Raw genomic sequence first — 115,343 nt, forward strand, 5'->3', positions numbered from 1 at the left:
AGCGGTTCAGACAGTATTCGTGCAGCCACTTGTAATCGCGCATGCCCTCTCCTAATGACGATAAAGAAACGGCGCTCGAAGGAGCGCCGTGATTCCACGATACAGAGCCGCGAGACGACTCAGAGGTTCACCACATTGACGAAACGCGAAGCCGCGGTTTCATCGATCTTCAGGCTGGTGAAGTCGAACAGGTTGCGGTCCGCCAACTGCGATGGCACCACGTTCTGCAGGCCGCGGAAAATGCTTTCGGTACGGCCCGGGGTCTTGCGTTCCCATTCCTGGAGCATTTCCTTGACCACCTGGCGCTGCAGGTTTTCCTGGGAGCCGCAGAGGTTGCACGGGATGATCGGGAACTGCTTGAGGTCGGAATAGGCCTGGATGTCCTTCTCGCTGCAATAGGCCAGGGGGCGAATTACCACATTACGCCCATCGTCGGCCCGCAGCTTGGGCGGCATGGCCTTGAGCGAGCCGTTGTAGAACATATTGAGAAAGAAGGTCTCGACGATGTCGTCCCGGTGGTGACCCAGGGCCATCTTGGTCGCGCCGATCTCGTCGGCGAAGGTGTACAGGGTGCCGCGACGCAGGCGCGAGCACAGCGAACAGGTGGTCTTGCCTTCCGGTATCAGTTCCTTGACCACCGAATAGGTGTCCTTCTCGACGATGTGGTATTCCACGCCCAACGTCTCGAGGTAGGCCGGCAATACGTGCTCGGGGAACCCGGGCTGCTTCTGGTCCATGTTCACGGCGACGATGTCGAACTTGATCGGTGCAACCTTCTGCAGGTGCATCAGCACATCGAGCATGGTGTAGCTGTCCTTGCCGCCGGACAGGCAGACCATGACCTTGTCGCCGTCTTCGATCATGTTGAAGTCGGCGACCGCTTCCCCGGCCTGGCGGCGCAAGCGTTTCTGCAGTTTGTTCTGGTTGACCGTAAGAGTGCCCATGGCGCTTGAAATCCGCGGTGTGTGACGAAAAGCCGGTCATTTTACGCAAAAACCGCGCACGGGCGAAGCGCCGGGCGCCAGTCGACCGATCAAATCGCCGAATGCGATTACCAGCCGCGCCGACAGCGCGATTTGCTCTAACACCCATGACCTTTGCAGGTCAGTCCTTTCTATACTGCGACATAAGGTCGCACACATATTCAGACCTTTACTTACTTGGCCGCTGGCCCGTAGGCGCTCCGTTGGGGGGCGATGGCAATAACAAAGGAGTGACTGACTATGATTCATCATGTCGTGGGACTCTTCACCCACCCCGATCAGGAATGGCGAGAAATACGTGGCGACGAAGAGGAAAGCATCAGCCACATGTACCTCACCCACACGCTGATTCTCGCGGCGATTCCGGCGATTTCGGCGTTTATCGGCACCACCCAGGTCGGTTGGGTCATCGGCAATCGAGCACCGGTCATGCTGACCATGGAAAGCGCACTGTGGATGACCATCATGTCGTACCTGGCAATGCTGGGCGGGGTCGCGGTCATGGGCGCCTTCGTCCACTGGATGGCCCGCACCTACGACGCCAGTCCGAGCCTGGCGCGCTGCATCGCGTTCGCCACCTATACCGCGACGCCCCTGTTCATCGGTGGCCTGGCGGCGCTGTATCCGCACATGTGGCTCGGCATGATCGTCGGCACAGCCGCCATCTGCTACACCGTCTACCTGTTGTATGTCGGGTTGCCGACCTTCATGAACATTCCCTCGGACGAAGGTTTCCTGTTCTCAAGCTCCGTACTGGCCGTTGGGCTGGTGGTGCTGGTCGCGATCATGGCGTTCACCGTGATCGTCTGGGGTCTTGGCGTCGGCCCCGTTTACACCAACTGACGTCGCTCAAAAAACCAACACAATCTGCCAACACAGGCCGCCGCAAGGCGGCCTTCTAATCTGCGCAACGACCATTCGGCGCCTGGACGATTCGGAATGCATCGGCTTTGCGGCATACTCACCCGCTCTGGAGAGCCGTTAAGCATGCCCGAGCAACTCAATACCCGCGTCGAAGACTGTTTCCAACTCGCTGAATCCTTTTTCAAACGACCTTTCAAACGCCCGGTGGTCAGCCTCAAGTTGCGCGGTCAGAAAGCCGGTGTCGCCCACCTGCACGAGAACCTGCTGCGCTTCAACCCGCAGCTGTACCGGGAAAACACCGAAGACTTCCTCAAACAGACCGTGGCCCATGAAGTCGCGCACCTGATCGCCCACCAACTGTTCGGCGAGCGCATTCAGCCCCACGGCGAAGAATGGCAACTGATCATGCGCGGCGTGTACGAACTGCCGCCCAATCGCTGCCACACCTACGAGATCCAGCGCCGCAGCGTGACCCGCTACATCTACCGCTGCCCCTGCGACAACGATTTCCCGTTTTCCGCCCAGCGCCACCGCCTAGTCGCCCAGGGCCGGCGTTATCTGTGCCGGCGCTGCCGGCACACCCTGGTGTTCAGTGGCGAGATGCGGGTGGAGTGAACCCGGCCCTGGCGCCCTACAGGATGACCCGGCCCTGGCGTAGCTCAGCGATGCGCTGCGCGCTGTAACCCAGCTCGACAAGCACCTGGTCGCTATGGGCGCCCAGTTCCGCCCCGATATGCCGAGGCTCCGGCAGCCCCTGGGAAAACTTCAACGGACAGGCCATCTGCGCCTGGTAGCTGCCATCGCCACGCGGCACCTGGCTGACCAGTTGCCGTGCCTGCAGCTGCGGATGCGCCACCGCCTCCGCCAGGCCCAGCACCGGTTCGACGCAGGCGTCGACCCCAGCAAACAACTCGCAGAGCTCGGCAAAATCGTGCTTCTCGAACTCGACCTGCAAGGCCTGCTTGAGCGCCTGCTGTTGTTCCGGCTGCGGTGACAGCCCCTGGGCTGCCAGTTCCGGACGCCCCAGGGCCTTGCACAGCGCCTGCATGAACGGCGGCTCCAGGCTGCCCACCGACAGCCAGCGACCATCCCGACTGCGGTAATAGTCATAGAAGCTGCCGCCATTGAGCACCTGCTGCTCCGCCGCGGGTTCGATCCCGCACGCCAGGTAGCCGGCTCCGGCCATGGCGTTCAGGCTGAACACGCAATCGGTCATGCTCACGTCCAGGTACTGCCCCAGGCCGCTGTGCTGGCGGGCAATCACCGCCGCCAGCAGGCCGATGACCCCATGCAGCGAACCGCCGGCGATATCCGCCGCCTGGATGCCCAGGGGCAACGGCCCACTGTCCTTGCGCCCGGTGTAGCTGGCCAGGCCCGCCAGGGCCAGGTAATTGATGTCGTGGCCGGCGCGGTCCCGGTACGGGCCGGTCTGGCCGTAACCGGTGATCGAGACATAGATCAGCTTCGGGTTGAGCGCCTTCAGCGCCTCGTAGCCCAGCCCCAGGCGCTCCATCACCCCGGGGCGGAACTGCTCCAGGACGATGTCGTATTCCAGCACCAGTTGGCGGATCACCTCCAGCGCCTCGGGCTGCTTGAGGTCCAGCGCCAGGCTGCGCTTATTGCGATTGAGGTAGGCATGGCTGGCGGAGACGCCCTGATCGTGGGGAGGCAGCACGCGCAGCAGGTCCATGCGGGTCGGCGATTCGATGCGCAGCACCTCGGCGCCCATGTCCGCCAGCAGCAAGGAGGCGAACGGCCCCGGCAGCAGCGTGGAGAAATCCAGTACCTTGAGTGACGCCAGTGGCCCTTGCATGAGCACCCTCCCTTGCCGATTGACTGCCCACAGAGTAGGCAGCGTCTCGAGGTCCGGCAATCACCGCAAGCGCCACCCGGGCTGACCGTTGCGCTCAAACCCCGGGCATGAAAAAACCCGCCGCAGCGGGTTTTTCATCGACGCGGTGAAGTTACTTCACGGACGTCGGGGTTGGGCCTTCGGCAACGCCCAGGTCATCTTCTTCGCGAGTGTCGCTGATAGCACGACCACCGGAAGCCAGCTCGGCCTGCAACTGGTCTTCGTCCAGCTCCTTGACCCACTTGGCGACCACTACGGTGGCTACTGCGTTACCCACCAGGTTGGTCAGCGCGCGGGCTTCGGACATGAAGCGGTCGATACCCAGGATCAGCGCCAGGCCGGCCACCGGCAGATGCCCCACGGCCGACAGGGTCGCCGCCAGCACGATGAAGCCGCTACCGGTCACGCCCGCGGCGCCTTTGGAGGACAGCAGCAGCACCAGCAGCAAGGTGATCTGGTGAGTGATGTCCATGTGGGTGTCGGTCGCCTGGGCGATGAACACGGCCGCCATGGTCAGGTAGATCGAAGTACCGTCGAGGTTGAAGGAATAACCGGTGGGGATCACCAGGCCCACTACCGACTTCTTCGCGCCCAGGCGTTCCATCTTGATCAGCATGCGTGGCAGGGCCGATTCCGAGGAGGAAGTACCCAGTACGATCAGCAGCTCTTCACGGATGTAGCGGATCAGCTTCAACACACTGAAACCGTGGGCGCGGCAGATGGCGCCCAGCACCACCAGCACGAACAGCACGCAGGTGATGTAGAAGCAGATCATCAGCTGGCCCAGCTGCACCAGCGAACCCACGCCGTAGGCGCCGATGGTGAAGGCCATGGCACCCAGCGCACCGATCGGCGCGAGCTTCATGATCATGTTGATGATATTGAACATCACATGGGCGAAACGGTCGATGAAGTCCAGCACCGGCTTGCCGTAGGCACCCAGGCGGTGCAGGGCGAAACCGAAGATCACCGAGAACATCAGCACTTGCAGGATGTCGCCGTTGGCGAAGGCGCCGACGATGGTGTTCGGAATGACGTTGAGGATGAAGCCGACGATGCTCTGGTCCTTGCCAGCGGTGACGTAGGCCGCCACTTTCGAGGCATCCAGGGTGGACACGTCGATGTGCATGCCGTTGCCCGGCTGCACCACGTTGACCACGACCAGGCCGATCAGCAGGGCGATGGTCGAAACGATTTCGAAGTACAGCAGCGCGTAGCCACCGGTCTTGCCCACCGATTTCATGTTCTGCATGCCCGCGATACCGCTGACGACCGTACAGAAGATGATGGGCGCGATGACCATCTTGATCAGTTTGATGAACCCGTCACCCAGGGGCTTGAGGGCCACACCGGTCTGCGGGTAGAAGTGACCGAGCAGGATGCCGATGGCGATGGCAACGATCACCTGGAAATACAGGGATTTGTACAGTGGCTGACGAGTCGTCATTGCAAAGTTCCTCAAGAGCACCGTTGCACACCATCCATCGATGCACACGACGCCTAAAGTGCGAACCCTCCTGCACTGGAGGGATTTGTTGTGTAGAGCTGCGGGGAACACCTTTCGCTGCTCCCTTCTCCTTGCTCGCTATCGCAAAGCCCGTGCCAGCTTGCCAAAAAAACCTGAAGGCCTTTGGACATCAGGGTTTGCGCTCGCCCTCGCTCTCCCTGCCCCTACATGAAGTGGCGGATTTCCGCCCATCGCCCGACGCTCGTCCTACAATTTGGCGGATATCCGCCTTGCCCAGTCGTTGGCGGCTGTTAACATCCGCCACTTAATGGACGGATCAACCTTCATGCGCGAACGCACCATCGCCAGTCATTTCGCCCGCGCCGCCCTGGGCGGGGCGCGCCGGCGGGGCTACGACTATTCGGAGTTGCTGCAGACCCTGGGCATCAGCCTCGAACTGCTCAACGAACCCAAGGCCCGTATCGCCCCCGAGCAGTTCGCCAGCCTGCTGCAACAGCTCTGGCAAGTTCTGGACGACGAGTACCTGGGGTTTGGCGACGGCCCGAGCAAGCGCGGCACCTTCGCCATGATGTGCCACGCCCTGATCCACTGCAGCAACCTGGAGAAGGCCCTGCAGCGCGGCCTGCTGTTCTATAGCCTGTTCCCCCAGGCACCGCGGCTGAGCCTGACGCGCGAAGGGGACATGACCCGCCTGAGCCTGGACGACGCCGCGCTGTGGGACCCGGACCACTTCCTCAGCGAGAGCCTGCTGGTGATCTGGCATCGCCTCGGCAGTTGGTTGATCGGCCAGCGCATCCGCCTCGAGCAGGCCTGTTTCAGCTACCCGAAACCCGAGCACGGCAACGAATACGACCTGCTGTTCCCCTGCCCCCTGGTGTTTTCCCGCGACTGCAGCAGCCTGCTGTTCCACAGCCGCTACCTGAGCATGCCGCTGCTGCAGGACGAACGAACCCTCAAGCACTTCCTTGAACGCTCCCCTGCCGACCTGCTGGCCCGCCCGGACGACGGCGATAGCCTGAGCAGCCAGCTGCGCCGCCTGCTCAGCCGCGACAGCAACCATTGGCCGGACCTGGAAAGCATCGCCCAGCACCTGCACATCAGCCCGCAGACCCTGCGCCGGCACTTGCGCGAAGAAGGCACGAGCTTTCAGGAGTTGAAGGATCAGTTGCGGCGCGATATCGCCATCTACCACCTGCGTCGGGCCGACCTGTCGTTGCAACAGATCGCCGAGCAGACCGGCTTTTCCGAGCCATCGGCCTTTCACCGCGCGTTCAAGAAGTGGACCGGGCTGACCCCGGGCGCCTACCGCGCCCAGGAAACCTGAGCGCGCCGATCAAATCGCCGGGAAGTGAATACGGAACGCCGCCCCGCCCAGGGTGGAATCGCCAAGGGTCAGTTGCGCGCCGTAGCTGTCGATGATGTCCTTGACCACCGCCAGGCCGATCCCCTGCCCCGGATGCTGGCGATCCAGCCGTTCGCCGCGCTGGAGAATCCGCGCCCGCTGGTCCGGCGGCACGCCCGGCCCATCGTCCTCGACACACAACTGCGCGCCGTGGAGGTCTTGGCGGACACTGATGCGCACCTCGCTCAGACACAGGCGGTAGGCGTTCTCCAGCAGGTTGCCCAGCAATTCGAGCAAGGCTCCATGCTCGATCGGCACATAGCAGCGCTCCGGCAGATCGAACGAGACCCGCACCTGTTTGTCGCGATAGACCTTGTCGAGGGTGTCGCACAGGCTTTTCAGTACCGGACGCAAACGCACCTGGTGGCGCACCAGGCCGCTCTTGCGCAGGCTGGCGCGCTGCAGCTGGTAGCTGATCTGCTGGCTCATGCGTTCGATCTGGGTCTGCAGCACCCAGGCCTGTTCGCGATCTTGAGGACGCAGGGCCATGTCCTCGCTGACCCCTTGCAACACCGTCAGCGGGGTCTTCAGGCTGTGGGCTAGGTCATCCAGGGAATCGCGATAACGGCTGCGTTGCTCGCGCTCGCTGTGCAGCAGGCGGTTCAACGAGCCGGTCAGGCGCAGCAGTTCGCGTGGATGTTCTTCGCTGAGGCTTTGCCGGGTGCCGCTCTCGATTTCGTCCAGCTCCTGGCTCAGCCGGCGCAATGCCTGCAGGCCCCAGGTCAGGCCGAGCCAGAGCAACGCCAGGAGCACCAGCAACGCGGCACCGAACCCGAGGTAGAGGTTTTCCCGCACCCCTTCCAGGGTCAGCTGGTACTCACGCACCGGCTGCAAGGCGACGATGCTGAACGCCGCGCTTTTACCGCCCAGCAGCTTGACCTCGACGTCGTAGACGAAAAACTCCTGGCCGTTGACCTCGCGGATACGCGCGAACTCGTTGCCGCGCCCGTCATACCGCGGCTTGTAGTTGATGTTCTCTTCCTGGGTCGCCTTGGAGCGCCAGACCAGCCGCCCCTCCCGGTCGTAGATGTAGCCCAGGAGACGGCTGTCGGTCAGGTTGAAGCGCTCGTCCGGCAGTTGCGCCGGCATTTGCAGGTGATTGTTCTCGACCCGGGCCGCCGAGATCAGCGTGGTCACGTCGGAGGCCAGGCGCTGCTCGATGGAATCCTGCAGCGCCAGGCTGAACGCGCCTTGCATGGCCGGCAACAACGCCAGCATGAACAGCACCGCCAGCGTCGTGGCCGCCAGCATCAGGCGCAGGCGTAACGATCGAATCATCGGCAGCGCTCGTTGAACAGATAACCCAGGCCACGCACGGTATCGATGGGCTTGAAGCCCGACGGCCCCTCCAGCTTGCGCCGCAGGCGGCCGACCAGCACCTCGATCACGTTCGGATCGCGCTCGTCATCGTCCGGGTACAGCTGCTCCATCAGCCGGTCCTTGGCCACCACCTGCTGATGGTGGCGCATGAGGTACTCGAGAATCCGGTACTCGTAGGCGGTCAGCGCCAGCGGCTGTTCGTCGAGCGAGGCCTGCTTGCGATTGAGGTCGAGCAGCAGCGGGCCGGCGATGATGGTCGACTGGGTGAACCCGCTGGAGCGACGCAGCAGCGCATTCAGGCGTGCGTCCAGCTCCTCGAACTGGAAGGGCTTGACCACATAGTCGTCAGCGCCGGCGGCCAGCCCTTCGACCTTGTCCTGCCAGTTGCCGCGTGCCGTCAGGATCAGGATCGGAAACGCCTTGCCCCGCGAGCGCAGCTGGCGGATCAGGTCCAGCCCACCCATGCCCGGCAAGCCCAGGTCGATCACCGCCAGATCATGGTTGAACTGCTCGGTCTGATACAGCGCCTCCTCGGCATTGGCCACGGACTCGACCACATGGCCGCTGTCCGTGAGGCGGGTTTGCAAGTGATGGCGCAGCAGCGCCTCATCTTCAACGACGAGCAGTTTCATGCAGCTCTCCCAGGCAAAATTCGACATCTCCAAGGGCGCTCAGGCGCCCTGATCGTATATATGGCAACGCCGGATCTTGCCTTGGCAGATCCGGCGCGCTCAGAACCAGGACAATATTTTAGAAAGCGTAGTTGGCCGACAGGTACGTCTGGGCACTGCTGGTCAGGCTCAGCGAACCCTGCTTGCTGCCACTGCGCTCGCTCATCTCGGTGCTGGCATTGCTGCGCAGGTAACGGTAACCCAGTTCGACCGAGGTGTTCTGTGAAACCTGCTGCAGGACACCGGCCTGCACGCCGACGGCATAACCGATGTCGCTGTCGCGGCTGAAGCCTGGGGAATCCTGGGTCAGCTTGGTCAGGCCCGCAGTACCGCCGCCGAACAGTTTGGTGCTGCTGGTCACCGGCAGGAACACATCGTAGCTGCCGAGCAGGTTTTCCTGGCGCAGTTTAATGCCATTGTGCGAGCCGGAGACATTGTCGTAGGTGGCGTAGTAGCGGTGCTGGTCATTCTGCTGACCCAGGCGCACGCCCCAGGTGTTGTCCTTGCCGATCACACCGTCGGCGTTCGGGTTGTTCAGGTTGCTGTTGAGCAGGCTGGACTTCTTGACCTTGTCGCTGGTCTGGCCATAGGTAAGGCTGGCGAAGTTGCTGTCGGCGGCCTGGACGACAGCGCTGGCGCCGAGAACAGTGAAGGCCAGGATCATCTTCTTGAAAGTAGTCATGGGTATTTCCTCATTCGCTATGTGTTTTTGGGTACGGAGCCAGACTACCGACCCCGCCCTGAACTCCCCCTGAACACACTCTGAACCTCGGCTGAATCAAATCGACTAGGCTGTCTGGCAGTCTTTTAAAAGGAGAACGGACCATGCGCGCGCTTTTCGCTTGCTTGTTGTTGGCTTTCTGCGGCTTGAGCCAGGCAGCCATCAAGACCCAGGAAATCCCCTACCAGAGCCCCGACGGTACCCGGCTCATCGGCTACTACGCCTATGACGACGTGTTGAAAGGGCCACGCCCAGGAGTCGTGGTGGTGCATGAATGGTGGGGCCTGAACGACTACGCCAAACGCCGGGCCCGGGATCTTGCGGCCCTGGGCTACAGCGCCCTGGCCATCGATATGTACGGCGACGGCAAGAACACCGAACACCCGAAAGACGCCATGGCCTTCATGCAGGCCGCCTCGAAAGACAGTGCCGCCGCCAGCGCGCGCTTCAAGGCCGGGCTCGACCTGCTGAAGAAACAACCACAGACCGACCCGGCCAAGCTGGCCGCGATCGGCTACTGCTTCGGCGGCAAGGTGGTGCTGGACGCGGCGCGCCAGGGCCTGCCCCTGCTCGGCGTGGTGAGTTTCCATGGCGCCCTGGTCACCAGCACCCCGGCCACTCCTGGCAGCGTCAAGGCGAAAATCCTGGTGGAGCACGGCGCCCTCGACAGCATGGTCACCGCCGATAACGTCAGCGCCTTCAAGGCAGAAATGGACAAGGCCGGCGCCGACTACCAGTTTGTCAACCTCGAAGGCGCCAAGCACAGCTTCAGCAATCCGGATGCCGACGGCATGAGCCATGGCGAACATGGCGGGCTGGACATCGGCTACAGCAAGGCCGCCGATGAACGCTCATGGGCGGATATGCAGGCATTCTTCAAGAAGCTGTTCGGCTGACCCCGCGTCGACCGCCCCGAGGTCTCAACTCCCGGGGCGGCGGCATCGAGGCCGGTGCCTGCCAGGCTACCCTCCAGCCTTACAACCCGGCAAAATGCCTGGCATGAATCTCATCCCCACCCTCCCCGCCTGCTGCACCCCACTCGACGACCAGTGGCCGCTGCCCGACGCCCTGCCGGACGTCGTCCTGCTCGGCACTCATTTCGATGCCTCGCGCCTGGCCAGCAACGACTTCCAGCTCAGCGCCATCGAGCCGCCCGCGAGCATTCAACGTTCGGTGGCGAAACGGCAGGCCGAGTTTCTCGCCGGGCGTTTCTGCGCCCGCGCCGCCCTGCAACGCCTGGACGGCCTGGACTGCATTCCGCCGATCGGCGAGGACCGGGCGCCGATCTGGCCGACGCACATCAGCGGCTCGATTACCCACAGCACCGGGCGTGCCGCGGCGATTGTCGCGCGCAAGGAGCATTGGCGCGGGCTGGGCATGGACCTGGAGAACCTGCTCAACAGCGAACGGGCGGCACGCCTGGCGGGGGAAATCCTCATCCCGGCCGAAATGCAGCGCATGGCCGCCGCCCCGCGGGAACAATTGGCGCTCTGGGTCACCCTGACCTTTTCGGTGAAGGAAAGCCTGTTCAAGGCGCTGTACCCGATCGTCCGGCAACGCTTCTATTTCGAACACGCCGAAGTGCTGGAGTGGACGGCCAGCGGCCAGGTCCGCCTGCGCCTGCTGACGGACCTGTCCAGCGAATGGCGCAATGGCAGTGAACTGGACGCGCAATTCGCCCTGCAGGACGGGCAACTGCTGAGCCTGGTCAGCATCCGGGCTTGATTCCCGGACGAACCTGAGCGCAAGCCCTCAACCTTTATCCTGATGCCGTGGCCAGCTCAGGCTGAAGCAGGCGCCGCCGAGGGTCTTGCTCCTGCTGATCAATGCCCGGCCGTCGTGCCAGTGAATGATCCGCCGCACGATCGACAACCCCAGGCCGTGCCCACCCGAAGCGCGGGTACGGCTGTCATCCAGGCGCAGGAACGGGGTGAAGATCCGCTCCCAGGCGCTTTCCGGAACCCCCGGACCATCGTCCTCGACATCGACCCGGCAACGCATCTGCCCCACCTGGTAACTGACCAGCACCTGCGACTCGGCGTGGCGCATGGCGTTGCTCACCAGGTTCTGCAACGCCCGATGCAGGTAGCGCGGCTCAGCCTCGACCCAGGCGCCATCGCAATCCGCCGCGGACAGGCACGAACCACGCTGCACCTTGACCTGCGCCCGCAACGGCGCCAGCTCGCTGATCACCTGATTGATCAAGGCATCCAGGTCGATGCGCTGGAAGTTCAGCGCTGGCGAACCCTGCTCCAGCCGCGCATAGGTGAGCATTTCGTCCACCAGCCGGTCGAGGTCCTGGATATCGTTGTCCATGCCCTCCATATATTTGTCCCGGGCCTGTGCGGTGGTCGCCGAGCCGATCATCTCCAGGCCAAAGCGCAGGCGCGCCACTGGCGTGCGCAACTCGTGGGACACCGCGCGCACCAGCTCGCGCTGGATCGCCAGCAAGCGCTGCAAATGCTCGGCCATGCCGTTGAAGGCCGCCGCCAACCGTCCCACCGAGTCGGCGCCACCGGCCGGCACCCGGGCTTCCAGGCTGCCCTTGGCAATGCGCGTGGCCGCCGACTCAAGGCCACGCAAGCGCCGCTCCAGCTGGCGTACCAATAAATAGACGATCAGGCCGATCAGGCTCAGGCCCAGCACCGCAATCAACACCAGCCATTGCGGCGGGTAGGGATTCATCTGGTACAGCGGGCCGATTTCCAGCACCCAGGGCGTGCCCACCATCCCTGCGAACACGCGGATCGAATCGCCGCCCTTGCCCAGCGCCATCACCGTATCGCCCTCGGCAACCCGACGACGCTGGTCCTCGTCCATGTCCGCGTCGTCCTGGGTGACCAAGTGCATGTCGAAGCCAAAGCCTTTGTTCTTTTTCAGTGCCGCCAGGCGTTCCGGCTGCTCGGCCACCGGAAAGCGCACCAGCTCGTCGGCTAGCAGATAGATAGTCGCCCGCGCCAGTTGTTCGCTGATCTGCTGCACTTCACCGGTCAGCAACAATTGCTCAGGTTCGCTGACCAGACGGTAGACCCGTGCCGCGTAAGGCCCGGTCTGCTCCACCAAGGCCTGGCCGCGCAAAACGCGGTTGCGCTGCCCGAGGTCGAGGCCGGTCTGGGTGAAGGTCTGCAGGGTCAGCGGGATGCCCAACAGGCGCTCCCACACCGCCAGGGCGCGGCGGCGCTCGATCTCGCTCATGGGTTGCAGGTTGTCGGCCATCAGCGAGAACGTGCCGTGGGCCAGGCGCTCGCGGTATTGCTCGCTGCGCACCTGGTTGAGCAGGTGCAGCGCCAGTACGCCCAACAGCGCCACCAGAATCAGGGCGGCGCACATGCCGCCGTAGATGCGCAGGAATATGGAGTTCACGGCGACAGGTCGACAGCGGCTTCGGGGACGAACAGATAACCCTTGCTGCGGATGGTCTTGATCAGCCGCGGGTGTTCCGGGTCGTCGCCGATTTTCGGACGGATCCGCGAAATGCGCACATCGATGGAGCGGTCCTGGCCGTCATAGCCGATGCCGCGCAGGGCGGTGAAGATTTCCTCGCGGGACAGAATGCGCCCGGCGTTGGCTACCAGCAGCCAGAGCAGGTCGAACTCGGCGCTGGTCAACTCGATCCCGGCGTCGTGCAGCCAGGCCTCGCGCAAGGCGCTGTCCACCACCAGCGGGCCGAATTGCAGGCGCCGGGATTTCTCCGGCGCGCTGCTTTCCACAGGTTCGCTGCGCCGCAGCAGGGCCTGGATCCTGGCCAGCAACAGGCGCGGACGGACCGGCTTGCACACGTAATCGTCGGCACCGGTGTCCAGCCCCAGTATCTGGTCCATGTCGTCGGTGCGCGCGGTCAGCATCAGGATCGGCCCGTCGTAGCGATCGCGGACCTTGCGGCAAATGCTCAGGCCATCCTCGCCGGGCAGCATCAGGTCGAGGATCACCAGATCAGGTTGTTCGGCAATGATCCGCGCCGCGGCCAGGGCGCCATTGCCTTCGATGGCGACACGCAATCCATTGCTCTGCAGATATTCACAGGTCAACTCGGCCAGTCGCTGATCGTCCTCGACGATCAATATCTGCCACGCTTCTTGCTCCACGGTGACCTCTGCTTGCCAGATACGGGCTCAGGAAGAATCCGCCCGTCTTTTTGTAATGTGAGATGGATAAAACAATGTCTGGAAGGCCCGATTGTAGCAACGGCAAAGGCCGTAAACACAAGGTGCTGAATGCGCTCGGTAAAGGCGTTTTTTTGTGATAGGGTTCGCGCCCGCAAAAATCCGCCCTGGGCAGTTTTTCAGGGTAAAAAACAGTGACAAACGGTAGGATCCAGCCCTGCTGCGGCCTGCGTGAGGTTTACCTGCTTCATACACAATTTACGCACAACCTTATCCACAGGCTGTACGTTGCAATCACCCCCAAAAACGCATTATCTTGTAGCTCGGCCGTAAAAAAACCCTACATCTAGGGTTTCAGGCCAAAAACCAAACACAAATCAGACAAGAAACTCAAGCGCTTTTCTTGCACTCGTTTGGTGGAACCAATCGGATTTTCAGAAGCCAAACCGCGCGTGCGGATGGCTGCGGTTTTCCAGCCCACGGCGAGGAAAACGGTACGGGTGTTGCAGTACATGACTGTCACCCACCAGGAATACGGTCACGAGCCACTGGCTCGCGACCTATGACTTCGGCATGGAAGCGGCGCCAACAGCCCCCCTTCCTGAACTGTCCCGAAGTCGTTATGCCCGGCGTGCGCCGGTTGTAGTGCTTCAGGACGGAACGGTGGGCACCCAAAGGGTGCCCAAACAAACATAGAGAACGTGGAGACACCCATGCAAACCGACACAACTCGCGAGAACCCGCAGGCCAAAGCGCCGCAGGCTGCCGATTCCAACCTGGATCTGTCTGCCACCGCGCCTGGCCAACTGCGAGTGATCAAGCGTAACGGCACTGTCGTTCCTTACACCGATGACAAAATCACCGTCGCCATCACCAAAGCGTTTCTCGCAGTTGAAGGCGGCACCGCTGCCGCTTCGTCGCGAATCCACGACACCGTCGCTCGCCTGACCGAGCAGGTCACCGCCACCTTCAAGCGTCGCATGCCTTCGGGCGGCACCATCCATATCGAAGAGATCCAGGACCAGGTCGAACTGGCCCTGATGCGTGCCGGCGAACAGAAAGTTGCCCGCGACTACGTGATCTACCGTGACTCGCGCGCCAAAGAGCGCGCCACCCGCACCCCAGGCGAAGAGCCGGTGCAGGCTCACCCATCGATCCGCATCACCCGCGCCGACGGCAGCTTCGCGCCTCTGGACATGGGCCGCCTGAACACCATCGTCACCGAGGCCTGCGAAGGCCTGGAAGAAGTCGACGGCGACCTGATCCAGCGCGAAACCCTGAAGAACCTCTACGACGGCGTAGCGCTCAAAGACGTCAACACCGCCCTGGTGATGACCGCGCGCACCCTGGTTGAGCGCGAGCCGAACTACTCGTTCGTGACCGCCCGCCTGCTGATGGACACCCTGCGCGCCGAAGGCCTGAGCTTCCTGGAAGTGGCCGAGAGCGCCACTCACCACGAGATGGCCGACCTGTACGCCAAGGCACTGCCGGCCTATGTCGCCAAAGGTATCGAGTTCGAACTGCTGAACCCTGTGCTGGCCGAATTCGACCTGGAGAAACTCGGCAAGGCGATCAACCACGAGCGCGACCAGCAGTTCACCTACCTGGGCCTGCAGACCCTGTACGACCGTTACTTTATCCACAAGGATGGCGTGCGCTTCGAACTGCCACAGGTCTTCTTCATGCGCGTGGCCATGGGCCTGGCGATCGAAGAAAAACAACGCGAAGACCGTGCCATCGAGTTCTACAACCTGTTGTCGTCCTTCGACTACATGGCTTCGACTCCAACCCTGTTCAACGCCGGCACCCTGCGTCCACAGCTGTCGAGCTGCTACCTGACCACCGTGCCGGACGACCTGTCGGGCATCTACGGCGCCATCCACGACAACGCCATGCTGTCGAAATTCGCCGGTGGCCTGGGCAACGACTGGACTCCGGTGCGTGCGCTGGGCTCCTACATCAAGGGCACCAACGGCAAGTCCCAGGGCGTCGTGCCGTTCCTGAAAGTGGTGAACGACACCGCGGTAGCCGTGAACCAGGGTGGCAAGCGCAAAGGCGCTGTGTGTGCCTACCTGGAAACCTGGCACATGGACATCGAAGAATTCATCGAGCTGCGCAAGAACACCGGTGACGATCGTCGTCGCACCCACGACATGAACACCGCCAACTGGATCCCTGACCTGTTCATGAAGCGCGTCTTCGACGACGGCAAGTGGACCCTGTTCTCGCCATCGGAAGTGCCGGACCTGCACGACCTGACCGGCAAGGCCTTCGAAGAGCGCTACGAGTACTACGAAGCCCTGTGCGAGTACGGCAAGATCAAGCTGTTCAAGACCATCCAGGCCAAAGACCTGTGGCGCAAGATGCTGTCCATGCTGTTCGAAACCGGCCACCCTTGGCTGACCTTCAAGGACCCGTGCAACCTGCGCAGCCCGCAGCAGCACGTGGGCGTGGTCCACAGCTCGAACCTGTGCACCGAGATCACCTTGAACACCAACAAGGACGAGATCGCCGTTTGCAACCTGGGCTCGATCAACCTGCCGAACCACATCGTCGACGGCAAGCTGGACACCACCAAGCTGCAACGCACTGTGAACACCGCGGTGCGCATGCTCGATAACGTGATCGACATCAACTACTACTCGGTACCGCAGGCGAAGAACTCCAACTTCAAGCACCGTCCGGTCGGCCTGGGGATCATGGGCTTCCAGGACGCGCTGTACCTGCAGCACATCCCTTACGGTTCCGATGCCGCTGTCGACTTCGCCGACAAGTCCATGGAAGCGGTGAGCTTCTACGCGATCCAGGCTTCCTGCGACCTGGCAGACGAGCGTGGCGCCTACGAGACATTCCAGGGTTCGCTGTGGTCCAAAGGCATCCTGCCGCTGGATTCGCAACAGATCCTGATCGAGTCCCGTGGCCAGAAGTACATCGATGTCGACCTGAACGAAACCCTGGACTGGGCACCGGTGCGCGCCCGTGTACAGAAAGGTATTCGCAACTCCAACATCATGGCCATCGCGCCGACCGCAACCATCGCCAACATCACCGGCGTGTCGCAGTCGATCGAACCGACCTACCAGAACCTGTATGTGAAATCGAACCTGTCGGGCGAATTCACCGTGATCAACCCGTACCTGGTTCGCGACCTCAAGGCTCGCGGTCTGTGGGACTCGGTCATGATCAACGACCTGAAGTACTACGACGGTTCCGTGCAGCAGATCGAGCGTATCCCGCAAGAACTCAAGGAGCTCTATGCGACTGCCTTCGAAGTGGAAACCAAGTGGATCGTCGACGCCGCCAGCCGTCGCCAGAAGTGGATCGACCAGGCTCAGTCGCTGAACCTCTACATCGCCGGCGCTTCGGGCAAGAAGCTCGACGTGACCTACCGCATGGCCTGGTACCGTGGCCTGAAAACCACTTACTACCTCCGTGCCCTGGCCGCGACCAGCACCGAGAAGTCGACCATCAACACCGGCAAGCTGAACGCTGTTTCCAGCGGCGGCAACCACGGTGACGACTCGGTCCTGGCGGCTCCAGCCGGTCCAGCTCCAGTGCCGAAGGCTTGCGCCATCGACGAGCCGGATTGCGAAGCTTGCCAATAAGCTGAACCGATAGGCGCCTCCCGGTGCTTATCCGAACCCCCGACAGGCCCTGCCTGCCGGGGGTTTTCTTTGGCCTGGGGAAAAGCCGCCCTCTCCATCCTCCGCAGCCGCTACCGGCTGCCCCCACCTGAGTGTCATGACTCATCGCGAGCAAACTTCGCCCCTACAGAAGCAGGCCACGGCCGATGAATCTTGCGGGCACAAAAAAGCCCCTGCAGTGAGGGGCTTTTTTTGAGCGCTGTCAGCCAGCCATGATCAGGTCATCTGAATAATGGTTTGCATGATGGTGCTCTGGGTGGAGATGGTCTTGGCGTTCGCCTGGTAGTTGCTCTGGGCCTTGATCAGGTCCACCAGCTCGTTGGTCAGGTTGACGTTCGACTCTTCCAGGGAGTTGGACACGATCGAACCCAGGGTGCCGGTTTGTGGAGCATCGTAGCCCGGTACGCCCGAGGCGTAGGTTTCTCTCCAACTGGTGCCGCCGACCGGCTGCAAACCTTGTTCGTTGGTGAAGCTGGCCAGGGAGATCTGCCCAATGGCCTTGTTCTGGCTGTTGCTGAAGTTGGCGAACAGGGTACCGGTGCCGTCGATGGTCAGGTTGGTGATCTGGCCAGTGGCGTAGCCGTCCTGCACCGGCAGCGAACGCGCGGTATCGGCGTTGAACTGAGTGGTGCTGGTCATGGAGATGGTCACGCCGCCGGCATTGGCGCTGGCACCGTTGGCCGCCCACACACCATTGGTCACGGTACCTGGCACCCAGCCCGCCAGGGTCAGGTTGTTACCCGGATTAGGCGTGGTGGCAGGCGGCGTGATGACCGAAACCAGTTTGCCGGCGGAGTCGAAATTCATGGTCGATGCGACTGGAGCCGTAGCGCCGGTGGTGGTCGGAGCGGAACCATCGAGGTTACGACCATCGACCAGGGTGTAGGTCTTCCAGGTGTTGGCACCGGTTTTCACCATGTACTGGTCCAGCTTGTGCTCGTTGCCCTGGCTGTCATAGATCGGTGTGCTGAACTGCTTGGTGTAGGTTTCCACCTTGGTCGGATCGAAGGCAAAACCTGTCACGCTCTGGTCGATGACCGGCGCGGTGGAGTTCAGGTTGATGGTCGAGGACACCGAGCTGGTGGCCTTCGGCGACAGGTTCGAGGTGTCGATGCGCAGGTCGGTCAGCACGCCGTTGACGATCTTGCCATTGGCATCGACCGCATAACCTTGCAGGCGGGCAGTGCCATCGGTGTTGGTGATGTAGCCGTCCTTGTCGGTCTTGAAGGTACCGGCGCGGGTGTAGGTCAGCGAGCCGTTGTCGCTCAGCACGAAGAACCCCGAACCCTGGATCCCCATGTCCAGTACGTTGCCGGTGTTGTTCACGTCGCCCTGGCCAAACTGCTGGGAAACGTTGGCCAGACGCACACCGTTGCCCACGGTCTTGCTGCCGGTGCCCAGCTTGGTGGCCGAGTAGACGTCGGCGAACTCGGCACGGGACGATTTGAAGCCGGTGGTTGCCACGTTGGCGATGTTGTTGCCGGTCACGTCCAGTTGCTTGTTGGCAGCATAGAGACCGCTAAGGCCGATATTAAAAGACATATTCCACTCCTTGTGCCGCGTTAGTCGGCTCTAGATACCAATGGTTTGAACTTTGGAGAGCGCCACGGGGCTGCTCAGTCCCGCGAGGTTCAACATCAGCTCACCGCCGGTCTGGCTGATGGTGACGCTGTTGACCGTCGCCGGCAGGTAGGTGACCAGATCGGTCGCCTTGCCATCGATCTTTGTGCTGGCCTTGAAGGTGTAATTGCCCGGATCGGCCTTGGTGCCGTCGGTATTGGTGCCGTCCCAGACAAAGCTGGTACTGCCGGCCTTCTGGCTTCCCAGGTCGAGGGTCTTGACCGTCTTGCCATCCTTGTCGGTGATGGTCACGGTGACGCCGCTGACGCCGGTAGGCACTGTCACCGAACCGGTCATGCTCTTGGTGGTGTCGACCTGGGTGGTACCGGTCTGGACGATCACCGAACGCCCCACCAGGGACGAAGCCTGCAGGGCCTGGGACGACTTGTAGTTGCCAGTAATGGAGTTCACCGAGGTATTGAGGGTGGTGATCCCTTCCAGGGTGGAGAACTGCGCCAACTGAGCAACGAACGCGCTGTTGTCCTGAGGGTCCAGCGGGTTCTGGTTTTTCAGCTGGGTCACCAGCAGCTTCAGGAACGCGTCCTTGCCCAGCTCATTTTTGCCCTTGACGCTATTGGTGGCCGCGGCCAGGCCGTCATTGCTGGTGGTCGGGGTTTTCTTCGAGGAGTTCGCAAGGATCTCCTTGAGCGTCAGGCCACTGGTGGTATCGGTAACACTCATCTGAGTCGCCCCTTATCACTGACCGAGGGTCAGGACCTTCTGCATCATGGTTTTGGCGGTGTTCATCATTTCCGCGTTGGTCTGGAACGAGCGGCTGGCGGAAATCATGTCGGCCATTTCTTCCACCACGTTGACGTTGGGGTAGTAGACATACCCCTTGGCGTCGGCGGCCGGATGGTTAGGCTCGTAACGCGCCTCGAGGTTGCTCTGGTCCTCGACCACACCCAGCACCTGAACGCCCTGACCGGCCGCGTCCTGGTTCTGGAACAGCGACTCGCTGCCACCGCTTTGCGCGCCCTGGAACATAGTGGCGAACACCGGGTGGCGCGCACGGTAGGTCTGGTCGATGCTCGAGGAGACTGTCTCGGCGTTAGCGATGTTACTGGCGACGGTGTTCAAGCGAGTGGTCTGGGCACTCATGCCACTACCGGCAATATTGAAAACACTGGCGAGGGACATGGATTACTCTCCGCGCAGGGCTGACACCAGCCCTTTGAATTTGCTGTTGAGCAGCGTGAAGCTGGCCTGGAAGTTCACCGAGTTCTCGGCGTAGTTCGACTGTTCCAGTTGGGCATCCACGGTGTTCTGGTCGATCGACGGCTGCATCGGTGTGCGGTACAGCAGCGACTCGTCACCGCTGCCCAGGCCTTCAGCTTCGATGTGCCGGCTGTTGGTCATGTTCAGGGCAAAGGTGCCGTTCTTGGCTTTCTCGTTCTGCTCGGCGAGTACGGCAGAGAAGTCCAGATCCCGAGCCTTGTAGTTCGGGGTGTCGGCGTTGGCGATGTTGTTGGCCAGCACCTCGGCACGCTTGGCGCGAAAGCCAAGAGCCTGCTCATGAATGCCGAGCGCTTTATCGAAGCTGATGCTCATGTCGGGAAACCTTCGACCAGATTTTTCGTAAACGGGATATAGCAAGCCGCGTGCCAAGTGCTAAAAGCCCGTAAATCAAGGCTTTGCCGGCAGCGGCAAAGCGGCAATGCCAGAAAAGCGGCAAGGCATTTCCGCGAAACGTCAGCAAAGCGGCAATGCGGCGGTTGCCGCCTCTTCTGCGCTGGCAAAATCGCAGGCACAAAAAAAGAGGCCCGAAGGCCTCTTTTTTCAACAACGACAATCTTACTTCGCCTGGTAAATGATCCCAGGGCTGCACTGGACCATCTGGTAGTGGTCGGGCAATCCATTGAGCGCCTCGGAAGCCCCGAGAAACAGGTAACCACCCGGCTTCAGGGTGCTGTGAATGCGCATCAGGATGTCCTTCTTCACCTCGGCGGAGAAGTAGATCAGCACATTGCGGCAGAACACGACATCGAATTTGCCCAGGCTGGCATAACTGTCCAGCAGGTTGAACGAGCGGAACTCGACCCGGCTCTTGATCGGCGCCTTGACCACCCAGCGCCCCGGCCCCTTGGGATCGAAATAGCGCTGCAGGCGATCGGCCGACAAACCGCGACCGATCGCCAGGCTGTCGTACTCGCCGGTCTTGCAGTTGTTCAGCATGGTCCCGGACAGGTCGGTGGCAACGATCTGCACCCCCATCTTCAGTTGCCCCATGTTGGTCTTCTCGAACTCGTCGATCGACATGGACAACGAATAGGGTTCCTGCCCCGAGGAACAGGCCGCCGACCAGATGCGCAAGCGCTGGTTGGGGCTGGCCTTGATCGCCTCCGGCAAGACCTTGTTCTTCAACACCTCGAATGGATAGGTATCGCGAAACCACAGGGTTTCGTTGGTGGTCATGGCGTCGACCACCATCTCTCGCAAACCGCTGCGCGGCTGGGACTGAATGCGCTGAACCAGCTCCCCGAGGGACTTGATGCCTTGCTGTTCCATCAGTTTGTTGAGACGGCTCGACACCAGATATTGCTTGTTCTCACCCAGCAAGATCCCACAGGCTTTTTCCAGGAACACCCGGAACTGTTCGAAATCCAAATTACCCGTAGACAATGATGCCGCCTCTTAAATCGTGTGACCGCCAGGGATGGATATCCCTAGCTGTTATCTGCTGCTTTGATCCGGTCGACAACCCGGGATGCCAGGTCATCAGGACGAAACTTGGCAAGGAAGTCATCGGCACCGACCTTCTTCACCATCGCCTGATTGAATACACCTGACAACGAAGTATGCAGGATGATGTGCAGCTTTTGCATGCGTGGATCGTTGCGTATTTCGGCCGTGAGGGTGTAGCCGTCCATCTCCGGCATCTCGATGTCGGAGATCATCATCAGAAACTCTTCTTCAGGTTTCTTGCCCTCGTCGACCAGCTTGCGCAGGTAATCCAGCGCCTGTCGGCCGTCGTTCAAGGCCACCACCTCGACCCCCACGGTCTGCAGGCAACGCGTGACCTGCTTGCGCGCCACCGACGAGTCATCGACCGTCAGTACCCGCAGTGAAACAGCCTTGTGCTGAGTCTCGACATCCACCACACCGACCGAAATGGTCTCGGGCGTCGGCGCGACCTCGGCCAGCACCTTCTCGACGTCGATGATTTCCACCAACTGATTGTCGACCCGCGTCACTGCCGTCAGGTAGTGATCGCGCCCCGTCCCCTTGGGTGGCGGATGGATCTCCTCCCAGTTCATGTTGACGATGCGCTCGACCGACCGCACCAGAAACCCCTGGGTCTTGGTGTTGTACTCAGTGATGATGACAAAGGGGTTGCTCAGATCCTGCAACCCGCCTGAACCGGTGGCCATCGCCAGGTCCAGGATCGGAATGGTCGCCCCTCGAATATTCGCGACACCGCACACCACAGGACTGGACTTGGGCATCAACGTCAGTTTGGGGCATTGCAGCACCTCCCGAACCTTGAACACGTTGATCCCATAGAGCTGCTGCCCGTCGAGACGGAACAGCAACAGCTCAAGGCGATTCTGCCCTACCAGTTGCGTGCGCTGGTTCACCGAATCCATTACACCAGCCATGCCCAGACTCCCCAAAGCTTAAGTTCCGACGCGCGCTCATCGCTAAACGGCACGGCGCTTGCTTTTTAACTGTTATGAACGCCAAAACGACATTTTCCCGACGCCTGACATCAAACTACCGCAGATTGCTGTACGGACTGTCGGCTTTGTTTTTTTTTAACCCTGGCCATCCTGCCGTTGCTGACTCGGTAACCCTGCCTGATCTACTTATCGGCGTCACTCAGGGGTTTCTTGAATTCACCGTAGAAGACTATTTAGCCACCAGTCAAACGCCTGGGCGCTACGAGATCCAGGTCAATCAACTCGACCCGCGGCTGCGCATGCCGCACTGCGACAAGGAATTGACAGCGACCCTGGAAAGCCCGGCGCAACCGCTGGGACGCGTGACCGTTCGCGTCCGTTGCGACGGCGCCTCGCCCTGGACCGTATTCGTGCCCGCCCAGGTCAAGCTGTTCCGCGAGGTGGTGACCACCACCCGGCCACTCAAGCGCGCCGGCATCATCAGCCCCGAAGACGTGATGCTGCGCGAGCGCGATATCGGCCAGATCAACCAGGGCTATCTGACTTCAGTGGACCAGGCCATTGGGCAGAAGCTTGTCCGACCAATGGTCGCCGACCAGCTCGTCACCCTGGTTCACCTGGAACAGGCGGAAGTGGTACGCAAGGGCGATCAGGTGGTGATCTCTGCCCGTAGCGGCACGCTGAACGTGAAAATGCCCGGCGAAGCCTTGTCCAATGGCGGCATGAGCGAGCAGATACGGGTCAAGAACCTCAATTCACAACGGGTCATCAAAGCGCGGATCACCGCGCCGGGACAGGTGGAAGTCGCCATGTAGACGACTGGCGCTGTGCACTGTTGCCCCCTAAACTGTGGCCCATGCAGGGCAACAGCGGCGCGTGCGGGCTTATCGATATTTGAGCCTAAAGTTTTCCGGCGTATTGCCGAAAACAAGTCAAGCGTCCAAATACCCAGAGGTTTTTTTACCATGGTCATCGATTTCAGCCGTTTAAACAGCTCTCCCTCACTCACCGGCAGCACGCGCACCAGCGCCAGCAAGGAAACCGGCGACGCCGACAAATCCGCGCCGCTGAACACTCCGGCCGAACAGGCCAGCACCAGCGGGGAGTCGGTACACCTCAGTAATGAGGCTCAACAGTTGCAGAAGATCACTGACAAGCTGCGCGACCAGCCTGCCGTCGACAACGCCCGCGTGGCCGAGCTGAAGCAAGCGATTGCCGATGGCAGCTATAAAGTCGACAGCAACCGTGTAGCCAGCAAACTGCTTAATTTCGAAGCCCAGCGCTAGCCAATAAGGCCTGCGCCAGTTTTTTGGACGCTTAAAACCCAAGGCCATACATGCACGACACTAATTTGCTGCAACTGATCACCGACGACTTTGCTCCAGCTCAACAATTGCTGGAATTGCTGCGCACCGAATCCCTAGCCCTGCACGGTCGCGACATGCCGCTGCTGGAAGAGATTCTCGCGCAGAAGCAAGCCCTGATCATTTTGCTCGAGCAGCATGGCCGCAAACGCAGCGAACTCCTCGCCAGCCTGAACCTTCCTGCCAGCCGCGCCGGCCTGGAACAGTTGGCCAGCCACTCCTCGATCGGCGACCAGTTACTGGCCCAGAGTGACGTGCTGACCCAAATGCTTGCCGATTGCCAGGCGGCGAACGAACTCAATGGTCGCTCGATCCAGGTTCAACAGGCCACCACCGCCAATCAATTGAAAATCCTCACCGGTGGCGAGCCTCCAGCCCTCTATGATGCCCGTGGCTCAACCGCCAAGCTTGCCAAGCCTCGCCCGCTTAGCCAGGCTTGACCCCAGAGATGAGCGCGCCCTATCAAGTCGCGGAACATGCTGGCAAAATGCTGGCTCTTGCGTGTAGTCGTATTTTGTCTGGAGATTGATGAACCGTGTTCAATGCCGTAAACGCAGAAGATGCGCCGCAGCCACCCAAGGTGCTGACCACCCCCTTGGAAATCAACTCCACGCTGCGCTTGCTGCAAGACAGCCATGACCCGCTGATCATCACTTTCCATGAACGCAGCCAGCGCTTTCAAAGCTATCTGGTCGAGATCGATCGTGACAGCAACATGATTGCCCTGGACGAAATGATCCCCCGCGATGGCGAACGCTTCATGCTCGCCGGCGAACCGTTTCGCGTCGAAGGCTTTCACGAAGGCGTGCGCATCGCCTGGGAAAGCAATGGCATCCCGACTATCGACGAATCCAATGGTGGGCGATGCTACCGCGGCACCCTGCCAGACGAAGTGGTCTATCACCAGCGCCGCAATGCCTTTCGCGCAGCCCTGAAGCTGGCCCAGCTGGTCAACATCGAACTGGGCGGCGAAAAACTCAAGGCGCCGATCGCCGGCAAGCTGCTGGATATCTCCGCCACCGGCTGCAAGCTGCGCTTCGAGGGCGACATCTCCAGCCGCCTGCAACTGGGCCAGGTCTACGAGCGTTTTATCGCCGCCCTGCCCTTCGGCAGCATGACTGCGCCAGTGGAACTGCGTTACCTGCACCACGAAGAGAAGATCGACACGACTTTCGCCGGTGTGCGCTTTCATAACATGAGCGGCCTGGTTCAACGCCAGGTCGAGCGCTTTGTCTATCAGCTGCAACGCGAAGCCCGGCGCTTCGACAAAGACGACCTCTGAGATTCGAGCGTCGATAAAAAACGGGCAGTCCCTTGCGGGGCTGCCCGTTTTGCGTTTCTAGGGCCTGGCCCCACTGAACTGGTCCGGCCCTGGTTCATCCGGCTTCACTACCGGCTCCTCAGCCTCAACCTCATCCGTGGCCGGCGTCTCGACCGGAGGCTCGGCTTCCGGTGCGCTGGTCTGTTGCATCTGATCTTGCACCACTTGCTCATCGACCCGCGGATCGAGCGCGGCCACCAATGGCGAACTGGACATGCTGTCCGGCATCGCCACGTGATGCAGCGGCGCATCATCGACCTGATGCAGGTTGGTCACGGCTTTCGGCCGGATGCGCCAGACCAGTACCAGGGCAAAGAAACTGAAGAACGCATAGAGCATCTGGCTGCCGAACAACTTCATCAGCACCCCCGCCACCAAAGGCCCCACACTGGCCCCGACGCCATAGGTCACCAGCAGCATCGCGGTCAGCGAGACCCGCCGATCGCCTTCGACATGGTCGTTGGAGAACGCCACCGCCAGCGGGTACAGGCAGAACTGCACCAGCGAACAAAGGAACCCCAGGGCGAACAGCACCTCCAGTGGTACCTGGGGCAGAATCGCCAACGGCAAGGCCACGACTGCCAGGAAGCAGGCAAAGCAGCGAATCAGCAGGGCCCGGTCATAACGGTCGGACAGCCATCCCAATGGCCACTGCACCACCAGCCCGGCAAAAATGCAGCTCCCCATGAACAGGCCGACCTGCTCGGTACTCAAGCCCTGCTGGGAGGCATACAGCGGTGCCAGGCCATAGAACGAACCGACAATCAGCCCCGACCCGAGCACCGTGCTCAGCGACTGCGGAACGCGCTTGATAAAGAAGCGCGGTTCCATGGGCGCCGGATGCAAAGGCGCCGGGTGAATACGCCGGGTCATGGCCACCGGTACCAGGCACAGGGCAAAACACAGGGCCACCAGCATCAGCAACTCAAGCCCGAGGGCCGGATGCATGACCAGAATCAACTGCCCCAGGACCAGCCCCAGATACGAGGCGATCATGTAGCCGCTGAACACCAGCCCGCGCTGCTTGGCATCAGCCTGCTCGTTGAGCCAGCTTTCGATGACCATGTACTGGCACATCATGCCCAGGCCGACGATCATCCGCAGCACCAGCCAGGCCGGCAACCAGTCCACCAGGCCATGCCCCAGCACCGCCGCACCGACGATCCCGGCACAGGTGGCGTAGGCACGGATATGGCCGACCCGGGCAATCAGGCGGTGGCCGATTTTCCCGCCCAGCACCAGGCCGAAATAGTTGGCCGCCATCAAGGCCCCCACCCATAACCCGTCGACATGATCGGCGGCCAGGCGCAACGCCAGGTAGGTACTGAGTAAGCCCGAGCCGATCAACATCATCAGCGAGGCGAAATAAAGCGCTCGAAAGGATTTCCAGATTTGGCGCATCGGCGTTCCGAGCGGCTCCTTGAATTGAGTGTCGGGCCATCTGGACGATAGCCCGACTGCGACGGTTCGGTTAAGCCTGGGCCGCTAAGACGCGCCGCTCCCAGGGAGTTATTTCATCAAAGAAACTGGTCAACTCCATGGTCTTCGAAGCGACATAACCTTCGACGAACTCATTGCCGAACAATTCCTTGGCCAACTGGCTACGTTTCAGACGCTCAAGAGCGGCATGCAAGGTACAAGGCAGAGATAAACTGTCCGGCACGGCAAACTCACCCTGAATCGCCGGCGTCGGTTCCAGCTCGTTTTCGATACCGTGCAAACCTGCCGCCAGGCTCGCGGCGATCGCCAGATACGGGTTGGCATCGGCGCCCGGCAAGCGATTCTCGACCCGCCGCGCCACCGGCGAACTGGCCGGAATGCGCAGGCCTGCCGCCCGATTGTCATGGGACCAGCAGGCGTTGTTCGGTGAGGCGTAAGGATGACACAGGCGCTGGTAGGAATTGACGTTCGGAGCGAACAGCGCAGTGAAATCCGCCATCCCCGCCTGCAGCCCGCCAATGAAGTGGCGGAACATCGCGGTCGGCTCTCCGGCCTCATCACTGAACACGTTACGGCCGCTGGCCGACTCCACCAGGCTCTGGTGAATATGCATCGAACTGCCCGGCGTGTGCGCCAGCGGCTTGGCCATGCACACCACGGTCAGGCCATGCTTGAGCGCCACTTCCTTGAGCAGGTGCTTGAACAGGAATGTCTGATCGGCCAGCAACAGCGGATCACCGTGCAGCAGATTGATCTCGAACTGACTGACGCCCATTTCATGCATGAAGGTATCGCGCGGCAAGCCCAATGCCGCCATGCAGGCATAGACCTCACTGAAAAACGGCCGCAACCCGTTGTTGGAACTGACGCTGAACGCCGAATGCCCATCTTCGCGACGACCGTCCAGGCCAAGGGGCGGCTGGAAGGGTTGGGTCGGATCGGTATTGGGAGCAAACACGAAGAATTCCAGCTCGGTCGCCACCACTGGCGCCAGGCCGCGAGCGGCGTACCGCGCGATGACCTCTTTGAGCTGGCCCCGGGTGGAAAGACGCGAGCTTTCACCGCTCAACTCGTCCGCATCGCAAATCGCCAGCGCACGTGGCTGCGAACTCCAGGGCAGGCGATGAATCTGTTGCGGATCGGCAGTGAGCGCCAGGTCGCCGTCGTCACTGCCGTAAAAACGCGCGGGTGGATAGCCACCCATGATGCATTGCAACAGCACCCCACGGGCCATCTGCAGACGCCGCCCTTCGAGGAAACCCTCGGCGGTCATCACCTTGCCCCGTGGCACGCCGTTCAGATCCGGAGTGACACATTCAATCTCGTCAATGCCCGTCAATCGCTGAGCGAGTGAACTGCGGCCATCGGTTGTCATGACTCAATCCTTGTTGTTGTACGAGCCGAGAACGGCGACCCGTACAAAATAGGCTCCGGCTGTTCGGAATATCAAGCAGGGACACTCGAAATACCCGGATAGACAACCATCATCCGGCATGCCTTCGCAAGGAGCGCTCTCAAGGAACTTGTCACAAAACACAAGCCAGCTTGCCGAGCTGATGATTTATCGACCTGCCACGCCCGCCCTATGATTTTTTCGCCCCGCCAACTCGCTTGGCCGGGCTCGGCTGGTGAGGCATGCGTAAGGCCCCTGCTGACCAACCCGGTCGCCGCGCCGTCCATCGAACCCCATTGACAACGCTTACCCAGGGAGCAGCCACATGCCGCTCCCATTCGCCACAGGAGCTCCACCATGCCCAATGATTTTCCCCAACCCGTGGACGCAGCGCTGGTGCCACGCTTCGCCGGGATTCCGAGCTTCATGCGCCTGCCGGTCTTTGATGACCCGGCCCAGGTGCAGATCGCCCTGGTCGGAGTGCCCTGGGACGGCGGCACCACCAACCGCGCCGGCGCCAGGCATGGCCCGCGAGAAGTGCGCAACCTCTCCAGCCTGATGCGCAAGGTGCACCATGTCAGCCGTATCGCCCCCTATGACCTGGTGCGTATCGGCGATCTCGGCGACGCTCCCGTCAACCCCATCGACCTGCTGGACTCGCTGTCGCGCATAGAAGCCTTTTTCCGCGACTTGCACGAAGCCGGTGCCGTGCCGCTGGCCGTTGGCGGCGACCATCTGGTGACCTTGCCGATCTTTCGCGCCCTGGCCCGCCAGCGCCCAATCGGCATGGTGCATTTCGACGCTCACTCCGATACCAACGACCGCTATTTCGGCAACAATCCCTACACCCACGGCACACCGTTCCGTCGTGCCGTGGAGGAAGGCCTGCTGGACCCGCGACGCACCGTGCAGATCGGTATCCGTGGCTCGGTCTATTCGGCCGATGACGAGGCCTTCGCTGCCGAGGCCGGTATCCGCGTGATCCATATGGAAGAGTTTGCCGAGATCGGCGTCGCCGCCACCCTGGCCGAGGTCCGACGCGTGGTCGGTGATGGCCCGACCTATGTCAGCTTCGATGTCGACGTGCTGGATCCGGCCTTCGCCCCCGGCACCGGTACCCCGGAAATAGGCGGTATGACCACCCTGGAGGCCCAGCAGTTGATCCGTGGCCTGCGCGGCCTGAACCTGATCGGAGCCGATGTGGTGGAAGTGTCGCCGCCCTTCGACGTCGGCGGCGCCACGGCGCTGGTAGGGGCGACCATGATGTTCGAGCTGATGTGCCTGCTGGCCGAATCCATCGCCTCTCGCCGCTGACTCGCAGATCCGCACCGGTGTAGGCTTTGTCCATCCCCTTGCCGCGCCTGATGGAGGCCAATGTGCTGGGCAGCCTATCCGATATCGACCTGCGCATGCTGCGGGTCTTTTGCACCATAGTCGACGCCGGCGGCTTCACCGCGGCCCAGGCCAGGCTCAATACCAGCCTGTCGCGCCTGAGCGTGGTGGTACGCGATCTCGAGGAGCGCCTGGGCTGCTCGCTGTGCCGACGTGGTAGCAGTGGCTTCCAATTGACCGAGGAAGGCCTGGAACTGTTCGATGCTGCGCAGTTGCTGTTTCGCGACATCGAGCGCTTTCGGCAGCAGGCCAACCAACTCGGCGGGCCGGCACGCGACCATCTGCAGATCGGCAATGTCGACAGCATGCTCAGCCTGTCCTATGCGCCATTGCCCCTGGCCATCAACCTGTTCCGCCAGCGCCTGCCGGAAGTCCGCCTGGGCCTGCACATACTGCGTCCCGACGAGCTTGAACAGGCCGTGCTCGACGAGCGCCTGCACCTGGCCATCGGAGCCTTCCACCACCAGCTCTCCGGGCTGCGCTACCAGCCGCTGTTCGAGGAGGAACAAAACCTCTATTGCGCTGCTGGGCACCCGCTGTTTCAACGCAGCGACACTGACCTGACCCTGGAAGAAATATGCAACACACCCTATGTCGGCCGTGGCTACATGGCTGAAAACCAACGCCCCCATGGCCTGTATTTTTTGCAGAGCGCCACCGTCTACACCATGGAAGCGATTGCCACCCTGGTGTTTTCCGACAGCTATCTGGGTTACCTGCCCAGCCACTATGCCGCCAACTGGGTGGCCAGGGGCCAAATGCGCGCCCTGTTACCGCAGCGCCTGGCCTATCGTTCGACCTTTCACTGCATCACCCGTCAGGGCCAGGAGCCGAAAGCCGCCCTGACCTGCTTTCTACAGGCCCTGGAGCAAGCGCAACAGCAGCTGGCTCAGGGCAGGTAGAGACTGAACACACCGCCGCCCAAAGGCCCGCCGTTGCGAATCTCGGTACGTCCGCAGACACCGTTGCGCTGATGCAGCGCGGCAATGCGCCCGGCGAAGTACAACCCCAGGCCGGTGCTGCCGCTGCTGTGATTGATGCCTTGCACGTAATCGGCCTGGTTATCGATCATCGGCTGCGGATAACCCTCGCCATCGTCATTGATGGTCAGCACCGTCTGCCCGCCTTCATCGTGCACGCTGACCAACAACGCATGGCGCGCATAACGAATGGCGTTGTTGATGCAGTTGTCCAGCACCGAGGCGATCAATTCCCGATCGAAGAACCCCAGGGGGGTCAAGGGATCGACTTCATAGGTCGCGGCAATGCCACGACTGGCGAACACATCCTGATGGCTGACCAGTTGCGCCTCGATGAAGTCATCCAGTTCGTGGTAACCCGGCTGCACCGGCAACTGGTTGACCCCCAGTTTGTAGAGCCCCAGCAGTTGCACCAGCATGCCGTTGAGATGGGCAAACTCGAACTCCATCACGCCCTGCTCCGGCGTGCCCTGGTGCGCCTGCGGCAGTGCCGCCAGCCACTGGGCATGGGCCTGCATGAGCAGGGTCAGGGAGTTCTTCATGTCGTGCACGGTAGAGGCGATCACCGTGGAAAAGTCGAGAGCCTGTTCGTGGGTATTCATTCGCCAAACGCCTTGCTTCGCAGCTTCTGATAACGCGGATAACGTGCGTCGGTATCGGGCATCAGGCCGACCATTTTCAGGCAGGTCCGGCACTCATCCAGCAGTGCCGTGTCCTGGGTGATGTCGGTGCCGTGCAATAGCGACTGCGCCATGTTCAGGGCAATACTGATGTTCTTCGGTTGCATGGCCAGGGCCCGACGGAACAGATCCCGGGCTTCGCCCAGCGCGCCGGCCTTGTAGCTGCGTACGCCTTGACGGTTCATGTCCGCCGCGGCGTTGGCGGAGTTGAGGATCGCCGGGTCATCGGTGAGCTTGGCGATGCCTTCCATCACCTTCGGGTCGTCACCGTAGATTTCCGCGCAGTTTTTCAGCATCGACGCACCGGCACCGGCCTGTCCCAGCATCTGCAGTTGCTTGGCTACCAGCAACGCCGCTTCCGGGCTCATGAACTGCTCCATCCCGTCCAGACGCAGCATCGCCTGCTCGGTGAGTTTTTCCGCCGTCTCAGCATCGTTGAGCAACAGGCTGGTGGCCTTCATCAGGCGCGCGCGAATCTGCAGCCCCGGATCGCTGGGGTTTTCCTTGGCCACCGCACTCAGGGTGCTGTTGATTTCCAGGCGTGTGCGGGTATCCAGGCCCCTCTCGCTGCCCTTGCTGATCAACGCATGGGCCAGGCCAAGGTTGCTTTCCGGATCCTTGAAACGCGATTGCGCGCCTTGCGACACCGCCTGGCGATACGCCTTGGATGCGGTCTCGAAGTCTTCGTTGGTCATCGCCAGCTTGCCCAGCAGCGCTTGCCGGCGCACGGCCAGCGGCGACAGGCGCACCGCCTCCTCCAATACACTCTGGGCGCGCCTGGAATCACCCTCGGCGAGCAGCACATCGGCCATGCCATCGTAGAGCGCCGGCATCATCGGGAAGGCCTTCAAGGCCTTTTCATAGACGGCCTTGGCCTGGGTCACCTGGCCACGCTTGAACAGCAGACGCCCCAGGCCGACATAGGCCCACGGCAACGGGCGATCCGCCAGAATGCTCTCGTACAAACGCTCCAGCGCCTCGTTCTGATTCATGTCACGCAAGGCATCGGCCCGGTAGCGCAGGCACAACGGCGCATAACGCGGATCCTGCTTGCACAGGGCGATGCAGGCATTGAGCACCTCAAGCGGCTTGCCGCGATCGAGCGCCTGCAGGATCGGCTTGAGCAACGACTTGCGCTGCTGCAGCCGCTCCAGCCGCTGAGCCAGGCTGGAGCGATTGAAAGGCTTGGTCAGATAGGCGTCCGGCTCGTGCTCGAGGGCGCTGAGCACCATCGACTGGCTGGTCTCGGCGGTGACCATGAGAAACACGCTTTCATGGCTGATCAGCTTGTCGGTCATCAGGTCTTCGAGCACCTGCTGACCATTCTTCTTGCCGTCGCCCAGGTGGTAATCCTGCAGGATGAAGTCATAACGCTTTTGCGCGCACATGCGCAGCGCCTGCTCGCCTGTATCGGCAGTGTCTACGTCCTTGACGCCCAGCTCACGCAGCATGGACCGGACAGAACTGCGGAAATCCGAGAAATCATCGACGATCAAAAAGCTTTTTTGGTGGTACGCCAGCATCGAAGATTCCAGACCCGTAAAAAAGATGAAGCCCGAGGCAACAGCAGGACACGCTCAAGGTCGTCACCCTTGTTGCCCCCGGACAACGATAATGGCCACAGGCCATCAATGCATTCTACATCAACCCACAATGGCGCCCGCCCGCTCTCGCCGGACACTCGGTCCATGGCCCCGCCATTTGACCTGCAACAACATCCATGGGGTTATCGGCCGATTCTGGCGTTCCCTTATAGATAGTTGCCAAAAGCATTCGATATCCTTGCTCGCGCCGCCCGCCAGCTCCGGTTGCGGCAAACTCCATCGGGAATATCAGCCGCGCGGCATCAACTTTAAGCCAGCCACGCCGATACCTTGCAGACAGACAGCAACAGTCAAAACGAGCGCAACATGCAAACCTGTATCCAAAACCTCATCGACCAGGGCGCCCATATCTTCGGCGAGATCCTGGACGCTGACCGCACGCAGGCGCTGTACCGCGAAATGATCGCCGCACGGGCCTTCGGGGCCGGGCTGTTCATGGACGAGGCTGAATACCTGGCCCAGGAAAACCACCTCAACGCCAACCCGAACAAGACCTTCAACTTCCTCAATGGCTTCGAGTCGCAATTGCAGTTCATCGAGCAGGATCCGCGCCTCACTGCGGTCCTCGATGAAGTGCTCGGCGCCGACTATGAGGTAGTGATCAAGAAAGCGGTGTGCGGCGTACCGGATTCGTGGCTGCCGGACTGGGTGCGGGAAAAGATCCGCGATGTGAATGTGGCGAACCTGGGGCCCTATATCAAAAAGCCCTTTCGCGACATCACCTACTTTCGCGGGATCGACTTCCACCAGGACATCATCGACTGGCCCCAGGGCCGGGTGGAACTCGACCCTTCGACCTTCCTGACCCTCTATGTGTACCTGCACGAGGTCACCGAAAACGACTCACCGCTGCACCTGATGCCCGGTACTCACCGTTTTGGCGCCACGTTGTTCCCTCATCAGTTGGAACATCAGGAACACGACCAATGGATCTACGCCGACGATCAGGGGCAGCAGATGACTTGCCAGGATTACCGGCTGACGGGCGGGCCGGGTTACGTCGGACTCTGGCACAACTGCACCTTGCACGGTACGCGGCCGGTGGCCAACGAGTCGGAGCAGTTCCGCCTGTCGCTGCGCTACCTGCTGGGCAAGTCCCGGAGTAACACCGGCAAGACCGCGATTGATACCATCAACGCCGCAATCCAGGGCGAGCTGCAACCGATAAGGACCCGACGCGACCTGAACGCCAAGGGTATCGCCCAGATCAAGGGCAACATCATCAATAACAATGGCTAGCGTCACCGCCTTTACCGGGCGGGCGAACCGCTCGGGTGACGATCTACCACCGGCAGCACCAGCAAGACGAGGTCAATGTGTCGACAGGGTTTGGACAAAAAGCGCGGGTGCTGATATTCGGCACCGGCGCCGGCGGGGTCAACTTCTACAAGTACAACCGCCGCCGCTACCGGGTGATCGGCTTCGTCGATAACAACCAGCAGAAGCAGGGCCAGCGCCTGTTCGGCAAGTTGATCCACGCGCCTCAACAATTGAGTTCGCTGGCTTTCGACAAGATCATCATCGCCAGTGATTACTACCGCGAGATCCATCCGCAGCTCACTGAGAAGCTGGCCATCAACGAGCAAAAAGTCGAAGTGTTCCATGGCGCGCAGATCAGCTCGCAGCTCCCATGGTTCCAGCGTATTGGCAAACGCCTCGAGCAACTGGGCTATGAACGACTGTGCAGAAAGCCGGGACTGATCAGCGACCTGCTGTATCGACTGTTTTTTCGACGCCAGGATACCCGGCGCCTGGCCTTGCGCTGGCTGGATGAAAGCGACGAGCACAAGGTCCATGTGTTTCGCCCGAGCCAACCGGGCACCAGCCAGCCCCCACGGTTCCTCCATCAATCGACACCAGCGATCACCCTGGCGTTACCCGAGATCGCCCTGTATCACTTCCGGCAGGGACAAGTCTGCTCGGTGTCCCGTTCGGTGATACTGCCCGGCGGGCAATTGGTGCTGGAGCGAGTGCCCACGGCAAAATCCTCGCAGGCCGACTATAGTGCCGCGCACCTGCTCTACCACGGCCAGCGCCTGGCCCTGGTCAGGACCGGCAAACCCATCGAGCTGGAAAAAGGCCTGCTGATCAGCGGCTGTAACGAGCAGAACTATTACCACTGGACGGTAGAAGTCTTGTCGCAACTGCAATTCGTGGCCGAACTGCCGCCGCAATATGCGGACTATCCTCTGCTGATCTCCAAGAGCAGCCAGAACATTCCTTCGATCAAGGCCCTGATCGAGGCGATCGGCGTTGGCCGCCCGCTGGTGCTCCTGGACAACATCACCAGCTATCAGGTGGCCGACCTGCTGCTGATCAGTGCTCCGAACAATATGATCCCGAACTTCAAAGGCGCGGCACAGAACAGTGCCAGCAGCGGCTTCGTCCGCCCGGAGTCGATCCATTTCCTGCGGGAAAAGGCGCTGCATCTGGCCCATGACATTCCCATCGGCGAACTCCCAAAACGAGTATTCCTGGCCCGCAAAGGCTTTCTCCGGCACTACAACCAGGCCGAGATCCTCAAGCTGCTGGAACCCTATGGGTTTACCTGCGTGTACATGGAAGAACAGGACATCAACCATCAGGTGGCGATCATGGCCAATGCCGAAGTCATAGTCGGCCCCACCGGCGCAGCCTGGACCAATCTGATTTTCGCCTCGAAAAACGCCCGCGCACTGTGCTGGATGGCCGAGGAGTATGGGCAACTGTCGTGTTTTTCCAACCTGGCGGCGATCGTTGGCGTGGAAATGGACTACATCGCTTACCGGGTGGGCTCGACCGACTCCCGAGAACTGTATTACCGAAATTATCGGGTCGACGCCAAGAGCGTTGAAAACTGGCTGCAACAGCATTTGTCGAAACGGCTCGAAGGGGAGACGCGATGAAGATTCACATTCTGCCGCTGCAGACCCACGGCGATGACCGTGGTTCGCTAATCGCCCTGGAAGAAGGGAAAAACATCCCCTTCCCGGTGAAGCGGGTGTACTACATGTTCAATACCGGTGAAGGGGTTCGCCGCGGCTACCACGCCCATAAGACCCTCAAGCAGGTGGCCATAGCCGTACGCGGCTCGTGCCGCTTCCTGCTGGACGACGGTCGGGAAAAAATCGACATCACCCTGGACAATCCTTGCCAGGGCCTGCTGATCGAATCCTTTATCTGGCGAGAGATGTATGACTTCTCTCCAGACTGTGTGCTGATGGTCCTGGCCGATCAACTCTACGAAGAAGGCGACTATGTTCGAGACTATGCCCAGTTCATGGACATGCTCGGACAATGACTCAAATGATGAATATTCCGTTTCTGGACTTGAAAGGCATCAATCACGAATATGCCGATCAGCTCAAAGCCGCTTGCAGCCGTGTGATCGACTCCGGCTGGTACCTGATGGGGCGTGAGCTTGAGCAATTCGAGGCCGCGTTCGCCGATTACTGCGGCAGCCGGCATGCCATCGGCGTCGCTAACGGCCTGGATGCCCTGACCCTGATCCTGCGCGCCTGGAAAGAGCAAGGCCGGCTGCAGGCCGGTGATGAAGTGATAGTGCAGAGCAACACCTTTATCGCCACCATCTCGGCCATTCTGGAAAACGATCTGGCGCCGATCCTGGTAGATGTCGACCCTGCCACCCACAATCTGGAGATCGAAGCCGTCGAACGGGCCATCTCGGAAAAAACCCGGGTGATCCTGCCGGTGCATCTTTATGGGCAGCTGTCGCCGATGCCGCAGATCATGGCGCTGGCCCACAAGCATGGCCTGCTGGTGCTCGAAGATGCCGCCCAGGCCCATGGCGCCGAGCTGGCCGGACGCAAGGCCGGCAACTGGGGCGATGCCGCGGCGTTCAGCTTCTACCCCGGCAAGAACCTCGGAGCCCTGGGCGACGGCGGAGCCATCACTACCAACGATGCCGAGCTGGCAACCCTGGTCCGGGCGCTGGGCAACTACGGTTCGCGCGTCAAATACCAGCACGATCATCAGGGGGTGAACAGCCGCCTCGATGAAATCCAGGCCGCGATGCTGGGAGTGAAGCTGGCGCATCTGGACAGCGATACCGCCCGTCGACGCAGCATCGCCCGCTACTACGGCGAACACATCCGGCACCCGGGAATCACCCTGCCCTCGGTGACGACTGCGAGCGCCCATGTCTGGCACCTGTATGTCATTACCTGCCCATGGCGCGATCAATTGAAAGCGCATCTAGCCGAGCGTGGCATCCAATGCCTGGTTCACTACCCACTGGCGATCACCGAGCAGCGGGCCTACCGCGATCTGGCCAGGACCTCCCAGGCATCCCGGGCGCCGCTGCATGACTCGATCCTGTCATTGCCGATCTATCCGACATTGGGCCAGGAACAGCAGCAACGCATTGTCACCGCCATCAACCAGTTCACCGCCCACTGATGCGCCTGTTGCGAGGTGCCTAGAAAGCACCTCGCAACTGAGCGAATTGCTCATCAGTCACATAGTCGGCGAGTGCCCGACCGCAATGGTCGGCAGCCTCCAGCCTCGCCCCCTTGCGCAGCAACAACTGAAAGGTTTTACGACAACGCCCGGCGAGGTAGGCATCCTTGGCATACATCAAGGGCGTCGTGCCTTTGTTGTTGGGCCGCTCCGGGTCGGCACCTTGCTGCAACAGCCAGTCAACCACCTCATAGGCACCCGCATAACTGGCGACGATCAGCGGCGTCCAGCCTTGCGGGTTGGCATCGTTGTAACCGGCAATATTGGCCTGCAGTGCCACCACCGCCTCCAGATCGCCTCGTTCACAAGCCTTGAGCATCTCCGGCAACCGATCAAAATTCAGCCGGACGTCATAATCGATGGTGCAGAGCTCGACATAATCGTCAGTTGTGCTGATCAGGGTCCCGGCCTTGAATTGCGAACGCCCAGGCAGAATCGTCGCCGAGACCACCGGTTTCCCATCCCAGCACAAGAATTGATATTCACGAAAGGCGAACGCCCTGATCTGGTTGCGTAGCGCCCAGGCCGTCGACAGCGGATCGATCTTCAACGCCCCATAGTCAATGGCGTCCTTTGAAAAGTAGCTGGATCCCACCGCACTCTGTGGCTGCGCTCTGACGCCATCATCGACCAACCTGGCAAACCACTGCTCCAGCAACTGGCCGGCATGCTGGTTAAAGGCGAAATAGAGATCGCGGCAGGTCCACCAGGACGGGATCGGGAATACCTGTTGCGCGACGATGTCCCCGGTATCGATACCCCGGTCAATGAAATGCAGGGTCACGCCCGCCTCGGCCCTAGACTCCAGCAACGGCCAGACCGAGGTAAACATACCCTTGTATTCAGGCAGCCTTGAGAAGTGAATGTTGAACACACGACTGATGGAGAAGCGCCCAGGCACGACGATCCGGTCGAACTCCAGGGAAATGAACGCGATGGACGCTACTTCATAAGCCGCCTCCAGGCTGATCTCACGCACACCATACTTTTGCGCGGCCGCCCGCAACGAACGTTGCCAACCATCGACGCCCGTATCGTTACGGTTGCAGACCACGGCAATTTCGTCGGACGAAAATTGTCGCAGAGCCCGTTCCAGGCCAAATACCGAAATATTGTTTTTTCCAGCAATGACAATCATGGGTGACTCCACAGCATCGAGAACTGCGTGTACCAAACGTAGCCGTTACCAGGAAATAAAGACGAAAACCACGTTTGGCCTGAAAGCCCGGAAATAGATGGTGTCCCAGGGCAGGTTCGAACTGCCAACCTTCCCCTTAGGAGGGGGATGCTCTATCCAATTGAGCTACTGGGACAAATTGACCACCGCGTGTACTGCCGCGGCGCAAAGGACGGCGTGCATGTTAACGGCCAGCCCTGCTTTTGTCATGTTGTGAGTAGGGCTTTTTAACCGGTGGCGGCCTCTGATCATCAGGCAACTTGCCAGAGCCGCCGTGCAAATTGCATCACTGCAAAAAGCCATCATTGCAGAATGCAATCCACCATCGTCTAAAAATCCTATTAAATCATTGTTTTTAAAGGTTTTATTAGAGGTTAGACTCTTGGCATGAGCGCTGCTTCCTCTCTATGAAAGAACAGTGGAAATCAAGCCCATGAACAGCGCCCTTCTTCTATCGAATGCCATTGCCATCGCCGTACTGGTGGTCTTCCACTTTCAGCCTGATGGCAGCGCGGATCAGAGCCCCCAGTACAGGGCCCACTACGCGCAACACCAGGCCCCGCAATTGGCTGTGATGAGCAGCGCATCGGAGAATCCTGGCATGGCACAGGTCGCCGATGCCCCAGAAGCCGTTGTTCTACCTGCCAATCCAAGACCCGAAAGCTGGGTATTTTGAATATCACCCCATCAGGAGCCTGTTAATGTCCCGACTTGCCAAAGGCCTTCTCATCCTGGCAATACTCAGTGCCACACTGGGTTGCTTCACCACTGAAAATACTCTGGGTGATGCGCCCCTGGTTGCCTGTGGTGTTTTTTCCGGCCTGTTCCTGCTGGCGCTAGTGTTGGGACGTAAAATCAAGTTCGACCCTGTATTGCGCTGATCCCCTGCGACCTCAATAGCTTCAGAAAACGCTCAAGCGTCACGGACAGCTCGCTCGAGTTATCCAGAAAAAACACGGACTCTCCCAGCACAGGCTCGCCCTCAGCGGAAAAAAGAGCGCTTCTCTTGAGTCTCGCCTCGATCTGCGCCGCACTTTCGCGACCGCGGTTCATCAGCCTTTGCCGCAGCACGTCGATGTCCACCGTTAACAGAATCGCCAAAAGATCCGGATAACGCTGGCGAGCCTGATCCAGGTGAGCCCTGGAGCCATTGATCAGGACATGACGCCCACTGGCCAGCCATTCGTCGATCTGCACGGGAATTCCGTAGGCCAGTCCATTGGCCCGCCAGCACAAGGCAAAGGCGCCCTGCCGCTCAAGACGCTCGAACTCGTCAGCACTTACCCCATGGGCCGCCTCCCCCACGGATTCCGCAGAACGGGTGATCACCCGCCGCACCACATCACAGCAGAGTTGCGCCAGAGGACGGCGCGCAGCCTCGATCAGGCTGTCCTTTCCCGATCCGGAAGGCCCCATCAAATAAATTAATCTGCCTGGCATTCGAAGACTCCATGGCACTCGCAGCCTAGTAAATCGGCAATTTGCCACTATCCTGTAGAAGGTAGGAAACAATGATCGGATCCGCATGCATGCCCGTCTGGCGACGCACAAGCGCACCACCATCGGACATCAGGACGCGGGCAGATAGGCGGACCAGGCAATCTTTTCAAACCAGTCCGCATTTCTGATAATTGGTGCTGGCATAACGCCTTTACCCAGTTCAATATTTGTCACAGAATTGACGCCAAGGATCTGGCTATTTTGAGGCATGATGCGGGCCTCTTAACAATTCAGGTTGAACATTTGGCAGCAACGCTTGTCCTAACTGACATCCCGCGGCCAATTCCGAGAACCGCTCCCCTGAACTAACCGGTTAAATATATGCGCCCATTGAAACAGGCAATTTATTCCAGCCGTACGGCTGACAAGTTCGTCGTACGTCTACCCGACGGGATGCGTGAACGCATTGCCGAGGTGGCTCGCAATCATCACCGCAGCATGAACTCCGAAATCATCGCGCGCCTGGAACAGAGTCTTATTCAGGAAGGCGCCTTGGGTGAAGAGTTGAGCATGCGCCTGGACAGCCCAGAACTCTCCTTGCATGAACGCGAACTGCTTCAACGTTTCCGTCAACTTTCCCACCGCCAGCAGAACGCTCTTGTTTCGCTGATCGCCCATGACGCCGAAATGGCCGCAGACGCTTCCTGATTCGACCTCGAAAGCTAGAGCCAGCCTTGTGCTGGCTTTTTTTTGCGCGAAATTTGCTGCTCGAACGCTACAAAAACAGAAGCCTGGATGGCAAGGGGCTGGAGAAAACGATACAGCCCCATTAGAGGGGCCGTATGCGGGATCAAAGCAGGAAGATGGTGGCCAGCCCAAGGAAGATAAAGAAGCCGCCACTGTCGGTCATGGCCGTGATCATGACGCTGGCCCCCATGGCCGGGTCGCGCCCCAGGCGCGCCAGCGTCATCGGAATCAGAACCCCCATCAGCGCCGCCAGCAACAGGTTGAGCGTCATGGCCGCCGTCATCACCACACCCAACGACCAGCTGCCGTAGAGCAGGTAAGCCACCACGCCAATGACTCCGCCCCAGACCAGACCATTGATCAAGGCCACCGCCAGCTCCTTGCGCATCAGACGCGAGGTATTGCCGGTGCTGACCTGGTCCAGCGCCATGGCGCGAACGATCATGGTGATGGTCTGGTTACCCGAGTTGCCGCCAATACCCGCCACGATAGGCATCAGGGCCGCCAGGGCCACCAGCTTTTCGATGGAGCCTTCAAACAGACCGATCACTCGCGAAGCGACAAATGCGGTGATCAGGTTGATTGCCAGCCAGGCCCAGCGGTTGCGCAGGGAACGCCAGACCGAGGCAAAAATATCTTCTTCTTCACGCAGGCCGGCCATGTTGAGGACTTCGGTCTCGCTCTCCTCACGAATCAGGTCGACCATTTCGTCGATGGTCAGACGGCCAATCAATTTGCCGTTCTTGTCGACCACCGGCGCCGAAATCAAGTCGTAGCGCTCGAATGCCTGCGCAGCGTCGTAGGCATCTTCGTCCGGATGGAAACTTACCGGGTCGCTGGCCATGACTTCCGAAACCTGTTTCTCCGGATCATTCACCAGCAACCGCTTGATGGGCAGCACACCTTTGAGCACGCCGTCATAGTCGACGACGAACAGCTTGTCAGTATGGCCTGGCAACTCTTTGAGGCGACGCAGATAACGCAGAACCACTTCAAGGCTGACATCCTCACGGATGGTCACCATCTCGAAGTCCATCAACGCACCGACCTGCTCCTCGTCATACGACAATGCGGAGCGAACGCGCTCGCGCTGCTGGCCGTCCAACGCCTCCATCAGCTCATGGACAACGTCTCGCGGCAGCTCGGGGGCCAGGTCAGCAAGTTCGTCGGCGTCCATCTCCTTGGCAGCAGCCAGGAGCTCATGATCGTCCATGTCGGCGATCAGGGTTTCACGCACGGAATCGGATACTTCGAGCAGGATGTCGCCGTCACGCTCGGCCTTGACCAACTGCCAGACAGTCAGACGCTCGTCGAGCGGCAAGGCTTCAAGGATGTAGGCAACGTCGGCAGAGTGCAGATCGTCGAGCTTGCGTTGGAGCTCGACAAGGTTTTGCCGGTGGACCAGGTTCTCGACCCGATCCTGATGATGACCTTCCTGACGATGAGTCAGGTCTTCGACCACCCGTTGGCGCTGCAGCAGCTCAACGACTTGAGCGAGGCGATCCTGCAGGCTGTCTTGTGTTTTCTTTACTTCTACTTCGGTCATAGGCGAACTCCACTCCCAGCAGAGGAGCACGCCGGAAGGATCAATCAGTCAATTCATGATTGTAAAAACGGGATACTGAGTAACTACTGGGTAAGTCCATGGAGGTATTCCACAAGCCCCGGCGGGGCTGACGGGCGCAATCATACACCGCTTGACGGCTTTAAACGTTAAAAAATCATGGCAAGAACAAGCGCTTGCGGCGCAAAGCTGAAGAAGCGCTGAATCTATAAAGCTGCGACGCACCATCCGAAAAAGAAAACACACCCCAGACGAAAAAACTGCGCCCGGAACTCGCTCCCGTTATCGATTCACAATTGCCGGGAGCCTTCGGAAGGCCACATCAAAAGGACAGGCACACGCTGAATACGACGCCAGAATGGTCGCGACGTTCAAACAGAGGAACCAATAAAGAAGGGAGAAAACCCAAACGGCAGAAAGCAAAAAGCCCGCAATAAATGCGGGCTTTTTGGTATATGTGGTGCACTCGACAGGATTCGAACCTGTGACCGCTCGGTTCGTAGCCGAGTACTCTATCCAGCTGAGCTACGAGTGCAATTTGTGTTTTTAGACCAGACCACAACTGGCTGAAGCCAAGTTATTCACATTACTGCAAACAACTCTTAAATGGTGCACTCGACAGGATTCGAACCTGTGACCGCTCGGTTCGTAGCCGAGTACTCTATCCAGCTGAGCTACGAGTGCATTTGTTGCCGCGCATTATAGGCCGTTAAATCTTTTTGTAAAGCACTTTTTCTAGTAATTTCAACAACTTACAGAAGAAGCCAGATTAAAACGAACTAAGCAAATAATGGCGGAGAACGGGGGATTCGAACCCCCGACACCCTTTTGAGGTGTACTCCCTTAGCAGGGGAGCGCCTTCGGCCACTCGGCCAGCTCTCCGCAACACGGGGCGTATATTAACCAGCTTTCTCCCCGTTTGCAAACAAAAAAAACGATAAAAATTAATGGCTTGGTTCTTCGTCCTTCTCTTTCTTTATCCGCAGGTAAATTTCTTCCCGGTGCACCGCTACCTCTTTAGGGGCGTTGACACCGATACGCACTTGATTTCCTTTGACGCCAAGCACGGTCACGGTGATTTCGCCATCACCAATAATCAGGCTTTCTGCGCACCGACGAGTCAGAATCAGCATACCTTTCTCCTCACGCATTTCATTTCAGGGACAACAGTCTGCAAAAAAAAGGGTATCGACCTACAACCAGGACGGCCGTAGCCCTACACGCCTAAGTATTGACTAGCGCGAGCAAAAGAACAGTTTTCTGTCACGCCGATCAAAAAAACAAAGGGCGCGGTAAACCGCGCCCTTCGGGCAACGCATCACTCGCCCTGTCGGGCCGGAGCGTCCAGTTCGAAAGCCGTGTGCAGAGCGCGCACGGCCAGTTCCAGGTACTTCTCTTCGATCACCACGGAAACCTTGATTTCCGAGGTCGAGATCATCTGGATGTTGATGCTTTCCTTGGCCAGTGCTTCGAACATGCGGCTGGCAACACCCGCGTGGGAACGCATGCCGACGCCAACGATCGAGACCTTGGCGATCTTGGTATCGCCTACCACTTCCCGGGCGCCGATTTCACGGGCAGTGTTTTCCAGCACTTGCTGGGCTGCCAGGTAATCGTTGCGATGCACAGTGAAGGTGAAGTCGGTGGTGTTATCGTGCGAAACGTTCTGCACGATCATGTCGACTTCAATATTCGCGGCACTGATCGGACCGAGAATCTTGAAGGCCACGCCGGGAGTGTCTGGCACGCCACGGATGGTCAGCTTGGCTTCATCGCGGTTAAAAGCGATGCCGGAAATGATCGGCTGTTCCATGGATTCCTCTTCATCAATAGTAATGAGGGTACCCGGACCCTCCTTGAAGCTGTGCAGTACGCGCAGCGGAACGTTGTACTTGCCGGCGAACTCGACCGCACGGATCTGCAGCACCTTGGAACCCAGGCTGGCCATTTCCAGCATTTCTTCGAAGGTGATCTTGTCCAGGCGCTGGGCCACGGATACCACGCGCGGATCGGTGGTGTAGACGCCGTCGACATCGGTGTAGATCTGGCATTCGTCAGCCTTCAGGGCTGCCGCCAGTGCCACGCCGGTGGTGTCCGAACCGCCACGACCGAGGGTAGTGATGTTGCCGTGCTCGTCGACGCCCTGGAAACCTGCGACCACAACCACGCGACCAGCCTTCAGGTCACCGCGAATTTTCTGATCGTCGATCTGCAAAATGCGCGCTTTATTGTGCGCGCTATCGGTCAGAATCCGCACCTGGTTGCCGGTATAGGAGACTGCCGGCACGCCGCGCTTGATCAGCGCCATGGCCAGCAGTGCGATCGTCACCTGCTCACCGGTGGAAACGATCACGTCCAGCTCGCGAGGAACCGGCTGACCGTCGCCGCTGATTTGCTTGGCAAGGTCGATCAGACGGTTGGTTTCGCCGCTCATGGCCGACAGCACAACCACCAGGTCGTCACCGGCTTCGCGGAATTTTTTCACCTTGTCGGCGACCTGCTCGATTCTTTCGACGGAACCGACCGAGGTACCTCCAAATTTCTGTACGATCAAAGCCATTTCTAAGCCGCCTCAGCCCGTAAAGGGGCGCCCATTAATCAATCAAACTGCGCAGCTCCAAAGCCCGCCACTAGACGACGGGCTCGGCTTGGAACCTTAAATCCCCTGCTCGACAAACGGAACGGTCAGGGCCAGCGCGGCATCCAGCGCAGCGGCATCGACACCGCCGCCCTGCGCCATGTCCGGACGACCACCGCCCTTCCCGCCCACTGCCGCAGCGGCTTGCTTCATCAAATCACCGGCTTTGAGTTGGCCAGTCAGGTCCTTGGTTACGCCCGCAACCAGTACGACCTTTTCCTCATGGACACTGCCGAGCAGGATCACCGCGCGACCGAGTTTGTTTTTCAACTGATCGACCAGCGCCAACAGCGCCTTGCCGTCCTGACCGTCCAGGCGCGCCGCCAGCACTTTCGCGCCTTTGACATCCAGCGCCTGCGCCGACAGGTCGTCGCCAGCGGCACTGGCGGCCTTGGCCTGCAGCTGCTCGAGCTGTTTTTCCAGCAGACGGTTGCGCTCCAGCACGGCCGACAGCTTGTCGATCAGGTTGTCACGGCTGCCCTTGACCAGGGTCGCCGCTTCCTTGAGTTGCTCTTCCGCAGCGTTCAGGTACGCCAGTGCCGCGGCACCGGTGACGGCTTCAATACGGCGTACACCCGAAGCGACGCCACCTTCGCTGATGATTTTCAAAAGGCCGATATCACCGGTACGGTTGGCGTGGATACCGCCACACAGTTCAACGGAGAAATCGCCGCCCATGCTCAGGACACGCACGCTGTCGCCATACTTCTCGCCGAACAGCGCCATGGCGCCCTTCTGCTTGGCGGTGTCGATATCGGTTTCTTCGGTTTCCACCGCGGTATTCTTGCGAATCTCGGCGTTGACCATGTCTTCCAGGGCCTTGATCTGCTCTGGCTTGATCGCTTCGAAGTGGCTGAAGTCGAAACGCAGGCGCTGACTGTCGACCAGCGAACCCTTCTGCTGCACATGCTCGCCCAGCACCTGGCGCAGAGCGGCGTGCAGCAAGTGGGTGGCCGAGTGGTTCAACGAAGTGGCGTGACGCACTTCGGCATCCACCTGGGTTTGCACCGGAGCGCCAACGGTCAGGCTGCCGCTGGCCAAGACGCCGTGGTGCAGGAAAGCACCGCCGGTCTTGGTGGTATCGCGCACGTCGAAACGCGCGTTACCCGCTTGCAGGTAACCGCAGTCGCCGATCTGGCCGCCCGACTCGGCGTAGAAAGGCGTCTGGTCGAGAACGACCACGCCCTCTTCGCCTTCACTCAGCACGTCGACCGATTGCCCTTCCTTATAAAGAGCAACCACCTTGGCCGAACCACTGGTGGCGTGATAACCGGTGAATTCGGTGGCCACATCGACCTTGACCAGGCTGTTGTAGTCCATGCCGAAGGAGCTGGCGGAACGGGCACGTACGCGCTGGGCTTCCATCTCGCGCTCGAAACCTTCCTCGTCGAGGGTCAGTTCGCGCTCACGGGCGATGTCGCCAGTCAGGTCCATCGGGAAACCGTAGGTGTCATACAGCTTGAACACCACGTCGCCCGGTACCACCGTGCCTTTGAGTTCGGCCAGGTCCTGCTCGAGAATCTTCAGGCCCTGCTCCAGGGTCTTGGCGAACTGCTCTTCTTCGGCTTTCAGCACGCGCTCGATGTGCGCCTGCTGGGATTTCAGTTCCGGGAAGGCTTCGCCCATTTCGGCGACCAGCGCGGCCACGATCTGATAGAAGAAGCTGCCCTTGGCGCCCAGCTTGTTGCCGTGACGGCAAGCGCGGCGAATGATGCGACGCAGGACATAACCGCGGCCTTCGTTGGAAGGCAGCACGCCGTCGGCGATCAGGAAGCCGCAGGAACGGATGTGGTCGGCCACGACTTTCAAAGACGCCTGGGCATCGTTGGTGCAACCGATGGCCTTGGCCGCCGCGTTCAGCAGGCTCTGGAACAGATCGATTTCATAGTTCGAGTGAACGTGCTGCAGGACCGCACTGATCCGCTCCAGGCCCATGCCGGTGTCCACCGACGGCGCTGGCAACGGATGCAACACGCCATCGGCGGTGCGGTTGAACTGCATGAATACGTTGTTCCAGATCTCGATGTAACGGTCGCCGTCCTCTTCCGGCGAGCCCGGTGGGCCACCCCAGATGTCGGCGCCGTGATCGTAGAAAATCTCGGTGCAAGGACCGCACGGGCCGGTATCGCCCATGGTCCAGAAGTTGTCGGAGGCGTATGGCGCGCCCTTGTTGTCGCCGATACGGACCATGCGCTCGGCCGGAACCCCGACTTCCTTGGTCCAGATGTCATAGGCCTCGTCATCGCTGGCGTAGACGGTGACCCAGAGCTTTTCTTTCGGCAGGTTCAGCCACTTGTCGGAGGTCAGGAACGTCCAGGCGAAAGTGATGGCGTCACGCTTGAAGTAATCGCCGAAACTGAAGTTGCCCAGCATTTCGAAGAACGTGTGGTGACGGGCGGTGTAACCAACGTTTTCCAGGTCGTTGTGCTTGCCGCCGGCGCGTACGCATTTCTGGCTGCTTACGGCGCGGGTATAGGCGCGCTTTTCCTGGCCCAGGAAGCAGTCCTTGAACTGGTTCATCCCCGCGTTGGTGAACAGCAGGGTTGGGTCGTTGCCCGGAATCAAAGAGCTGGAGGCTACACGGGTGTGGCCTTGCTCTTCGAAGAAGCGAAGGAAGGCTTCACGGATTTCTGCGCTTTTCATTAGGTTCTTCCACGGAGACTGCGGCCAAAGGCCTGTGCGAAACGTCATCAGACGAAACGACGGCAAAGGGCCGCATTATATCGGCCCTGAGCTTGGGGTACAGCGTGTTTATACGATAGAGACGGTCAATTGGACGGCTAACACTGTCAGTTGCGGGAAAAATCGATAAAAGTCCCGACGACCTGCTCGATTTGTGCACGACTGACGTCCATATGGGTGACCATCCGCAGCCGCGACGCGGCGCTCAGCCTGATCCCGCGTTCGCCGGCGAAGGCCTTGAGCGCTTCTGCCCTGTCCCCCATCGCGACATAGACCATGTTGGTCTGCACCGGCTCGACGTCATAGCCCGCCTCACGCAGCCCCTCCGCCAGCAACTGGGCATTGGCGTGGTCATCGGCCAGGCGCGCTACGTGATGATCGAGCGCATACAGGCCCGCCGCAGCCAGGATTCCGGCCTGGCGCATGCCACCGCCGACCATCTTGCGCAGGCGCCTGGCCTTGCCGATCAGCTGCGCCGAACCGCACAGCACCGAGCCCACCGGCGCACCCAGGCCCTTGGACAGGCACACCGAAACCGAATCGAAGTGCTGGGTGATCTGCCGCGCATCGACACCCAGCTTGACCGCCGCGTTGTACAGCCGCGCGCCGTCCAGGTGCAGGGCCAGGCCATGCTCACGGGTGAAGGCCCGGGCCTGCGCCAGATAGCTCAATGGCAGCACCTTGCCCTGCATGGTGTTTTCCAGCGCCAGCAGGCGGGTACGAGCAAAGTGGAAATCATCCGGCTTGATCGCCGCGGCCACCTGGGCCAGATCCAGCGAGCCGTCGGCCTGGACTTCCAGTGGCTGTGGCTGGATCGAACCCAGCACCGCCGCGCCGCCACCCTCGTACTTATAGGTATGCGCCTGCTGGCCGACGATGTATTCGTCGCCACGCCCACAATGGGCCATCAAGCCCAGCAGGTTGCTCATGGTGCCGGTCGGCACGAACAGCGCTTCGGCGAACCCCAGGCGCTGCGCCAGTTCAGCTTCCAGGCGGTTGACCGTTGGATCTTCGCCGTAGACATCATCGCCCGTGGCCGCCGTGGCCATAGCTTCCAGCATGCCTGCCGTGGGTTGGGTAACGGTGTCACTACGAAGATCGATAACGCTCATGAATCAGGCCTCGGCAAGGGGACGCGAACGTCGCTGCGGATAGGGAAATTCTTTCGAACTGAATTACTACGGGCACAACCGCGATTTATCAAGGCCCGCCCGGGAAAAGCCCAGCGATGGACATGAAAAACCGATGTTTATCATCCAAACGCCGCAATGCACCGCCGAAAAATATGTGTTACAAACTCACCGCCGCCGCAAAGCCCGGTGGCAACGTTCTCAGGGCGGGGTGCAATTCCCCACCGGCGGTAATTGCGCGCAATGCGCATAGCCCGCGAGCGCTTGGCGACAGGCACCGCTTCGGCGGCGAATGACGGCAAGGTCAGCAGACCCGGTGTGATCCCGGGGCCGACGGTCATAGTCCGGATGAAGAGAGAACGGGATTGGTGCCAAAGGGCCGTCCACAGACCTGCGCATGGCTGCTTGTGCGCCAGGCCTGTACGTACCCTTAAATCCCTTTCGATTCATAACGCCCTGTTTTTCACACAAACAGGAGTCAGAACAGATGCAACCCACCGCAATCGATAGCAAAAGCAAACAGCATCACGGCGAACGCGTGGCGTTTATCCAGGCCTGCTGGCACAAGGAAATCGTCGACCAGAGCCGCAAAGGGTTCGTCAGCGAAATGCTCGCCCAGGGTTATCAGGAAAGTGATATCGACTTCTTCGAAGTCGGCGGCGCCTTTGAAATTCCACTGCACGCCAAGCTGCTGGCCAAGTCCGGTCGTTATGCCGGCATCGTCGCCGCGGGCCTGGTGGTGGACGGCGGTATCTACCGCCACGAATTCGTCGCCCAGTCAGTGATCAGTGGCCTGATGCAGGTCCAGCTGGAAACCGAAGTGCCGGTGTTCTCGGTGGTCTTGACCCCGCACCACTTCCACGCTGGTGAAGAACATCAGAAGTTCTTCTTCGAGCATTTCGTGCACAAGGGCCAGGAAGCCGCGAAGACCTGCGCCGACACCCTGTACAAGACTCGCGCCCTGCGTCGTCACGAGCAGCGGGTAGCGGTGTAAGCGCCAGACGCTGAAAGCAAAATCGCGAGCCAGCTCGCTCCTACAGGGATCGAGCTGGCTCGCGATGTTTTTTGTGGCCGCTACTGCAGGCTGCGATAAGGCCCGCAGGGCCTTCTAATCAACCTCAAAAGCGGCGCCCGCTACGCGGTCGATCGCAGCCTTCGGCAGCGGCTACAGATTGCCGTATCAGGCCAGGCCGTCAGCCGTGGTCGGCACGATCAGGATCCCGGCACGCAGGCCGTTCTTCACCTTGGGGTTGGGGAAAATGATCCGCGCCCCCTCCTCCTCGACTATCCAGCGGGTCTGGGCGATGTCGTCGGCCAGCAAGTAACCCACTTCCAGTTCAGAGAAGTTTTCGATATCCGCCGGCAGATGCAGGTGAAAGGTATCGCTGTGCTTGATGATTTCCCGAGCGACGCTGAACAACTGCAAGCCATCCAGCTTCTCCTCCGCCATGGGCGGTTCGCGGCCTTCGATGATCTGCTTGAGGCGGGTTTCCAGACGCTCGACATTCACCCCCTGGTTCTGCCCGAACGGCCGGGCCTTGCCCAGCTCCAGGGTGAAAGATTCGGCGTCCAGCTTGTCGTAGGTATAGGAGCTGAACACGATGGACGGTTTGTTCTGCAGCAGCACCGCCTGCATGCCCGCGGCCCGCAGGCGCGCAAGTTCCCGGCGCGAGTGCTGGCGACCTTCCTTCCACGGATACAGGGCGAACTGTTCGATCTTCGAACCGCGGATCGCCGTGTGCAGGTCGTAGTGCAGGCGGGTACGCTCCGGCAGGCTGAAGAAACTCGCCGCCAGGCGCTCCAGCTCGCAGGCGCGTAAAGCCTCGTTGCCGCTGCTTTGTTCGTGACGGCCATTGAACAGCCGGTTGATGTCCTGCTCGATGAAACGCTCGCCGCGGCGCATGGCCTCGGGGTTGCCGAACAGGAACAGAATGCGTGCGCACGGCTTGAGGTCGCCGCGGGCGATGTCATGCAACAGACGGTCGAGCAACTCGATCGGTGCCGTCTCGTTGCCGTGGATGCCGGCCGACAACAGCACATCCATGCCATTGTCCCGCGCCTGGGGTGGTCGGACTTCCAGCGCACCTTCGCTCAGCCAGCGCATCCGCACGCCGTCGACAGTCAGTTGAGTCTTCTCCGCCGGTTCACGACCGGCGAGGGTCAGTTCAAGCAGTTTGCCGAGGGCGAGCATAGAACGTTATTCCTTAATGGTCGTGCTGGCAGTCAGGGCCGTGCACGTGATCGTCGTCACCCGCATCGGCCGGTTCCATTTCCAGTTGCAGACTTACCAGATTAGTCGCCAATGGGCGCAGCAGCAGGTTGGCGTATTCTTCGTCGCCTTCCTCGACGTCCACGCCGATCAGCAGCTGGCCGCGGCCGTCCTGCTGGATCCACAGTTCCTTGCCTTGCCACATCACGGCAACGCGGGTGCAGGAAGTTTCCAGTTGAGTGCCGTCGGTGTCTTCAAGGATCAGCTGCAGGGTATCGCTCATTTATTACGCTCTCATCTGGAGGTAAAGCGGCGCGCCTGGATCAGCAGAAGCAGGCGCGGGCTTTTAATTGATCTGGAATGGATAAACCGCGCCCAGTTTAAGGATTTGCGTCAGTTCATCCAGTGCCGTCCGGCACTCAAGCAGCAATTGCGGGTCCGCCAGATCGTTTTCGCTCAGGCGGTCGCGGTAGTGCCTGTCGACCCATTGGGTCAGCGTGCCGTACAACGGCGCAGTCATGATAACCCCTGGGTTGACCGCCGCCAGCTCGGTTTGATTGAGCGCGACCCGTAGCCGCAGGCACGCCGGGCCACCGCCGTTCTGCATGCTCTGCTTGAGGTCGAAGACTTTCACTTCGCGGATCAGGCCGCCGGAGCTGGTCAGGCTTTGCAGGTACTGCCAGACACGCTCGTTGCCGCGGCACTCTTCCGGCACGATCAGCAGCATCGAGCCATCGGCGCGGGACAGCAGCTGGCTGTTGAACAGGTAGGAACGCACCGCGTCTTCCACCGAGACCTGCGAGCGCGGCACACAGATCGACTGGAAGTTGCCGCCACACTTGCCCAGCTTGGCCTGCAGCTCGGCGAGCATCTTGTCGGTCTCAAGGAACGCGTCCTCGTGATAGAACAGCACTTCGCCGTTACCCACCGCGATCACATCGTTGTGGAACACACCCTGGTCGATCACCGACGGGTTCTGCTGGGCATACACCACACCGTCGTCGCTCAGGCCGTGCAGGCGGGCGACGGCCTGCGAGGCTTCCAGGGTCTGGCGCGCCGGGTACTTCTGCGGTGCCGGGTAGCGGGTATCGAAGGCGCTGCGACCGAAGACGAAGAACTCGACACCGGCCTGGCCATAGTCGCGGCAGAAACGGGTGTGGTTGGCCGCGCCCTCATCGCCGAACTGCGCCACCGCCGGCAACGCCGCGTGATGGGCGAAGTGCTTCTGGTCGGCGAACATCGCCCCCAGCACGCGACTGGTGGTCGGGTGCTCGATGCTGCGGTGATATTTGCAGTTCAGGTTGGCGGCGGTGAAATGCACGCGACCGTCAGCGGTGTCGGCGCTCGGGCTGACCGTGGCGGCGTTGGCCACCCACATGCTCGACGCCGAGCAGCTGGCGACCAGCAGCGGCATCGCATCCTTGGCGGCACGCTCGATGACCTGCGCATCGCTGCCGGCAAAACCCAGCCGACGCAGGGCGGCCACGTCCGGGCGTTCCTGGGGTGCCAGCACGCCTTGCTGGAAACCCATTTCCATCAGCGCTTTCATTTTCGCCAGGCCCTGCAGCGCGGCCTCCCTGGGGTTGGAAGACTGCTGGCTGTTGCTCTGGGAGGCGACGTTGCCGTAGGACAGGCCGCCGTAGTTATGGGTAGGCCCCACTAGACCGTCGAAATTGACTTCATAGGATTTCATCAGCGAGGCTCCACGAGAATCTGTTGTTATAGGCATCGGTATCAGTACATGTCTTGAGGCCGTCGGCGCCCGCTTCGCGGGACGATCGCAGCCTGCGGCAGCGGCTACAGGGTGACCACAACCACCGACGCCCCGCCGCTCTCTGTAGCCGCTTCGCAGGCTGCGATAAGGTCCGCAGGACCTTCCGGCAATCTGCGGTGCAACCCATCACCCCAGGCGTACACCCGGCGTCAGCGCGCTCGGCAAGGTCAGGCTCGCGGTTTCCAGCGACGCCACCGGGTACGCGCAGTAATCCGCCGCGTAATAGGCACTGGCGCGGTGGTTGCCGGAGGCACCCACACCGCCGAACGGCGCGCTGCTCGCGGCACCGGTCAGTTGCTTGTTCCAGTTGACAATACCGGCCCGGCTTTCCAGCCAGAACTGCTGGTAACGCGCCTCGGAATCCGACAGCAGACCCGCTGCCAGGCCGTATTGGGTGTCGTTGGCCTCGGCGATCGCGGCTGCGAAATCGGCGTAGCGAATCACTTGCAGCAAGGGGCCGAACAGTTCTTCGTCCGGGCGCTCGGCCACCGCGGTCACGTCGAGAATGCCCGGGGTCAACAGCGCGGCCTGGGCCTGCGGCTGGGTCATTTCCAGCAGCGCCACGGCGCCATTGGCCAACAGTTTTTCCTGGGCCTGCATCAGCGCGCGGGCCGCGCCAAGGGAAATCACCGAGCCCATGAACGGTGCCGGCTGCTGGTCGAACGCACCGACCTCGATGGTCGAGCTGACCGCCACCAGGCGCTCCAGCAACTGATCGCCCCAGGCGCCTTGCGGCACCAGCAGGCGGCGCGCGCAGGTGCAACGCTGGCCGGCGGAAATGAAGGCCGACTGGATAATGGTGTAGACCGCCGCGTCCAGGTCCGCGACCTGGTCCACCACCAGCGGATTGTTACCGCCCATCTCCAGCGCGAGGATCTTGTCCGGGCGGCCGGCGAACTGCTGGTGCAGGTGATTGCCGGTACGACTGGAACCGGTGAAGAACAGACCGTCGATCCCCGGGTTGGCAGCCAGGGCGATGCCGGTTTCCCGCGCACCTTGCAGCAGGTTCAGAACGCCCGCCGGCAGGCCGGCTTCGATCCAGCACTTGACGGTCAGCTCGGCGACTTTCGGGGTCAGCTCGCTGGGCTTGAACAGCACGCTGTTACCCGCCAGCAGCGCAGGAACGATATGCCCGTTAGGCAGATGGCCTGGGAAGTTGTAAGGGCCGAACACCGCCACCACGCCATGGGGCTTGTGGCGCAATACTGCAGTGGCGTCGCCCAGCGGGCCGCTCTTCTCACCGGTGCGTTCACGGTAGCTCTGCACCGAAATCGCGATCTTGTTGACCATGCTGGTCACTTCGGTGGCGGCTTCCCACAGCGGCTTGCCGGTTTCCTCGCCGATGCAGTGGGCCAGTTCGTCGGCATGGCTTTTCAGGCTGGCGGCAAAGGCTTCCAGCACGGCGATCCGCTCGTCCAACGACCGCTTGGCCCAGGCCGGGAATGCCTGGCGCGCGGCCTGCACCGCACTTTCAACCTGGGCGACGGTGGCGCCGTTGCCCGACCACAGCACCTGCTGGGTCACCGGATTCAAGGATTCAAAGGCTTCGCCCTGGCCTGGCAGCCATTGGCCTGCGATGTACAGCGTGTTCATTATTTCGACTCCCGGGAAGCAGACAGCGCAACGGCACGGACCTGATCGCCCGCATTGAGTTGCAGGCGTTTGGCGGTCAGTGCATCAACCACCAGGGTGCCCGACGCGAAGCGCGCGGGTGCGGCGGTGATCCGGCAGTCCTCGCGCTTGCGGTTATGAATCAGGAAAGGCGTGGCGTCGTCGCCCGGCGTGCCGATGGCCAACACCAGCGCCTGGCTATCGCGCACCGCGCGGATCTTGGCGGTTTCGCACTCCACCGCCGGGCCGGCGTCGAAGATGTCGACGTAACCCTGGTAGCTGAAGCCTTCGCTCTTGAGCATGGCCAGCGCCGGCTCGGTATCGGTGTGCACCTTGCCGATCACGTTGCGCGCGCCCTCGGAGAGGAAGCAGGTGTACAGCGGGAACTTCGGCATCAGTTCGGCGATGAACGCCTTGTTGCCCACGCCGGTCAGGTAGTCGGCCTGGCTGAACTCCATCTTGAAGAAGTGCCGGCCCAGGCTTTCCCAGAATGGCGAGCGCCCGGCTTCATCGGACATGCCGCGCATCTCGGCGATGATCTTGTTGCCGAACAGCTGCGGGAATTCGGCGATGAACAGCATGCGTGCCTTGGCCAGCATGCGGCCGTTGAGGCCGGTGCGGTAATCGGCGTGCAGGAACAGCGAGCACAGCTCGGAATTGCCGGTCAGGTCGTTGGCCAGGAACAGCGTTGGAATCTCGCGGTAGATGTTCAGCTCCTGGGAGGCGCTGACGGTCAGGCCGACCCGGAAGTTGTACCAAGGCTCGCGCAAGCCAACGGCGCCGGCGATCGCGGAAATCCCCACCACGCGGCCGTTGTCGTCCTCGAGCACGAACAGGTAATCCGCATCGCCCCGCTCGGCTTCGCCACGGAAGGTCTTTTCCGCCCAGCCCACGCGGTGTTTCAGGCGTTCTTCGTTGGCCGGCAAGGTGGTAAGGCCAGTGCCGGTGCTGCGGGCCAGGTCGATCAGAGCGGGTAAGTCGCTGCTGCGTACGGGACGAACGATCATGCTATCTCCTCAGACGGGCGCCGCTGACGGCCCCCGCGAAACTCGCTGCTTTCCAGGATTCTTCCGGCATTTGCCGCAGCCGTTAAACCGCCACCAGGCGCACGCTGGCACCTTCGCCGACGCCCAGGGCTTCGGCCGCTTGCAGATCCAGGGTCACCGGTTTGCCCGGCGCGTAATCCAGCTCCAGCATCACCGCGCGGTAATCCTGCAACTGCGCATTGGCGACCAGGTACTGGCGTCCGCCGCCCTTGGCGACCTCGCCGATCTTCACCGGCACCACGCGGCTCTGGGCGATCGAGCGGATCCCCGAGACCCGGGCGTGCAGGGTCGGGCCACCGTCGAAGATGTCAATGTAATGGTCGGTCTCGAAGCCTTCGCGCATCAGGATGTCGAAGGTGATCTGCGCCCGCGGATGCACCTGGCCCATGGCTTCCTGCGCGGCATCCGGCAGCAGCGGCACATAGATCGGGTAATGCGGCATCAGCTCGGCGAGGAAGGTGCGGCTTTTCAGCCCGCACAGACGCTCGGCGGCGGCGTAGTTGAGGTCGAAGAAGTTGCGACCGATGGCATCCCAGAACGGCGAGTCGCCATTCTCATCGCTGTAGCCAACGATCTCGGTCACCACCGAATCGGCGAAACGCTCCGGGTGGCTGGCGACGAACAGCAGGCGGCCGCGGGAGTTGAGTTCCGACCACGGCGACCCCACCAGTTCCGGGACCACATAGAAGCTGGTCAGCAGGCTGTTCCCGGTCAGGTCGTGGCACTGGGAAAGCACGTGGATCTTGTTGTGGATCTTCAGCTCGCGGGAGGCGTGCACGAAGGTCTCGTTACGGAAGCTGTAGAACGGCTCGGAATAACCGGCCGAGGCGACGATGGCCGAGCAACCGACCAGCTTGCCGGTTTCGGTGTCTTCGAGGACGAAGAAGTAGCTCTCCTCGCCATTGAAGCTCACCTCGGCGGCGAACGAAGCCTCGCTTGCGGCGATCTTGTCGCTCAGGCGTTCCACGTCATCCGGCAAGGAAGTGACACCAATCGGGCTGTCCGCAGCCAGACGCTGTACCTCGCCCAGATCAGCCATTTGCGCGGGGCGCATCACCAGCATGGTGTCACTCCTTACTCGAAACAGGCCGGCCAGGAGGCCGACTCAGGGAGAAAAATGCCGGGACAGCCCGGCACCGAAAATGAGGCTCGACGCTTGCCCTGCAGACAAGCGCCGAGAAGTACCGCGGCCCGAATCAGGCCTGGGTCAGCTTGGCGACCGCGCGCTCGAAGCGCTGCAGGCCTTCTTCGATGTCCGCTTCCTCGACCACCAGGCTCGGGGCGAAACGCACCACGTCCGGGCCGGCCTGGAGGATCATCAGGTTTTCTTTTTCAGCGGCGTTGAACACGTCCTTGGCCTTGCCTTTCCAGGCATCGCTGAGCACGCAACCGAGCAGCAGGCCCAGGCCACGCACTTCGGTGAACAGGCCGTACTTCTCGCCGATCTGCAGCAGGCGGGTCTTGAAGCGATCGTGCTTGGCCTTCACGCCGTTCAGCACTTCGGGCGTGTTGATCACGTCGATCACCGCGCCGGCCACCGCGCATGCCAGCGGGTTGCCGCCGTAGGTGGTGCCGTGGGTACCGACCACCAGGTGCTTGGCCAGCGCCTCGGTGGTCAGCATCGCAGCAATCGGGAAACCGCCGCCCAGGCTCTTGGCGCTGGTCAGGATGTCCGGGGTCACGCCGTAGTGCATATAGGCGAACAGCTCGCCGCTGCGGCCCATGCCGGTCTGCACTTCGTCGAACACCAGCAGCGCGTTGTGCGCGTCGCACAGCTCGCGGGCGCCTTGCAGGTAAGCCTGCTCGGCCGGCAACACACCGCCTTCGCCCTGGATCGGCTCCAGTACCACCCCGCAGGTCTTGTCCGAAATCGCCGCTTTCAATGCCGCCAGATCGTTGTAAGGAACGTGGGTGATACCGGTGATTTTAGGACCGAAGCCATCGGAGTATTTCGACTGGCCGCCGACGTTCACGGTGAACAGGGTGCGACCGTGGAAGCTATTGAGGGCCGCGATGATTTCGTATTTTTCCGCGCCGAAACGGTCGAAAGCGACACGACGGGCCAGCTTGAAGGCGGCCTCGTTGGCCTCGGCCCCGGAGTTGCAGAAGAACGCGCGCTCGGCAAAGGTGGCATCGACCAGCTTGTGGGCCAGGCGCAGGGCCGGCTCGTTGGTGAAGACGTTGGATACATGCCACAGCTTGTTGGCCTGCTCGGTCAGCGCTGCGACCAGCGCCGGATGGGCGTGGCCCAGTACGTTGACCGCGATCCCGCCGGCAAAGTCGATCAGCTCTCGGCCCGACTGATCCCAGACTCGGGAGCCCGCGCCACGCACAGGAATGAAAGCCGCAGGTGCATAGTTGGGAACCATGACCTGATCGAAATCGGCGCGTTGCACCGGAGCTTGCTCAACGGACATCGGAGTCTCCTGAAGAGGAACGCCTGCCTGAAACTGGCGAGCGATGGGGGGATTGTAAGGACAGTTTTCTGCCCGGCCTTGTCGCCAAGCGACAACTTCTTATAGCGCCAACCCCGGTTTTACGCGGGTTTACGGCAATGCGACAAATAGCGTCGCAAAGGCGCAGTTTAAACTGCTGGAGGCTTTAACGGCAGGATTGTCCAACGATTTGCGCCACACATTAAGGCGCCATCGCGAGCAAGCTTCGCTCCTGCAGAAGAATGCATTCCGTGTAGGAGCGAAGCTTGCTCGCGATAGCAATTTGACAGGTAAAACGAAGAGATGGATCAACCGCGCTCGGAAGGCACCGAAGACAGTTCGAACGGGCTGCTGCTGCGCCGCTGGTTGCGGTCCTCCCGCGGCGTGGCGCCGAAGAAGTTGCGGTAGGCGCTGGAGAAATGCGGCCCCGAGGAGAAACCGCAAGACAGGCCGATCTGGATGATCGATTTGCTGGTCTGCATCAGCATCTGCCGCGCCTTGTTCAGGCGCAATTCCAGGTAGTACTGGCTCGGCACGCGATTGAGGTATTGCTTGAAGATCCGCTCCAGCTGCCGACGCGAGACGCACACATGCTGGGCGATTTCGTCGGTGGTCAGCGGCTCCTCGATATTGGCCTCCATCAGCAGCACCGCCTGGGTCAGCTTCGGGTGACTGGAGCCCAGGCGGTTCTGCAACGGAATACGTTGGCGCTCGCCGCCTTCGCGGATCCGCTCGACCACCAGTTCTTCCGAGACCGCGCCGGCCAGTTCCGCGCCGTGGTCACGGGCCAGCACCGCCAGCAACAGATCCAGCACCGACATCCCACCGCAGGCCGTCAAGCGATCGCGATCCCAATCGAACAGATGGCTGGTGGCGATGACCTTAGGGAAGCGCTCGGCGAAATCATCCTGCCAGCGCCAATGCACCGCCGCCCGATAACCGTCGAGGAGCCCCAGTTGCGCCAGGGGATACACACCGGCGGACAAGCCGCCGATCACACACCCGGCACGCACCAGTTGCTTGAGCGCGCTGCTCAGGGCGGGCGCCAGGGTGGCAGGCGGCTCATCGGCCAGCAGGAACAGTTTCTGACAGCCTTCGAGCTTGCCCGACCAGGGTTCACCGGGCAGTTGCCAGGCGCCATCGGCCGGCGCTTCGGCCTGCAGGAAGGCCAGTTCGTAGACCACTTCCGGATGCACGCGCTGAGCAACACGCAAGGCCTCCTCGGCCAGCGCCAGCGTCAAGGCTTTAGTGCTGGGCCAAATCAGGAAACCAATTCGATGGGCAGTCATGGCGGGCAATCCGAAACGAAAACAGTGTTAGAGGCCAAAGGCGGCTGCAACCAAATTAGACCATCTGGCGCGCGGTGCGCAGCATGACCTAATTTGGTGCATTACGGGAGCGATTTACTTCAGGCTGCCCGAGAGGAATTGTTGCAAACGTTCCGATTGCGGATTGACCAGCACTTCGCGCGGGTTGCCGCTCTCTTCCACCAGGCCCTTGTGCAGGAATATCAGCTGGTTCGAGACTTCACGGGCAAAGCCCATTTCGTGGGTCACCACCACCATGGTCCGGCCTTCCTGGGCCAGGGCCTGCATCACTTTCAGCACATCGCCCACCAGCTCGGGGTCGAGCGCCGAAGTCGGCTCGTCGAACAGCATGACCTCAGGCTCCATCGCCAGCGCCCGGGCGATCGCCACGCGCTGCTGCTCACCGCCGGACATGTGGCCCGGGTAGGCATCCTTGCGATGCGCCACACCGACCTTGGCCAGGTAGTGCTCGGCCTTTTCACGGGCTTCGGCCTTGGGTACGCCGAGCACATGCACCGGCGCTTCCATGATGTTTTCGATAGCGGTCATGTGCGACCACAGGTTGAAATGCTGGAACACCATCGACAGGCGCGAACGCATGCGCTGCAACTGTTTTGGATCGGCCGCCTTCAGGGCGCCGTCCTTGTTCGCCACCAGCTTCAACTCTTCGTTGTTCAGCAGGATCTTGCCAGCGTGCGGCTGCTCCAGCAGGTTGATGCAACGCAGGAAGGTGGATTTGCCGGAGCCACTGGAGCCGATGATGCTGATCACATCGCCAGCCGCCGCTTTCAGGGACACGCCCTTGAGCACTTCGTGACTGCCATAGCGTTTATGCAGGTCTTGGACTTCAAGTTTGTACATGCTGTCGGTTCTCACAAAAGCAGTCAGTCGTTGAGCAAGCGCCCGTGCCGCAGCGCTTCGCGCCCCGCCACCTTGGCCAGCCAGAAACCGGGTTGGGCGTAACGCAGCCGCTCAACGGCGAACAACACGCCGCTGGTGCCAGCACACAGGGTGCTGACCCGATCGGATAAGGGATCAATCACTTCAAAAATCGGCTCGCCCTTCTCCACCCAGCTACCGGCCGGACGCAGAAAACTCACCACGCCGGGATGCGGCGCAAACAACAATTCGGTGCCTTCGAAAGGCATGGCCTCACACGCTTCATGCTGCGGCGCCGGCCATTCGCCCGCGATCAGCCCCTGCTCGGCGAGAAACGCCAGGATGCCCTCGGCGTGCGCCTCGGCTTGCGGGCGACCGGTGTCGGCCTGACCGCCCAGCTCGAGGGTGGTCGCCAGGCAGGCCAGCGGAATCTGCGCCTGCGGGAACTGGCGCGACAGGCGCAGCCAGGGCAGCGAACAGGCCTCGTCAAACGAACTGCCGCCAGAGTCTTCCGCCAGCAAGCCGACACGCACGTTCAGATGGGCCGCCAGCGAACGCCACTGCGGCCAATGCTGCGGCAAGGCGTACATATGCAGCGCCGCTTCCGCATCACAGTGCAGGTCCAGCACCACATCCGCGGTGCAGGCATGACTCAGGAGAATACGCTGCATGCCTTGCAGCTGGCTCGATGGCGCCGGCAGTTCAGCCAGCACATCACTCATGGCCTGGCGAATCATCTGGATATTGGCGTGCGGGTCATCCCCCAGGCACCCTTCCAGGCGGGCCGCGACCGGCACACTCAGCTCGACGAAATCGCGATTGAAGTTCTTGCCGCTGCCAGCCTCGAACCGCCCCTGGTGATTGCCCTGCAACAGCTGCCCCAGGCCCATCGGGTTGGCCACCGGCACCAGTTCGATCACGCCGTTCAGCGCGCCCTGGGCTTCCAGTTCGGCCAGGCACTTTTTCAGCTCCCAGGCGGTGCGCATCCCGGGCAGTTCGTCCGCATGCAGGCTGGCCTGGATATAGGCCTTGCGCTCGCCGCGGCCGAAACGAAACACCGAGATCTGCCGCTCGCTGCCCAGGTGGTTCCATGGCAATGCGTGGTCAATGCGTTCCATATCAGTGCTTCCGCGGCGCCAGGTAGCGCAGCCAGCGGCCTTCGGCCAGCTTGAACAGGCGCACCAGGATAAAGGTCAGGCACAGGTAGAACACGCCGGCGGTGATGTAGGCCTCGAACGGCAGGTAGTACTGCGCGTTGACCGTACGGGCCGCACCGGTGATGTCGATCAGGGTCACGATGGAGGCCAGGCTGGTGGTCTGCAGCATCATGATCACTTCATTGCTGTACTGCGGCAGTGCCCGGCGCAAGGCCGACGGCAGCAGGATGCGGGCATACATTTTGTAGCGCGACATGCCCATGGCCTTGGCCGCTTCAATCTCGCCGTTCGGCGTGGCCTTGAGGCTGCCGGCGATGATTTCGGCGGTGTAGGCGCTGGTGTTGATGGCAAATGCCAGGCACGCACAGAAGGTCGCACTGGACAGCCAAGGCCAGAGAAAGCTCTGACGCACCACGTCGAACTGCGCCAGGCCGTAGTAGATCAGGAACAGTTGAACCAGCATCGGCGTGCCGCGGATCACATAGGTGTAGAGCCAGGCGCTGAGGTTGACGATCGGCTGCTTGGACACCCGCATCAACCCCAGGGGCAGCGCCGCCAGCAGGCCGAAGAACAGCGACAGGGCCAAGAGTTTCAGGGTGGTCAGCAGGCCGCTGAAATACAGCGGCAAGGCCTCATAGATGACGTTGTAGTCGAAGATCATAGATCAGCCGCCCTTACGCCTACCGAGTAGCGCTTCTCAAGGTGACGCAATGCCAGCAACGAGACACTGGTGATCACCAGGTACATCGCCGCCACCGCGAGGAAGAAGGTGAAAGGCTCGCGGGTGGCGTCAGCCGCCTGCTTGGCCTTGAACATCATGTCTTGCAGGCCCACCACCGAAATCAGCGCGGTGGCCTTGGTCAGTACCAGCCAGTTGTTGGTAAAGCCCGGAATCGCCAGACGGATCATCTGCGGCACCAGCACCCGGAAGAACACCTGGAAGCTGTTCATGCCATAGGCCATGCCCGCTTCCGCCTGCCCCTTGGGGATCGCCATGAAGGCGCCGCGGAAGGTCTCCGACAGGTAGGCACCGAAGATGAAGCCCAGGGTGCCGATACCGGCAGCCAGCGGGTTCAGGTCGATGTAGTCGTCGTAACCCAGCATTGGCGCGACACGGTTGAGCAGGTCCTGGCCGCCGTAGAAGATCAGCAGGATCAGCACCAGGTCGGGAATCCCGCGGATCACCGTGGAATACAGGTCGCCCAGCCACGCCAGCCAGCGCACCGGCGAGAGACGCAGTGCGACCCCGATCAGACCCAGAACGATGGCCAGGGCCATGGACGACAAGGCAAGCTGAAGCGTCAGCCAAGCGCCATCGAGGATGACAGCCCCGTAGCCTTTCAACATGATTCAGGTCCTCGAAAATTGGGATGAAAAAATGGCGCAAACTTCAGAGATTCTGCTGCTTGCGCCATCTCGGACTTGCTGATTCGACGATTTACTGGCCGTAAATGTCGAAGTCGAAGTACTTGTCCTGGATTTGCTTGTACTTGCCGTTCTCGCGAATGGCGGCGATCGCACCGGTGATCTTGTCTTTCAGCGCATCGCCTTTGCGTACGGCGATACCCACGCCGTCGCCGAAGTATTTGCTGTCGGTGAACGCCGGGCCGACGAACGCGAAGCCTTTGCCGGCGTCGGTTTTCAGGAAGCCGTCATTCAGCAGGGTAGCGTCTGCCACGGTGCCGTCGAGGCGACCGGCCGCCACGTCCAGGTAGATCTCGTTCTGCGAGCCATATGGCTTGATCTCGGCACCCAGCGGAGCCAGCACTTCACGGGCGAAACGCTCGTGGATCGAACCGCGCTGCACGCCGATGTTCTTGCCCTTGAGCTCGGTCAGGCCATCGCTGACCTGGGTACCGGCCTTCATAACCAGGCGCGCAGGGGTGTTGTAGTACTTGCCGGTGAAGTCCACGGACTTCTTGCGGTCGTCGGTGATCGACATGGACGACAGGATCGCATCGATCTTGCGTACCTTGAGCGCAGGGATCAGGCCGTCGAACTCCTGCTCGACCCACACGCACTTGACCTTCATTTCTTCGCACAGGGCGTTGCCGATGTCGTAGTCGAAACCGACGATGCTGCCGTCCGGAGCCTTGGAGGCGAATGGAGGGTAAGCCGCTTCGATACCAATTTTCAGAGGCTTTTCATCGGCGAACGTCGGCAGGGAAAGTACGGAGGACAGTGCCAGGGCGCCAAGAAGCACGAGTTTCTTCATCTTAGGACTCCATCGGTAAAGGGCGAAAACGGCAGAGTGAGCGACAGCCCAATATGCGAATGGGTGGAACCTGATAGCGGTGCTGCGTCCTTGAGGACCTGGCCACGAACCTCATGCGGGTTCCCGGGCAGGCAACGACGAGCGAGTGATCGGCATTCTAACGACAGGCCCGAAGCCGATATTTCCTCAATGCGACAACAAATTACAGAAGCACTGAGAAACCAGGTCGAGCACATTGACAGCTCTTCAGTTTTATGCAAGAGCAAAAGACGGTAAACCTATCTGTGCTGCAAATTGCGGGCCTATTATTCGCAAAGCCTTCTATTCCGGCAAGCGCAGCGTTATGACTTATTTTTTACCGGCCCCGCACAGGCCCTGAAACAGGGCTTGGCGTTTCTCATTGCCCCGAATCCGGGCAGCGGGTTACACATTCCCTCCCGCCGGTAACATTCAGATACTCCTGATGGACATACCGATATTTATTCGATCGAAAAGCCGCTGCCTGTAGCTGCTGCCGCAGGCTGCGATAAGGCCCGAAGGGCCTTTCAGGGCCTTCAAGAGCGCGTCTCCTGCGGAGCCGATCGCGCAGCCTTCGGCAGCGGCTACAGAAGCCCCCGATAGCGCTCACAAAAAAGCCCCGCTCGGCACAAGGCCGGGCGGGGCTTTCACTGAGACCGATTCGCCTTAGGCGACGTTCATGGTCTTGTGGGTATCGACCAGATGCTGCACCACGCCCGGGTCCGCCAGGGTGGAGATATCCCCCAGGCTGTCGTACTCCGCCGTGGCGATCTTGCGCAGGATACGGCGCATGATCTTCCCGGAACGGGTCTTCGGCAGGCCAGGCGCCCACTGGATGACATCCGGAGAGGCGATCGGACCGATTTCCTTGCGTACCCAGTTCTTCAGCTCCAGGCGCAATGCTTCGCTCGGTTCTTCGCCACCGTTGAGGGTGACGTAGACATAGATGCCCTGCCCCTTGATGTCGTGGGGCACACCGACCACCGCCGCTTCGGCGACTTTCGGGTGAGCGACCATCGCGCTTTCGATCTCGGCGGTCCCCATGCGGTGGCCGGAGACGTTGAGCACATCGTCCACCCGCCCGGTGATCCACCAGTAGCCGTCTTCATCGCGACGGGCACCGTCACCGGTGAAGTACATGCCACGGAACGTCTTGAAGTAGGTATCGACGAAACGATCGTGGTCGCCATACAGGGTGCGCGCCTGGCCTGGCCACGAATCTAGGATCACCAGGTTGCCTTCGGCGGCGCCCTCGATAATGTTGCCCAGGTTGTCCACCAGCGCCGGCACCACGCCAAAGAACGGACGCGCCGCCGAACCCGGCTTGAGGGCATGGGCGCCCGGCAGCGGGCTCATCAGGGTCGCGCCGGTCTCGGTCTGCCACCAGGTATCGACGATCGGGCAACGGGATTGACCGACATTCTTGTAGTACCACTCCCAGGCTTCCGGGTTGATCGGTTCACCCACCGAACCCAGCAGGCGCAGGCTGCTGCCATCGGCGCCTGCGCAGGCGGCGTTACCCGAGGCCATCATGGCGCGGATCGCGGTCGGCGCGGTGTAGAGGATATTGACCTTGTGCTTGTCGACGATCTTCGCCACGCGGGTCACGTCCGGATAGTTCGGTACGCCCTCGAACAGCACGGTGGTCGCCCCATTGGCCAGCGGGCCATAGACGATATAGGTGTGGCCGGTGACCCAGCCGACGTCGGCGGTGCACCAGTAGATTTCCCCCGGACGGTAATCGAATACGCGCTCGTGGGTCAGGGCCGCGTACAGCAGGTAGCCGCCAGTGGTGTGCTGCACGCCTTTGGGCTTACCGGTGGAGCCGGAGGTATAAAGGATGAACAGCGCTTCCTCGGCGCCCATTTCTTTTGGCGCGCAGACGGTACCGGCCACTTTCATCAAGTCTTCGTACCAGATGTCGCGATGCTGGTTCCACTTGATCTGGCCATTGGTGCGCTTGCACACGATGACCTTCTGGATGCTGCTGGTTTCCGGGTTGGTCAGCGCATCGTCGACATTGGCCTTGAGCGGAATCTTCTTGCCCGCGCGAATGCCTTCGTCGGCGGTGATCACCACCTTGGATTTGCAGTCGATGATCCGCCCGGCCAGCGCTTCCGGCGAAAAGCCGCCGAACACCACCGAATGAATCGCGCCGATCCGGGTACAGGCCAGCATGGCGACCACGGCTTCGGGAATCATCGGCATATAGATAGTCACCACGTCGCCGCGGTGCACGTCCTGGCCACGCAGGGCGTTGGCGAACTTGCAGACTTGTTCGTGCAGCTCGCGGTAGGTGATGTTGCGGCTTTCGGAAGGATCGTCGCCTTCCCAGATGATCGCGATCTGATCGCCGCGCTCGGCCAGATGGCGATCCAGGCAGTTGTAGGAAACGTTGAGGGTGCCGTCGGCAAACCATTTGATATCGACATGGTGATCGTCGAAGGAGGTCTGCTTCACCGTGGTGAAAGGCTTGATCCAGTCGAGGCGCTTGGCTTGCTCGCGCCAGAAGCCGTCCGGGTTGACGACCGACTGCTGGTACATGGCCTTGTAGGTCGCCTCGTCAGTCAGCGTGTTGGCCGCAACCTCGGGACGAACGGGATACAGAGAAGCCGCACTCATCTTTCTTACCTCGGTGACATAGTTGTTGTTGTATGGCCCCGTTGTAGCCGGGGCGGGCCTATAGAACCATTCGACGATGGTAGTAACAACCCCCAGCCGATCCCCCTGAAAAGTGCTTTACCCCCTCTATTACGGGACTTGCGGTAGTTTCTGCGGCAAGTAGAAGACCGCTGCCAGGCCGCTGGGGGTCGTTTTTACCGGGATTGTTACAAAAACCGTCAATAGTGTTTATCAAAAGCACGCCTGTATAGCGCCTACTCAGGCGCCTAAAATCAACCTCGCCAACAAGGCAATGTGATTAACCAAGTTACAGCCCCCACGAAGGCAGTTAATCCAGACTTCTACTCAAGTTCCACACGCAGCCCCACAAAGGCTGCGTGACCCTACACGACCTTAGAAAGGTGAAATCAAAATGAAAGCTTTATTAGTTCTGGCCTTCAGCAGTCTTTGCGTTACAGCAATGGCCGACGAGATCCCGACTGATGTCGCAAGCCAGCAACCAGCAGTAGAGGAATACTCTTACTCGTCCGACCTGGACATCGCCAAAGTTATATCCATGAGCGAAGTTCCAAATGTATGCGAAGTTGTACCTGCACGTATGGAATATGAAGACTCGAAAGGTCTGCGGCACATTCTTCAATACCGCGTCATGGGTAACGGCTGCTCTAACGGCTGATACTAAAGTTGCTCTTCAAGTTCCAACAATTGCCGGCCGCAAGAGATCTTTCTTGCGGCAAAGATGGCCAGATGCACAACTGAATCCAGACTGGTTGCAAGCCATCGCCCAATGCAGTGCGACCACGGCTTTCGCACTCCCCTTTTTCATCTGTCGAGCCACCTTGCAGGGAGCGTTTCCGTATCGCCCCAAGGGGCTTGATGATGGTCCGAAAATGCCTTCTCGAGCATCAAGAACGACCTCGGGTGGCAACCCGGGACAGTAGTGTTTCAAAGGTCAAAAATTGATCATCCAACACAAGATGTAGTGGCAAAAGCGTTTTTTTGCTTATTTTTTGAGCAAAATATACGACTGACAATTTGCACCATGAATTGAACACAATCCTGTCTACCAAAGCCCGCGACCTTCCCTGTAAGCCATGTACTACGGGGCTTGCAGAGCATTGCGCGAAAAAGCCAAGGTCTCGGATCGCTTCCAGGCGGCAAAAAACCGCAAAACCGGGTGAAAAAAAATCTTTGCCGGCCAAAGCCTTGTAAACCCTCGCTCCGCCGCGATCACGCCCCTCGCCAACCGAATCGTGAGCCACTTCGTCGCACCACAGCGGCAAAAAAATCCCTATAATGCGGCCTTAAAACGGGCCTGCAATATTCCCTTACAGGGATAAACAGCCAATCCGAAGCCAGCGCAGGAGTCGACTCGGTCCTCTGTGCCCATAACCGCCTCGGAACTCCCGTACATATTTTTGTTTATTGCCTGCGTTAGCTGCCGCAACAAACGATTCCTTAAGATCCAACGCGGCCAGTTCGGCCGTGTGAAAAGCCAACCATCAGTTTTCACACGGGCATCTGGCCCTCACGCAGGAGACGACACGTCATGCTGAGCTGGGACGAATTCGACAAAGAAGAAGGCGAAGTCGCCGTTAAAGGCGCCAACGCCGGCCACGCTGCCGAAGCTGCCATGGACAAACTCGACAGCGCCGGTGGTGCCGCCGCTCTCGAAGCCCGCGCCGTAACCGCCAGTGATTCCGCTGCCGTTGCCCGTGCCAAGGCATCCCTGGACCAGCTCGACATCGCCGAAGGCCTGGCCGAGTTGGAAGGTGCTTCCGCCCGTGTCGCCGTCGATGAAAAGCGCATGATCAACTGCCGCGCCGACCTCAACCAGCTCGTGCCATTCAAATACGACTGGGCCTGGCAGAAGTACCTGGATGGTTGTGCAAACCACTGGATGCCGCAAGAAGTCAACATGACCGCCGACATCGCCCTCTGGAAAAACCCGGAAGGCCTGACCGACGACGAGCGCCGCATCGTGATGCGCAACCTGGGCTTCTTCTCCACCGCCGACTCCCTGGTTGCCAACAACCTGGTACTGGCCGTGTACCGCCTGATCACCAACCCGGAATGCCGCCAGTACATCCTGCGCCAGGCGTTCGAAGAGGCGATCCACACCCACGCCTACCAGTACTGCATCGAATCGTTGGCCATGGATGAAGGCGAGATCTTCAACATGTACCACGAGATTCCATCGGTCGCCAAGAAAGCGGCCTGGGGCCTGAAGTACACCCGTTCGATCTCCGATCCGAAGTTCGAAACCGGCACCGTCGACACCGACAAGGAGCTGCTGCGCAACCTGATCGCCTACTACTGCGTTCTGGAAGGCATCTTCTTCTACTGTGGCTTCACCCAGATCCTGTCCATGGGTCGCCGCAACAAAATGACCGGCGTCGCCGAGCAGTTCCAGTACATCCTGCGCGACGAATCCATGCACCTGAACTTCGGTATCGACGTGATCAACCAGATCAAGATCGAAAACCCGCACCTGTGGGATGCCGAGATGAAGGAAGAAGCCACCCAGATGATCCTCCAGGGCACCCAACTGGAAATCGAATACGCTCGCGACACCATGCCACGCGGCGTACTGGGCATGAACGCGGCGATGATGGAGGACTACCTCAAGTTCATCGCCAACCGTCGTCTGTCGCAGATCGGCCTGAAAGAAGAATACCCGGGCACCACCAACCCGTTCCCATGGATGAGCGAAATCATGGACTTGAAGAAAGAGAAGAACTTCTTCGAGACTCGCGTGATCGAGTATCAGACTGGCGGCGCGCTGAGCTGGGATTGATTCCGAGCTCCGTAGGTTTTCATGATCGGCTGAACTTTTTTCAAGATCGGCTGAAACCATAGCTTCAGCCACATAGCCACCTCAGCCGAAAGCTGAGGTGGCTTTTTTGTGCATAGTGTCCCGTCCTGAATAAGGTTTACACCTTCTGATCTTTCCTCAGGAGGACTCAATGGATTCGAGCAGAAAGCGCAGTCAGCGCGACTACACGCTAGCCTTTAAGGATGGTCTGAAGTAGTCGCGTGTTTCTGGTCGACTTCAACGCCCTCCGAATTTTAAGAGTGGCCAATCGATCCCGAACAACCAGATCATCCGATTTTTCTATGTTCTTAGCCGTCGCCAGCATCTCGCGGCGGCCATTCCCCACATTGCAGGCGCACCTCTCCTGCATTCGTCAGCAAATGCCGACGCGCCATCCAAAAGTTCGACAGGGCGAATAGCGTCACCGGTTGTGCGGTGTTCTTCACCAACCCACGAAAACGCACCTTGGTGTAGCCAAACTGCCGCTTGATCACGCGGAACGGATGTTCGCCCCTGGCTCGCACCTGAGCTTTGGCCTTCTCGATCTTGCGGATCGCTTTGTACAAGGCACTTCGCTTGCCATGATTCTGGTACGTGCTGCGCCGGGCCGCGATCTACCAGATGACTTGACGACCATCATGCTCAGAGCGCTTTTCGACACCGGTGTAGCCGGCATCAGCACAGACGACGTTCTCCGCCCTGTGCAGCAGCTTGTCGACCTGGGTAACTGAATCGCCCCTGGTTTCGTCGTCATCCCAACCAGAGCATTCCTGGCACATTCTGCCGCCCCTGACGCCGAAGCCAAGCGCTAAATGCGGAGCCCGCGCCGGATTAGCGCCGGCGCAGGCATTTCTATGCCGAGTTCCGCTCCGGGTATTTTTAAGATTTGGAACCGCCGATTGGGCTCTTCACCTACAGATGGAGCATTTATTTCAGCAACCGACACGCGTTTAACAAAAAATCTTAAAACAATACTCCCCATCTGAGCGCCCGGAGGCGCAAAGAACGTTACCTTGCAGCCAACTGTCTACCGGACTGAACCGATGCGATCCAGCCAAGATCAACCCAGTTGAGTCGCTCATCCCAGTCAGCCTAGGGGAGATCCGGCAGTGGTTAACTACCTGTACTTAGTCGGTTACATCCTTGGCAACCCACTCGGTACCTATGAATTGCGAAGTGACCAGAAAAACTTGAGCAGCGAGGCAGTCCTCAACTTGTCTGCAAAGTTTGCATCGGACCAAAGCGCCATCGTTCACCGAGGTCCAAGTGCAGCGTCTCGAACATGGCCATGAACGCGATACATCGCTTGGACATTCCCAGCAGCCCTGAGCGGATTCGGGCATGAAAGCGATCACAGAACGAATAGCCCACGAACAGCACCGGCTTATAGCGATCAATGACTGGTTTCTTCTTTACGACGATGCCGAGCGAAAACGCGATTGTCCGAGCACGCACCACGAAGAATTGCTGCGCCAGGCCGATGAGATGGACCGCCCTGACTTGGTGGACTGACCCGAATGGCGAGACCTTCGGCGGCTAGCCGACCGAGGCTTTCTGAAGGCCATCGTTGGAGCTGATCACCACGCTTGTCAAGCCTGAGCCCAAGCGGAAAGATTTCTTAAAAAGGAGTAAGAGGGAATGTCACGGCTGCCAATCATCGGGGTGACGGCCTGTTGCTCCAAGGTCGGCCCGCATGCGGTGCAACTGAGCGACGATAAAAATGCTCGTGCGGTGGCCACGGCCGCGCAGGGCCTGCCGCTGATCCTGCCGATGTTTCCAGAATTGCTGAATATCGCGGACATCCTCGATAGACTAGACGGGCTGTTCTTCACCGGCTCACCTTCGAACATCAAACCACACCATTACAATGACCCACCCAACCCACCCGGCACCCAGCATGACACCGCGCGCGATCACCTTACCTTGCGGCTGTAGCGTGCCACGGGCTCCAGAAGATGAACGTAGCCTTTGGCGGCACGCTCGTCCAGCAGCTTCATCAACCCGATATGGAACATGAGCCGCCGACCTATGAACCTCTTGAGGATCAATATGCACCGGCCCGCAGGATCATGGTGCGGCCGTGCGGTGTGCTTCATGGGCTGGTGTTTTCTGAAGTGATCGAGGGCAATTCAGTCCATGGGCAAGGTATCGAGCGTGTCGGTGAAGGTCTAAGGATCGAAGCTGTAGCAATGGATGGTCTAGTAGAGGGGTTGTCAGTGGAAGGCAGTCGTTCATTTGCCCTCGGCGTGCAGTTGCAGCAGGAATGGCAGGTGAGGTTCTATCCCCAATACTTCGCGATCTTCGAGGCGTTTGGCACGGCTTGCCAAGATCGAGCAGCACAGCGATCTCGGTAGTGCCGGCTACCGCCATCGCTGCAACCGGCAGCAAGCACAATTTGAACCTAGCTGACCAACGATAAAGTCAATGCCTGGTTCAACACCTCAATTGCCCCTTTAAGCTCACCAACCGCGTGCTCCAACTCCTGCGCCGGTACCTGGACAAGCAAACACACCGCCTCCAACTGCCGACAGCATTCGACCACCTGCTCACCCTTGACCACCCGCGCAGCGCCCTTGATGCGGTGCGCGAGCTCACCGAGCTTATTGGTGTCCCTCTCGCGCAGCAGTGCATTCAACTGCTCACAATCACTGCGATTATTCTTGATCAGTTCATCGAGTATTTGGCGAAACTTCAGCGGTTCACTACTGATCATCAGTTCCAGCGGCCCCAGGTCGATGACTTGCGGGGTTTGAAACGGCGGCATCAACTGCTCATGCTGGCAGTGCTCAATGGGTCCATTGTCAAATGCATCCTCCGGCTGCAACGCGTGCAGCCGCGCATCCAGCTCATCCAAACCCAGTGGTTTGATCAAGCAATCATTCATGCCAGCCTGGATGCACAGCTCGATTTCCTCCGGCTGAGCGTCGGCAGTCAGACCGATAATCACAGTTGCGGCCAAGCCCTGTTCCTGCTCAGTCTGGCGTACGGCACGGGTGAAGTCGGCCCCGTTCATTACCGGCATGCGGCAGTCAGTGATGATGATGTCGAAAGGTTGCTCGCACCAGCGCTCGTAGGCCAGCTTGCCGTTCTCCGCCTCGAACACATCATGGCCGAGGTAGCTCAATTGCTGATGCAACACCTGACGATTGATCCGGTGATCGTCCACCACCAGCACCTGCAATTGATACCGGCGGACGTCCTGGGTCAAAGCAGGCACATGGTTGAATTCGATCGGCTCCAACACTTGCAAGCGCATCTGGACATCGACCCGTGTGCCCCGCCCCGGGGTACTGGTCAGGTCCACCCTACCCCCCATCATTTCGCATAGCGATCGGCAGATCACCAGCCCCAGCCCGGTCCCTTCGCTGTGCTGGACATTGCGCTGGGCCTGGGCGAAAGGTCTGAACAAGCACTCCTGATCGGCCGTGCTGATACCCACGCCGGTGTCTTCGACACTCAGGTTGACTGTGAGCAGGCTGGCATCGATCAACATTCCGGCAATACGGACGGTGATAGTCCCCTCTTCCGTGAACTTGATCGCATTGCTGACCAGGTTGGAAAGAATCTGCTTGAAACGCAGGGCATCGATCAGCACATCACAGTTGATGCTCGAGTCGATCTCGAGGACCAGGTTCAGGCGCTTCTGCCGTGCCAGGCCTTCAAACACGCGGGCCACCGATTCCACAAGTTCTCGTAGGTTGGCGCGCTTGGGCGAAAGACTCAGGCGTCCGGACTCGATTCGGGCGATGTCCAGAATATCGCCGATCAGCTCCAGAAGGCTCTTTGCCGAGGTATGGGCGATTTCGATGCTGGCGCGATCGATCGGCTTGTCGTCCGCCCGCTTGAGGGCGAGCTCAAGAATACCGATCACAGCGTTCATCGGTGTGCGGATCTCATGGCTCATGGTGGCCAGGAAACTGGTCTTGGCACGACTGGCATCGTCGGCAAGTGTCTTGGCTTCTTGCAACTGCTGCACCAGCTGACGGTGCTCGGTGATGTCCAGCCAGCCACAGATAACCCCCTTGATCTGGCCTGTGGAGTCCCGGAAGGGTTGTATCCAGTGATTGATCCACACTTCCCTGCCCTGCAACGCAATGGCATGAACCGACTCGACCGTCTGGCCCTCACGCATGGCCTGCAGATAGTTGCGATGAAAGTCCGGGAGGCTCTCGAAGTTCTCCTTGGGTAGCTGGCGCACGGTCTTGTTCAGCACCTGATCGGCGCTCAGGCCTACACTTTTGAGGTAGCTGCGATTGCACGACAGCATGCGCCCCTTGATATCGCGTACATACAGCGGCGGTGGCATGCAGTCGGTCAGGGTTTCGACAAACTGCAACTGATCGTTAAGCATCCGTTCGGCCTTGAGCCGGGCTTTGATCTGGCGCCGCAGGTAGAACACCCATACCAGCAACAGGACCAGCATCAGCACTGCAGCGGCGACGATTTCGCTGATCACCCGCTGGTAATCGATCCAGGTCTGACCGCTCATGCCCGGCGGCGAACGCCAACGATTGGAAATCGCATTGAGTTCGTCGGGGGCTATCGCTTGCAATACCTTGTCAATGATCGACTGCAGCTCGACATCACTGCGGCGCATTGCGAAGTTGGTTGTGGATGACCCAAGATCAAGCATTTGATTGATGGCCAGCCTGTCACGGAATAACCGCTCAATGTAGTAGCGCGCGGCAGGCAGCGACACCATGGCGGCATCGGCCTTGCCCTGGTAAAGCAGGTTCATCGCATCCAGCGAGCTACCCGCTTCCATCACCACAGCTTCTGGATAACGTTTGCGCAACTGCCGGATGGCCACATGACCTGTAGGAACCGCCACTCGTTTTTCAGCCAGGTTTACCAGTGTGCCTTGTTGGCCAACGCTACTGAGTAAAACAAAGGGGCTGTTGATCAGCGACCGGGAAAAGCGCAGATGCTCTTCCCTTTCCGGACTGGCCGTCATCAGCGCCATATCGGCTTTGCCTTGTTGTATCGCTTCGATGATTTGAGGGAGGCCGCCACTGCGCGTAACCACTTCAAAATGCAGGCCAGTAGTGAGGGTGATCACTTCGAGAAGATCGGCGATCGCGCCCGAAAAAATCCCGCGCGAATCGAAATACGCACCCGGCGCGAAATCATCATTGATCACCAACCGTGCCACAGGGTGCTGCTGAATCCAGCGTACCTGCTCTGCGGTCAGATCAACGGGTTCCTCACCGGGGATGAAGCTGTTGCCCACCCAGCGCTTGGCCAGGGAGCGCAGCTGATCGTCGCCGATAGTCTCGATCGCAACATTGATCAACTGCTGCAATCGCGTGTTGCCAGCCTGCAGGGCGTATCTATAACCGCCTCCCCGCACGTCGGAAAAACGCTCAAAACGGACATAGTTGTAGAACGCGCGATTAATCAAGAAATACGCACTGTACAGGTCATCCAGGTACACGTCTGCCTGACCAAAGGCGGCAGCAGCAATAGCCTTTTCATGACTGGCATAGACCCGCAAATCAGCCCGAGGGTAGCGCTTCTTGAGCTCGACGCTGTGTTCATCTGTGATCGCTACGCGCAACCCGGCAAGGTCGGTGGGCGACTGGCGGCGTTCAGAGCTGCGCTTGAACATCGCCAGTCGATCCTGGGCGTAGGGCGTGCTCAGCAGGATGTCCGGACGCGGCTCCGTGCTGCAGTGGATGCTGATCACATCAACGCGCCCGGCCTGCAACGCCTTGAGTGCCTCCTGCTCATTGGCAAAGGTCACGATCTTGACCTGCAAGCCCAACAACTGCGCGACCAGGGCTGTGACATCGGCGCTGATGCCCTCGTACAGGCTGTCTTGGGCATCGACCGAAAACGGTGCGGACTCGGTCGCCGACACACCGACCTTGAGCTCGGCCTTATGCCGCAGCCATTGCCAGTCCTCGGTCGAAATCGCCATGTCGCGGTGATCGATATGCAACTGGCTGGACAGCGTCCGAGGAGTCACAGGCAGTGCGGCAGCCAGCAGCGGAGCGCAGCTCAACAGCAGGCCGATGGAGAGGCAGAAAATACGTAGATGCATGCGAGGTTAGAGCCAAACCAGTCCGGAAATCGCCGAGAGGGCGGTGCAATGATAGTTCAAAGTGGTTGCCGTCGCTCATTCATCAAGACCCGCCCTGCCCCGTCTTTTGCGTGCAAAACTCGATCAAGTGACGCTCCGGCATGGGTCGGGCAAACAAAAAGCCTTGGGCAAGGGTACCGCCCAGCTCGATCAGCCGGGCCTGTTGCTCCATGGTCTCCACGCCCTCGATAACCAGCGAGATGTCCAGCGCCCGGGCCAGTGCCACCGCGCAACTGATGATCGCAGCGCTCTTGGGCTGGCGTTGCATCTTGCTCACGAATGCCCGATCCAACTTGACCTGGCTAAAAGGTAGTTCGCTAAGCCGATTCAGCGAAGAATAGCCTGCGCCAAAATCATCCATGGCCAGGCCGCAACCGAGCATACGCAGCCGCACCAGGTTCTCCAGGCTGCTGGCCGGCGCGCTGATCAGGGAGGACTCGATAATTTCGAACATGACACTGTTCGCAGGCACCTGAGCGCGCTTGAGCATGACGGGGATGCGCTCGGTCAGCGCGGTACAGGCAAGCTGCGTTGGATGCAGGTTGAACGCCAGGTTGATCCCCTCGCCCTCCAGCTTCAGCCTTTGCTGCAGCGCCAGTCCCTGCTCGAACAGTTGCCAGAACAACCGGCTGATCAGATTGTGCTCTTCCATCACCGGGAGAAAGTGCGCGGGCGTCAACACCCCCCATTGCGGATGCTTCCAGCGTGCGAGCACTTCTGCGCCAACCATCACCTGCCCTTGAAGCGTGACTTTGGGCTGGTAGTAGGCCTCAAACTCACCATTGTCCAAGCCCTGCTGCACATCGCTCAAGGTAGCGAGTTCTGCAGGCGATAGACGTTGTGGAACGGCGCTGCAAAACTCCCGGTAGCGTTTGACCAACTGGCTGAAGTCTTCAAGTTTGAAAGGTTTGCCCAGATCGCCCAAAAAGGTCAGGCCCAGGCAGTGAATCATCGCGACCGTAGCCTGACGCAAAACTGGGTCCAGTTCACTGCACAACACCACTGCCCTGACCTTGCCACTGCTACTGGCGTGTCGTAGAAATGCTAGACCATCCATGCCGGCCATTTTCAGGTCGCACAGGACAATGTCCACCGTGTCGCAGGCGGACAATAGGGCGATTGCTTCCTGGCCATCTGCCGCTTGCAAAATAAGACCTGGTAGGAATTTTTCCAGTGCCGTCACGATGACGAGGCGCTGGAAGGGTTCATCCTCCAGAACCAGAACAGTCAAATCTTGCATTGCAGATCTACACGTGTGCAATTAAAGGAGAGACAGTGTGCAAAATACGCCTCAGCCCTTTCCATCAGAAATTTCCTGCGCTCACCGAGAATTTTCCTGACGTAAGCCGATAAGGAGTACAACGCTGCTCTACATGGATAATACTGTAAATGTTCTACCACCCTAGACTGCTCACCCCGTAACAGACTCAAGGTAAAGTCATATGCATAGCGTTCTGATAGTTGACGATCACCCGGTCATTCGAATGGCCGTGCGAGTCTTGCTGGAAAAGCATGGCATGCGCGTGGCCGGTGAAACGGATAATGGCATAGATGCGGTTCAGCTCGCGCGAGAACTTAACCCTCAGGTGGTAATCCTCGATATTGGAATACCTAAGTTAGACGGATTTACTGTCATATCCAGAATTAGAGCGTTAGATGTGCGTAGCGAGATACTGATCCTGACTTCGCAACCTGCCGACTCTGTGTGTAGACGTTGCATCCAGTTGGGGGCGCGTGGTTTTGTCAACAAAGAAGAAGATCTTGCCAGCCTGGTTTCCGCGATCAAAGCGGTGAACTCCGGCTATACCTTCTTTCCTGCCCTCGCGCTTGACAGCATAAAATCTTCTGACCAATTAACAGAGCTAGAGCAGATCCGCTCGCTGACCGACCGAGAAATGACGGTTCTGCAATACTTGGCCCAGGGTTACTCAAACAAGCAGATTGGTGAAACTCTCCTGCTCAGTAACAAGACTGTGAGCACCTACAAGGTTCGTTTGCTACAAAAGCTGGGGGCTTCCTCGCTGATAGACCTTGCTGAATTCTCCAAGCGCAACTCATTGACGCCCTAAGGAGCAGCGAAAAGGCCTCTAGGAAATTTCCTAGACCTGCTTCAGCATCGTACTACTTACATTTTACCTTCCTCCTTCTAAGCTAATTCCAGCTCAACGGTACACAGATACCTAGTCAGCTGTGTGTTCCATTGAGTCCCTTCAAGGATCTCAATATCAACCTAGGAGTATCAAATGAAAGTTCGTTCGTTGGCTGGCGCTATAATGGCCGTTACTTTGGCAGCCACCTCGGCCGTCAGCTTCGCCAAAGACCAGGGTCACGGAAAGATCACCTTCAAAGGCGCAATTATCGATGCGCCTTGCTCCATCGCTCAAGAGTCCCAATACCAGACCGTCGAGATGGATCAGATCTCCAACGTCGCCCTGAAAAATGGCGGTAAATCCAGCCCTAAGACCTTCAAGATCGAATTGCGCGGCTGTGAACTGGGCGCCCTGAAATCGGCCACGGCGACCTTCACCGGCTCGCCTTCGTCCACCCCTGACCTGCTGGCAATCAAAGGCACCGCCCAGGGCGCAAGCCTGGCCATCGCCGACCACACCGGCGCGCTGCTCAAGCTGGGCAACGCTTCGCCTGCGCAAACGCTGACCGATGGTGACACCTTCCTGCAGTTCAGCGCCTATCTGCAGGGCGACATGGTTACCCCAGAAGGTGGCGGCGCAGCAGCGCCTGCCGAAATCGTACCGGGCAACTTTGAAACAGTCGCCAACTTCACCCTCGCCTATCAGTAACGGACGCCGTCACTGAAGTCCCCCCCAGTGCGCACGGCTGCGTGCTGCGGGGGAGCTTGCGGAGGTTTAGATGATTCGCTCAACCGCACTGCTATTGGCCCTCTGCACGTTGGGCGTACCTCTGTATGCTGCCGATGGGTTCAAGGGACGCGTGCAACTGACCGGAAGCATCGTCGACAGCGCCTGCAGTATCCGTATGGGTAATGACAATCAAACGGTCGCGTTCACCCCTTTGGCCCTGAATAGCTTGGTTAGCGGCAATACTTCAACCCAGCAACCCCTGAGTATTCACATCAGCGACTGCATGACATCGGATGCAAATCACAACAATGCCCCTTCCCAACGGTTCGAACTGACATTCGAAGGTCAGCCTGATGGCAAGTACTTTGCCACTCAGGGTACCGCTAAAGGTATTGCATTGCGCATTAGTGATGAGCAGGGGCAATTGATTTCGCCCGGCATGTTAATCGAGCACAGCAGGCGCTCTTTCGACAGTCTGATACTCAATTATTCGCTGACGTTAGTCGGCAGCGGGCATGCACTGAAAACGGGCGATTATCACACCACGATCAAACTGAGTATTCAGCACTTCTGAACTGCAAGCATTCAGTGTGCAGTTTCGCTCAAGGATTTAGTCACGTGGAACACCATAAGTTACTGGCCGCCACGGCATTGTGCTGTGCCGCGACATGGGCAAGTGCAGCCGAAGAATTCCAATTCAACACCGATGTCCTGGAACTCAAGGATCGCGAGAACCTTGATCTTGGGGTGTTCGCCTCGGCCAACTTCATCATGCCCGGCCACTACAACCTGTTGGTACACGTGAACCGCGATACGTTGACGGAGTACGCCGTCGACTACATTCCGGTCGATGACGATCCGAAAAGCAGCGTTGCCTGTCTTTCGCCGGCATTGATCAATGAACTGGGTCTCAAGGAACGCGTTATCACGTCATTGAGCTGGTGGCACGACGGCGCCTGCCTGGACCTAAGCAGTGTCCAGGGCATGCAGGCCCGTGGCGATCTGGGCACCTCAGCTCTGTACCTAAGCATCCCTCAGGACCAGCTGGAATACACCGCACCGAACTGGGACCCGCCCTCACGTTGGGACGAAGGTATTTCCGGGGTGCTGCTGGACTACAACTTCAACGCCCAGACCACCGAGCGCAAGCAAGGCAAAGGTCGCAGCGACAACTTGAGTGGCAACGGCACCGCCGGTATCAACCTCGGCGCCTGGCGCTTGCGTGGCGACTGGCAGACCCAGATGCAACGCAGTGACGACCAGCCTTCACTCAACAAGTTCGCCTGGAGCCGCTTTTATGCGTTGCGTGCAGTACCGTCACTGCGCTCGAACCTGATCGTCGGTGAAGACTACCTAGACTCCAACCTGTTCGGCAGTTTCCGTTACACCGGCGCCAACCTGAGCAGCAACGACAACATGTTGCCACCCAACCTCAGGGGGTATGCCCCGGAAGTCACTGGCGTGGCGCGGACCAACGCACGGGTAGTGATTCGTCAACAAGGGCGGGTGCTCTACGACACCCAGGTGCCGCCAGGCGCTTTTCGCATCCAGGATCTCAACGACGCGGTTTCTGGCCAGCTGGACGTGCGCGTCGAAGAACAGGACGGCAGCATCCAGGAGTTCCAGTTGGACACCGCCAGTATCCCCTATCTGACCCGCCCTGGCACCGTACGCTACAAACTGGCCGCCGGTAAACCCTCCGACTGGGAGCACCAGATCGATGGCCCTGCGTTCACCACTGGTGAGTTTTCCTGGGGGGTGAGCAATGGCTGGTCGCTGTATGGCGGCAGCCTCGGAGCCAAGGACTATGGCTCCTTGGCCGTGGGTGTGGGCCGCGACCTGATGGCCTTTGGTGCGCTGTCGTTCGACGTCACCCAGTCGCACGCAACGCTGCAGAACGACACGCTCAGCGGTAAGTCCTACCGTGCCAGCTATTCCAAGCGCTTCGATGAGTACGACAGCCAGATCACCTTCGCCGGCTACCGGTTCTCCGAGCAGAATTACCTGAGCATGAGCGAATTCATCGAGGCCCGGCGTGGCAGCCAGTCGTTGAACCAGAGCAAAGAATTGTATACCGCGACCTTGAGCAAGCAGTTTCGAGACTCCGCGCTCAGCCTGTACTTCAACTACAACCACCAGACCTACTGGAACAGCCAGGCAAGCGACCGCTACAGCCTATCATTGTCGCGCTACTTCAATGTCGGTGGTCTGAAAAACCTCAGCCTGTCGCTGACCGCGTACCAGAACAAGGCCAACGGCACCTCCGATGACGGCGCCTATCTGTCGGTGAGTATCCCCTGGGGCAGCACCGGCTCGATCAGCTACAACTCATCGATCAACCGCGGCGACACCAGCCATAGCCTGAGCTATTACGACCGGATCGATGAGCGCAACCACTACATGGTCAGCGCCGGACAGGCTTCAAGCGGTCAAACCGCCAGCGGCTACCTGTCCCATGACGGCGACGAGGCACAGGTTGTGGCCAGCGCCAGCTACCAGGCCGGCGAGTACACCTCGGCCGGGCTGTCCCTGCAGGGTGGAGCGACGATTACCGGCCACGGCGCGGCGCTGCACCGCAGCAACGTCATGGGCGGCACCCGGCTGCTGATCGATACCCAAGGCGTAGCCGACGTGCCGGTACGCGGAAACGGCGGAGTCACCCGCACCAACCGTTTCGGCAAGGCCGTGGTGACCGACGTCAACAGCTACTACCGCAACCAGGCCAGCATCATGTTGGACAGCTTGGCCGAGGATGTCGAAGCCACTCAGTCCGTCACCCAGGCGACCCTGACTGAAGGGGCGATCGGTTACCGCCGCTTTGATGTGATCGCCGGCCACAAGGCCATGGTCGTGATTCGCATGGCCAACCACCGCGCGCCGCCCTTCGGCGCCTCGGTACAGAACAGCCGCGGCCAGGAAACCGGCATCGTCGGCGAGGACGGCTCGACCTATCTGAGCGGCATGAAACCGGGCGAGCTCATGTCTTTGCACTGGGATGGCAGCGCGCGCTGCCACTTCACCCTACCCGAGCAGGTGGTTTCGCCCGACCGACAACTGGAGCTGCTGTGTCTGCCGACCAGCGACCCGGATAACGCCACTGCTTGATTCACTACACCAGGTAACCACATGAAAACTTGCTACAAACGCACCACCTTGACCCTGATTGCCCTGCTGAGCACCTGCGCGGCGCAAGCCAGCCTGGCCGCCGTATCGCTGGACCGCACTCGGGTAATTTTCACAGGTGGCGAGAAATCGGTCAGCCTCAGCATCAGCAACCAGAACACCCAGTTGCCCTACCTGGCCCAGGCCTGGATCGAAAACGAACAGGCCGAGAAGATCACCAGCCCACTGGTGGTGGTACCGCCAATCCAGCGCCTGGAAGCCGGAGCCAACAGCCAGGTGAAAATCCAGGGTCTGCCGGAGCTGGCCCGGTTGCCCCAGGATCGCGAATCGCTGTTCTACTTCAACCTGCGCGAGATCCCACCACGCAGCGACAAACCCAATACGCTGCAAATCGCCCTGCAAACGAGGGTCAAGCTGTTCTACCGGCCCGCGGCAATTGCTCCACGTGCCGGCGTCAACGAAGCCCCCTGGCAGGAAAAACTCACCCTCACCCGCCAGCACGACCGCTACCTGGTGAACAACCCGACGCCCTATTACGTCACGCTGATCGATGCAGCGCCCAACCTCAAGGCCGACGGAGCAGCCGGCTTTAAGCCACTGATGATCGAACCCAGGGGCCAGCTCGACCTGGGCGTGAGCAACAAGGTGCTGGGCGACAAGCCGGTGCTGACCTATGTCAATGACTACGGCGGCCGCCCACAGCTGCAGTTCAGCTGCACAACCAGTACCTGCACTGCCAGCCCCGTGACCAGCAAACGCTGACGATCAATGACTCGTTCCTGTGAGGGCCAATCATGAAGCCCAGACTCTGTGTATCCCTGGCAGCACTCCTGTACTGTGCCAGTGTCACCACTCATGCCGCCAGCCCGGCAAGGTCGGCCGAGTTCCAGGTCACCGGCACCTTGCTTGAAAGCGCCTGCTACCTGGACCCGAGTTCCGCCTACCAGAGCTTGTCTTTGGGCGAACTGAGCACCACTCGCCTGTCGCACATGGGCGACCAAGGCACGCCCGTGGCCCTGCACCTGAAGCTGCAAGGCTGCGTGCGCAGCGACGGCGGTCGTCATGACGAGCAGCAAGGTGCGCTGGTCTGGAGCGCCATCGAGCCGGTGGCGGCAGTGACATTCAAGGCGGTGGCCGACACCGACACACCCGGACTGATCAAGGTAATCGGCGCCGAGGGCTTCGGCCTGCGCCTGCTCGATGTCCAGGGCAATGACGTGCGGCTGGGCCGCACCGCCCCCGCCTGGTTCGTCTCGCCCGGCGACAGCCAGCTGACCTACTACATTCGCCCCGAGCGCACGACCGCCCCGCTGCGCCCGGGCGCCTTCCGCGCCAGCCTCAATGTGAACCTGGCGTATGACTGAGGCCCTCATCATGACTGTCGCACGTCCCGCGTTGCTGGCACTGCTGCTTGGCTGCGGACCGCTGGCCCAGGCCGCCGAGAGCCGGGTGACGATACAAGGTGTCATCCATGCAGCGATTCCCTGCGTGATCAACAGAAACGCGCCCATCAGCGCCCCTTTTGAAGATGTTCAGATTGCCGGCATCAATGGCCAGTACAAGACCATCTCCATCGACTACGCGCTCGACTGCAGCCGCTCGGCAACCAATGAGCTGCGGATACAGGTGCGCGGCTATCCGACCTTCGACCGCACGATGCTGCAGATACCCGGTTACGACAACATCGGTATCGCCCTGAAAAAGGACGGCGACCGGTGGGCACTCAACACCTGGTCCAACTTCGATACGCGCAAGCAGCCCGTGCTGCAAGCCGTGCTGGTCAAGCGCGACGCCAGCGAAATCAAGGCCGGCGCATTTAAAGCCAGCGCAACCCTGGTGGTGGACTATCGATGATCCTCTTGCATCGCACCTTGGCAATCCTGTCAATTACTGCACTGCCCCTGTCGTGCGTCGACGCGGACAACCTGGTGTTCACCGGCACCCTGTTGGCCCCGCCCGGTTGCACCGTCAGCGACAAGGGTGGACGTATCGACGTGCGTTTCACGCAAAACATCGCCGTCAATCGCATCGATGGCGAGCGCTATCGCCAGGTAATTCCCTACCAGATCGACTGCCCGGCTGCGGGCGACTCCAACATTACCTGGCATATGCGCCTGACCCTCAAGGGCACGCCCGCGCCTTTCGACAGCTCTGCGTTGAAAACCTCGGAAAGCGATTTGGGTATCAAGGTCCTGCTGGGCGGCACCGCATTGGCGCCCAACGAGCCGCGAGAGATCGATGTCCGCGCATCGACACCGCCCGTGCTGGAAGCCATGCCGGTAAAGCTGGCCGGCGCGGCGTTGCCCAGCACTGAATTTACTGCCTCGGCGCTCTTGATGGCCGAGCTCTACTAGGAGGATCCATGAGCAAGTGGGCCATGAACCTGGGCGCCTGGATCGTCAGCCTGTGGTTGCCGGCGAACCAGGCGGCAGAAGACAACCTGTACTTTTCTGGCACCTTGGTGAACGAGCCTTGCATGCTCGCCGAAGGGGATAAGTTGATCGAAATGGACTTCGAAAGCGTGATCGACAAGGACCTGTACCTTAACGGCAGGACCAAGGGTCGCCCCATCGAGCTGCACCTGCAGAACTGCGACCTGGACGTCGGCAAGCGCATGGTCAGCATCACCTTCAACGGCAACGAGAGCAGCGAACCACCCGGGTTTCTGGTGCTGCGAAGCACAACCGTGCAAGGCCTGTTGGTAGGGCTGGAGACAATGGGTGGCGTGCCGCTGCCACTGAACAAGACCCACCGCATGGGCGAGCTGACCCGTGGTGAAAACCTGATCAGCTTCAATGCCTACCTGCAAGGCGAGCCCAAGGTGCTGGCCAATCGCACCCTCGGACAGGGCGACTTCGAAGCCTCCCTGACCTTTGCCCTTAGTTACGAGTGATCATCATGAAGAAAACCTATGAGACAGCGCTGCGCTGCGCCCTGGCAGCGATGCTGCTGTGGGGTATGTCGGCCCAGGCCCGCGCTATCGTCATCACCACGACAAAAAGTGAGTATGTCCCAGGAGGGGTACGTTACTACTTCGTGGTGAACAGTTGGGGTGATGATTGGATGCCTAGCCCCTGCTCAACGAACGATCCGATTTATAATGATTGTCATGTTGCATTGGTCGCACGAATTACTTCGACCTACAGCGACGCTGCAGGATATTACAGCAAATGGAGCGTACCCCCTCACAGTAACTCTAATATGGGAGAACTGTTAAAGGATTTGGAAAGGAAGGGGTTTCGAATTCCGCTCAGCGGGTCAATTTTTGTATCTTCGAAATATGCGCCTTCTGAGCTTTGTATCGGTTTTCAATATGTGAAACTTGGACCAAACCACATTAGAGATGCTACAGGTAACTTTGGCCCCTGTCCCCAAGTAGCTGTACCGTCACTGCAGTGCGATATCACAGGATATGCCGTGATCGACCACAAGAGCCTGATGGATAACGCCGTGGACGGGGCGACGGCCTCGACGCAGGTCTACGTGCAATGCCATGGCCCAGCCAGCCTGTCTGTCTCCACGTCCCGGACCGATTCCTACGGCATACGGCTCAAGAGCGATGGCAGCCTGTACAGCAAGATCACAGTCAATGGCAAAGATGCCACGGCGGGTATCAATGTGCCAATTACACAAGACCAGCCCACACCGCTGACCATTACCTCGACCCTGGTCAAGCGCGGAAACGTTACGCCTGGTCAATTCAGTGGATCCACAATAGTAACTATATCACCGCCGTGAGAAAGCCCCATGTAACTAATTCGGTGACCACTAGGTTGTCGCTCTCATGAGCATTGCCTTCTAGAACTGGATTCGATGCATCTGGGAATTATCCCGCGCATCGCTTCATGTAATAAAAGGCTGGCTTCAAAAAGAAATCGGGAGGACAACATCGAACATCAAGTTGCGGCTTGGAATTTGGAGTTTATGGAGCGGTTACGGCGAAACGTCAGTGAAAGAGATTTAGGTCTGAAGGTGCTGCCTATGCTTAGTAGGCAGCATTCATCCCTAGATGCTCAGCACCTCACCCAACTTGCACTGCGCCCTTGCCCCTTCTCGGGCCGGCTTTACCAGCGTGGAAAGGTTCGGCTCGAAGCTGGCCCGACTGCATCAAAACGTCCACGAGCCAGACAACGAAATGGACTGGTCACGCATACCAGGCGCTCGTTCGGCCAAGTAATCCAGTCCCATCGACAGGCCATGCCCGGTTTGAACGTTGATGTTTCCGTTCACTCGCACGGTGTTCCGCTGTAAAGGCCGCCCAGCGATCGCAAAATCTTCGCTATGGGATTGGAACTGCATGTTCGTCTGGGTGGAAACATCCGAAAGGGTATGCTTCCAGGCTGCGCCGGTCTGGAAGTTCATCGTCACCTCCTCGCTAAGCTGAACAGGATAATTGACCCGCGCGCCCAGTGTGCCGGCATAGACCTCTTGAACTTCGCGTTTGCCTTTCAAAGAGAACAACTCTTTTTTCTCGGAGAAACCAGAAAGGTCATGACGCGCATATGAGAGCCCGACGTAGGGCTCGGCACTCACTCGCCCCAAGTCCAGGTCGTAAGCCAGTTCCGTGAAGAGCTGCAGCGTGGTTCCATGGTAATTGGCTTCAGGTGTCGAGGCCTGGTCTTTGTAATGAATCCGCCGCTTGGTAGAAACATCGTGCCACGCCACATTTGCACCCAGGCTCGCAGTCCAGTCGTCATAGCGCTTGGCGCCATAGATCCCAAGGTCGTAGGTTTCAACATCGGCAGAGGCGAATGCTTGCGATATTGAGGTCTTCTGGTACCCGCCGAACACACCAACGCTGGTGTCCTCGATCTCCACGTCGGTTCCGAGAACGAAACCCTGACGATTGCGGCTCAGGCTGGCAATACCAAGGGTGCTTCGCTCCGCCCCCTCGGAACCGAACATGTGCCCCCAGGCCCCGGCCCCCATCAAGCCCCTGCGAGTTTCATACAAACGATGGGTGACCGACGCTTGAGTATGGGATGAGCCTTGGTCCAGAACCGTGGCAAGGGTGGGATGAATTTCTCCCGGCAGTGCCTTCGAAAATGCCATGAACTCGGAGCGGGACATCCCCAGGACAACTCGGTTTTCAAGAGTCAGCAGCCCGGATTCGCCGCCGTCCAGAAGGGCTTCGCTGGTCGGCCCAGGGGTTCGAGCAGCAGGCATGGCCGATTCTTCAGGTTGGGCGGGGGCCGTTACCGCTACGACTTCAGGCTCAACAACACTCGCAACCTCAACCACCGGCGCTTGCGGCACCCTTGCAGCCTCTGGCTCGGCATCTTGCGGCACGTTTACCGTTGGAGTTACCTCCGTTACCACGGCCGATGGAAGCAATTGTCCACAAGCGGCTTTGCCGTTAACTCCCTCGCACAGGTCGGCAGGTTTGACATCGTTACGTGACAGAGACAAAGCCACATCGCTGTTACCATATTTCAAGCTGGGCTCAAGGAAAGAGAAATTCGACGTGACGTTATCGAAACGCCCTTCCACACCTTTCTCTGCCGACAGGACCTTGTATGTGGTTTCGAAGTTGTAATCACCCGCTTCGGCATCGACTTGAACCTCGCCGCCCCTGATATACGCAGTACCGCCAGCCTCGATACTATCGCTCAGAGACGCAGCATTAACCTCCACCTTATACATAGACCCCTTATTGAACGTCACGTCTCCCGACACCTTCAACGTTCCGATGGAGTTACCGGGGGCTACGGCCGCACCGTGCTCAAGCGTTATCGACCTCACCGTCCCCGAGCCGTACACGAAGGCACCCTCATTGACGTTGACATCGACAGCAGACAACAGCCCATTGAGCCCCAACCCGCCGCTATTCACCTCGGCACGCCCATCCATGGACACCAAGCCGGTCAGGTTCAATAAGCCGCTTCCCGCTTTTACGAGTTTACCGAAGCCGTAGATTTCACTCTTGAATACCCGGTTGTCACTCCTGTTGAACTCCACTACCGAGTTGTTTTGAATAGGCTTATCTATCCACCCTCTGTCGGTACCGTCGCCAATCTGCAAGACGCCGTCATTGACTATCAGAGCCATGACATTATCGTTCCCGCTCAACATCAGGCGACCAAGACCACTTTTCAGGAGCGTCCCACCCGAGGCGTTGCCGCTGTAATTCAAGATCGCATCTTTGTTCGCCACATCGATAGCCGCGCCACCGCCGATCAACAAGTCAGAATTCAACACTTGAGTATAGGTATTCGAATTGAGGTTTTCGGCAGCACCATCAAAGTACAGGACGCCACCGACGATACGAACTTCACGCGACAAGGCGTCGGCAGCCTGCTGAAGGCTCAGGTCCAGAAGGCCGCCTTTGATATGGTGCCTCACCGTGTCATTTTCTTGCTCGGCAGTCAGGTCAACAAACGCGTCGGTATAAGCGTTGTATCCGTTGTATCTACCACCTGGTGCAGATACCCGGTTCTGCAGAGAGGTCCAAGGCGCTCGCAAGTAATCCGTGTAAGCCATCGCGAAAACCCTGCTCGTATTGACACTCGGATGAAGACCATCCTGGGTGAGGTATCGATCTTGTTTGGCATCCCTACCATCCCTGCACTCGGCTACTTCGTTGCACGACAACTTCGGATCTCCATCGATACCATACAACGCTCCCTGTCCGGCGATATGCCCAAGCATTTTGAATGTATCGAACAGTGTGACCGTAACCCCGGGCTGCTGTAACAACGCGCTTAGTACCATGGGCGTCGTTCTGGCATTGATATCGTCTGTTATAAGTGAAATGTCGGCCTTGGCACGTTCATCGTCCTTCGCACTACCGAGATGAAGAACGTTTTTCTCGTCTTGTTTCCAATTCAACAGTGTCGGCGTCAACCTGATATCCGGGATATTTCCAAACAAGATATTTTTTGCACCCAGGTGCATGACATCGGTCAGAAGTGTCTGCCTACCCTCGGCCACTTCTTCCCTGGCAGTGGCTGGCAACCTGGCACCAGTGTAACCCTGCTCAATAACATCGTTGCCGCCAGCCATGACAATAGCTAAATCATTAACACCAAAAACTCCTCCACCTTTGCTGAAGAGTTTGGGTTGCTCTGTAATTTTATTTATCAACGTAATATTTCGCTCATCCATATTATTCAGCAAAGTATCCGTGGCTAATTCAGCTGCCTTTGAAATTCCAGGTTTTACCAAACTTAAAAATGACCATCTATCGATGTATAAGTCCCCTGCTTGGCGAGCAATGGCTCTCAGAACATCCTTATCGGCACCCGGGAACGTCGACGTCAGCTTGCCACCGCCTTGTGCCATGTTCACATGAGCGTCATTTTTTATAGATTGTTTGCCCCCCTTGCTGGCAACTTCGATGTACATATCAAGACCCATTGGCGAAAAAGTGCCTGACCAGTACATAGGGTTTGCGTTAATGAACGACTCATTCGTTAGTTGCTGTGCAAAATTACCAGCACCCGGCGTGAAAGGCGCCCCTGTCGGCAGCGTTGCATGCACGACGCCGTTGATGAAAATATCTTTAGTGATATTGCCCACATCGAGCTGGCTATCGCCAAACAATACAACACGCGGGTATTTCTGTTTGAAAACTGTACTGTCCGGCCCGGCAGTTTTCAACTGCACCTGATCCCCTGCCCTTGCCATGTCGTAAACGACACATAGCGTGGACGATGCAATTAGAACAAACAATATACTGGCTTTACCTTTCATGCATGCTCCTTTTTTATTTTTATCGCTAAGCTGGCGTACTACTTATTACGGATAAATTATCGTGAAGTTTGCCGTGGCCTTGGCGGGACCAGGGGTGACATTGCTGTCGGTCTGCAGATAACGGGCACGCAGGGGTATGGAATAGTTTGCTTCAGTGTTTCTCAGAGGGAGGCCACTATCCTGATCCATTTCCAGGGGCAACGGGCTGTCTTGGGCCGTGACAATCTGGATGCCCACACCCGAAGCGGCACCCGTCCCAGCCGTGGAAGCGGAGGCGTCTAGACGCAGTACACCGTTACTCGCATTGAGCGCAGACAGAACCGGATCTATGCGAAACTTCAAGTTCTTTTTGCCCGGCCCGTCAAAAGCAGGACAATTCGTTAACTCGATTGAGAAATCTTTCGAAGGTGCAGTGCTGCCGATGCCAGTAAAGACTCTGGTAGAGTACGCCCCCATGTTCACTTCTACAGGGTTTGCCAGGCAGGTTTTTGATATAACCGAAATGTTCGAATTAATTGTGAGCGCCAAAACATCCTGTGCCGTACCTGCCGTACCTGATTGGGCTGACATTATAACCAACGGAATATCAGTGATCTTACCTGACTTCACACTACCAGTTTTTACTAACACAATTTTAAGTTGTGGTTCTTCAATCAACGTGCACAGTGTATTAGCCTTGCAGGGGGCATCAGTATAAGCATCCGCAAAGTCTTTTATCTTCAGTATGTCTCCGTCATATGCATCTCGTTGAGTGCGCTCATAAATGAAAGAAACCCCCAACCCATCCACATCAGTTTTGTAGAGGGTTTTGTATTTCATAAACACAACAGAGGCAATACTACTACTTGGTCTGAAATACACGCTCAGGAAGTCACTCTCTTTTTCAAATATGCAGTCCAAGCCAGGGAGTTCCCCGCGATACCTATAGACCTCACTATAGACTTCACCCATTGGTACTTTGGGCCCGACATCAAGCTTATCCGCAGTCAACGCATATGTGGCTGAAACTCTCCTCCCCTTACACTTAACGCTAGCCATCGCTCCATTAACCACTGCGCAACCCGCGACAAACAACAATACCGCCCTAATCCAAACTGAACGTCTCATATTAAAACCCTCTGGACGTAAACCTTCGCATCGCTGAGCGCCCAATAACTGCCGAAAATAAACACGTGCTGATACATAACCTGAAACTTCCCAGTAATGCTTCCAGATGCCACCCTGCCTCTGCCTTCAGGGGGTGATGTATATGTGTTATTGCATTCGCACGTCACACTTGTCGGGCTTGCATAAAACATCGTCCCTGTGCACGCGATCTCTTCAACTGGAAGCGAGCATTTCATAAAGGAATCTTTCGAGTATCAGCCGGAGCGCCGTCAGCTACCTGCTTGCCGGCTGCACAAACAGCCTCCAATTGTTGAAGCTGCTGCTCCTTGTCAGGTGCAGGGGGAATCATCAACGCACAATGTTGATGGGCCTTGCTTCCCCAATTGACCAGCAACTGCCGGGTCTCGGGCTTTATCCGCGCATACAGTTGCCCGCCCTGCCCCACCGTGCCAACCGAAATACCCTCGGCGTCCACCACGCTGGCACCGAATGGCAAACTGCTGCCATCGTCCAGTCGTACATTGAGCAACACCGCACGCCCTTTGGTGGTGGTGTACTGCAGGTGCACCACGGCACCGGAACGCGGGGCCACTTGCTGGCTGGTTTCGTTCAGTTCCACATCCAGCGAGCTACCAATCGGATCAATGCCCACTTCATTGAGTTGATAAGGGCGCAGGTAGGGCACCACGGCATTGCCGTTTCCATCCAGCTTGAGACCGGGATAGCCATCTACCTTCGCCCCTTCGGCGCCCTCAGCACTGACGATCGCCATGGTTTCGCCGCGATAGGGTGTCAGCGTCAGGCCACCGGAGTGGGCAACCAAACTGCCACTGGCCCCCAGCGACATACTGGTGTAGCTGGCGCCACGTCCCAAGGAAGCGTTTAGCGTGGACTGAGCGCCCGCGTACTGACCGTTGACCGAAGCGCTTTTCGTGTGGCTCGCTCCATCGTGGCTGAAATGCGCGCCATAACCGAATTGACGGTTTTCACCGGCGGAACCATTGATCCCCACCTGCTGATCGAAATTGCCTTGTGCATCTCGGCCGATTTGGGCGGTCATTTGCGGACTGAAGACCGAGGCGCCAAACTCCAGCGGCATGCTCACCGTCAGCAAGAAGCTGTTTTGCATGTCGCCCAACCCGCTGCGACTACGGTTGGCGTTCACACTGAAGGCCAACCGGTCGAACTGTCTGCTGTAGCTGAGTTGGTACTGCACATCACTGCCTGGCAGGTTCCAGTAGTTCTGCGTAAAGCCACTTACCGCTACCTGCCCCCATGGGCCCAGGCTTTGGTCTGCAGTCACTGAAAAGCGGCTGCGCGGGCGCCTGAACTGACTGACGTCCTCCCCGCCCCTCTCAGCATCCAGTAGTTGCAGCGCATTGGTGAAGTCAAGGTAGTCACGGGTGGAAAACCGGTAGGCTGCCACCGAGAAGTTGCTGCCAGTGCTAAGAATGTTCTTGTTATAAGTCAGCCGCAGGCTCTGGCCTCTGGCGGTACCACTCGCCAACGTGGTCTGGGCATGAGTCATGTCCACGGCCATCGCGCCAATAGGGGTAGCAAAAGCCAAGCCCGATAGTACCGCCAGGTATTCTTCGCTTGACTGCACGCCTGCAAAGCCTGTGAACGTGTTGTTCAGGCCATATTGCAGCGTACCTTGCAGCAGACGAGCCTGTTCGTTGATGTAGTTGTCTCTGGTTTGACCCGCCGTCAGGCTGAAGCGCGAGGTACCAGGCCGCAGCAGTTGGCTGACCGAAGCGTAGGGAACGATAAAGCTCTGCTCGCTACCGTCCGCTTCGAGCACACTCACGTCCAGGTCGCCGCCGTACCCTGTGGCGTACAGGTCGTCGATGACGAAAGCGCCAGGGGCTACGGTGGTTTCCATCAGTACATTGCCGCCCTGGCGGATGACCACCCGCGCATTGGTTCGCGCAATACCGCGAACGACCGGCGCGTAGCCGCGCAAGGAGTCGGGCAACATACGATCATCACTGGCCAGTTGCACGCCGCGGTATGACAACGTATCAAAGAGCTCGCCGCTGGTGATGGACTCGCCCACTATCAACTGGCTTTTCAACGCTGTTATATCGCGCTGGGCATAGCTGTTCAGCGCCTGGTAGTTCTTTCCCTGGCGTGATCGCCAGCTCATCGAACCATTATGACGCAGGCGCCAGTCCCCCAGATTGAGACCGGCATTGAGCCCCAGGTAGGCAGAATCGTTGTCGCCGTCACGCGTATGGTTTCGATTGCTGTTGAAGTTGTAGCTGAGCAGGCCGGCCGTGACCCCGCGGTCCCACAACTCAGGGCTGACATAACCCCGCGCATTACGCTTGAGTGAAACTTGAGGGATGCTGAGTTCGAGCGTTTGACTCTCGGGCGAAAAACTCGCGGTGGCGCCTGGTACCAGACGCCCCAATGCCGGGCACCCCTCATTGTCTAGCGCAAGGATGGCCTCGGCAGCCAGCTTGGTCATTTCCAGGCCTTGACGCTCCAGCAGCGCTCGACTCATGCAAACAACAGGGTTGCGACCATCGGGTTGAGCCTCGATACGAATGTCGTGACGAAAGCTCAACTGCCCGTTGAGCACCACGTCAGCGCGGTACATTCCCGGCATCACCGGGTTACCTGCCTGGTAAGCGCTGATATTCAGGTCGCGCGAGCCCTCGGGTAGGAATGCATCGTTGAACTGCACCTCCTGGGCCACCAAAAACGGTCCGTAGCAGGCGCCTGCGCTGATGAGCACCCCCTTCAAGACCGAAGCCTTTAGCGGATTCAAGACGAAGTGGGAGCGCTTCCCCGGCAGAGCCCTGGGAAGGGATGGCTTATGCATAAGAGGCTCGCGCTTAAAATCGTTGAGGATTACTGAGAGCTGAGTGTCTTGCGGACAGGAACCAGAGCGCCGTAGTCATTGATGGCATTGAACTGGACGTGAGCGGCAGCTGCCGGCCGGGCCTTGAGTGCCGTCAGTGGAAAAGCACGCGTCTCACCTGGCGCGATCATCCCGTCCTCGCTGCGTTCACGCTTATCGCCATCGACGAGCTCGAGCTCTATCAGCGAGACATGGAAGGCCGATGGATTGAATGCCCGCAGCTCCCATCCTTGGCCGTTGCGGCCAGGCACCACCTGCCATTGCACCTGTTCAATCGCCTCGCTGGCAGTGCCCACCAGTTTCTCGGGCCGGTAGAACAACTTGATCCGCGAACGGAATGCCATCTGGAGGATATTCATGTCACCGCCGTCCTGCGGCTTGGGCGGGATATCCAGGACGTTGAACCAGAACACCGATTCCTTGTCCTGCGCCATCGCAGCGCCGGTGAACATCACCCGCAGCGTTTGCCCTTTACCAGGATCGATGCGCGCCACAGGAGGCGAGATCAGGAACGGGGCCTTGGACTGCGTAGGCGTCGATTCGACATTGCCGGTATCCAGCCATGCTTGGGTCAATGCAGGTTGCGTACCCGCATTGTCGAGCTTGACCGTTATTTCCTTTTGATCGGCCGGGTAAATCAGGCGGGTACCGGTAATCACCACACCCGCAGATGCCTGAGCGGCTGCAAGTGCTGCCAAGCCCACAAAAAACAGACGCATGAATATAACTGAACGCATCATGGAGTTGTCCCGTCGCCACTTGGACATGCACACTTTAATCTCAAAGCGTGCATGCTCCTTGTTGCAACTTACTTATAATCAATGTTGTAAGTTACGGAACTCACCACTGTGCCAGGACCGGTAGCCCCTTTAGCATAGTATTGAACCGCATATGGCAGCTCCACCAAGGTACTCCCAGCAGTAGTAATACGACTGGTACTGGTACTCTGCTGGCCGCTTCCCGCTTTAATAGCTTGGCCATTAGTAGCATCGACCAGCTGCAGTTGAACCTCGGTGGCAGTGCCCGAGTTCTTCAGGTTTCCGCTGACAGGGTCGACGGTGCCGCCAGCCTGGAAAAACGCAGCTGCCGCCCTGGGGGTCTTAGAGCACTCCTTGAGACTGATGCTGAAAGCGGTCAGACCGGCCACCGCTCCAGGATTAGCCAGCACCGAAGTAGCAAGCGTCGGCAGCTTGACGGTCGATTCGTTATCACCGCCGCTCACCGAGGCAAGGCAGGTCTCTGCCTTGAGCTCACCTTCGAACTTGATAGTGCCGTCCGCAGCCATTGCAGCGGAGGTGATGGTAGCAGCGACCAGCATGGCAAGAGCGCAAGCTGAATATTTCATGAAAATACTCCGAAACAACTATATTCATAATTTAAGTGGAGGCCTGTTTAGCGGAGACACTCCTGTTCTGTTGCAGGCGCAATACTAGAGCCGCTCTCATAAACATGAAATAGGAGTACTCCTAAAAACAACAACTCGACAATTTTGGCAAAACAGCGCCCACACTCGACACTCGTCGATACATTCGCCCCTCAATAGGATTACTCCTAAAAAGCCGGCCAATTCAAACTTCATATTAGTGTTTTATAAATATTCGCCGAACGGCGCTCGTGAAAAGCCAATATAGGTGAGAAACGGGCCCGCGCTCGATATAACGAGTTGCGCATCAGCACTCCTTACCCGTTTTCACGCACTATGTCTTTATGACCACCACTTTTCATACAACGCTGAATCATGCGCGGGCGTGCCTTGACGCCTCTAAGGGGTAAGCATGTTTCCAGGCACCTGTGCGGTGCTGCACAGTTCAGTCCACTGCATGAGCAGCAGACCCAGTGGCGGTACGAGGGCCTCAGCAGGCCAATCGACGCTGTTCCTCAACAATCGGTCGATTGCCTCGATGGCGGGGGTGAGGCGCGCGAGGTCTTCAGGCTGCGCAATGCGCCATTGATGCAGAACCTGTGATGCCCGGCTTTTGTCATGCATCGCCAACGCTTCGATGAGGTTGTTGATATGCGTGCGCAGCTCGGGGGTGAGCATTGTTCTTTCGAACTCGCCGGAATGGGTGGACTCCTCGGGCGTCAGCGGCATATCGCACCACAGCGCGATGATTTGCTCCAGCTGGCTTGACTGAACGGGCTTGATCAGCAGGCTGTCCGCCCCTGCATCGAAACAGTGTTCAAGGCTTTCATTACCGGTAGGTTCCCCCAAGGCGATAATAGGGAGGTACGGTCGCTGCCGTTGATGCTGCCATTCGCGCAACGCCTCGACCAGGCTTGCGGCGCCACCGTCCAGCGAGCCCCAGTCTAGAAACGCCAGGCTAAACGCGTGCTTACAAAATAGCGCCAGCCCCTGCTCTGCATCGTCCGCAGCCAAGGTTTCGCACCCTGAGCGTTGGAGCAGTTCGACCAACGTCTGCCGCTGTAAGGTTGGCTTCTCGACCAGTAGTACCTGCACACAAGGGGGCTGTACGGTGTCCGCCGCCAAAGTCTGTATCTGCTCACTACCGCAGACAGTATCGACACGCGGAGCCAGCATCAACGGCAGTATCATGTCTATCCGAGAGCCCTCCCCCAGCTTGCTGGTCAGTGTTAGCTGGCCTTGCATCAGGCTTACCAGCCGTTGACAAAGCACCAGTCCCAGCCTCGTGCCTCTCATGCGCCTGGATGACTGCTTGAAGCGCCAGGACGGTCGGAACAGCGAGCGCTGTGCCTGCCTGGACAGCCCCACACCTGTATCAATGACACGAATACGCACTTGCTTGGCTTCCCTCGCACCACCCAACCTCTGCAACTGCACCTGGACGCTTCCGCACTCGGTGTACTTGATCGCATTGGCAACCAAGTGCCGTACCACCTGGGCAACACGACGATTGTCCAGCATCAGATATGGCAACTGGCGGTCTCCGGTCAATGTCAGGTCAAGACCTTTTTCCTCGGCAGACTCCCGCTGGCTCTCGACCACCTCCTCGGCAAGCGCCCAAAGATCCGTAGGTTCAGAGTCAAGCTGAAGTTTTCCGGCCTCCATCTTGGAGATATCAAGCACATCATCCACCAAGCGCAACAAGGTATGAGCACTGCTGATGGTGAGGTTGACGAGTTTGCGCTGGTGCTCATCGAGCGGCGTGTGCTGCAACAACTCCATCACAGCCAGCACAGCGTTCATGGGCGATCGCACCTCATGACTCATCACCGCCAGGAACATTGCTTTATCCTGCTCGCCTCGTGTGGCACGTATACGTTGAACCCGGCTTTGCCAGGCTAACATCGGCAGCAGTAGCGCTATGGCCAGCAGAAGCCACAACTCCGATTGGTAATGCTCGGCAATGGCTTGAATCGTCGGAATATCAACATCCAGTTCGGCCAGCCATTCTTCATAAATCTGCTTACGCTCATCTGTATTGATGGAGGCCAGTACCTTCTCCAAGATGAAAAACAGAATGACATCAGTATCACGCACGGCCATGCTCACCCCCCTGTGCAACGAAGGAACCACGCCGGAAATCTGCAATACGCCTTTGTATTGGCGTGACAAGTAAGGAATAACCAACCACTCGGAGGCAATGGCGGCATCGGCGCTTCCGCGATTGACCATCGTCAGCATGTCCACCGCGTTTTTGGCACTGATCACCGTGACGTCACGAATTTGGCTGCTCAGAAACGAGGCGTAGCCCTCACGGTCAAGCATGACCAGCCGCTTGCCGGCCAAATGCTCCAGGTCCACAAAAGGTTGATCGGAAAAGCGACTGACAAGGATGGTCGAACTGGTGTTATAGGGCTGTGTGTAGAGCATCCCCCGGTCCGCCAGGGTACGGCGCGTGGACAAGACATCCACTTCCCCACTGAGCAGCATGTCTTTTCGGGCGCTGTGCGTGGTGGTGGTATTCACTGGCTCGAACTGCAAACCGGTACGCCGTGCGATCAGTTGCAGGTATTTGGCTGACAGTCCTCGCAGCTCACCACCGCTCATGTATTCGAATGGCTGCAGGTCGTCGAAGACCCCGACTCGCAAAACTGGATGGGCCGCGATCCAGTCCCGCTCCTGCTGACTCAGAGTCATTGGCACCGGGTCGACTTCCGCACAGGCGTTACCCGCGCCACCCACCAACGCCAGCACAAACAAAACCAGGAACCGAATGTTCACGATTCCCCCCACCAGGTAGTCGATGACAGGTGCAGCGCATCCAGTGACATACCGTCACTCAAGGCTTTCCAATGTCGAACGATAGATTGCAACGACCGCGCGTATGACGGGTCGTCCCACCCCTGGCCTTCGCGCAACAGTTCCTCCATCTGCTCTGCAGCGTGGCCCAGCGCCGACCACTTCATGATCAATGCCGCGCCTCGCAACCGGTGGGCGAAGCGCACTGCACAAGGACGATCACATAACGCTACGGCCTGAATGAGGCGCCCCAGGTCAACGGCCATTTCCTCGCTCACTTCGGCCGACATCCGAGCAGGTGCCGTCGCAATCGGCGACGGCAACGCCAGGCTGACATCGCACCAGCGCTCGATGACCTCACTCAGTTGTCCAAGTCGAATAGGTTTGCTCAGCACCCCATCCATTCCAGCCTCCTTGCAGCGTCTGGCATGCGGGCCACCCGTCGATGCGGAAATCGCGATGATCGGGCAATGCGCTCGCCCTAGCTGCGACTCGGTGGCGCGCAGCTCGCGGGTCAGGCTGTAGCCATCCTGGTCGGGCAGGTCGCAATCCATCAGGATAATGTCGTAGTCATGGTCCCTGAACAGAGCCTTCGCCTGCGCGGCATCGGCCGCGATCACCGGACAACAGCCCAGACCACGGATCTGAGCCAGCAGCACCTCCTGGTTGGCGCGGGAGTCCTCCACCACCAGAATCCATAGCCCACTGTGGGACGGCGGCGTCAGTATGCCGAGTGCCTTCGACATTTCCTCCGTTTCAGATGCAATGTCCGCGGGCAGACAAAGCGTGACGGTGGTACCCACCCCCTGTTTGCTGTCGAACGTCATGACGCCTTGCATTGCAGTGACCATCTGCTGGCAAATCACCAGACCGAGCCCCGTACCGCCAACCTTCCTGTCATGCCGGGCTTGCGCATAAGGCTGGAACAACGATGCCCCTGCCGACTTAGACACACCATTCCCCGTATCGCGGACGACGATTTGCAGACTCTGAACGTTATCTTGCGCACGCACCAGGCTGACCCTCACCTGGACGCCGCCGGTTTCGGTGAACTTGATCGCGTTGGAAAGCAGGTTGTGGATGACCTGAGTCAGCCGTGAACCGTCAAGCAGCAACAGGGGCAAATGCGCAGGGACATCCAGCTCGAGTTCCAATTCCTTTTGCTGCGCCCGTAGACGATGCAAGCCCACCACCCCCTCCATCAATGCCTCAACTTCGGTAGGTTCGACCGCCAGCTGTCCAGCCAGGCCCGGTCCTGGTGCTTCCAATACCTTTAAACCATCATCCAACACGCGCCTCAATGCAGCTGCACTGCTGTTGGCCAAGTTGGAAAAATGCCGCTGCTGGATATTGAGCCGTGTATGCAACAACAGTTCCATCGCGGCAAGCACGGCATTCATGGGTGAGCGAAGCTCACGGCTCATATGGCGCAGGAACCTTGCTTTGTGCTGCTCGTTATGCACCGCTCTGCGCCAGTGAAGGTAGCCGCGGAATACGAATATACACAAGCTGACCAATGCCAGGGTTGCCAGGATCAGGGCGTGCAAATAATGGCTGCTGATACTCAGTAGCGTAGGCTCATCCACGTGCAGGTCGTGGTACCACTGCTCATATATCGCCTTGCGTTGCTCTGGCGAAATAGACCTCAGCACTTTCTCGAGAATCGACACCAGTCGCGTATTGTCCGCACGGACGGCGATACTCACCAACAGCAGTTGACTCCCAACCACCCCGGAGACCTCCAGCCTCCCCTGAAACCGCCGATACAGATACGGCATGAGGAACGTTTCAATGGCGACCACCGCATCGGCACTACCATCCGCAACCTTGCTCAACATTTCCAGCGCCGACATGCTCTTTATCAGGCGGGCATGAATCGACCGCTCGCTGAACATACGCTCGTAGCGCTCAACATTCGGGATCATCACGGTCTTGCCCTGCAATTGATCGAGGTCAAATATGTCCGGGCGATCGACACGCGTAACGATAATCGGGGAAGTGGTGTGATAAACAAGCGCTTTGATCGCCGGATTATCAGGCTGGGATTTGAAGCGTAGGTGGGAAGAAAGTAGATCGACTTGGCCGTCTAGGAGCATTTGCTCACGGACCGACGCGTTCTTGCCCGGCACATACTGGAATTGCAACCCGGTGGCGAGACTAACTAACTCGAGGTATTGCTCCGCCCGCCCGTGCAGCCTCCCCTCCCTGAGGTACTCAAAAGGCTCCAGGTTTTCGTCAACCCCTACACGCAACAACGGATGCTGGGCGATCCAGTCGCGTTCCTCCGGGCTTAGTTCGATTGAGCTAGCCTGAATCAGAGGGGCGGCCGCCATCAGTACCCACAGCATTAACCCCTTGCGCAGATTTCCCCTCATGACGGACTGATGATTTTATTGAGCTTGAACAGTTCGTTGTTCGACGTCACGCCAAGCTTGCGAAACGCCGACGCCTTCTGAGCACTGATGGTCTTGAGACTGCGATTGAATTTCTTGGCAATTTCACTCACGGTCATACCCGCCAGGTAACAACGAATAACCTCCTGTTCGCGGCTACTGAGTTCTGCCTGGGCGAAGGCGTCCGACGTGTCTGTCACCTGTTTTGGCGGCTCCCAGGTGACTGCTTCAGCCAAACGATAGGTCATGACCGGACTGAGGTACACCATACCGGACGCCACTTGGCGAATCGCCTTGAGCAACTGCTGCATATCCTCTCCCTTGCCAACGAAACCGCGAGCACCGATACGCATGGCCAGGCTGACAGTCGCCGGATCGTGGTGCGCGGACAGCACCAAGACCTGGCATCTGGGGTATTTGACCCTCACAGCACGGATGAGCGACGCGCCATCCAGCTCGTCTGGACCCAGCGAGAAATCCAGAATCAGAAGATCCGCGGGGCATTCAGCCAGCCCGCCGATAAGATCGCGACTCCTTCCATAAACGCCAACGACCTTCAGATCCACTTCAGCCGCCAGAGCCTCCACCAACCCATGCCTGACAACAGCATGGTCATCCAATAACGCAATACGTATAGATTTCATCGCGTTTTAACTCACTCAACCCAGCACGTACATCACTGTCAAAAGATAAACACAAGCAATACGACGCACAGCGTTCAAACGAGTATAAGCCGCAGTTGTAAATGGGCAAGCTGATGCACTAGAAGCTTTTCAGTTTCCCTGCCCCATATACTTTATGCATCTCACAACTGAATTTGCCTATGCCAATCGTCCGTCTGTCCGCCCCGCAAAACCAAGTCAATTATCATTTCAGTCTTCTCCAGCCGCACGCTATTGTCCTGCTATCCTAAGAACAAACAGCGCCTCCACGTTCTGCAAGTACGGCAACGACATTCAATGGCAGGTAACCACGAGCCACACACCGCGCAGTCCGACATTTGCCAGTACCGGAACGGGTCTGATATGGACGACGAATTGCCCAGAATCGAACTTCCCCAGACTTTTTATCTAGAGTAAAGAAAGCGCCACAGCACTCGATGGTTAATTCTGCTTCTTCATGAACACCATAAAGTCATCAAACTCCATGGGATGCGCCAAGGCATACCCTTGGCCAACTCGGCAACCTAATCGATGCAACATGGGAATCGTCGACTCATCTTCGATACCTTCAGCAACTACGTTCGACGTCAGCAGCCGCGCCCAATTGATAAAACCACTGATGACCTTGCCCGAGGACGAGTATTCTCCAAGAGCCCGGACAAATGACCCATCTATTTTCACTTCATCAAATGAAATGTTGACCAGCAGGTTCATCGTTGCCGCCCCAACGCCAAAATCATCCAGTGATATCTGAAAGCCCTTGGCTCTGATAGCAGTCAACGCTGCGGACAACAAGAGTTCGTCCGGCTCGGGCACGTCCTCGGTCAACTCTAGCTTCAACAAATGGGTCGGCAAACCGACTCCATGCATGCGCGCTGCCAGCCGCTCGGCGAATTGCGGTGTACAGAGTGTCTTTGCCGAGGCATTAACGGCGATGGGAATCCGGTAGTTCTCGTGCTTGAGCGCGAGCATGACCTTGATCGCCCACATCTCCACCAAGCTGAATAACAACAGATCCAACCCCAGGTGGTTGACCAGCGGGATCATCACGGAAGGCGGGATGTCACCAAATCGCTGATGCTTCCACCGTACCAGCGCCTCGGCCCCGACAACACGCCGACTCAATAGATCGAATTGTGGCTGGAACACGAAGCGCAACCCTTCCCCGGTAGTGAGTGCACTGATAATTTCATCTTCGGCCAATGAATCGAAGGTCGCTTGTGCAGGCTCTGCGTCGTTCTTGGCATGGATCAGCAGCGCCGCCCGAAAGGCATCATTCAAGGCTATTGCACCACATTGATGGAGGATTTCCACGTGAATACCTGCCGCCTTGGCCAGACGCGCAAGGGATTCCAGAGCAGTCATAGCCACCCCGCCCATGCACTTGATCCACGCTGTCTGGCCAATTGCAGGCAGTCCAAACGTGCAGTTATCATCGCCGCGGCGAGCCAACTCGATCATTGACGTCTCGCCCGACCAGAACACGCTGGGTAACTGTTCCAACTTACCGCTTTTATGCATGCGATTTAGCACGCTCAGCAACAACAGGCCCGCTTCGCAAGCGGGGCAAATCTGGCAAATGATCACATCGACAGAACCTTTACTCAAATAAACTTCGAGCTCACCCAGCGTAGTGAAGCTAGCCAAAGGCTTAATACCGTTAGTCGCAAGCATGTCCCTCATACATTGAGCAGAAACTCCGCTCGCCGCCAATATAACGACGCGCAATGTCGCAAACGTGCTGGGCGCAATTATGTTCAATCGCATGATGTAGCTTTCCGTGTTTACTGTCTCCAATCAAGTTTATCGTCCACCTCACAAAAAAAAATAAGACTGGGACTAAAAACATCATTTCCGGCATTGGGCCCTCCTTACGTGCAGTGGCCTTCGATCAAGTCGGCTGATCTTGAGGCAATCCCCCTCTATCAAGCATATGTTTATCCAGCGGCTAGTGGTCTGAGCGGTTAATCAATTAACTTATTTTTGATCACACTCAGCTTTGCTTTATGCACCGAACTGATGATGGCCTCAGCCGTTTTGTTCCATTTAAAGGGTTTGGCTGAGTGCTCGCTATGAGCTTCGATAAATTGGCGGATAGCCGTTTTCAAATCGGTCACGCTGGTGAAGGCACCCTGGTACAGCGCTCGTCTTTCCAGTTGGGCGAACCAGCCCTCCACGGCGTTCAGCCAGGACGCGCTGGTCGGGGTGAAGTGCAATTTGCAGCGTGGATGCTTTTCCAGCCACTGCTTAATAGCGGCAGTTTTGTGGGCTGAGCTGTTATCCAGAATCACATGCAGATCCAGTCCGGCTGGCGTGTTGCGATCGATCTGTTGCAGAAGGCCAGAAACTCTCGGGCCCGATGACGCTGGGTAATCCGCCCAATCACCTGGCCGGTCATGATGTCGAAAGCTGCGTACAAGCTCGCTGTTCCATGGCGCCTGTAGTCGTGCGGCGACGTTCGATCTGAGCTGGGCGCAGCCGCAACATCGGCTGAGTGCGAACCAGCGCCTGGATCTGGGTTTTCTCGTCAACCGACAGCGTCAGCGCGTTATCCGGCGGGTTCAGGTAGAGCCCAACCACGTCGACCTTGTCGGCGAAGTGAGGATCGTTGCTAACCTTGACGGTCTTCAGGCTCAGCCCTTCAATTCCAGCTTCCAGATAGCACTTTGCCGCTTGAATACCGTCGACCGTGTGACCTGTAACTGTTCGCTGACGGCTTTGGGCGTCATTCCATCAGCCAGCAGAAGTAGGATGCGAGCCCGTTCGACAAGGGCCTGTCCCAGCGTGCTCATTCTCATCCAGTCACCCTGTGTTTCTCCTGCCCGGAAATTGAGCAGAAGCAGTTGAACATCTGGGGCAGTTTTTGTAGTCAGAATAGCTTTTACTGGGGCAGTTTGCGGTCAGTGGCACAATAGCGAGGTGCCGAAAAAATGAGGGCACTGAAAAACTCAATGCCCTCATCGCTCCTCACCGATATCAGCGTCAGAACTGGAAGCTGACCCCCAGGTTGAGCGCATTGCCACTATCCTGGCCGGACACTTGTCCGGTGTAGTTCAGCGACACCAGAGTATCCTTGGTCAGGTTCATTTCTGCCGAGGCCTTGACCACCGCACCGTCTCGGGACGCTGGCACACTGCTCACCCCAAACTCAGTATCACTGCCGACAAATTTCATTGTTTTTGTGCGGTCAAGTTCTTTGTATTGATGTTCCCATCCCAGCTCACCGCGCAGCCTCACCGAGCGACTGGAACCCACGGGTAACTGCATATGCCCGCGCAGGCCAGTCGTGGAGACGATAGCGTCCTGACTTTGCTTGCCAGCGCGCAATGCTGCTCCTTTTCCATTTTCCTGGAACGAGTCGCTCTGGAAGTTAACGTAAGTCATATTTGCAAAAGGCTCCCAGCCTAACCACGCAACATAGCCAACCTCACCAAACACCTGATCCGTGCGTGCCTTGTAGGCGGCTCTTGGATGAGCCGATTGATTGCCATAGCTCACGTGACGGGAAGTCTCAATATGATGCCATGTCGTTGCTCCGCCGAAGCGTAATGCAATGCTTTCGAAGCGTTTCCCACCATAGACCGACAGGTGATAGTTGTCTGAGTCGACCGACTTTTTGGAGGCCCCCTCCAGGCGGGTCTGGGTATAACCCGTCGCCCCGCCGAATCGCCATCCGTCACCGATATCACTGTCCAGGCCCAGCAGGACGCCGGTTGTAGATGAACTGAAGCTGGAGGTGTTGTGATCGGACTCATGTTGTGTGCGACCTCCAAGCAACTGCACCCAACCACCGCTACTGTTATCGCCATGAATCTTTGCTTGCGGTTGCAACGCTTGGGCCTGTTGCAAGCGAGCATTGGTCGCATCCCGAATATAACGACTGTCGGCGACCTGCACTGCGGCGACATCGGCATGAACCTGGCCGTCCAACTGTTTGAATGCCTGACGAGCCTGTTCGGCGGTATGGAAAGTCAACAGGCTCTCATACACCGGATTTCCCAAGGGTAATGGCTCAATCGCGGTCGCGACAGCACGCTCATTTTCGCTCTGAGCTACACTGGCAAAACTGGTACTGTTTCGCTCAATAGCGACGCTCAAGCTGGTCGCTATCGGGCCGGAAGGATCAAGCGCAACTGGAATGAGCTCTTGCTGTGTCCGTGATCCGGTGATCCGAGTGTTCATGAACAGGTAGTCAGGCGTGACGGATGAAAACTGACCCACTATTCCTTTTTCGGCTGTAAGAATGTTGAAGGTCTGTCCAACCAGCGTTTTGGCCTCATCCGCCGTCAGAAGGTTGGTGTGATTCTCCAGAGAAACTCTGATATCACCGCCATTCAGCGTCACAACCCCACTACTGTCGACCCTATCGCTGCGTCCGTCGGGACCGACTTCCACTTCATAAACCGAGCCCGCATCGAAAGTTACATTTCCGGTGCGTAGGGTGCCTATGGAGTTGCCCGGTGCTATTGTACCGCCAGACTTGATAACCAAATCACCCAGGGTGCCGATGCCGCTGAGTTTAGCGCCCTCGCCTACGGTTACTGTACTTTGCAGGCGGGCGAGAGGGTGATCGCTGTCGCCGATGCCCAGATGTCCCTCACGGACCAGGGTTTCACCGGTATAGCTATTTTGTCCATTGAGAGTGAGCTTCCCGCTGCCTGTTTTGATCAACCCGCCCAGCCCCGTGATAGCGCCGTCATAATGTGTAACCTCAGCCTGATCCACAGTCAGTGACCCCGTCCCAAGCTGGAGACTGCCCCCTTTTCCTTCGAGCCTCGAAGCTGTCAGGTCAAATCCATTGAGGTCAATCGCACCGCCATTGATGGTGTACGCAGTATTGTTCACAAAACCACCTGTAATGTCGGACCTGAGAATTCCCTCCTCGACAAATGTTCCTCCCGTATAGCTGTTCGCTGACGAAAACCGCAGTGTCCCTGCCCCCAATTTCGTGAGGCTACCCGGGCCCATTAAAGCTTGATTCGCAGATACCTCATGGCCAGGTTCCGCGATATCGATCCACCCGTCCTGCTCCAGTACAATTTTTCGGTCGAGACTAGACATTGAAGTGCCAGCGACCTTCAATCCGCCGTTGGTCAAGAGCAACTTGGCGTTACGTCCTCCCAAGGCTTCATCTTCATCAACAATCAGTAGCCCGTTGTCCTTTACAAGTACTTCACTGATAAAGGAATGATCATCAATGCATAAATCCTCAACAGCCTGTTTGAAACGTGCATCACTGCCCTTGCAATTGAGAGTGGTTTTCTTCTGTTCGTTATCCAATTCATCAAATACAAAATTGCCTGAGTTATCTATAACCTGTCCAAGTGCAACATCATCGCGCTCGTTGTTACGTGTGAGATAGTACGTCTTGTTTCTACCTGCAAAGTCGTAGGCATCCTTCCCCCATACCATTCTTGTTTTACTCTCGCCATCCTCCTTATATACTTCAAGGCTCGGTCCAATCCAGCGCAGGTTTTGCGCCACGGGTTCATGGTCAGAAAGTGATTTGCCGCTAGCATCCCGGGCGAGTTTACTGAGATTGCCTGTTAGTTTTCCATCGTCAGCAATCTCTATCCATTTCGCGAAAGGGTATGACACAAAAATGTGATCGAGTGTCGCCCTGTCCCAACCTGTTGCAATATTAGTTGACATCTCGCCATCACTCGGCCAAGTAGCGCGCTCATCCTCAGCTTTACTCGGTCGGTACTTCTCCTCATTTTTATTAAGACGGAAGATTTTATATCGATTTTTGAGAGTACTTATTGTGACTGGACGATTGCTTTCAACAGGATACTTCTCATCTTGCAATATGCTTTTTTTTCCGGAATTCAATATATCGGAGCGCAAAGCGCTTGCCCAGTTCGACCATGACAATTGATCAATATCCTGGGCAGGGTAGTATTTCTGAATGACTGGCCTATAGAGTTCCTTATCGCCAAGGTATTCATATGCAAGTTTTGTATACAGCTCACTTCCACCAGCATTTTCAATCACTAGCAACTGCTGTTTTTTACTGTGCAACCCCCGTTCAGAAACCTCTCCGGCATTGAAGTCACCCAACAAAATTACTGGTATATTGCTGGCCTTCGCAGCGTCATTGAGTTTCTTTGCCTCAGTCAGACGACGATTAAACCCGTCCCCGTGATCTAAATGTATGGCATTTACGATGGATTCAGGAAAGCCATTACCCGGAGTAATTCGGATAGAATCTCCAGGTTCATCAACAAAAGAGACGGTAGAAAAAATACTTCCCGTACCCTTCTCCTTTCTGATGTCTTCATCCTGGTTCCTTCTTGCCTTAACAAAACCACCCTGCTTTAAAGGAGACTCATTTAAGGTGTCAATCGTATTACGCTCGAATTCATATATGTATTTGTCGCTACCAGTGTTCGTACTGGTCGTGTAGTTGACGCGTCCATTGTTGAATAACTCAGGGAGAACCACAATGTCCGGCGAAACTTTATGAAATAAGTTTTTTGTAGCCTCTGCGTATTTTCGAGTCTCTACGCCGTCTTCTTGTGGGGCCCACATTTTAGAGTTCTCGTGACGATTCCATATATTGAATGTCATGAGTTTTATGGAGAAATTTTTTGGAGGTATTTCTTCGGCAAATGCTGCCGGTGTAAGTATCGTCATATTGGATACTATAGTTGCCAAGATTTTTGTTTTTGAGAGAAACTTGTCGTATGGTTTTTTCATATGGCCCCTGGCATTCTCAATTTGTGTTTATACAATCATCTGCAGAGTCTCTTGTCAGCACTAGTGACAATCGCTAACAGTGCAATTGAAAAGCAATAGGAGTACTCCTAAAACGAAGGAGAAAACCGCAGCAGCGAGGCAATCTTTCCAGAACTTCTTTCGTTGCTGGATCGCTCAACGAGAACGAGGGGCGTAACCGGCCGACCAACATGTCTACCTGACTCCGACGCCAAAGGCGATTGTGTCCACCTAAATTAAGCGGATGCAATTACCCCTTAAAGATGGTCTGAAGTAGCCATGTGTTTCTGGCTGACCTCGGCCACCGCCGATTTTAAAGGTGGCGAGTCGATCCAAAACGCTGAGATCACTCACTAATTGCTGTTCTTTATCCGTCGTGAGCATCTCGCAGCGGTTATTCCCCGAATTACAGGTGCACCTCTCCTGCATGGCTCAGTCAATGTCGACGAGCCATCCACGGATTCGACTGCGCAAACAGCGTCACCAGCTATGCCGTGTTCTTGGCCAGGCCACGGAAGCGCGTCTTCACATAAGCGAACTGGCGCTTGATCACCCGGAACGGGTGTTCGACCTTCGCCCTTATCTGCGCCTTGGCTTTTTCGATCTTGCGCTTGGTTCTGCACGGGACGCTGCTTTGTGTCATACGAACTTCCCAAGTCCTATGGCTACAACGAAACGCACCGACGGCAGTTGTCGGAGCAACGGTATCCCAGTTGCTTGACTGATGCTGAATGGGCGCTGGTCGCCGATTTGTTTGAAACCCAGGGCGGTTGTGGTGTGCCACCGCGTCATTCTCGACGGGAACTGCTCGAGGCCTGCTGCTATGTAGTACGCACCGGGTGCTCATGGCGCATGCTGCCTCGCGAGTTTCCTCACTGGGACAATGCCTACAAAACCTTCCGCCGATGGAGTACGCTGGGCAAATTTGAGCAGATGCATGATCGCTTGCACGCGCAATGGCGAGATCGGGAAGATAGCGATGACGCCCCGTCAGCGGCTATCTTAGACTCTCAATCGACTCGCAGTTCCCCTCAGCTTCGACGCTGGCAAGAAAGTGAAGGGGCGCAAGCGAAGTCTGATAGTCGATACGCTGGGCCTGCTTCTGGCGGGGAGTATCAGCGCAGCAAGTGTGCAGGATCGCGACGCAGCGGATGACGCAGTGGCTTACTCGAAGGAAAAATATCCGTCATTGAATACGCTCTTCGTCAATAGTGCATACGCGGGAAAATGTGCTCAGCGCATGCATCAAACGCACGAGGTCGACGTTCAAGTGATCCGGGGGCCAAACAATAGAAGAACGGGGCAATGGCGCTCAGAACAGGGAGATCTGTTTACTGTCCTGCACCTACCGGCTTCGTAGTTATGCTCAAGAGGTGGGTTGTTGAGCGGACACATGCTTGGAATGAGAGGGCTCGGTGGCTAATCATGCACCACGATCAGCTGCTCGCCGTGAGTGAAGCGTGGGTGTGGCTGGCCGAGGCACGCATACTCGCGCGCCGACTCACGACATGATTTTTTCTACACCCTCTAAGGAAGCGATGTTAAAGTTCTAGACAGAGTCCGAAGAGATCGGGCTTCGCGGCGCAGGTGTTCGATGATGCACACGATACTACTAGCTTCTGCGTGGTTAAGTCTGTGCAATATGCCTAGAAGATCAGTTGCGCAACTTTCACTTGCTGCGGCTGACTCAACAAGACGCAGTTGTATATTTTGAATTTCTATCATTGACTGCATGGATATCATCTTAGGCGTCGGTATTTAAGTCTGAAGCTGATATGGATCTTTTCTGTTATGCGCATGCGTCGTCTATAAGACTAGTCCGATTTTTCCGAACACTGGGTCTACTTGTGCCGAGGTCTATGTAAACCGTCGCCGAGCGGCAATCAGGACAGCCCAAATTGGGCAAATGATCGTTCCGCGCGCTCTACCTGACATGCTGAAAATGAGTATTCCGGTGCTGTGTTCAACGCAGCATGCTCGTCGAGTAGGCATTTATCATGCGTGGCTAGTGGTCTGAGCGGTTAATCCATTTTCCTACGGGCGACGATATACTTTGCGCCCAATGTCATGGATTGGTTATACGCATGCCTCGACCAGCTTCTCCCTTCGCGTTAACGCCTTCCGATCTCATTACCCTGCAAGACTGGATGAGAATGAGCACGCTGGGACAAGCCCTTGTCGAACGGGCTCGCATCCTACTTTTGCTGGCTGATGGAATGACGCCCAAAGCCGATTGAAGGTAAGCGTCCGCCCAACTCACCTTGCGTAAGTCAGGCCGGCACCCACTGATGCGGCAGCAATTGTCCGATCTCACTGGCCCGCTGCGTCGGCAGCCGCGTCAGCACATCTTTGAGATAGGCGTACGGATCATGCCCATTCATGCGCGCCGATTGGATCAAGCTCATGATTGCAGCCGCCCGTTTACCGCTGCGTAGCGACCCGGCAAACAACCAGTTCGAACGTCCGAGCGCCCATGGCCGTATCTGGTTCTCAACCTGGTTGTTGTCGATGGGCACAGCCCCATCGTCCAAGTAGCGCGTCAGCGCTACCCAGCGTTTCAAGCTGTAATCGAGGGCTTTGGCCGTAGCTGAGCCGTTGGGCACCAGATCGCGCTGGGCCAACATCCAGTCATGCAGTGTTTTGATGATCGGTACCGCCATTTCCTGACGTATTCGCCAACGATCTTCATCACTCATGTCCCGCGCTTGGCGTTCGCCCTCGTACAAACCGCCAATCGAGTGCAAGGCCTGTTCAGCCAACTGACTTTTGTTCGCCACGTGCAGATCGAAAAACTTGCGACGGGCGTGGGCCATGCAGCCGATTTCAGTGATGCCTTGTTCAAAACCGGCTTTGTAGCCAGCGAAATCATCGCAGACCAACTTGCCGTTCCAGTCGCCCAAGAAATTGCGCGCATGTTCTCCGGCACGGCTTGGGCTGAAGTCGTAGACCACCGCTTTGAGCGCTGAAAACAGCGTAGTGCTGTAGGCCCAGACGTAGGCCCGGTGGTTTTCTGCTCTCCTGGCGCAAGCATTTGCACTGGTGTTTCATCAGCGTGAACCACGCCTTGGCTTAGCACCGTTTGCCGCCGCAGTTTCCGCGCACCGTGATTCGTCACGGACCAGAAAACACCCAGTGCGCCTGTGGCTGCCAACTTCAACGCATCGGCGAAGATGTCAGCGAGAAGCTGGACTACACGCCGGGCGTGTTTACCGTCGAGCAACATGTGCGGGGCAAATGGGCCTGCCGTCAGTGCGAAACGCTGATCCAGGCGCCAGTGCCGGCGCAGGTCATCGACAAGGGCATGCCGACTGCCGGGCTACTGGCCCAGGTCATGATCGCCAAGTTTGCTGACCACTTGCCTCTTTATCGTCAGGAATCGATTTTCGGTCGAGCGGGCTTGACGATTCCACGTTCCACTTTGGCTCAATGGGTTGGTGTGACTGGGGTGCAGTTGCAGCCTCTGGTCGACGCGCTGCGCGACGTAGTGCTCGGGCTGCAGGTGATCCATGCCGATGAAACACCCGTGCAGATGCTCGTTCCTGGCTCAAAGAAAACCCACCGCTCCTATGTTTGGGCCTATGCCACCAGCCAGTTCTGCGAAACAGCGGCTGTCGTTTATGACTTCAGCCCCAGCCGTGCCGGTGAGCATGCTCGCAACTTCCTGCAAGGCTGGAAGGGCAAGTTGGCCTGTGATGATTTTGGTGGCTACAAGGCCAGTTTTGAACTCGGCGTGACCGAGATCGGCTGTATGGCCCATGCGCGGCGCAAGTTCTTCGAACTGCACGCGACCAACAAGAGCATGCTCGCCGAACAGGCCCTGCGCTATATCCAGTTGCTGTACGAAATCGAGAGTGAAGTCAGAGATCAGGAACCGGATTTACGCCGTCGAATACGGCAAGAAAAGACGGTGCCCGTGATGGATATGCTGCATGCCTGGATGATCGCCCAGCGCGATCTCGTGCCCGAAGGTTCGGCTATCAGCAGAGCACTGGATTACAGCCTGAAACGCTGGGCAGCGCTGTCGCGCTACCTCGATGACGGGGCCGTACCCATTGATAATAATTGGTGCGAGAACCAGATCCGGCCATGGGCTCTTGGACGTAAGAACTGGCTCTTCGCAGGGTCGCTACGCAGCGGAAAACGGGCAGCGGCGATCATGAGTTTGATCCAATCGGCGCGGCTGAATGGGCATGATCCGTATGCCTATCTGAAAGATGTGCTGGCACGGCTGCCAACGCAGCGGGCTAGCGAGATCGAACAACTGTTGCCGCACCAGTGGATACCGACCTGACTTACGAAGGTGAGTTGACCGTGCGCTTATACTGGGTAGCCAAACGGCGTTCGAAGTGAGCCTTGGCCGGGCGATTAGCATGCATCATAAGTAATCGTCCTACTCGGGATTGATCCCTTCGTCTAAATACTTGCTGACCAAACGGATAAGCTCGCTTTGTATCGCGGGATCATCCAACAAGCCACGACGTGCCGCGTTATGAATCACTCCATCAACCGTGTCAGAGATGATTAATGCTGTGATGTGATCGCTTTATTGGGCTGACGGTTTCAATAAATAGATACCGCCTCTGCATAGTACGCCAAGTATTCAATCTCAAATCCGCTATTGGGGCTCCGATAGTCATCGGAGCTTGGGGCCTCATCAAGCAATACCCTATGCAGCCTAGGGTAGGTGCTATGGGCTTCGATCATGGCCTGTACGATGTTAGCCACGAACTGCATCGGCGCCAGCCCTTTGGCTTTGATTTTTCGCATGATGGAAAGACAGTCATCAAGGTGATTCTGGCGAATGGCATCCACCAAGGAGAGCTTGTCCGGAAAGTACTGATACAAAGAGCCGACGCTCACCCCAGCTAGGTCTGCAACTTTATTGGTTGTGAATCCCGCCCACCCCTCACGGCTCAAAACGCGAGGTATCGGCATGATGGTTTTGGTAAACATCTTTGCGCTGATGCTTGTTACTTTAGTGATGCCATATGTAGGAAACATTGACCAGTTGCATGATTGGCGTAAGTCAAACTACTGGCTTCTGTTTTCCTGGACATTAGGACTGCTCCAAACTTGGGGTGTTGAACTTCAGCTTATAACTTCCGTGACGCTGAACGCCAGATACGTGTCTTTTTGGGACGCTGGGCCTTACTGATAGATGCCCATCTCCACTCTTTGCAGATACGACTCGACGGACTGGAAGCCCACCGCGTTTTCAACCATATCCAATGGCACGTAACCTTCTAGATGGCGGCATGGCCGCCCGAGCCAAGCTTCTGCCAGTTGCTGGGAGCCGAAAACCGCAATGGCGTCCTCAAGTGCCCGGGCATATTGAAATGCGACCGCGCTTTGATGGGCGTTCAATCGTGCCTCACCACTTTCCTGCGCCTTGCGCTGAACCGTGCGAATAGACCTTCCAACCACCCGCTTCAAAATGTCAGCCCTTGAATAAAGCGCTGATGATGAAACCATGGCTTTGACATCCGTCAATGGAAAGCCGGCACGCACCAGCAGGTAAAGCCGCAGTGAACTGGGCGGCACCGGATGAACGCCGATCAAAAACTCCGTAGGCTTACAGCCTCGGAGCTCCGCCGAACATGGCTGTGTACCCGCAGTAAACATGACGGTCTGTTTCACGGCATTGGCCACCTTAAAAGGCTGGTCCCTCCCCAACGCTGCAAGGTTCACTCGCTCCACACCCCGCATACTGGGCGGTTCGTATCATGGTTGACAACCCTGAGTGGACATTACCAGAGACTCAGCGCCGCCACGTGCCAAATGGGGCATCCGCGTCGACATAGCGCATAGCCGACTGCACGTCGCGCCAGCCCACGTAATCCATCAAAGCCTTGGCACTCCACTGGTTGGCACTGGCCCAGGTGGCGAAGCCCCTTCTCAGCGAATGACCGCTGTAGCCTCCTTCTTCCAGGCCGCTACGCTGCAAAATCCGCCGGAGGATCCGTGGAATACTATAGCTGTGTAGCCCTTCGCCTAACCGTCCCCACCGATTGACGTTGCGTAATAAAGGCCCCTCGAACAGACCGCTACAACCCAACCAGTCCTCATAAGCTTGGACAGGGCAAAGGTGGGTGAGTGCCGGAACGCTGAGTTGCCGACCCAGGTTGGCGCGATCGGTCTTGCTGCTGGGCAGAAACAACGTCAGCCCCTTGGCCGGTTCGAGTCGAATCAACTCGATGCGCAACCGGCACAGCTCATCACTGCGCAGCGCGCGCCAGAAGCCGAGTAATAGCAGCAACCGATCACGGCAGGCATGCAAACGTACGGCGGGCTGATCGCCCTGCTCCTCTCGCCTCAGCGTCTGAATGCAGACTTCCAACTCCTGCAGTTGCAGCGGCTCGGCCTGCTGGGGTGGCCGGGTGTGCAACGCCTGGATACCACGCAGCACTTCACGCACCGCTGGGGCCTTGGTCGGGTCAACAAAACCATGCTGCAGATGCCACTGAGCGAGTGCCGCTAGGTGGGTCCGCAGCGTTCCGGGAGAAAAGCGCTCGGCATGCTCAGCGAGATAACGTGCGACGCTGACCTGGGAGGCCGGGAGCAAACCGCCCCACTCGCCTTCGAACTGTTCGATCACTTGGGCATAGCGACGCGTGGTGCTCTCGCGCCGGGCCGCCTGGAGATAGCGCTCGGGATCGCTCATACGCGCCCTCCGTACCAACAAGAACCTCATTGACGCCCGGTTTTCAGCCTGACGTTTGAGAATGCAGGCTTCTCAAACCTCAGATTGAGTCGCCCTAACCCGCCAAACGGGCCACCGGTATAGCTGTAATTTCGTACCGTTTGAACGGTACGAAATAGTCTGCCGTAACAGACGTTGAACTGCTGTAACACGCTGATCAGGCAGAGCTGTCACCGCGGTTTGGCATAAGGACTAGGAGTTCCCGCCATTGGGGTCGTCAAAAATCAAGGCGTGATCACTAGCTCTGTCAGTTTAGCCAACCGACAGCGCTTGCAGATCCAACTGTTATCTCTGCGTGTCGACCGATGGCCAACGGAGGAAGACGCTGACTTCTACGCTATAGGAGGACAGCGAGCGAGGCGGGACCATGAAAATCCTTGGGCACGTGGAAAGCGAAGCGGTAACCGATGTCCAGTGTGACGTGTGTGATGCGTCCACCCGCCTGGAGAACGGCAACCTGCAATATGGGAAGCTGGAAGCCCACTGGGGCTATGGCACAGCGCACGACGGCGAGCGTTATGAAGTGCATCTGTGCGAGCGCTGCTTCTTTGCCACCCTTGCCTACCTCAAGCAGGAACGGAGGACGTTGCACCTGTTTGACGGTGACCCTCGACCAGCGGACAGCGATCTGGGCTTGATCACCAGAAACAATCTGTTCCGCGACGGCGGCTGAGGCGTACCCCCACACCCGGCATGATGTCGTCGTTGAGTGCTGAAGGCCCCGCCTCAGGAGGCCAGTTTTCGATGGACGTTCTAGAAAACACCACCACTGCACTGCGGCAGGCTGAGCACATTATGGTGTTCACCGGCGCGGGGATCTCTGCAGAAAGCGGCATTCCGACGTTCCGCGATCGGCTGACCGGTCTTTGGGCACGCCACGATCCCCAGCGCTTGGAAACGGCGAAGGCGTTTCGGGAAAATCCGGCGCTGGTGTGGGGCTGGTACCTGTGGCGGCGCCAGCAGGTTCTGCAGGCACAACCGAATGCCGCGCACCGGGCGATCGCCCGTTTGGCCGACGGAGGACGCCAGGTCACGGTGATCACCCAGAATATTGATGACCTGCACGAGCGCGCCGGCAGCCAGGACGTCGTGCACCTGCACGGAAGCCTGATGATCCCGAAGTGTTTCGCCTGCCACCGCCCCGCCGAACTCAGTGCAGTTGAACAACCAGTCCCGCATGAAGGAGCGCTGATCGAGCCGCCGCGCTGTACACGGTGTAACGGCCGGCTGCGTTCCGGCGTGGTGTGGTTCGGTGAAGACCTGCCTGCGGGCGCCTGGAAAACCGCCGCGCAGACAGCACGCAGCTGCGACGTGATGCTGTCGATCGGCACCTCCGGCGTGGTCATGCCGGCCGCCAGCCTGCCCGACCTCGCCCTGGCGGCCGGCGCCGTGGTCATCCACATCAATCCGATTGACGTCTGTATGGACGAGCCAAAGGAGCTGATGCTAATCGGCGAAGCAGGACAGGTGCTACCCGCGCTCATCGAACGGGGGTTAGCGCGCTAGGTGACCGGCATTCAACGGTGGGCTTATCCCTGGGGGTTACCGAGGCAGCGAATTCGGTTTGCCACCATACTGTGTGAGAACCACCTTGTCGGATCGACGCCATGGCTCGTAGCGGAATCAACAAAGCTCTGGTACAGACTGCGCGAGACGCACTCCTGGCCCGGGGTGAAGCGCCGAGCATTGACGCGGTACGAGCTGAACTCGGCCACACGGGTTCGAAAACCACGATCAACCGCTATCTGCGTGAACTGGCAAGCGAAGAACCGCGACCGCCCGCTGTCAGCTTGAACGAGGAAGTCCAGGCCTATATCGAAGGCCTGGTGCAGCGTCTGGCGGCAGATGCCCAAGAGGCCGTCAGCGCCGACCGGGCCCGCCTTGAGCGGCAGAAGCTGGCTTACGAACAGCAACGTCAGGTCGATAGCGCTCGCCATGACGAGTTGAAGAAAAACCATCAACTGTTGCTAGACGAACGCCTTGAAGCCCGCGAACGGGAGCACAGCCTCACGTCATGTGTTCAACAACTGGAAGGTGAGCGGCAGCGCCTGCTTGCCACTGAATCCCATTTGCAGCAAGCCGCGCACGATCGCGCAGAACAGATTCAGTCGTTGGAAGAAAAGTACCAGCAGGCCCGCGAGTCGTTGGCGCATTATCGTGAACATACTCGCCAGCAGCGAGACGCTGACATCCAGCGTCATGAAGGGCAGGTCCAGCAGCTTCAGCATGAACAGCGGCGCCTCCAGGAACTGCTGATGAGCAAACAGGAAGAACTGACCCAGCTGTACCGAGATCTGGAGCGTCGGAGCGCTGAGCATCAGGTCCAACGTCTCGCCCTGCAAGCCGAACAGAAACAGGTTCAGCAACTTCACACCAGCCACGCGCAGTTGAACGCGGCCCTCAGTCAGTTGCAACAGCGAGAGCAACACCTGCAGCTTGAAGCGACAAGCTTACGCGAACGAGCCCACCGCTATTTGTTGGATCGTCGCCAAGATCGTAGGAACCTCCGCGGCCTCGCACAACAACTGCACCAGGTTCATCAACTGTTGGCCCGCCTGCCTAGCCCAACGGTTTCATTCCGTCCAGCGTCAGACCTGAAAACGCCGCCCCCTGATTAGCCTGGCACGCTGGTAACTGGCCTTCTTGCTAGAGTC

The 115,343-nt window shown here is 58.7% G+C and carries 93 protein-coding genes, 4 tRNA genes, 8 pseudogenes and 1 riboswitch (1 of these 106 only partly in view); of the genes and pseudogenes, 40 read left to right on the forward strand and 65 right to left on the reverse strand.

Translation table 11 applies throughout. The features are described 5' to 3' along the window. Positions 1 to 43, reverse strand: the 5' end (the start) of a protein-coding gene (locus AC07VU_RS12950) for a DNA-3-methyladenine glycosylase I (RefSeq protein ID WP_009045127.1). 629 nt of this gene lie to the left of the window's left edge; only the first 43 of its 672 coding nucleotides appear in the window; its start codon is at positions 41 to 43; its stop codon lies off the left edge, out of view. Positions 44 to 119: 76 nt separating this feature from the next. Continuing rightward, entirely contained in the window at positions 120 to 944 is an 825-nt protein-coding gene (gene ttcA / locus AC07VU_RS12955; RefSeq protein WP_007931792.1) for a tRNA 2-thiocytidine(32) synthetase TtcA, read from the reverse strand. Between the two features lie 279 nt (positions 945 to 1,223). Here ttcA and AC07VU_RS12960 point away from each other — a divergent pair, with 279 nt between their 5' ends. Beyond that, positions 1,224 to 1,826, forward strand: coding sequence for a Yip1 family protein (locus AC07VU_RS12960; protein WP_007931790.1), 603 nt, complete (start codon positions 1,224 to 1,226; stop codon positions 1,824 to 1,826). 144 nt (positions 1,827 to 1,970) lie between these two features. Next, positions 1,971 to 2,462 carry a SprT family zinc-dependent metalloprotease gene (locus tag AC07VU_RS12965; protein ID WP_007931787.1) on the forward strand — a complete coding sequence of 164 codons (492 nt, stop codon included), beginning with the start codon at positions 1,971 to 1,973 and terminating at the stop codon, positions 2,460 to 2,462. Between the two features lie 16 nt (positions 2,463 to 2,478). Here AC07VU_RS12965 and AC07VU_RS12970 read toward each other — a convergent pair whose 3' ends face one another. Beyond that, on the reverse strand, positions 2,479 to 3,660 hold the full coding sequence (locus AC07VU_RS12970) for a CaiB/BaiF CoA transferase family protein (protein ID WP_274304349.1): 1,182 nt from the start codon (positions 3,658 to 3,660) through the stop codon (positions 2,479 to 2,481). Between the two features lie 151 nt (positions 3,661 to 3,811). Next, positions 3,812 to 5,146 (reverse strand): dicarboxylate/amino acid:cation symporter, encoded by a 1,335-nt coding sequence (locus AC07VU_RS12975; protein WP_007931783.1) that lies wholly within the window; start codon positions 5,144 to 5,146, stop codon positions 3,812 to 3,814. Positions 5,147 to 5,492: 346 nt separating this feature from the next. On the opposite strand from AC07VU_RS12975, the gene AC07VU_RS12980 reads away from it, so the two are divergent. Next, positions 5,493 to 6,491 (forward strand): AraC family transcriptional regulator, encoded by a 999-nt coding sequence (locus tag AC07VU_RS12980; RefSeq protein WP_053262272.1) that lies wholly within the window; start codon positions 5,493 to 5,495, stop codon positions 6,489 to 6,491. A gap of 9 nt (positions 6,492 to 6,500) precedes the next feature. Here AC07VU_RS12980 and AC07VU_RS12985 read toward each other — a convergent pair whose 3' ends face one another. The 3 genes from AC07VU_RS12985 to AC07VU_RS12995 all read right to left on the reverse strand — a co-directional run bounded on the left by AC07VU_RS12985 (position 6,501) and on the right by AC07VU_RS12995 (position 9,242). Next, entirely contained in the window at positions 6,501 to 7,847 is a 1,347-nt protein-coding gene (locus AC07VU_RS12985; RefSeq protein ID WP_007931779.1) for an ATP-binding protein, read from the reverse strand. Further along, positions 7,844 to 8,521, reverse strand: a complete 678-nt coding sequence (locus tag AC07VU_RS12990) for a response regulator (protein ID WP_007931776.1) — start codon at positions 8,519 to 8,521, stop codon at positions 7,844 to 7,846. The genes AC07VU_RS12985 and AC07VU_RS12990 overlap by 4 nt, the downstream gene beginning before the upstream one ends. Before the next feature lie 118 nt (positions 8,522 to 8,639). Further along, a complete protein-coding gene (locus AC07VU_RS12995) occupies positions 8,640 to 9,242 on the reverse strand; it encodes a hypothetical protein (RefSeq protein WP_007931772.1) in 603 nt (200 codons plus the stop codon). A 143-nt stretch (positions 9,243 to 9,385) separates the two neighbouring features. On the opposite strand from AC07VU_RS12995, the gene AC07VU_RS13000 reads away from it, so the two are divergent. Together AC07VU_RS13000 and AC07VU_RS13005 are read left to right on the forward strand one after the other, a co-directional pair. After that, complete coding sequence (locus AC07VU_RS13000; protein ID WP_457274621.1) at positions 9,386 to 10,177, forward strand: dienelactone hydrolase family protein; 792 nt, start codon at positions 9,386 to 9,388, stop codon at positions 10,175 to 10,177. 103 nt (positions 10,178 to 10,280) lie between these two features. Further along, positions 10,281 to 11,006, forward strand: coding sequence for a 4'-phosphopantetheinyl transferase family protein (locus AC07VU_RS13005; protein WP_495029993.1), 726 nt, complete (start codon positions 10,281 to 10,283; stop codon positions 11,004 to 11,006). A 27-nt stretch (positions 11,007 to 11,033) separates the two neighbouring features. Here AC07VU_RS13005 and AC07VU_RS13010 read toward each other — a convergent pair whose 3' ends face one another. From AC07VU_RS13010 to AC07VU_RS13020, 3 genes are all read right to left on the reverse strand, one after another. Beyond that, entirely contained in the window at positions 11,034 to 12,644 is a 1,611-nt protein-coding gene (locus tag AC07VU_RS13010; protein WP_274304352.1) for an ATP-binding protein, read from the reverse strand. Further along, positions 12,641 to 13,366: a winged helix-turn-helix domain-containing protein gene (locus AC07VU_RS13015; protein ID WP_274304353.1), complete on the reverse strand. Its 726-nt coding sequence runs from the start codon at positions 13,364 to 13,366 to the stop codon at positions 12,641 to 12,643. Before AC07VU_RS13015 ends, AC07VU_RS13010 begins: the two co-directional genes overlap by 4 nt. Positions 13,367 to 13,730: 364 nt before the next feature. Continuing rightward, complete coding sequence (locus AC07VU_RS13020; RefSeq protein ID WP_155274260.1) at positions 13,731 to 13,898, reverse strand: hypothetical protein; 168 nt, start codon at positions 13,896 to 13,898, stop codon at positions 13,731 to 13,733. A 199-nt stretch (positions 13,899 to 14,097) separates the two neighbouring features. Here AC07VU_RS13020 and AC07VU_RS13025 point away from each other — a divergent pair, with 199 nt between their 5' ends. Beyond that, positions 14,098 to 16,989 (forward strand): ribonucleoside-diphosphate reductase subunit alpha, encoded by a 2,892-nt coding sequence (locus AC07VU_RS13025; RefSeq protein ID WP_495029994.1) that lies wholly within the window; start codon positions 14,098 to 14,100, stop codon positions 16,987 to 16,989. Positions 16,990 to 17,244: 255 nt separating this feature from the next. Here the strand turns inward: AC07VU_RS13025 and flgE are convergent, their stop codons facing one another. The 7 genes from flgE to AC07VU_RS13060 are packed head-to-tail and all read right to left on the reverse strand — an operon-like array spanning position 17,245 to position 22,247. Beyond that, entirely contained in the window at positions 17,245 to 18,570 is a 1,326-nt protein-coding gene (gene flgE / locus AC07VU_RS13030) for a flagellar hook protein FlgE (RefSeq protein WP_062824962.1), read from the reverse strand. Between the two features lie 30 nt (positions 18,571 to 18,600). Further along, entirely contained in the window at positions 18,601 to 19,329 is a 729-nt protein-coding gene (gene flgD / locus AC07VU_RS13035) for a flagellar hook assembly protein FlgD (RefSeq protein ID WP_274304354.1), read from the reverse strand. Between the two features lie 15 nt (positions 19,330 to 19,344). Beyond that, positions 19,345 to 19,788, reverse strand: coding sequence for a flagellar basal body rod protein FlgC (gene flgC, locus AC07VU_RS13040; RefSeq protein ID WP_007921629.1), 444 nt, complete (start codon positions 19,786 to 19,788; stop codon positions 19,345 to 19,347). A gap of 3 nt (positions 19,789 to 19,791) precedes the next feature. Beyond that, positions 19,792 to 20,199 carry a flagellar basal body rod protein FlgB gene (flgB, locus tag AC07VU_RS13045; RefSeq protein WP_007921628.1) on the reverse strand — a complete coding sequence of 136 codons (408 nt, stop codon included), beginning with the start codon at positions 20,197 to 20,199 and terminating at the stop codon, positions 19,792 to 19,794. Further along, on the reverse strand, positions 20,180 to 20,440 hold the full coding sequence (locus tag AC07VU_RS13050) for a hypothetical protein (protein WP_274304355.1): 261 nt from the start codon (positions 20,438 to 20,440) through the stop codon (positions 20,180 to 20,182). Before AC07VU_RS13050 ends, flgB begins: the two co-directional genes overlap by 20 nt. Before the next feature lie 2 nt (positions 20,441 to 20,442). Then, positions 20,443 to 21,270: a protein-glutamate O-methyltransferase CheR gene (gene cheR / locus AC07VU_RS13055; protein WP_007921627.1), complete on the reverse strand. Its 828-nt coding sequence runs from the start codon at positions 21,268 to 21,270 to the stop codon at positions 20,443 to 20,445. Positions 21,271 to 21,314: 44 nt separating this feature from the next. Next, on the reverse strand, positions 21,315 to 22,247 hold the full coding sequence (locus AC07VU_RS13060; RefSeq protein WP_007921626.1) for a chemotaxis protein CheV: 933 nt from the start codon (positions 22,245 to 22,247) through the stop codon (positions 21,315 to 21,317). A 74-nt stretch (positions 22,248 to 22,321) separates the two neighbouring features. Here AC07VU_RS13060 and flgA point away from each other — a divergent pair, with 74 nt between their 5' ends. The 4 genes from flgA to AC07VU_RS13080 all read left to right on the forward strand — a co-directional run bounded on the left by flgA (position 22,322) and on the right by AC07VU_RS13080 (position 24,914). Further along, positions 22,322 to 23,083 carry a flagellar basal body P-ring formation chaperone FlgA gene (gene flgA, locus AC07VU_RS13065; RefSeq protein ID WP_495029995.1) on the forward strand — a complete coding sequence of 254 codons (762 nt, stop codon included), beginning with the start codon at positions 22,322 to 22,324 and terminating at the stop codon, positions 23,081 to 23,083. A gap of 150 nt (positions 23,084 to 23,233) precedes the next feature. After that, positions 23,234 to 23,554, forward strand: a complete 321-nt coding sequence (gene flgM / locus AC07VU_RS13070; RefSeq protein ID WP_053262278.1) for a flagellar biosynthesis anti-sigma factor FlgM — start codon at positions 23,234 to 23,236, stop codon at positions 23,552 to 23,554. Between the two features lie 50 nt (positions 23,555 to 23,604). Continuing rightward, entirely contained in the window at positions 23,605 to 24,072 is a 468-nt protein-coding gene (locus AC07VU_RS13075) for a flagella synthesis protein FlgN (protein WP_007921623.1), read from the forward strand. A gap of 95 nt (positions 24,073 to 24,167) precedes the next feature. Further along, entirely contained in the window at positions 24,168 to 24,914 is a 747-nt protein-coding gene (locus AC07VU_RS13080) for a flagellar brake protein (RefSeq protein ID WP_053262279.1), read from the forward strand. Positions 24,915 to 24,971: 57 nt separating this feature from the next. Here the strand turns inward: AC07VU_RS13080 and AC07VU_RS13085 are convergent, their stop codons facing one another. Together AC07VU_RS13085 and AC07VU_RS13090 are read right to left on the reverse strand one after the other, a co-directional pair. Then, on the reverse strand, positions 24,972 to 26,354 hold the full coding sequence (locus AC07VU_RS13085; RefSeq protein ID WP_007921621.1) for an MFS transporter: 1,383 nt from the start codon (positions 26,352 to 26,354) through the stop codon (positions 24,972 to 24,974). A gap of 70 nt (positions 26,355 to 26,424) precedes the next feature. Then, complete coding sequence (locus tag AC07VU_RS13090; protein ID WP_172963069.1) at positions 26,425 to 27,666, reverse strand: glutamine synthetase family protein; 1,242 nt, start codon at positions 27,664 to 27,666, stop codon at positions 26,425 to 26,427. 477 nt (positions 27,667 to 28,143) lie between these two features. Here AC07VU_RS13090 and speB point away from each other — a divergent pair, with 477 nt between their 5' ends. Further along, positions 28,144 to 29,100 (forward strand): agmatinase, encoded by a 957-nt coding sequence (gene speB, locus AC07VU_RS13095; RefSeq protein ID WP_495029996.1) that lies wholly within the window; start codon positions 28,144 to 28,146, stop codon positions 29,098 to 29,100. A 50-nt stretch (positions 29,101 to 29,150) separates the two neighbouring features. Further along, positions 29,151 to 30,080 (forward strand): LysR family transcriptional regulator, encoded by a 930-nt coding sequence (locus tag AC07VU_RS13100; RefSeq protein ID WP_219735409.1) that lies wholly within the window; start codon positions 29,151 to 29,153, stop codon positions 30,078 to 30,080. Here AC07VU_RS13100 and AC07VU_RS13105 read toward each other — a convergent pair. Together AC07VU_RS13105 and AC07VU_RS13110 are read right to left on the reverse strand one after the other, a co-directional pair. Next, entirely contained in the window at positions 30,068 to 30,760 is a 693-nt protein-coding gene (locus AC07VU_RS13105) for a sensor histidine kinase (protein ID WP_053262282.1), read from the reverse strand. The genes AC07VU_RS13100 and AC07VU_RS13105 overlap by 13 nt on opposite strands. Then, complete coding sequence (locus AC07VU_RS13110) at positions 30,757 to 32,361, reverse strand: response regulator (protein WP_457274626.1); 1,605 nt, start codon at positions 32,359 to 32,361, stop codon at positions 30,757 to 30,759. The genes AC07VU_RS13105 and AC07VU_RS13110 overlap by 4 nt, the downstream gene beginning before the upstream one ends. 387 nt (positions 32,362 to 32,748) lie before the next feature. Between AC07VU_RS13110 and AC07VU_RS13115 the strand changes: the two genes are divergently transcribed. From AC07VU_RS13115 to AC07VU_RS13130, 4 genes are all read left to right on the forward strand, one after another. After that, positions 32,749 to 33,681, forward strand: a complete 933-nt coding sequence (locus AC07VU_RS13115) for a phytanoyl-CoA dioxygenase family protein (protein WP_277589425.1) — start codon at positions 32,749 to 32,751, stop codon at positions 33,679 to 33,681. Positions 33,682 to 33,758: 77 nt separating this feature from the next. Further along, the gene (locus tag AC07VU_RS13120) at positions 33,759 to 35,327 is read left to right on the forward strand and encodes a glycosyltransferase family 61 protein (RefSeq protein ID WP_338156826.1); all 1,569 of its coding nucleotides are present in this window, start codon (positions 33,759 to 33,761) and stop codon (positions 35,325 to 35,327) included. Continuing rightward, entirely contained in the window at positions 35,324 to 35,722 is a 399-nt protein-coding gene (locus tag AC07VU_RS13125; protein ID WP_007921600.1) for a sugar 3,4-ketoisomerase, read from the forward strand. The genes AC07VU_RS13120 and AC07VU_RS13125 overlap by 4 nt, the downstream gene beginning before the upstream one ends. Further along, complete coding sequence (locus AC07VU_RS13130; protein ID WP_274304359.1) at positions 35,719 to 36,840, forward strand: DegT/DnrJ/EryC1/StrS family aminotransferase; 1,122 nt, start codon at positions 35,719 to 35,721, stop codon at positions 36,838 to 36,840. The genes AC07VU_RS13125 and AC07VU_RS13130 overlap by 4 nt, the downstream gene beginning before the upstream one ends. A 19-nt stretch (positions 36,841 to 36,859) precedes the next feature. On the opposite strand, the gene AC07VU_RS13135 is transcribed toward AC07VU_RS13130, so the two are convergent. Together AC07VU_RS13135 and AC07VU_RS13140 are read right to left on the reverse strand one after the other, a co-directional pair. Beyond that, complete coding sequence (locus AC07VU_RS13135) at positions 36,860 to 38,038, reverse strand: ankyrin repeat domain-containing protein (RefSeq protein WP_053262286.1); 1,179 nt, start codon at positions 38,036 to 38,038, stop codon at positions 36,860 to 36,862. 98 nt (positions 38,039 to 38,136) lie between these two features. After that, positions 38,137 to 38,213 (reverse strand) — tRNA-Arg (locus tag AC07VU_RS13140). A 297-nt stretch (positions 38,214 to 38,510) separates the two neighbouring features. On the opposite strand from AC07VU_RS13140, the gene AC07VU_RS13145 reads away from it, so the two are divergent. Beyond that, complete coding sequence (locus AC07VU_RS13145; protein ID WP_009045152.1) at positions 38,511 to 38,753, forward strand: hypothetical protein; 243 nt, start codon at positions 38,511 to 38,513, stop codon at positions 38,751 to 38,753. Positions 38,754 to 38,778: 25 nt separating this feature from the next. Next, positions 38,779 to 38,958: a PA3371 family protein gene (locus AC07VU_RS13150; RefSeq protein ID WP_009045153.1), complete on the forward strand. Its 180-nt coding sequence runs from the start codon at positions 38,779 to 38,781 to the stop codon at positions 38,956 to 38,958. Here AC07VU_RS13150 and phnN read toward each other — a convergent pair. Beyond that, positions 38,933 to 39,517, reverse strand: coding sequence for a phosphonate metabolism protein/1,5-bisphosphokinase (PRPP-forming) PhnN (gene phnN, locus AC07VU_RS13155; protein ID WP_277589428.1), 585 nt, complete (start codon positions 39,515 to 39,517; stop codon positions 38,933 to 38,935). The genes AC07VU_RS13150 and phnN overlap by 26 nt on opposite strands. 381 nt (positions 39,518 to 39,898) lie before the next feature. On the opposite strand from phnN, the gene AC07VU_RS13160 reads away from it, so the two are divergent. Beyond that, positions 39,899 to 40,225, forward strand: a complete 327-nt coding sequence (locus AC07VU_RS13160) for an Arc family DNA-binding protein (protein WP_003178899.1) — start codon at positions 39,899 to 39,901, stop codon at positions 40,223 to 40,225. 142 nt (positions 40,226 to 40,367) lie between these two features. On the opposite strand, the gene mgtE is transcribed toward AC07VU_RS13160, so the two are convergent. From mgtE to ltaE, 8 genes are all read right to left on the reverse strand, one after another. Next, positions 40,368 to 41,810, reverse strand: coding sequence for a magnesium transporter (gene mgtE / locus AC07VU_RS13165; RefSeq protein ID WP_007921578.1), 1,443 nt, complete (start codon positions 41,808 to 41,810; stop codon positions 40,368 to 40,370). A 476-nt stretch (positions 41,811 to 42,286) separates the two neighbouring features. Next, positions 42,287 to 42,363 (reverse strand) — tRNA-Arg (locus tag AC07VU_RS13170). A 72-nt stretch (positions 42,364 to 42,435) separates the two neighbouring features. Beyond that, positions 42,436 to 42,512: transfer RNA gene (locus AC07VU_RS13175), tRNA-Arg, on the reverse strand. Positions 42,513 to 42,619: 107 nt separating this feature from the next. Then, positions 42,620 to 42,710, reverse strand: a tRNA-Ser gene (locus AC07VU_RS13180). Positions 42,711 to 42,772: 62 nt separating this feature from the next. Continuing rightward, the gene (csrA, locus tag AC07VU_RS13185; protein WP_002554426.1) at positions 42,773 to 42,961 is read right to left on the reverse strand and encodes a carbon storage regulator CsrA; all 189 of its coding nucleotides are present in this window, start codon (positions 42,959 to 42,961) and stop codon (positions 42,773 to 42,775) included. A 185-nt stretch (positions 42,962 to 43,146) separates the two neighbouring features. Next, positions 43,147 to 44,388 carry an aspartate kinase gene (locus tag AC07VU_RS13190; protein WP_007921569.1) on the reverse strand — a complete coding sequence of 414 codons (1,242 nt, stop codon included), beginning with the start codon at positions 44,386 to 44,388 and terminating at the stop codon, positions 43,147 to 43,149. Positions 44,389 to 44,484: 96 nt separating this feature from the next. Next, a complete protein-coding gene (gene alaS / locus AC07VU_RS13195) occupies positions 44,485 to 47,109 on the reverse strand; it encodes an alanine--tRNA ligase (protein WP_150052591.1) in 2,625 nt (874 codons plus the stop codon). A gap of 146 nt (positions 47,110 to 47,255) precedes the next feature. Then, a complete protein-coding gene (gene ltaE, locus AC07VU_RS13200; RefSeq protein ID WP_097134829.1) occupies positions 47,256 to 48,260 on the reverse strand; it encodes a low-specificity L-threonine aldolase in 1,005 nt (334 codons plus the stop codon). Positions 48,261 to 48,471: 211 nt separating this feature from the next. After that, positions 48,472 to 48,643, forward strand: a riboswitch (FMN riboswitch). Between the two features lie 122 nt (positions 48,644 to 48,765). On the opposite strand from ltaE, the gene AC07VU_RS13205 reads away from it, so the two are divergent. Then, positions 48,766 to 49,272, forward strand: coding sequence for a 6,7-dimethyl-8-ribityllumazine synthase (locus AC07VU_RS13205; protein ID WP_277589430.1), 507 nt, complete (start codon positions 48,766 to 48,768; stop codon positions 49,270 to 49,272). A gap of 186 nt (positions 49,273 to 49,458) precedes the next feature. On the opposite strand, the gene astE is transcribed toward AC07VU_RS13205, so the two are convergent. From astE to acs, 14 genes are all read right to left on the reverse strand, one after another. Then, entirely contained in the window at positions 49,459 to 50,469 is a 1,011-nt protein-coding gene (gene astE / locus AC07VU_RS13210) for a succinylglutamate desuccinylase (protein ID WP_007921561.1), read from the reverse strand. A 13-nt stretch (positions 50,470 to 50,482) separates the two neighbouring features. Then, positions 50,483 to 50,770 carry a hypothetical protein gene (locus tag AC07VU_RS13215; protein ID WP_007921560.1) on the reverse strand — a complete coding sequence of 96 codons (288 nt, stop codon included), beginning with the start codon at positions 50,768 to 50,770 and terminating at the stop codon, positions 50,483 to 50,485. A 63-nt stretch (positions 50,771 to 50,833) separates the two neighbouring features. Then, positions 50,834 to 52,180 carry an N-succinylarginine dihydrolase gene (astB, locus tag AC07VU_RS13220; RefSeq protein WP_495029997.1) on the reverse strand — a complete coding sequence of 449 codons (1,347 nt, stop codon included), beginning with the start codon at positions 52,178 to 52,180 and terminating at the stop codon, positions 50,834 to 50,836. Between the two features lie 207 nt (positions 52,181 to 52,387). Continuing rightward, positions 52,388 to 53,857, reverse strand: coding sequence for a succinylglutamate-semialdehyde dehydrogenase (gene astD / locus AC07VU_RS13225; RefSeq protein WP_495030077.1), 1,470 nt, complete (start codon positions 53,855 to 53,857; stop codon positions 52,388 to 52,390). Beyond that, a complete protein-coding gene (gene astA, locus AC07VU_RS13230) occupies positions 53,854 to 54,879 on the reverse strand; it encodes an arginine N-succinyltransferase (protein WP_007921553.1) in 1,026 nt (341 codons plus the stop codon). The genes astD and astA overlap by 4 nt, the downstream gene beginning before the upstream one ends. A gap of 82 nt (positions 54,880 to 54,961) precedes the next feature. Continuing rightward, positions 54,962 to 55,981: an arginine/ornithine succinyltransferase subunit alpha gene (gene aruF / locus AC07VU_RS13235; RefSeq protein WP_007921551.1), complete on the reverse strand. Its 1,020-nt coding sequence runs from the start codon at positions 55,979 to 55,981 to the stop codon at positions 54,962 to 54,964. 133 nt (positions 55,982 to 56,114) lie between these two features. Then, complete coding sequence (locus AC07VU_RS13240) at positions 56,115 to 57,335, reverse strand: aspartate aminotransferase family protein (protein WP_495029998.1); 1,221 nt, start codon at positions 57,333 to 57,335, stop codon at positions 56,115 to 56,117. A 326-nt stretch (positions 57,336 to 57,661) separates the two neighbouring features. Then, complete coding sequence (gene argR, locus AC07VU_RS13245; RefSeq protein WP_009045160.1) at positions 57,662 to 58,642, reverse strand: transcriptional regulator ArgR; 981 nt, start codon at positions 58,640 to 58,642, stop codon at positions 57,662 to 57,664. 114 nt (positions 58,643 to 58,756) lie between these two features. Next, entirely contained in the window at positions 58,757 to 59,521 is a 765-nt protein-coding gene (locus AC07VU_RS13250) for an ABC transporter ATP-binding protein (RefSeq protein ID WP_007921545.1), read from the reverse strand. A gap of 23 nt (positions 59,522 to 59,544) precedes the next feature. Further along, entirely contained in the window at positions 59,545 to 60,657 is a 1,113-nt protein-coding gene (locus tag AC07VU_RS13255) for a succinylglutamate desuccinylase/aspartoacylase family protein (protein ID WP_150052598.1), read from the reverse strand. Between the two features lies 1 nt (position 60,658). Continuing rightward, positions 60,659 to 61,357: an ABC transporter permease gene (locus AC07VU_RS13260; protein ID WP_007921542.1), complete on the reverse strand. Its 699-nt coding sequence runs from the start codon at positions 61,355 to 61,357 to the stop codon at positions 60,659 to 60,661. Further along, complete coding sequence (locus tag AC07VU_RS13265; RefSeq protein WP_007921541.1) at positions 61,354 to 62,043, reverse strand: ABC transporter permease; 690 nt, start codon at positions 62,041 to 62,043, stop codon at positions 61,354 to 61,356. Before AC07VU_RS13265 ends, AC07VU_RS13260 begins: the two co-directional genes overlap by 4 nt. Positions 62,044 to 62,134: 91 nt before the next feature. Continuing rightward, positions 62,135 to 62,911, reverse strand: coding sequence for an ABC transporter substrate-binding protein (locus tag AC07VU_RS13270; protein WP_007921537.1), 777 nt, complete (start codon positions 62,909 to 62,911; stop codon positions 62,135 to 62,137). Between the two features lie 684 nt (positions 62,912 to 63,595). After that, entirely contained in the window at positions 63,596 to 65,551 is a 1,956-nt protein-coding gene (gene acs / locus AC07VU_RS13275) for an acetate--CoA ligase (RefSeq protein WP_102680555.1), read from the reverse strand. A 412-nt stretch (positions 65,552 to 65,963) separates the two neighbouring features. Here acs and AC07VU_RS13280 point away from each other — a divergent pair, with 412 nt between their 5' ends. Together AC07VU_RS13280 and AC07VU_RS13285 are read left to right on the forward strand one after the other, a co-directional pair. After that, positions 65,964 to 66,227 (forward strand): DUF2790 domain-containing protein, encoded by a 264-nt coding sequence (locus tag AC07VU_RS13280; protein WP_087090408.1) that lies wholly within the window; start codon positions 65,964 to 65,966, stop codon positions 66,225 to 66,227. 873 nt (positions 66,228 to 67,100) lie between these two features. Then, entirely contained in the window at positions 67,101 to 68,348 is a 1,248-nt protein-coding gene (locus AC07VU_RS13285) for a ribonucleotide-diphosphate reductase subunit beta (RefSeq protein WP_007925192.1), read from the forward strand. A 326-nt stretch (positions 68,349 to 68,674) separates the two neighbouring features. On the opposite strand, the pseudogene AC07VU_RS13290 reads toward AC07VU_RS13285, so the two are convergent. Next, a pseudogene (locus AC07VU_RS13290) lies at positions 68,675 to 69,094 on the reverse strand (transposase); the annotation flags it as partial. A 613-nt stretch (positions 69,095 to 69,707) separates the two neighbouring features. On the opposite strand from AC07VU_RS13290, the gene AC07VU_RS13295 reads away from it, so the two are divergent. Continuing rightward, positions 69,708 to 69,878 (forward strand): hypothetical protein, encoded by a 171-nt coding sequence (locus AC07VU_RS13295; RefSeq protein WP_495029999.1) that lies wholly within the window; start codon positions 69,708 to 69,710, stop codon positions 69,876 to 69,878. Between the two features lie 126 nt (positions 69,879 to 70,004). Continuing rightward, positions 70,005 to 70,720 (forward strand): annotated as a pseudogene (locus AC07VU_RS13300) (gamma-glutamyl-gamma-aminobutyrate hydrolase family protein). 47 nt (positions 70,721 to 70,767) lie between these two features. Here the strand turns inward: AC07VU_RS13300 and AC07VU_RS13305 are convergent. Together AC07VU_RS13305 and AC07VU_RS13310 are read right to left on the reverse strand one after the other, a co-directional pair. Next, positions 70,768 to 74,409: a transporter substrate-binding domain-containing protein gene (locus AC07VU_RS13305; RefSeq protein WP_495030000.1), complete on the reverse strand. Its 3,642-nt coding sequence runs from the start codon at positions 74,407 to 74,409 to the stop codon at positions 70,768 to 70,770. Positions 74,410 to 74,491: 82 nt separating this feature from the next. After that, positions 74,492 to 75,688 carry an EAL domain-containing response regulator gene (locus AC07VU_RS13310; RefSeq protein WP_495030001.1) on the reverse strand — a complete coding sequence of 399 codons (1,197 nt, stop codon included), beginning with the start codon at positions 75,686 to 75,688 and terminating at the stop codon, positions 74,492 to 74,494. Between the two features lie 202 nt (positions 75,689 to 75,890). Here AC07VU_RS13310 and AC07VU_RS13315 point away from each other — a divergent pair, with 202 nt between their 5' ends. The 10 genes from AC07VU_RS13315 (at position 75,891) to AC07VU_RS13360 (ending at position 84,128) form a co-directional block, all read left to right on the forward strand. Next, positions 75,891 to 76,517, forward strand: a complete 627-nt coding sequence (locus tag AC07VU_RS13315) for a response regulator (RefSeq protein WP_495030002.1) — start codon at positions 75,891 to 75,893, stop codon at positions 76,515 to 76,517. 204 nt (positions 76,518 to 76,721) lie between these two features. Then, positions 76,722 to 77,246 carry a fimbrial protein gene (locus AC07VU_RS13320; protein WP_495030003.1) on the forward strand — a complete coding sequence of 175 codons (525 nt, stop codon included), beginning with the start codon at positions 76,722 to 76,724 and terminating at the stop codon, positions 77,244 to 77,246. A 70-nt stretch (positions 77,247 to 77,316) separates the two neighbouring features. After that, on the forward strand, positions 77,317 to 77,841 hold the full coding sequence (locus AC07VU_RS13325) for a fimbrial protein (RefSeq protein ID WP_457274634.1): 525 nt from the start codon (positions 77,317 to 77,319) through the stop codon (positions 77,839 to 77,841). A gap of 44 nt (positions 77,842 to 77,885) precedes the next feature. Next, the gene (locus tag AC07VU_RS13330) at positions 77,886 to 80,372 is read left to right on the forward strand and encodes an outer membrane usher protein (protein ID WP_457274636.1); all 2,487 of its coding nucleotides are present in this window, start codon (positions 77,886 to 77,888) and stop codon (positions 80,370 to 80,372) included. A gap of 21 nt (positions 80,373 to 80,393) precedes the next feature. Then, positions 80,394 to 81,152, forward strand: a complete 759-nt coding sequence (locus tag AC07VU_RS13335; RefSeq protein ID WP_495030004.1) for a fimbria/pilus periplasmic chaperone — start codon at positions 80,394 to 80,396, stop codon at positions 81,150 to 81,152. Between the two features lie 32 nt (positions 81,153 to 81,184). Next, complete coding sequence (locus tag AC07VU_RS13340; RefSeq protein ID WP_457274638.1) at positions 81,185 to 81,754, forward strand: fimbrial protein; 570 nt, start codon at positions 81,185 to 81,187, stop codon at positions 81,752 to 81,754. A 10-nt stretch (positions 81,755 to 81,764) separates the two neighbouring features. Further along, positions 81,765 to 82,244, forward strand: a complete 480-nt coding sequence (locus tag AC07VU_RS13345) for a fimbrial protein (protein ID WP_457274639.1) — start codon at positions 81,765 to 81,767, stop codon at positions 82,242 to 82,244. Next, complete coding sequence (locus tag AC07VU_RS13350; protein WP_457274641.1) at positions 82,241 to 82,744, forward strand: fimbrial protein; 504 nt, start codon at positions 82,241 to 82,243, stop codon at positions 82,742 to 82,744. The genes AC07VU_RS13345 and AC07VU_RS13350 overlap by 4 nt, the downstream gene beginning before the upstream one ends. Positions 82,745 to 82,752: 8 nt before the next feature. Then, a complete protein-coding gene (locus tag AC07VU_RS13355) occupies positions 82,753 to 83,283 on the forward strand; it encodes a fimbrial protein (RefSeq protein ID WP_457274642.1) in 531 nt (176 codons plus the stop codon). 5 nt (positions 83,284 to 83,288) lie between these two features. Beyond that, the gene (locus AC07VU_RS13360) at positions 83,289 to 84,128 is read left to right on the forward strand and encodes an MrpH family fimbial adhesin (protein ID WP_495030005.1); all 840 of its coding nucleotides are present in this window, start codon (positions 83,289 to 83,291) and stop codon (positions 84,126 to 84,128) included. Positions 84,129 to 84,497: 369 nt separating this feature from the next. On the opposite strand, the gene AC07VU_RS13365 is transcribed toward AC07VU_RS13360, so the two are convergent. The 12 genes and pseudogenes from AC07VU_RS13365 to AC07VU_RS13420 all read right to left on the reverse strand — a co-directional run. Next, a complete protein-coding gene (locus AC07VU_RS13365) occupies positions 84,498 to 88,082 on the reverse strand; it encodes an autotransporter domain-containing protein (RefSeq protein WP_495030006.1) in 3,585 nt (1,194 codons plus the stop codon). Between the two features lie 45 nt (positions 88,083 to 88,127). Further along, positions 88,128 to 89,033, reverse strand: coding sequence for a fimbrial protein (locus AC07VU_RS13370; RefSeq protein ID WP_495030007.1), 906 nt, complete (start codon positions 89,031 to 89,033; stop codon positions 88,128 to 88,130). A gap of 388 nt (positions 89,034 to 89,421) precedes the next feature. Beyond that, complete coding sequence (locus AC07VU_RS13375) at positions 89,422 to 92,016, reverse strand: fimbria/pilus outer membrane usher protein (RefSeq protein WP_495030008.1); 2,595 nt, start codon at positions 92,014 to 92,016, stop codon at positions 89,422 to 89,424. A gap of 29 nt (positions 92,017 to 92,045) precedes the next feature. Then, on the reverse strand, positions 92,046 to 92,795 hold the full coding sequence (locus tag AC07VU_RS13380; protein WP_457274649.1) for a fimbrial biogenesis chaperone: 750 nt from the start codon (positions 92,793 to 92,795) through the stop codon (positions 92,046 to 92,048). A gap of 68 nt (positions 92,796 to 92,863) precedes the next feature. Beyond that, entirely contained in the window at positions 92,864 to 93,400 is a 537-nt protein-coding gene (locus AC07VU_RS13385) for a fimbrial protein (RefSeq protein WP_495030009.1), read from the reverse strand. A 417-nt stretch (positions 93,401 to 93,817) separates the two neighbouring features. Further along, positions 93,818 to 96,199 (reverse strand): ATP-binding protein, encoded by a 2,382-nt coding sequence (locus tag AC07VU_RS13390; RefSeq protein WP_457274651.1) that lies wholly within the window; start codon positions 96,197 to 96,199, stop codon positions 93,818 to 93,820. Then, a complete protein-coding gene (locus AC07VU_RS13395) occupies positions 96,196 to 98,592 on the reverse strand; it encodes an ATP-binding protein (protein ID WP_457274652.1) in 2,397 nt (798 codons plus the stop codon). The genes AC07VU_RS13390 and AC07VU_RS13395 overlap by 4 nt, the downstream gene beginning before the upstream one ends. Then, entirely contained in the window at positions 98,589 to 99,254 is a 666-nt protein-coding gene (locus AC07VU_RS13400; RefSeq protein ID WP_495030010.1) for a response regulator, read from the reverse strand. Before AC07VU_RS13400 ends, AC07VU_RS13395 begins: the two co-directional genes overlap by 4 nt. A 459-nt stretch (positions 99,255 to 99,713) precedes the next feature. After that, positions 99,714 to 100,946, reverse strand: coding sequence for an EAL domain-containing protein (locus tag AC07VU_RS13405; RefSeq protein ID WP_457274654.1), 1,233 nt, complete (start codon positions 100,944 to 100,946; stop codon positions 99,714 to 99,716). Positions 100,947 to 101,236: 290 nt separating this feature from the next. Then, positions 101,237 to 102,115, reverse strand: a pseudogene (locus AC07VU_RS13410) (IS630 family transposase). A gap of 139 nt (positions 102,116 to 102,254) precedes the next feature. Beyond that, positions 102,255 to 105,971 (reverse strand): autotransporter domain-containing protein, encoded by a 3,717-nt coding sequence (locus tag AC07VU_RS13415; RefSeq protein ID WP_495030011.1) that lies wholly within the window; start codon positions 105,969 to 105,971, stop codon positions 102,255 to 102,257. A 454-nt stretch (positions 105,972 to 106,425) separates the two neighbouring features. Then, positions 106,426 to 106,605 (reverse strand): annotated as a pseudogene (locus tag AC07VU_RS13420) (transposase); the annotation flags it as partial. 17 nt (positions 106,606 to 106,622) lie between these two features. On the opposite strand from AC07VU_RS13420, the pseudogene AC07VU_RS13425 reads away from it, so the two are divergent. Both AC07VU_RS13425 and AC07VU_RS13430 read left to right on the forward strand, forming a co-directional pair. Continuing rightward, positions 106,623 to 107,501, forward strand: a pseudogene (locus AC07VU_RS13425) (IS5 family transposase); the annotation flags it as partial. 572 nt (positions 107,502 to 108,073) lie between these two features. After that, positions 108,074 to 108,220: pseudogene (locus AC07VU_RS13430) on the forward strand (IS630 family transposase); the annotation flags it as partial. A 39-nt stretch (positions 108,221 to 108,259) separates the two neighbouring features. Here AC07VU_RS13430 and tnpC (AC07VU_RS13435) read toward each other — a convergent pair. Then, positions 108,260 to 109,074, reverse strand: a pseudogene (tnpC, locus tag AC07VU_RS13435) (IS66 family transposase); the annotation flags it as partial. On the opposite strand from tnpC (AC07VU_RS13435), the pseudogene tnpC (AC07VU_RS13440) reads away from it, so the two are divergent. After that, a pseudogene (gene tnpC, locus AC07VU_RS13440) lies at positions 109,069 to 110,280 on the forward strand (IS66 family transposase); the annotation flags it as partial. The pseudogenes tnpC (AC07VU_RS13435) and tnpC (AC07VU_RS13440) overlap by 6 nt on opposite strands. A gap of 269 nt (positions 110,281 to 110,549) precedes the next feature. Here the strand turns inward: tnpC (AC07VU_RS13440) and AC07VU_RS13445 are convergent. The 3 genes from AC07VU_RS13445 to AC07VU_RS13455 form a co-directional block, all read right to left on the reverse strand. Continuing rightward, on the reverse strand, positions 110,550 to 110,942 hold the full coding sequence (locus AC07VU_RS13445) for a TetR/AcrR family transcriptional regulator (RefSeq protein ID WP_457274658.1): 393 nt from the start codon (positions 110,940 to 110,942) through the stop codon (positions 110,550 to 110,552). Between the two features lie 195 nt (positions 110,943 to 111,137). Then, complete coding sequence (locus AC07VU_RS13450; RefSeq protein WP_457274660.1) at positions 111,138 to 111,626, reverse strand: Xre family toxin-antitoxin system antitoxin; 489 nt, start codon at positions 111,624 to 111,626, stop codon at positions 111,138 to 111,140. Positions 111,627 to 111,747: 121 nt separating this feature from the next. Then, on the reverse strand, positions 111,748 to 112,650 hold the full coding sequence (locus AC07VU_RS13455; protein ID WP_495030012.1) for a site-specific integrase: 903 nt from the start codon (positions 112,648 to 112,650) through the stop codon (positions 111,748 to 111,750). 406 nt (positions 112,651 to 113,056) lie between these two features. On the opposite strand from AC07VU_RS13455, the gene AC07VU_RS13460 reads away from it, so the two are divergent. The 3 genes from AC07VU_RS13460 to AC07VU_RS13470 all read left to right on the forward strand — a co-directional run bounded on the left by AC07VU_RS13460 (position 113,057) and on the right by AC07VU_RS13470 (position 115,307). Next, positions 113,057 to 113,362, forward strand: a complete 306-nt coding sequence (locus tag AC07VU_RS13460) for a hypothetical protein (protein WP_495030013.1) — start codon at positions 113,057 to 113,059, stop codon at positions 113,360 to 113,362. Positions 113,363 to 113,433: 71 nt separating this feature from the next. Beyond that, positions 113,434 to 114,195 (forward strand): SIR2 family NAD-dependent protein deacylase, encoded by a 762-nt coding sequence (locus AC07VU_RS13465; protein ID WP_457274664.1) that lies wholly within the window; start codon positions 113,434 to 113,436, stop codon positions 114,193 to 114,195. 101 nt (positions 114,196 to 114,296) lie between these two features. Continuing rightward, entirely contained in the window at positions 114,297 to 115,307 is a 1,011-nt protein-coding gene (locus AC07VU_RS13470; protein ID WP_457274665.1) for a DNA-binding protein, read from the forward strand. Positions 115,308 to 115,343: the final 36 nt, after the last annotated feature.

It is taken from the genome of Pseudomonas sp. GW821-FHT02B10 (genome assembly GCF_059421865.1).

Coding starts and splice junctions, on each gene's coding strand:
- ttcA (WP_007931792.1), bottom strand. CDS start 944: ATGGGCACTCTTACGGTCAACCAGAACAAACTGCAGAAACGCTTGCGC.
- AC07VU_RS12960 (WP_007931790.1), top strand. CDS start 1,224: ATGATTCATCATGTCGTGGGACTCTTCACCCACCCCGATCAGGAATGG.
- AC07VU_RS12965 (WP_007931787.1), top strand. CDS start 1,971: ATGCCCGAGCAACTCAATACCCGCGTCGAAGACTGTTTCCAACTCGCT.
- AC07VU_RS12970 (WP_274304349.1), bottom strand. CDS start 3,660: ATGCAAGGGCCACTGGCGTCACTCAAGGTACTGGATTTCTCCACGCTG.
- AC07VU_RS12975 (WP_007931783.1), bottom strand. CDS start 5,146: ATGACGACTCGTCAGCCACTGTACAAATCCCTGTATTTCCAGGTGATC.
- AC07VU_RS12980 (WP_053262272.1), top strand. CDS start 5,493: ATGCGCGAACGCACCATCGCCAGTCATTTCGCCCGCGCCGCCCTGGGC.
- AC07VU_RS12985 (WP_007931779.1), bottom strand. CDS start 7,847: ATGATTCGATCGTTACGCCTGCGCCTGATGCTGGCGGCCACGACGCTG.
- AC07VU_RS12990 (WP_007931776.1), bottom strand. CDS start 8,521: ATGAAACTGCTCGTCGTTGAAGATGAGGCGCTGCTGCGCCATCACTTG.
- AC07VU_RS12995 (WP_007931772.1), bottom strand. CDS start 9,242: ATGACTACTTTCAAGAAGATGATCCTGGCCTTCACTGTTCTCGGCGCC.
- AC07VU_RS13000 (WP_457274621.1), top strand. CDS start 9,386: ATGCGCGCGCTTTTCGCTTGCTTGTTGTTGGCTTTCTGCGGCTTGAGC.
- AC07VU_RS13005 (WP_495029993.1), top strand. CDS start 10,281: ATGAATCTCATCCCCACCCTCCCCGCCTGCTGCACCCCACTCGACGAC.
- AC07VU_RS13020 (WP_155274260.1), bottom strand. CDS start 13,898: ATGTACTGCAACACCCGTACCGTTTTCCTCGCCGTGGGCTGGAAAACC.
- AC07VU_RS13025 (WP_495029994.1), top strand. CDS start 14,098: ATGCAAACCGACACAACTCGCGAGAACCCGCAGGCCAAAGCGCCGCAG.
- flgE (WP_062824962.1), bottom strand. CDS start 18,570: ATGTCTTTTAATATCGGCCTTAGCGGTCTCTATGCTGCCAACAAGCAA.
- flgD (WP_274304354.1), bottom strand. CDS start 19,329: ATGAGTGTTACCGATACCACCAGTGGCCTGACGCTCAAGGAGATCCTT.
- flgC (WP_007921629.1), bottom strand. CDS start 19,788: ATGTCCCTCGCCAGTGTTTTCAATATTGCCGGTAGTGGCATGAGTGCC.
- flgB (WP_007921628.1), bottom strand. CDS start 20,199: ATGAGCATCAGCTTCGATAAAGCGCTCGGCATTCATGAGCAGGCTCTT.
- AC07VU_RS13060 (WP_007921626.1), bottom strand. CDS start 22,247: ATGGCTGGTGTAATGGATTCGGTGAACCAGCGCACGCAACTGGTAGGG.
- flgA (WP_495029995.1), top strand. CDS start 22,322: ATGAACGCCAAAACGACATTTTCCCGACGCCTGACATCAAACTACCGC.
- flgM (WP_053262278.1), top strand. CDS start 23,234: ATGGTCATCGATTTCAGCCGTTTAAACAGCTCTCCCTCACTCACCGGC.
- AC07VU_RS13075 (WP_007921623.1), top strand. CDS start 23,605: ATGCACGACACTAATTTGCTGCAACTGATCACCGACGACTTTGCTCCA.
- AC07VU_RS13085 (WP_007921621.1), bottom strand. CDS start 26,354: ATGCGCCAAATCTGGAAATCCTTTCGAGCGCTTTATTTCGCCTCGCTG.
- AC07VU_RS13090 (WP_172963069.1), bottom strand. CDS start 27,666: ATGACCGCCGAGGGTTTCCTCGAAGGGCGGCGTCTGCAGATGGCCCGT.
- speB (WP_495029996.1), top strand. CDS start 28,144: ATGCCCAATGATTTTCCCCAACCCGTGGACGCAGCGCTGGTGCCACGC.
- AC07VU_RS13100 (WP_219735409.1), top strand. CDS start 29,151: ATGGAGGCCAATGTGCTGGGCAGCCTATCCGATATCGACCTGCGCATG.
- AC07VU_RS13105 (WP_053262282.1), bottom strand. CDS start 30,760: ATGAATACCCACGAACAGGCTCTCGACTTTTCCACGGTGATCGCCTCT.
- AC07VU_RS13110 (WP_457274626.1), bottom strand. CDS start 32,361: ATGCTGGCGTACCACCAAAAAAGCTTTTTGATCGTCGATGATTTCTCG.
- AC07VU_RS13115 (WP_277589425.1), top strand. CDS start 32,749: ATGCAAACCTGTATCCAAAACCTCATCGACCAGGGCGCCCATATCTTC.
- AC07VU_RS13125 (WP_007921600.1), top strand. CDS start 35,324: ATGAAGATTCACATTCTGCCGCTGCAGACCCACGGCGATGACCGTGGT.
- AC07VU_RS13130 (WP_274304359.1), top strand. CDS start 35,719: ATGACTCAAATGATGAATATTCCGTTTCTGGACTTGAAAGGCATCAAT.
- AC07VU_RS13135 (WP_053262286.1), bottom strand. CDS start 38,038: ATGATTGTCATTGCTGGAAAAAACAATATTTCGGTATTTGGCCTGGAA.
- AC07VU_RS13145 (WP_009045152.1), top strand. CDS start 38,511: ATGAACAGCGCCCTTCTTCTATCGAATGCCATTGCCATCGCCGTACTG.
- AC07VU_RS13150 (WP_009045153.1), top strand. CDS start 38,779: ATGTCCCGACTTGCCAAAGGCCTTCTCATCCTGGCAATACTCAGTGCC.
- phnN (WP_277589428.1), bottom strand. CDS start 39,517: ATGCCAGGCAGATTAATTTATTTGATGGGGCCTTCCGGATCGGGAAAG.
- AC07VU_RS13160 (WP_003178899.1), top strand. CDS start 39,899: ATGCGCCCATTGAAACAGGCAATTTATTCCAGCCGTACGGCTGACAAG.
- mgtE (WP_007921578.1), bottom strand. CDS start 41,810: ATGACCGAAGTAGAAGTAAAGAAAACACAAGACAGCCTGCAGGATCGC.
- csrA (WP_002554426.1), bottom strand. CDS start 42,961: ATGCTGATTCTGACTCGTCGGTGCGCAGAAAGCCTGATTATTGGTGAT.
- AC07VU_RS13190 (WP_007921569.1), bottom strand. CDS start 44,388: ATGGCTTTGATCGTACAGAAATTTGGAGGTACCTCGGTCGGTTCCGTC.
- alaS (WP_150052591.1), bottom strand. CDS start 47,109: ATGAAAAGCGCAGAAATCCGTGAAGCCTTCCTTCGCTTCTTCGAAGAG.
- ltaE (WP_097134829.1), bottom strand. CDS start 48,260: ATGAGCGTTATCGATCTTCGTAGTGACACCGTTACCCAACCCACGGCA.
- AC07VU_RS13205 (WP_277589430.1), top strand. CDS start 48,766: ATGCAACCCACCGCAATCGATAGCAAAAGCAAACAGCATCACGGCGAA.
- astE (WP_007921561.1), bottom strand. CDS start 50,469: ATGCTCGCCCTCGGCAAACTGCTTGAACTGACCCTCGCCGGTCGTGAA.
- AC07VU_RS13215 (WP_007921560.1), bottom strand. CDS start 50,770: ATGAGCGATACCCTGCAGCTGATCCTTGAAGACACCGACGGCACTCAA.
- astB (WP_495029997.1), bottom strand. CDS start 52,180: ATGAAATCCTATGAAGTCAATTTCGACGGTCTAGTGGGGCCTACCCAT.
- astA (WP_007921553.1), bottom strand. CDS start 54,879: ATGATCGTTCGTCCCGTACGCAGCAGCGACTTACCCGCTCTGATCGAC.
- aruF (WP_007921551.1), bottom strand. CDS start 55,981: ATGCTGGTGATGCGCCCCGCGCAAATGGCTGATCTGGGCGAGGTACAG.
- AC07VU_RS13240 (WP_495029998.1), bottom strand. CDS start 57,335: ATGTCCGTTGAGCAAGCTCCGGTGCAACGCGCCGATTTCGATCAGGTC.
- argR (WP_009045160.1), bottom strand. CDS start 58,642: ATGACTGCCCATCGAATTGGTTTCCTGATTTGGCCCAGCACTAAAGCC.
- AC07VU_RS13250 (WP_007921545.1), bottom strand. CDS start 59,521: ATGTACAAACTTGAAGTCCAAGACCTGCATAAACGCTATGGCAGTCAC.
- AC07VU_RS13255 (WP_150052598.1), bottom strand. CDS start 60,657: ATGGAACGCATTGACCACGCATTGCCATGGAACCACCTGGGCAGCGAG.
- AC07VU_RS13260 (WP_007921542.1), bottom strand. CDS start 61,357: ATGATCTTCGACTACAACGTCATCTATGAGGCCTTGCCGCTGTATTTC.
- AC07VU_RS13265 (WP_007921541.1), bottom strand. CDS start 62,043: ATGTTGAAAGGCTACGGGGCTGTCATCCTCGATGGCGCTTGGCTGACG.
- AC07VU_RS13270 (WP_007921537.1), bottom strand. CDS start 62,911: ATGAAGAAACTCGTGCTTCTTGGCGCCCTGGCACTGTCCTCCGTACTT.
- acs (WP_102680555.1), bottom strand. CDS start 65,551: ATGAGTGCGGCTTCTCTGTATCCCGTTCGTCCCGAGGTTGCGGCCAAC.
- AC07VU_RS13280 (WP_087090408.1), top strand. CDS start 65,964: ATGAAAGCTTTATTAGTTCTGGCCTTCAGCAGTCTTTGCGTTACAGCA.
- AC07VU_RS13285 (WP_007925192.1), top strand. CDS start 67,101: ATGCTGAGCTGGGACGAATTCGACAAAGAAGAAGGCGAAGTCGCCGTT.
- AC07VU_RS13295 (WP_495029999.1), top strand. CDS start 69,708: ATGAAAGCGATCACAGAACGAATAGCCCACGAACAGCACCGGCTTATA.
- AC07VU_RS13305 (WP_495030000.1), bottom strand. CDS start 74,409: ATGCATCTACGTATTTTCTGCCTCTCCATCGGCCTGCTGTTGAGCTGC.
- AC07VU_RS13310 (WP_495030001.1), bottom strand. CDS start 75,688: ATGCAAGATTTGACTGTTCTGGTTCTGGAGGATGAACCCTTCCAGCGC.
- AC07VU_RS13315 (WP_495030002.1), top strand. CDS start 75,891: ATGCATAGCGTTCTGATAGTTGACGATCACCCGGTCATTCGAATGGCC.
- AC07VU_RS13320 (WP_495030003.1), top strand. CDS start 76,722: ATGGCCGTTACTTTGGCAGCCACCTCGGCCGTCAGCTTCGCCAAAGAC.
- AC07VU_RS13325 (WP_457274634.1), top strand. CDS start 77,317: ATGATTCGCTCAACCGCACTGCTATTGGCCCTCTGCACGTTGGGCGTA.
- AC07VU_RS13335 (WP_495030004.1), top strand. CDS start 80,394: ATGAAAACTTGCTACAAACGCACCACCTTGACCCTGATTGCCCTGCTG.
- AC07VU_RS13340 (WP_457274638.1), top strand. CDS start 81,185: ATGAAGCCCAGACTCTGTGTATCCCTGGCAGCACTCCTGTACTGTGCC.
- AC07VU_RS13345 (WP_457274639.1), top strand. CDS start 81,765: ATGACTGTCGCACGTCCCGCGTTGCTGGCACTGCTGCTTGGCTGCGGA.
- AC07VU_RS13350 (WP_457274641.1), top strand. CDS start 82,241: ATGATCCTCTTGCATCGCACCTTGGCAATCCTGTCAATTACTGCACTG.
- AC07VU_RS13355 (WP_457274642.1), top strand. CDS start 82,753: ATGAGCAAGTGGGCCATGAACCTGGGCGCCTGGATCGTCAGCCTGTGG.
- AC07VU_RS13360 (WP_495030005.1), top strand. CDS start 83,289: ATGAAGAAAACCTATGAGACAGCGCTGCGCTGCGCCCTGGCAGCGATG.
- AC07VU_RS13365 (WP_495030006.1), bottom strand. CDS start 88,082: ATGAAAGGTAAAGCCAGTATATTGTTTGTTCTAATTGCATCGTCCACG.
- AC07VU_RS13370 (WP_495030007.1), bottom strand. CDS start 89,033: ATGGGTGAAGTCTATAGTGAGGTCTATAGGTATCGCGGGGAACTCCCT.
- AC07VU_RS13375 (WP_495030008.1), bottom strand. CDS start 92,016: ATGCATAAGCCATCCCTTCCCAGGGCTCTGCCGGGGAAGCGCTCCCAC.
- AC07VU_RS13380 (WP_457274649.1), bottom strand. CDS start 92,795: ATGATGCGTTCAGTTATATTCATGCGTCTGTTTTTTGTGGGCTTGGCA.
- AC07VU_RS13385 (WP_495030009.1), bottom strand. CDS start 93,400: ATGAAATATTCAGCTTGCGCTCTTGCCATGCTGGTCGCTGCTACCATC.
- AC07VU_RS13395 (WP_457274652.1), bottom strand. CDS start 98,592: ATGAGGGGAAATCTGCGCAAGGGGTTAATGCTGTGGGTACTGATGGCG.
- AC07VU_RS13400 (WP_495030010.1), bottom strand. CDS start 99,254: ATGAAATCTATACGTATTGCGTTATTGGATGACCATGCTGTTGTCAGG.
- AC07VU_RS13405 (WP_457274654.1), bottom strand. CDS start 100,946: ATGCTTGCGACTAACGGTATTAAGCCTTTGGCTAGCTTCACTACGCTG.
- AC07VU_RS13415 (WP_495030011.1), bottom strand. CDS start 105,971: ATGAAAAAACCATACGACAAGTTTCTCTCAAAAACAAAAATCTTGGCA.
- AC07VU_RS13445 (WP_457274658.1), bottom strand. CDS start 110,942: ATGTTTACCAAAACCATCATGCCGATACCTCGCGTTTTGAGCCGTGAG.
- AC07VU_RS13455 (WP_495030012.1), bottom strand. CDS start 112,650: ATGAGCGATCCCGAGCGCTATCTCCAGGCGGCCCGGCGCGAGAGCACC.
- AC07VU_RS13460 (WP_495030013.1), top strand. CDS start 113,057: ATGAAAATCCTTGGGCACGTGGAAAGCGAAGCGGTAACCGATGTCCAG.
- AC07VU_RS13465 (WP_457274664.1), top strand. CDS start 113,434: ATGGACGTTCTAGAAAACACCACCACTGCACTGCGGCAGGCTGAGCAC.
- AC07VU_RS13470 (WP_457274665.1), top strand. CDS start 114,297: ATGGCTCGTAGCGGAATCAACAAAGCTCTGGTACAGACTGCGCGAGAC.